This window comes from Gemmobacter caeruleus, assembly GCF_008271655.1.
Taxonomy (GTDB): Bacteria; Pseudomonadota; Alphaproteobacteria; order Rhodobacterales; family Rhodobacteraceae; genus Gemmobacter; species Gemmobacter caeruleus.
In genome coordinates this window covers 54499-166218 of sequence record NZ_VKKX01000022.1, presented here as the reverse complement: position 1 = coordinate 166218, position 111720 = coordinate 54499, and the positions used below count along the sequence as shown (strand labels likewise).

The 111720-nt window shown below is 67.5% G+C and carries 106 protein-coding genes, 1 tRNA gene and 1 other RNA gene (2 of these 108 cut by a window edge); 62 read left to right on the top strand and 46 right to left on the bottom strand.

Annotated features, from left to right (window positions below; translation table 11 throughout):
• The 3 genes from FOA17_RS07740 to gltX all read right to left on the bottom strand — a co-directional run.
• Positions 1–590 carry the 5' portion of a heparan-alpha-glucosaminide N-acetyltransferase gene (locus FOA17_RS07740; RefSeq protein WP_149140898.1) on the bottom strand. 127 nt of this gene lie to the left of the window's left edge, so only the first 590 of its 717 coding nucleotides appear in the window; the start codon lies at positions 588–590; the stop codon falls past the left edge of the window.
• Between the two features lie 81 nt (positions 591–671).
• Complete coding sequence (gene gltA / locus FOA17_RS07735; RefSeq protein ID WP_149140897.1) at positions 672–1967, bottom strand: citrate synthase; 1296 nt, start codon at positions 1965–1967, stop codon at positions 672–674.
• A 77-nt stretch (positions 1968–2044) separates the two neighbouring features.
• Positions 2045–3445 carry a glutamate--tRNA ligase gene (gltX, locus tag FOA17_RS07730; protein ID WP_149140896.1) on the bottom strand — a complete coding sequence of 467 codons (1401 nt, stop codon included), beginning with the start codon at positions 3443–3445 and terminating at the stop codon, positions 2045–2047.
• A gap of 79 nt (positions 3446–3524) precedes the next feature.
• Here gltX and FOA17_RS07725 point away from each other — a divergent pair, with 79 nt between their 5' ends.
• The gene (locus tag FOA17_RS07725; RefSeq protein WP_238991763.1) at positions 3525–5657 is read left to right on the top strand and encodes a ComEC/Rec2 family competence protein; all 2133 of its coding nucleotides are present in this window, start codon (positions 3525–3527) and stop codon (positions 5655–5657) included.
• Here the strand turns inward: FOA17_RS07725 and lexA are convergent.
• The 7 genes from lexA to FOA17_RS07690 all read right to left on the bottom strand — a co-directional run bounded on the left by lexA (position 5651) and on the right by FOA17_RS07690 (position 11295).
• Positions 5651–6343, bottom strand: a complete 693-nt coding sequence (gene lexA, locus FOA17_RS07720; RefSeq protein WP_149140895.1) for a transcriptional repressor LexA — start codon at positions 6341–6343, stop codon at positions 5651–5653. The two genes, FOA17_RS07725 and lexA, sit on opposite strands and share 7 nt — an antisense overlap.
• 81 nt (positions 6344–6424) lie before the next feature.
• Positions 6425–7600 (bottom strand): molybdopterin molybdotransferase MoeA, encoded by a 1176-nt coding sequence (locus FOA17_RS07715; RefSeq protein WP_149140894.1) that lies wholly within the window; start codon positions 7598–7600, stop codon positions 6425–6427.
• On the bottom strand, positions 7597–8076 hold the full coding sequence (gene moaC / locus FOA17_RS07710; RefSeq protein WP_149140893.1) for a cyclic pyranopterin monophosphate synthase MoaC: 480 nt from the start codon (positions 8074–8076) through the stop codon (positions 7597–7599). Before moaC ends, FOA17_RS07715 begins: the two co-directional genes overlap by 4 nt.
• Complete coding sequence (gene trpC, locus FOA17_RS07705) at positions 8073–8885, bottom strand: indole-3-glycerol phosphate synthase TrpC (RefSeq protein WP_149140892.1); 813 nt, start codon at positions 8883–8885, stop codon at positions 8073–8075. The genes moaC and trpC overlap by 4 nt, the downstream gene beginning before the upstream one ends.
• A 61-nt stretch (positions 8886–8946) precedes the next feature.
• Positions 8947–9597 (bottom strand): uracil-DNA glycosylase, encoded by a 651-nt coding sequence (locus FOA17_RS07700; RefSeq protein ID WP_149140891.1) that lies wholly within the window; start codon positions 9595–9597, stop codon positions 8947–8949.
• Positions 9598–9691: 94 nt separating this feature from the next.
• The gene (trpD, locus tag FOA17_RS07695; protein ID WP_149140890.1) at positions 9692–10705 is read right to left on the bottom strand and encodes an anthranilate phosphoribosyltransferase; all 1014 of its coding nucleotides are present in this window, start codon (positions 10703–10705) and stop codon (positions 9692–9694) included.
• Positions 10702–11295, bottom strand: coding sequence for an anthranilate synthase component II (locus FOA17_RS07690; protein WP_149140889.1), 594 nt, complete (start codon positions 11293–11295; stop codon positions 10702–10704). The genes trpD and FOA17_RS07690 overlap by 4 nt, the downstream gene beginning before the upstream one ends.
• A 159-nt stretch (positions 11296–11454) precedes the next feature.
• On the opposite strand from FOA17_RS07690, the gene FOA17_RS07685 reads away from it, so the two are divergent.
• Complete coding sequence (locus FOA17_RS07685) at positions 11455–12969, top strand: polysaccharide deacteylase family 2 protein (RefSeq protein WP_238991762.1); 1515 nt, start codon at positions 11455–11457, stop codon at positions 12967–12969.
• 48 nt (positions 12970–13017) lie between these two features.
• Here FOA17_RS07685 and trpE read toward each other — a convergent pair whose 3' ends face one another.
• The 6 genes from trpE to fabI all read right to left on the bottom strand — a co-directional run bounded on the left by trpE (position 13018) and on the right by fabI (position 19834).
• Positions 13018–14526: an anthranilate synthase component I gene (trpE, locus tag FOA17_RS07680; RefSeq protein ID WP_149140887.1), complete on the bottom strand. Its 1509-nt coding sequence runs from the start codon at positions 14524–14526 to the stop codon at positions 13018–13020.
• A gap of 11 nt (positions 14527–14537) precedes the next feature.
• A complete protein-coding gene (locus FOA17_RS07675; protein WP_149140886.1) occupies positions 14538–16403 on the bottom strand; it encodes a peptidyl-prolyl cis-trans isomerase in 1866 nt (621 codons plus the stop codon).
• A gap of 70 nt (positions 16404–16473) precedes the next feature.
• Positions 16474–17667, bottom strand: a complete 1194-nt coding sequence (locus FOA17_RS07670) for an aminotransferase (protein ID WP_149140885.1) — start codon at positions 17665–17667, stop codon at positions 16474–16476.
• A 187-nt stretch (positions 17668–17854) separates the two neighbouring features.
• Positions 17855–18361, bottom strand: coding sequence for a xanthine phosphoribosyltransferase (gene gpt, locus FOA17_RS07665; protein WP_149140884.1), 507 nt, complete (start codon positions 18359–18361; stop codon positions 17855–17857).
• A gap of 13 nt (positions 18362–18374) precedes the next feature.
• Positions 18375–19010, bottom strand: coding sequence for a LysE family translocator (locus FOA17_RS07660; RefSeq protein ID WP_149140883.1), 636 nt, complete (start codon positions 19008–19010; stop codon positions 18375–18377).
• Complete coding sequence (gene fabI / locus FOA17_RS07655; RefSeq protein WP_149140882.1) at positions 19010–19834, bottom strand: enoyl-ACP reductase FabI; 825 nt, start codon at positions 19832–19834, stop codon at positions 19010–19012. Before fabI ends, FOA17_RS07660 begins: the two co-directional genes overlap by 1 nt.
• 147 nt (positions 19835–19981) lie before the next feature.
• On the opposite strand from fabI, the gene pdxH reads away from it, so the two are divergent.
• From pdxH to FOA17_RS07630, 5 genes are all read left to right on the top strand, one after another.
• A complete protein-coding gene (pdxH, locus tag FOA17_RS07650) occupies positions 19982–20599 on the top strand; it encodes a pyridoxamine 5'-phosphate oxidase (RefSeq protein WP_149140881.1) in 618 nt (205 codons plus the stop codon).
• 128 nt (positions 20600–20727) lie between these two features.
• A complete protein-coding gene (locus FOA17_RS07645; RefSeq protein ID WP_420841693.1) occupies positions 20728–21243 on the top strand; it encodes a cold-shock protein in 516 nt (171 codons plus the stop codon).
• Positions 21243–21701: a DUF192 domain-containing protein gene (locus FOA17_RS07640; RefSeq protein WP_149141424.1), complete on the top strand. Its 459-nt coding sequence runs from the start codon at positions 21243–21245 to the stop codon at positions 21699–21701. The genes FOA17_RS07645 and FOA17_RS07640 overlap by 1 nt, the downstream gene beginning before the upstream one ends.
• Positions 21702–21743: 42 nt before the next feature.
• Positions 21744–21820 (top strand) — tRNA-Pro (locus tag FOA17_RS07635).
• Positions 21821–21965: 145 nt separating this feature from the next.
• Positions 21966–22943, top strand: a complete 978-nt coding sequence (locus tag FOA17_RS07630) for a hypothetical protein (protein WP_149140879.1) — start codon at positions 21966–21968, stop codon at positions 22941–22943.
• A gap of 3 nt (positions 22944–22946) precedes the next feature.
• On the opposite strand, the gene FOA17_RS20290 is transcribed toward FOA17_RS07630, so the two are convergent.
• Positions 22947–23984 (bottom strand): calcium-binding protein, encoded by a 1038-nt coding sequence (locus tag FOA17_RS20290; RefSeq protein WP_275259788.1) that lies wholly within the window; start codon positions 23982–23984, stop codon positions 22947–22949.
• Positions 23985–24114: 130 nt separating this feature from the next.
• On the opposite strand from FOA17_RS20290, the gene FOA17_RS07620 reads away from it, so the two are divergent.
• Together FOA17_RS07620 and FOA17_RS07615 are read left to right on the top strand one after the other, a co-directional pair.
• A complete protein-coding gene (locus tag FOA17_RS07620) occupies positions 24115–24855 on the top strand; it encodes a rhomboid family intramembrane serine protease (protein WP_149140877.1) in 741 nt (246 codons plus the stop codon).
• Positions 24852–25217: a GFA family protein gene (locus tag FOA17_RS07615; RefSeq protein WP_149140876.1), complete on the top strand. Its 366-nt coding sequence runs from the start codon at positions 24852–24854 to the stop codon at positions 25215–25217. Before FOA17_RS07620 ends, FOA17_RS07615 begins: the two co-directional genes overlap by 4 nt.
• A gap of 91 nt (positions 25218–25308) precedes the next feature.
• Here FOA17_RS07615 and FOA17_RS07610 read toward each other — a convergent pair whose 3' ends face one another.
• The 3 genes from FOA17_RS07610 to FOA17_RS07600 form a co-directional block, all read right to left on the bottom strand.
• Positions 25309–26097 carry an inositol monophosphatase family protein gene (locus tag FOA17_RS07610; RefSeq protein WP_149140875.1) on the bottom strand — a complete coding sequence of 263 codons (789 nt, stop codon included), beginning with the start codon at positions 26095–26097 and terminating at the stop codon, positions 25309–25311.
• 88 nt (positions 26098–26185) lie between these two features.
• Positions 26186–27127, bottom strand: coding sequence for a calcium-binding protein (locus FOA17_RS07605; protein ID WP_149140874.1), 942 nt, complete (start codon positions 27125–27127; stop codon positions 26186–26188).
• A gap of 78 nt (positions 27128–27205) precedes the next feature.
• Entirely contained in the window at positions 27206–28111 is a 906-nt protein-coding gene (locus tag FOA17_RS07600) for a LysR family transcriptional regulator (protein WP_149140873.1), read from the bottom strand.
• A gap of 90 nt (positions 28112–28201) precedes the next feature.
• Here FOA17_RS07600 and metF point away from each other — a divergent pair, with 90 nt between their 5' ends.
• Complete coding sequence (gene metF, locus FOA17_RS07595) at positions 28202–29068, top strand: methylenetetrahydrofolate reductase [NAD(P)H] (RefSeq protein WP_149140872.1); 867 nt, start codon at positions 28202–28204, stop codon at positions 29066–29068.
• A 71-nt stretch (positions 29069–29139) separates the two neighbouring features.
• On the opposite strand, the gene msrQ is transcribed toward metF, so the two are convergent.
• From msrQ to FOA17_RS07580, 3 genes are all read right to left on the bottom strand, one after another.
• On the bottom strand, positions 29140–29760 hold the full coding sequence (gene msrQ, locus FOA17_RS07590; protein ID WP_149140871.1) for a protein-methionine-sulfoxide reductase heme-binding subunit MsrQ: 621 nt from the start codon (positions 29758–29760) through the stop codon (positions 29140–29142).
• The gene (msrP, locus tag FOA17_RS07585) at positions 29760–30689 is read right to left on the bottom strand and encodes a protein-methionine-sulfoxide reductase catalytic subunit MsrP (protein ID WP_149140870.1); all 930 of its coding nucleotides are present in this window, start codon (positions 30687–30689) and stop codon (positions 29760–29762) included. Before msrP ends, msrQ begins: the two co-directional genes overlap by 1 nt.
• An 88-nt stretch (positions 30690–30777) precedes the next feature.
• Positions 30778–31635: an asparaginase domain-containing protein gene (locus FOA17_RS07580; protein ID WP_149140869.1), complete on the bottom strand. Its 858-nt coding sequence runs from the start codon at positions 31633–31635 to the stop codon at positions 30778–30780.
• 110 nt (positions 31636–31745) lie between these two features.
• On the opposite strand from FOA17_RS07580, the gene aroQ reads away from it, so the two are divergent.
• Genes aroQ through FOA17_RS07565 form a run of 3 tightly spaced genes read left to right on the top strand, consistent with a single transcriptional unit; the run spans position 31746 to position 34419 of the window.
• Complete coding sequence (gene aroQ, locus FOA17_RS07575) at positions 31746–32186, top strand: type II 3-dehydroquinate dehydratase (RefSeq protein WP_149140868.1); 441 nt, start codon at positions 31746–31748, stop codon at positions 32184–32186.
• Positions 32186–33352: an ANL family adenylate-forming protein gene (locus FOA17_RS07570; protein WP_149140867.1), complete on the top strand. Its 1167-nt coding sequence runs from the start codon at positions 32186–32188 to the stop codon at positions 33350–33352. The genes aroQ and FOA17_RS07570 overlap by 1 nt, the downstream gene beginning before the upstream one ends.
• Positions 33337–34419: an acetyl-CoA C-acyltransferase gene (locus tag FOA17_RS07565; protein WP_149140866.1), complete on the top strand. Its 1083-nt coding sequence runs from the start codon at positions 33337–33339 to the stop codon at positions 34417–34419. Before FOA17_RS07570 ends, FOA17_RS07565 begins: the two co-directional genes overlap by 16 nt.
• Positions 34420–34465: 46 nt before the next feature.
• Here FOA17_RS07565 and FOA17_RS07560 read toward each other — a convergent pair whose 3' ends face one another.
• The 5 genes from FOA17_RS07560 to FOA17_RS07540 form a co-directional block, all read right to left on the bottom strand.
• Positions 34466–35008 (bottom strand): biotin transporter BioY, encoded by a 543-nt coding sequence (locus FOA17_RS07560; protein ID WP_149140865.1) that lies wholly within the window; start codon positions 35006–35008, stop codon positions 34466–34468.
• 16 nt (positions 35009–35024) lie between these two features.
• On the bottom strand, positions 35025–35621 hold the full coding sequence (locus tag FOA17_RS07555; protein WP_149140864.1) for an energy-coupling factor transporter transmembrane component T family protein: 597 nt from the start codon (positions 35619–35621) through the stop codon (positions 35025–35027).
• On the bottom strand, positions 35596–36318 hold the full coding sequence (locus FOA17_RS07550) for an energy-coupling factor ABC transporter ATP-binding protein (protein ID WP_149140863.1): 723 nt from the start codon (positions 36316–36318) through the stop codon (positions 35596–35598). The genes FOA17_RS07555 and FOA17_RS07550 overlap by 26 nt, the downstream gene beginning before the upstream one ends.
• A gap of 202 nt (positions 36319–36520) precedes the next feature.
• Positions 36521–37798: a 4-aminobutyrate--2-oxoglutarate transaminase gene (locus tag FOA17_RS07545; protein WP_149140862.1), complete on the bottom strand. Its 1278-nt coding sequence runs from the start codon at positions 37796–37798 to the stop codon at positions 36521–36523.
• 147 nt (positions 37799–37945) lie between these two features.
• Positions 37946–38968, bottom strand: coding sequence for a GlxA family transcriptional regulator (locus FOA17_RS07540; RefSeq protein ID WP_149140861.1), 1023 nt, complete (start codon positions 38966–38968; stop codon positions 37946–37948).
• 131 nt (positions 38969–39099) lie between these two features.
• Between FOA17_RS07540 and dprA the strand changes: the two genes are divergently transcribed.
• A complete protein-coding gene (dprA, locus tag FOA17_RS07535; protein WP_149141423.1) occupies positions 39100–40260 on the top strand; it encodes a DNA-processing protein DprA in 1161 nt (386 codons plus the stop codon).
• Positions 40261–40283: 23 nt separating this feature from the next.
• Here the strand turns inward: dprA and FOA17_RS07530 are convergent, their stop codons facing one another.
• Positions 40284–40715, bottom strand: a complete 432-nt coding sequence (locus FOA17_RS07530; RefSeq protein ID WP_149140860.1) for a hypothetical protein — start codon at positions 40713–40715, stop codon at positions 40284–40286.
• Positions 40716–40890: 175 nt separating this feature from the next.
• Here FOA17_RS07530 and topA point away from each other — a divergent pair, with 175 nt between their 5' ends.
• Positions 40891–43560, top strand: coding sequence for a type I DNA topoisomerase (topA, locus tag FOA17_RS07525; RefSeq protein WP_149140859.1), 2670 nt, complete (start codon positions 40891–40893; stop codon positions 43558–43560).
• Between the two features lie 27 nt (positions 43561–43587).
• Here the strand turns inward: topA and choV are convergent, their stop codons facing one another.
• The 3 genes from choV to FOA17_RS07510 all read right to left on the bottom strand — a co-directional run bounded on the left by choV (position 43588) and on the right by FOA17_RS07510 (position 46482).
• Positions 43588–44628, bottom strand: coding sequence for a choline ABC transporter ATP-binding protein (gene choV, locus FOA17_RS07520; RefSeq protein ID WP_149140858.1), 1041 nt, complete (start codon positions 44626–44628; stop codon positions 43588–43590).
• The gene (choW, locus tag FOA17_RS07515; protein ID WP_149140857.1) at positions 44625–45461 is read right to left on the bottom strand and encodes a choline ABC transporter permease subunit; all 837 of its coding nucleotides are present in this window, start codon (positions 45459–45461) and stop codon (positions 44625–44627) included. The genes choV and choW overlap by 4 nt, the downstream gene beginning before the upstream one ends.
• Positions 45462–45546: 85 nt before the next feature.
• Entirely contained in the window at positions 45547–46482 is a 936-nt protein-coding gene (locus FOA17_RS07510; RefSeq protein ID WP_149140856.1) for a choline ABC transporter substrate-binding protein, read from the bottom strand.
• Positions 46483–46598: 116 nt separating this feature from the next.
• Here FOA17_RS07510 and betI point away from each other — a divergent pair, with 116 nt between their 5' ends.
• Genes betI through betA form a run of 3 tightly spaced genes read left to right on the top strand, consistent with a single transcriptional unit; the run spans position 46599 to position 50301 of the window.
• Positions 46599–47183: a transcriptional regulator BetI gene (gene betI / locus FOA17_RS07505; protein WP_149140855.1), complete on the top strand. Its 585-nt coding sequence runs from the start codon at positions 46599–46601 to the stop codon at positions 47181–47183.
• A gap of 11 nt (positions 47184–47194) precedes the next feature.
• Entirely contained in the window at positions 47195–48649 is a 1455-nt protein-coding gene (gene betB / locus FOA17_RS07500) for a betaine-aldehyde dehydrogenase (protein WP_149140854.1), read from the top strand.
• Positions 48649–50301, top strand: coding sequence for a choline dehydrogenase (betA, locus tag FOA17_RS07495; RefSeq protein WP_149140853.1), 1653 nt, complete (start codon positions 48649–48651; stop codon positions 50299–50301). Before betB ends, betA begins: the two co-directional genes overlap by 1 nt.
• 110 nt (positions 50302–50411) lie before the next feature.
• Here betA and FOA17_RS07490 read toward each other — a convergent pair whose 3' ends face one another.
• From FOA17_RS07490 to FOA17_RS07480, 3 genes are all read right to left on the bottom strand, one after another.
• Positions 50412–52424, bottom strand: a complete 2013-nt coding sequence (locus tag FOA17_RS07490) for a vWA domain-containing protein (protein ID WP_149140852.1) — start codon at positions 52422–52424, stop codon at positions 50412–50414.
• Entirely contained in the window at positions 52421–52960 is a 540-nt protein-coding gene (locus FOA17_RS07485; RefSeq protein ID WP_149140851.1) for an RNA polymerase sigma factor, read from the bottom strand. The genes FOA17_RS07490 and FOA17_RS07485 overlap by 4 nt, the downstream gene beginning before the upstream one ends.
• Before the next feature lie 148 nt (positions 52961–53108).
• The gene (locus FOA17_RS07480; protein WP_149140850.1) at positions 53109–53921 is read right to left on the bottom strand and encodes a uracil-DNA glycosylase; all 813 of its coding nucleotides are present in this window, start codon (positions 53919–53921) and stop codon (positions 53109–53111) included.
• Positions 53922–54031: 110 nt separating this feature from the next.
• On the opposite strand from FOA17_RS07480, the gene FOA17_RS07475 reads away from it, so the two are divergent.
• From FOA17_RS07475 to plsY, 6 genes are all read left to right on the top strand, one after another.
• The gene (locus FOA17_RS07475; RefSeq protein ID WP_149140849.1) at positions 54032–54994 is read left to right on the top strand and encodes an aspartate carbamoyltransferase catalytic subunit; all 963 of its coding nucleotides are present in this window, start codon (positions 54032–54034) and stop codon (positions 54992–54994) included.
• Entirely contained in the window at positions 54991–55434 is a 444-nt protein-coding gene (locus FOA17_RS07470; protein ID WP_149140848.1) for a hypothetical protein, read from the top strand. Before FOA17_RS07475 ends, FOA17_RS07470 begins: the two co-directional genes overlap by 4 nt.
• Positions 55431–55889 (top strand): hypothetical protein, encoded by a 459-nt coding sequence (locus FOA17_RS07465; RefSeq protein WP_149140847.1) that lies wholly within the window; start codon positions 55431–55433, stop codon positions 55887–55889. The genes FOA17_RS07470 and FOA17_RS07465 overlap by 4 nt, the downstream gene beginning before the upstream one ends.
• A complete protein-coding gene (locus FOA17_RS07460) occupies positions 55886–56398 on the top strand; it encodes a hypothetical protein (RefSeq protein WP_149140846.1) in 513 nt (170 codons plus the stop codon). The genes FOA17_RS07465 and FOA17_RS07460 overlap by 4 nt, the downstream gene beginning before the upstream one ends.
• A gap of 152 nt (positions 56399–56550) precedes the next feature.
• Entirely contained in the window at positions 56551–57819 is a 1269-nt protein-coding gene (gene pyrC / locus FOA17_RS07455; protein ID WP_149140845.1) for a dihydroorotase, read from the top strand.
• A 13-nt stretch (positions 57820–57832) separates the two neighbouring features.
• The gene (gene plsY / locus FOA17_RS07450) at positions 57833–58441 is read left to right on the top strand and encodes a glycerol-3-phosphate 1-O-acyltransferase PlsY (RefSeq protein ID WP_149140844.1); all 609 of its coding nucleotides are present in this window, start codon (positions 57833–57835) and stop codon (positions 58439–58441) included.
• Here plsY and FOA17_RS07445 read toward each other — a convergent pair whose 3' ends face one another.
• Positions 58442–59593 (bottom strand): benzoate/H(+) symporter BenE family transporter, encoded by a 1152-nt coding sequence (locus tag FOA17_RS07445; RefSeq protein ID WP_149140843.1) that lies wholly within the window; start codon positions 59591–59593, stop codon positions 58442–58444.
• Positions 59594–60136: 543 nt separating this feature from the next.
• On the bottom strand, positions 60137–60352 hold the full coding sequence (locus tag FOA17_RS07440) for a DUF1127 domain-containing protein (protein ID WP_203232287.1): 216 nt from the start codon (positions 60350–60352) through the stop codon (positions 60137–60139).
• A 242-nt stretch (positions 60353–60594) separates the two neighbouring features.
• Here FOA17_RS07440 and FOA17_RS07435 point away from each other — a divergent pair, with 242 nt between their 5' ends.
• From FOA17_RS07435 to FOA17_RS07320, 24 genes are all read left to right on the top strand, one after another.
• Positions 60595–61668 carry an Mrp/NBP35 family ATP-binding protein gene (locus tag FOA17_RS07435; protein WP_149140842.1) on the top strand — a complete coding sequence of 358 codons (1074 nt, stop codon included), beginning with the start codon at positions 60595–60597 and terminating at the stop codon, positions 61666–61668.
• 731 nt (positions 61669–62399) lie between these two features.
• Positions 62400–62921, top strand: coding sequence for a division/cell wall cluster transcriptional repressor MraZ (locus FOA17_RS07430; protein ID WP_149140841.1), 522 nt, complete (start codon positions 62400–62402; stop codon positions 62919–62921).
• A 3-nt stretch (positions 62922–62924) separates the two neighbouring features.
• A complete protein-coding gene (rsmH, locus tag FOA17_RS07425) occupies positions 62925–63905 on the top strand; it encodes a 16S rRNA (cytosine(1402)-N(4))-methyltransferase RsmH (protein ID WP_149140840.1) in 981 nt (326 codons plus the stop codon).
• Complete coding sequence (gene ftsL, locus FOA17_RS07420) at positions 63905–64258, top strand: cell division protein FtsL (RefSeq protein ID WP_149140839.1); 354 nt, start codon at positions 63905–63907, stop codon at positions 64256–64258. Before rsmH ends, ftsL begins: the two co-directional genes overlap by 1 nt.
• Positions 64255–66093 (top strand): peptidoglycan D,D-transpeptidase FtsI family protein, encoded by a 1839-nt coding sequence (locus FOA17_RS07415; protein WP_238991760.1) that lies wholly within the window; start codon positions 64255–64257, stop codon positions 66091–66093. The genes ftsL and FOA17_RS07415 overlap by 4 nt, the downstream gene beginning before the upstream one ends.
• A 33-nt stretch (positions 66094–66126) precedes the next feature.
• On the top strand, positions 66127–67602 hold the full coding sequence (locus FOA17_RS07410; RefSeq protein WP_149140838.1) for a UDP-N-acetylmuramoyl-L-alanyl-D-glutamate--2,6-diaminopimelate ligase: 1476 nt from the start codon (positions 66127–66129) through the stop codon (positions 67600–67602).
• A 1-nt stretch (position 67603) separates the two neighbouring features.
• Positions 67604–69043, top strand: a complete 1440-nt coding sequence (locus tag FOA17_RS07405; RefSeq protein ID WP_149140837.1) for a UDP-N-acetylmuramoyl-tripeptide--D-alanyl-D-alanine ligase — start codon at positions 67604–67606, stop codon at positions 69041–69043.
• On the top strand, positions 69043–70125 hold the full coding sequence (gene mraY, locus FOA17_RS07400; protein ID WP_149140836.1) for a phospho-N-acetylmuramoyl-pentapeptide-transferase: 1083 nt from the start codon (positions 69043–69045) through the stop codon (positions 70123–70125). Before FOA17_RS07405 ends, mraY begins: the two co-directional genes overlap by 1 nt.
• The gene (locus FOA17_RS07395) at positions 70126–70785 is read left to right on the top strand and encodes a DUF2161 family putative PD-(D/E)XK-type phosphodiesterase (protein WP_149140835.1); all 660 of its coding nucleotides are present in this window, start codon (positions 70126–70128) and stop codon (positions 70783–70785) included.
• A gap of 117 nt (positions 70786–70902) precedes the next feature.
• Entirely contained in the window at positions 70903–71382 is a 480-nt protein-coding gene (locus tag FOA17_RS07390) for a hypothetical protein (RefSeq protein WP_149140834.1), read from the top strand.
• Positions 71383–71514: 132 nt separating this feature from the next.
• Entirely contained in the window at positions 71515–72564 is a 1050-nt protein-coding gene (locus FOA17_RS07385; protein ID WP_149140833.1) for a calcium-binding protein, read from the top strand.
• 90 nt (positions 72565–72654) lie between these two features.
• On the top strand, positions 72655–74055 hold the full coding sequence (gene murD, locus FOA17_RS07380; RefSeq protein ID WP_149140832.1) for a UDP-N-acetylmuramoyl-L-alanine--D-glutamate ligase: 1401 nt from the start codon (positions 72655–72657) through the stop codon (positions 74053–74055).
• Positions 74056–74236: 181 nt separating this feature from the next.
• Positions 74237–75403, top strand: coding sequence for a peptidoglycan glycosyltransferase FtsW (locus tag FOA17_RS07375; RefSeq protein ID WP_149140831.1), 1167 nt, complete (start codon positions 74237–74239; stop codon positions 75401–75403).
• Position 75404: 1 nt separating this feature from the next.
• Positions 75405–76502, top strand: coding sequence for a UDP-N-acetylglucosamine--N-acetylmuramyl-(pentapeptide) pyrophosphoryl-undecaprenol N-acetylglucosamine transferase (locus FOA17_RS07370; protein ID WP_149140830.1), 1098 nt, complete (start codon positions 75405–75407; stop codon positions 76500–76502).
• Positions 76503–76518: 16 nt separating this feature from the next.
• Complete coding sequence (murC, locus tag FOA17_RS07365) at positions 76519–77943, top strand: UDP-N-acetylmuramate--L-alanine ligase (RefSeq protein ID WP_149140829.1); 1425 nt, start codon at positions 76519–76521, stop codon at positions 77941–77943.
• A gap of 106 nt (positions 77944–78049) precedes the next feature.
• Positions 78050–78976 carry a UDP-N-acetylmuramate dehydrogenase gene (murB, locus tag FOA17_RS07360; RefSeq protein ID WP_149140828.1) on the top strand — a complete coding sequence of 309 codons (927 nt, stop codon included), beginning with the start codon at positions 78050–78052 and terminating at the stop codon, positions 78974–78976.
• 38 nt (positions 78977–79014) lie between these two features.
• A complete protein-coding gene (locus FOA17_RS07355) occupies positions 79015–79938 on the top strand; it encodes a D-alanine--D-alanine ligase (protein WP_149140827.1) in 924 nt (307 codons plus the stop codon).
• Positions 79926–80879, top strand: coding sequence for a cell division protein FtsQ/DivIB (locus FOA17_RS07350; protein WP_149140826.1), 954 nt, complete (start codon positions 79926–79928; stop codon positions 80877–80879). Before FOA17_RS07355 ends, FOA17_RS07350 begins: the two co-directional genes overlap by 13 nt.
• A complete protein-coding gene (ftsA, locus tag FOA17_RS07345; protein WP_149140825.1) occupies positions 80876–82210 on the top strand; it encodes a cell division protein FtsA in 1335 nt (444 codons plus the stop codon). Before FOA17_RS07350 ends, ftsA begins: the two co-directional genes overlap by 4 nt.
• A gap of 214 nt (positions 82211–82424) precedes the next feature.
• Positions 82425–84095 carry a cell division protein FtsZ gene (gene ftsZ, locus FOA17_RS07340; RefSeq protein ID WP_149140824.1) on the top strand — a complete coding sequence of 557 codons (1671 nt, stop codon included), beginning with the start codon at positions 82425–82427 and terminating at the stop codon, positions 84093–84095.
• 238 nt (positions 84096–84333) lie between these two features.
• On the top strand, positions 84334–85254 hold the full coding sequence (gene lpxC / locus FOA17_RS07335; RefSeq protein ID WP_149140823.1) for a UDP-3-O-acyl-N-acetylglucosamine deacetylase: 921 nt from the start codon (positions 84334–84336) through the stop codon (positions 85252–85254).
• Positions 85255–85410: 156 nt separating this feature from the next.
• Complete coding sequence (locus FOA17_RS07330; RefSeq protein ID WP_149141420.1) at positions 85411–86256, top strand: outer membrane protein assembly factor BamD; 846 nt, start codon at positions 85411–85413, stop codon at positions 86254–86256.
• Between the two features lie 15 nt (positions 86257–86271).
• Complete coding sequence (gene recN, locus FOA17_RS07325; RefSeq protein WP_149140822.1) at positions 86272–87915, top strand: DNA repair protein RecN; 1644 nt, start codon at positions 86272–86274, stop codon at positions 87913–87915.
• Positions 87916–88138: 223 nt separating this feature from the next.
• A complete protein-coding gene (locus tag FOA17_RS07320) occupies positions 88139–88291 on the top strand; it encodes a hypothetical protein (protein WP_203232286.1) in 153 nt (50 codons plus the stop codon).
• Here the strand turns inward: FOA17_RS07320 and FOA17_RS07315 are convergent.
• The 3 genes from FOA17_RS07315 to FOA17_RS07305 form a co-directional block, all read right to left on the bottom strand.
• Positions 88285–89655: an FAD-binding oxidoreductase gene (locus tag FOA17_RS07315; RefSeq protein ID WP_149140820.1), complete on the bottom strand. Its 1371-nt coding sequence runs from the start codon at positions 89653–89655 to the stop codon at positions 88285–88287. The genes FOA17_RS07320 and FOA17_RS07315 overlap by 7 nt on opposite strands.
• Positions 89652–90299 (bottom strand): DUF1638 domain-containing protein, encoded by a 648-nt coding sequence (locus FOA17_RS07310; protein ID WP_149140819.1) that lies wholly within the window; start codon positions 90297–90299, stop codon positions 89652–89654. The genes FOA17_RS07315 and FOA17_RS07310 overlap by 4 nt, the downstream gene beginning before the upstream one ends.
• 81 nt (positions 90300–90380) lie before the next feature.
• Complete coding sequence (locus tag FOA17_RS07305) at positions 90381–91073, bottom strand: corrinoid protein (RefSeq protein ID WP_149140818.1); 693 nt, start codon at positions 91071–91073, stop codon at positions 90381–90383.
• 154 nt (positions 91074–91227) lie between these two features.
• Here FOA17_RS07305 and FOA17_RS07300 point away from each other — a divergent pair, with 154 nt between their 5' ends.
• Positions 91228–92313: a PA0069 family radical SAM protein gene (locus FOA17_RS07300; protein WP_420841692.1), complete on the top strand. Its 1086-nt coding sequence runs from the start codon at positions 91228–91230 to the stop codon at positions 92311–92313.
• 27 nt (positions 92314–92340) lie between these two features.
• Here FOA17_RS07300 and bmt read toward each other — a convergent pair whose 3' ends face one another.
• Positions 92341–93363, bottom strand: a complete 1023-nt coding sequence (gene bmt, locus FOA17_RS07295) for a betaine--homocysteine S-methyltransferase (RefSeq protein WP_149140816.1) — start codon at positions 93361–93363, stop codon at positions 92341–92343.
• A 155-nt stretch (positions 93364–93518) separates the two neighbouring features.
• Positions 93519–93833 (bottom strand): DUF1476 domain-containing protein, encoded by a 315-nt coding sequence (locus FOA17_RS07290; RefSeq protein WP_149140815.1) that lies wholly within the window; start codon positions 93831–93833, stop codon positions 93519–93521.
• A gap of 217 nt (positions 93834–94050) precedes the next feature.
• Here FOA17_RS07290 and FOA17_RS07285 point away from each other — a divergent pair, with 217 nt between their 5' ends.
• The 6 genes from FOA17_RS07285 (at position 94051) to FOA17_RS07260 (ending at position 102520) form a co-directional block, all read left to right on the top strand.
• Positions 94051–94812, top strand: a complete 762-nt coding sequence (locus FOA17_RS07285) for a phosphoribosylaminoimidazolesuccinocarboxamide synthase (protein ID WP_149140814.1) — start codon at positions 94051–94053, stop codon at positions 94810–94812.
• An 11-nt stretch (positions 94813–94823) separates the two neighbouring features.
• Positions 94824–95063 (top strand): phosphoribosylformylglycinamidine synthase subunit PurS, encoded by a 240-nt coding sequence (gene purS / locus FOA17_RS07280; RefSeq protein WP_149140813.1) that lies wholly within the window; start codon positions 94824–94826, stop codon positions 95061–95063.
• A gap of 240 nt (positions 95064–95303) precedes the next feature.
• Positions 95304–95972: a phosphoribosylformylglycinamidine synthase subunit PurQ gene (gene purQ, locus FOA17_RS07275; protein WP_149140812.1), complete on the top strand. Its 669-nt coding sequence runs from the start codon at positions 95304–95306 to the stop codon at positions 95970–95972.
• Between the two features lie 51 nt (positions 95973–96023).
• Positions 96024–97787: a sensor histidine kinase gene (locus FOA17_RS07270; protein WP_149141419.1), complete on the top strand. Its 1764-nt coding sequence runs from the start codon at positions 96024–96026 to the stop codon at positions 97785–97787.
• 7 nt (positions 97788–97794) lie between these two features.
• Entirely contained in the window at positions 97795–99120 is a 1326-nt protein-coding gene (locus FOA17_RS07265) for a sigma-54-dependent transcriptional regulator (protein WP_149140811.1), read from the top strand.
• A 655-nt stretch (positions 99121–99775) separates the two neighbouring features.
• Positions 99776–102520, top strand: a complete 2745-nt coding sequence (locus tag FOA17_RS07260) for an Rne/Rng family ribonuclease (protein ID WP_149141418.1) — start codon at positions 99776–99778, stop codon at positions 102518–102520.
• 50 nt (positions 102521–102570) lie between these two features.
• On the opposite strand, the gene FOA17_RS07255 is transcribed toward FOA17_RS07260, so the two are convergent.
• Positions 102571–102891 (bottom strand): sulfurtransferase TusA family protein, encoded by a 321-nt coding sequence (locus FOA17_RS07255; protein WP_420841691.1) that lies wholly within the window; start codon positions 102889–102891, stop codon positions 102571–102573.
• 68 nt (positions 102892–102959) lie between these two features.
• On the opposite strand from FOA17_RS07255, the gene FOA17_RS07250 reads away from it, so the two are divergent.
• The 3 genes from FOA17_RS07250 to FOA17_RS07240 all read left to right on the top strand — a co-directional run bounded on the left by FOA17_RS07250 (position 102960) and on the right by FOA17_RS07240 (position 106408).
• The gene (locus tag FOA17_RS07250; RefSeq protein WP_149140810.1) at positions 102960–103715 is read left to right on the top strand and encodes a cytochrome c biogenesis CcdA family protein; all 756 of its coding nucleotides are present in this window, start codon (positions 102960–102962) and stop codon (positions 103713–103715) included.
• Between the two features lie 75 nt (positions 103716–103790).
• Positions 103791–105026, top strand: coding sequence for a hypothetical protein (locus FOA17_RS07245; protein WP_149140809.1), 1236 nt, complete (start codon positions 103791–103793; stop codon positions 105024–105026).
• Positions 105023–106408 (top strand): cytochrome P450, encoded by a 1386-nt coding sequence (locus FOA17_RS07240; protein WP_149140808.1) that lies wholly within the window; start codon positions 105023–105025, stop codon positions 106406–106408. The genes FOA17_RS07245 and FOA17_RS07240 overlap by 4 nt, the downstream gene beginning before the upstream one ends.
• 128 nt (positions 106409–106536) lie before the next feature.
• Here FOA17_RS07240 and ssrA read toward each other — a convergent pair.
• The 3 genes from ssrA to FOA17_RS19710 form a co-directional block, all read right to left on the bottom strand.
• Positions 106537–106891: a transfer-messenger RNA gene (gene ssrA, locus FOA17_RS07235) on the bottom strand.
• A gap of 86 nt (positions 106892–106977) precedes the next feature.
• Positions 106978–108024 (bottom strand): ABC transporter substrate-binding protein, encoded by a 1047-nt coding sequence (locus tag FOA17_RS07230; protein WP_149140807.1) that lies wholly within the window; start codon positions 108022–108024, stop codon positions 106978–106980.
• An 88-nt stretch (positions 108025–108112) separates the two neighbouring features.
• Entirely contained in the window at positions 108113–108262 is a 150-nt protein-coding gene (locus tag FOA17_RS19710; RefSeq protein WP_162528194.1) for a hypothetical protein, read from the bottom strand.
• Here FOA17_RS19710 and FOA17_RS07225 point away from each other — a divergent pair.
• The 4 genes from FOA17_RS07225 to FOA17_RS07210 form a co-directional block, all read left to right on the top strand.
• On the top strand, positions 108261–109508 hold the full coding sequence (locus FOA17_RS07225) for an aminotransferase class V-fold PLP-dependent enzyme (RefSeq protein ID WP_149140806.1): 1248 nt from the start codon (positions 108261–108263) through the stop codon (positions 109506–109508). The two genes, FOA17_RS19710 and FOA17_RS07225, sit on opposite strands and share 2 nt — an antisense overlap.
• Before the next feature lie 78 nt (positions 109509–109586).
• Entirely contained in the window at positions 109587–110042 is a 456-nt protein-coding gene (locus tag FOA17_RS07220) for an SspB family protein (protein ID WP_149140805.1), read from the top strand.
• A 151-nt stretch (positions 110043–110193) separates the two neighbouring features.
• Positions 110194–111588, top strand: a complete 1395-nt coding sequence (gene fumC, locus FOA17_RS07215) for a class II fumarate hydratase (RefSeq protein WP_149140804.1) — start codon at positions 110194–110196, stop codon at positions 111586–111588.
• 1 nt (position 111589) lies between these two features.
• Positions 111590–111720: the 5' portion of a DUF4169 family protein gene (locus FOA17_RS07210; RefSeq protein WP_149140803.1), read on the top strand. It continues 76 nt past the right edge of the window; the window shows 131 of its 207 coding nt (coding positions 1–131); its start codon is at positions 111590–111592; its stop codon lies beyond the right edge, outside the window.

Genomic DNA, 111720 nt, shown 5'->3' with positions numbered 1-111720 from the left:
CGCGGCCAGAGCGGCCCGGCCAGCCGCGCCAGCCCCAGACCGATCAGCAGCGGGCCGAACCAGGGGAACAGCGGCTCGTAATCCATCGTATAGGCGGGCAGGGTGCCCAGACCCAGAAAACGCAAGGCGGGCTGGTTCCAGTCCAGCATCTGCGCCAGCGGCGCGCTCAGTCCGATCAGCGCAAGGCCCAGACCCAGATTGACCCAGCCGGGCAGGCGCAGAAAGGCCAGGCCCAGCAGGCTGCCGAGCGCGATGGAATGCAGGATGCCGAAATAGACCCAGCCCTGCGGCATCGCAATGCGGGTGGCCAGGCTGACCAGCGCCGCCGCCCCGGCCAGCATGAGCCAGCGCCGCCAGAACGCCCGCCAGCGGATTCCCTCTCCATGCGCGAGCCAGAGCGAGACCCCCGCCAGCGCCAGGAAACTGCCCGCCACCGCGCGCGCCAGCCCCCAGAACAGGCCGGCCTGCACCGTGCCCGGCGCAACAAGCCCGAACATCTGAAGGTCAAAGGTGAAATGGAACACCACCATCCCCAGCAGCGCCAGGCTGCGGGCCAGATCGACAAGCCAGATTCGCGGGGTAATGCGCATAGGCCCTTGTCGCAACTGCCCCGCCGCCCCGCAATGAAAAAGGCGGCCCCTTGGGGCCGCCCTGTCGCGCGTGGCGCCGGCTCAGCGGTGGCGCACATCCACATAGTCGCGCTGCGTCTCGCCGGTATAGAGCTGACGCGGGCGGCCGATCTTCTGGGTCGGGTCGGCGATCATCTCGCGCCACTGGCTGATCCAGCCGACGGTGCGGCTCAGCGCGAAGATCGGCGTGAACATCGAGGTCGGGAAGCCCATGGCATCGAGGATGATGCCCGAATAGAAATCGACATTCGGATAGAGCTTCTTCTCGACGAAATAGGGGTCTTCCAGCGCGATACGCTCCAACTCCTTGGCGACTTGCAGGGTCGGGTTGTTCTCGATCCCCAGCAGGCCCAGCACCTCGTCGGCGGATTCCTTCATCACCTTGGCGCGCGGGTCAAAGTTCTTGTAGACCCGGTGGCCAAAGCCCATCAGGCGGAACGGATCGTTCTTGTCCTTGGCGCGCGCCACGAATTCCGGGATGCGATCCACGGTGCCGATCTCGCGCAGCATTTCCAGGCAGGCCTGGTTGGCGCCGCCATGGGCCGGCCCCCACAGACAGGCGATGCCGGCCGCGATACAGGCAAAGGGATTGGCGCCCGACGAGCCCGCCAGACGCACGGTCGAGGTCGAGGCGTTCTGCTCGTGATCGGCATGCAGCATCATGATGCGGTCCATGGCCTTCGCCAGAACCGGGCTGACCTGATAATCCTCGCAGGGCACCGCAAAGCACATGTGCAGGAAGTTGGCGGCGTAATCGAGGCTGTTCTTCGGATAGACGAAGGGCTGGCCCACCGAATACTTGTAGGCCATCGCGGCGATGGTCGGCAGTTTGGCGATAAGGCGCATGGCGGCGACTTCGCGCTGCCAGGGATCGTTGATATCGGTCGAGTCGTGATAGAAGGCCGACATCGCGCCGACCACGCCCACCATGGTCGCCATCGGGTGACTGTCGCGACGGAAGCCGCGGAAGAAATAGTGCATCTGCTCATGCACCATGGTGTGCCGGGTGATGCGGGTTTCGAAATCCTTCATCTGCGCGGCATTGGGCAGCGCCCCGTGCAGCAGCAGATAGCAGACTTCGAGGTAATGCGACTTTTCGGCCAGCTGGTCGATCGGATAGCCGCGATGCAGCAGCTCACCCTTGTCGCCGTCGATATAGGTGATCGCGCTGTCGCAGGCCGCGGTCGAGGTAAAGCCCGGATCGTAGGTGAAGACATCGCCCTGGGCATAGAGCTTGCGGATGTCCAGAACGTCAGGTCCGACGGTGCCCGACAGGATCGGCAGGTCGATGGTCTTGTCGTCAAACGTCAGCTTCGCGGTTCTGGTGGTCTCTGCCATGGTCACGTCCCTCTGCGTTGGCGGGCAGCGCCGGGGTGGCGCTGCGGCGAATAGCGGGCGGGCAGAGGGCGCGGCGATCAGGCCGCGGCATCCTCCAGCCGCGAAATCGTCTCGTCCTGACCGATGACCAGCATCATGTCATAGACGCTCGGGCTGACCGTGCGCCCGGCAAGGGCGGCCCGCAACGGCGCGGCCAGTTTGCCAAAGCCGATGCCGTGTTCTGCCGCGATCCCCGTCAGGATGGCCTCAAGATCATCCTTCGTCCAGCTAGCAGTTTGCAGGCGCGGCGTCAATGTTTTCAGTATACCACGGGATACCGCGTCCAGCGCCCTTTCCGCCGCATCGTCACGCGAAATGGGGCGTTCGGCAAGGATATACCGTGCCTTTTCAATAAGTTCCGGAAATGTTTTGGCCCTTTCCTTCAGGCTCGACATGCCAGCCAGCATCAGCCGATGCTGGTCTTGGGTCAAGGCCGGCTGGTCTGATGCCGCCAGAAATGCCTCCAGTTCATGCAGCAGCGCAGCATCGGGCGTGGCGGCGATGTGCTGGCCGCACAGATTCTCCAGCTTCTTGAAGTCGAGCCGGGCCGGCGCGCGACCGATTCCCTTCAGGTCGAACCATTCCATCGCCTGCGCGCTGGTAAAGAACTCGGCGTCGCCATGTGCCCAGCCCAGCCGCGTCAGGTAATTGCGCATCCCCGCCGCGGGATAGCCCATGGCCTGATATTCCTCGACGCCAAGCGCGCCGTGACGCTTGGACAGCTTCTTGCCGTCGGGGCCGTGGATCAGCGGGATATGCGCCCAGACCGGCACCGCCCAATCCATCGCGTCATAGACCATCTGTTGCCGTGCGGCGTTTACCAGATGGTCATCGCCCCGGATCACATGCGTCACGCCCATGTCGTGATCGTCCACGACCACCGCCAGCATATAGGTCGGCGTCCCGTCCGAGCGCAGCACGATCATGTCGTCCAGCGTCTCGTTCTTGATGCGGACCTGGCCCTGAACCTGATCGTCGATCACCGTTTCGCCCAGGCGCGGCGCCTTCATGCGGATTGCATAGGGCCGGTCGGGATAGCTGGCCGGGTCGGCGTCGCGCCAGGGGCTCTGGAACAGGGCATAGCTGCCCTTCGCCTCTGCCTCGGCGCGGAAGGCGTCGATTTCCTCCTTGGTGCTGAAACACTTGTAGGCCGTGCCGCGCGCCAGCATCTCATGCGCGACCTCGGCATGGCGGTCGCGGCGTTCGAACTGGCTGATCACGTCGCCATCCCAGTCAAGGCCCAGCCATTCCAGCCCGCGCAGGATCGCGGCCGTGGCCTCGGGGGTCGAACGCTCGCGGTCGGTATCTTCGATCCGCAGCAGGAACTTGCCGCCCCGGCCGCGCGCGAACAGCCAGTTGAACAGCGCCGTCCGGCCGCCGCCGATATGCAGATAGCCGGTGGGCGAGGGGGCAAAGCGGGTGACGACGGGCGGGGTCATGGATGCGTTAACCTTTCGGAAACCGTGTTGGCCTTAGCCTTTGGTCAGCGTGATAGGCGAGAGGAGGCGGGGAAACAAGGTGGCGGCGCTGTGGCGGCAGGCGCAATGGCCCTTCGTGGCCCTGCTCACGGCCTTGGCCGAGGCGCGGGGCTATCTGTTCCCCTGGGCGCCGGTCTGCCTTGGGCTGGGGATCGGGCTGTGGTTCGGGCTGGTGAACGAACCGCCGCTCTGGGCCTATGGCGCGATGGTTTGTGGCCTTGTCGGGCTGGTCGCGCTCTGGCGGCTGGGGCCGGAGGTCGCCCACCCCCTCTGCGTCGCCTTGGCCATGGTGCTGCTTGGGGGGCTCGCCGCCGGGTTGCGGGTGCATCTGGTGGCCGCGCCGGTGCTGGAATTCCGCTATTACGGCCCGGTTACCGGCCGCATCGTCGAAATCGACCGATCGCAATCCGATGCGCTGCGGCTGACGCTCGATCAGGTCGTGCTGGATGCGGTGGCGCAGGAGCGGACCCCGCACCGGGTGCGTGTCGCGCTACATGGCAAGATCGCGGTGATGACGCCGACGCCGGGGCAGCGGGTGCAGATGACCGCGCATCTGGCCCCGCCAGAAGGCCCGGTCGAACCCGGCGGCTTTGATTTTCAGCGCATGGCCTGGTTCATGCAGCTCGGCGCGCTTGGCTACAGCCGCACGCCGGTCTTGCGTCTGGCCGATCCGGCCCCGCGCGAGCAATGGGTGAACCGGATGCGCGCGGCCCTGTCGGCGGGCATTCAGGCGAGCATCGGGGGTGATGCCGGCGCCTTTGCCTCCGGCGTGATGACCGGCGATCGTTCGGGGCTGAGCGGGCCGGCCGTCGCCGATCTGCGTGCCTCCAGCCTTGCGCATCTTCTGGCAATTTCGGGCATGAACATGGCCTTTCTGATCGGCTTTGTCTTCACCCTGATCCGCAGCGGTATCGCCCTGGTGCCGGCGCTGGCCTTGCGGGTGAACGCCAAGAAGATCAGCGCCGTCGTCTCGTTGGGCGTGGCCTGGTTCTACCTCTTGCTCTCCGGGTCGAACGTGGCGACCGAACGCGCCTTTCTCATGGTCTGCGTGATGCTGGGCGCGGTGCTGCTGGACCGGCGGGCGCTGTCGATGCGCTCGGTCGCGCTTTCGGCGATGGTCCTGCTGCTGGTCCGGCCGGAAAGCCTGCTGGACCCCGGGTTCCAGATGTCCTTCGCGGCGACGATTTCGCTGATCGCGGGCTTTGGCGCGCTGGAGGGCGGGGTGCTGCGCGGGCGCATTCCCCGCTGGGTCATGCCGGCCTTCACGCTGGTTCTGTCTTCGCTGCTGGCCGGGTTGGCGACCGGGCCTTTCGGTGCGGCGCATTTCAACCGGATTGCCGATTTCGGCGTTTTTGCCAATCTGTTGACCGTTCCGGTGATGGGCATCGTGGTGATGCCCGCCGGCGCGGTGGCGGCGCTGGCGGCACCCTTTGGGCTGGCCGATCTGCCGCTTTGGGTCATGGGGCTGGGCTGTCGCTGGATCCTGTATGTCGCCGCCATGGTTGCGGAATGGGAGGGGGCGGTGACGCCGGTCGTGGCGCCGGGGCCCTGGGTGCTGCCCTTGATCACACTGGGCGGACTGGGGCTCGCGCTTTGGCGCGGATGGCGGCGGGTGCTGGCGCTGCCGGTCCTGATTGTGGCCTTCGGGCTGTGGTCGCAGGCGCCGCGCCCGGATCTGCTGATCGCGCCGGATGGCGCGCTGGTCGGGCTGATGACGCCGGAAGGGCGGTCGCTTTCCGTCACGCGCGGCGCGGGTTTTGCCGCGCAAAGCTGGTTGGAGAATGACGGCGACCTGACCGAACAACCGACCGCCGCCGCCCGCCCGGGATTCGAGGGGGCGAAGACCGCGCGGCATTTTCAACTCGGGCCCTGGCGGGGGCTGCATCTGCGGGGCAAGACCGCAGCCGAGGGCGCCGCTGCCGCTTGCGCCGCCGCTGATCTGGTGATTGTCGCCGCGCGCCTGCCAGAGGCGCCCACCGCGCCGGGCGACTGCATCCTGCTGGATCAGCGTTTCTTGCAAAAGACCGGCGCGCTGGCGCTGACGCTTCGGGATGGGCAATTGATCCCACAGCCAGCCCGACAGGGTCAGAGGCTCTGGCAGCGGGGCGCCGGGGCCGCCCCTCTCGATCCCCTGATCCTGTCGCCAGAACGCCGGGCTGCGCTGGATCAATAGCTGCGGATCAGGCCGACCAGCCGGCCCTGCACCTTGACCATATGATCGGGGAACACCCGCGTCTCATAGGCGGGGTTCGCCGCCTCCAGCGCGATCATGTCGCCCTTGCGGCGGAACCGTTTCAGCGTCGCCTCGGCATTATCGACCAGGGCCACGACGATATCGCCATTATTCGCGGTATTCTGTTCGCGGATCACCACGATATCGCCATCGTTGATCCCGGCCTCAATCATCGAATCGCCCTTCACCTCCAGCGCGTAGTGCTGACCGGCGCCCGACAGCATCGACCCCGGCACCGCAACGTGATGCGATACTTCGGAAATCGCCTCGATCGGCACACCGGCGGCGATGCGGCCCATCACGGGCAGTTCCATCGCGTGAATGGCCTCAACCGGCATCGCCGCGCGCGGCGGCGGGGCCGCGGGGCGCGCGCCTTCGATCACACGCGGCGAAAAGCCGGGTTTTTCCATCGCTTCGGGCAGCTTCACAATCTCGATCGCGCGGGCGCGATGCGCCAGACGACGGATGAAGCCACGCTCCTCCAGCGCAGTGATCAGCCGGTGGATCCCGGATTTGGACCGCAGGTCCAACGCCTCTTTCATCTCGTCGAAGGACGGCGGAACCCCGTCGCGATCCATGCGGACGCGGATGAAATCCAGCAATTCCAACTGCTTGCGCGTGAGCATCAGGCCAATCCCCTTCGCGGACACATCAGAAGTTATCTTAATGTTCTGCCCGTGTTCCCGCTTTGTGTCAAGCCTGTTCGCCTAGAGCGGCAGAAATTCCACATTGTCACCCGCGCGGCGGGCGCCATCGCCGGCGGGGCGCAGCAGCAGCGCATCGGCGGCGCACAAGACTGAAAGCAGCGCCGAATCCTGCCGCGCAAAGGGGGTGACAACCGGCGCGCCGGCGCCTTCGTCGAGACGCGCGCGCATGTAATGCGCCCGGGGGCCGGCGGGGCCGGTATCGCAGCCCAGCACGCCGTGTCGCAGCCGTGGCGCGGGGGCAGGGTCACCCTGCATCGCGCGCAGCAGCGGCAGCAGGAACAGATGCGCACAGACCACCGCCGAGACCGGGTTCCCCGGCAGGCCAAGCATGGGGCGCCCCTGAAAGGTTCCTGCAATCAACGGCTTGCCCGGTCGCATCGCGATCTTGTAAAAGGCCCGGCTCATCCCCAGCCCCTCGCCCAGCCGCGCGATCACATCATGGTCGCCGACCGAGGCGCCGCCGATCGTGACCAGCACATCGACCTCGCCGACCAGATCGAGCGCGGCGCGCAGGCTTGCCTCGCTGTCGCGCGCGATCGGCAGCAACCGCGCGATGCCGCCCGCCGCCTCGACCAGCCCGCGCAGCGCAAAGGCGTTGGAGGCGATGATCTGGTCGGCGCGCGGGCTTTCGCCAGGCATCACCAGCTCATCCCCGGTGGCCAGCAGCGCGACGACAGGCCGCCGGCGCAGCGGCAGCGTCGCGTGGTTCATCGCCGCCAGCAGCGCCAGATCATGCGCACCCAGGCAGCGCGGCGTCACCAGATCGCCCGCGCGAAAATCGTCGCCGCGCGGGCGGATATTGTCCTGCCCGCCGCCCTCGGTCACGGTGATCACATCGCCCGCCCGCGTGACGTTTTCCTGAATGACGACATGCCGGGCGTCTGCAGGCACAGGCGCGCCGGTAAAGATGCGCAGCGCCTCGCCTGCGGTCAGCGTGCCGGCAAAGCCATGCCCGGCCCCCGCCTCGCCGATCACGCGATAGCGCGCGCCAGAGGCCGGCGCCTCGGGCAGGGCATATCCATCCATCGCCGAGGCCGCAAAGGGCGGCTGATCCAGCCGCGCGGCGACGGGTTCGGCCAGCCAGCGGCCCATGGCCTGCGCCAACGGCACGGTTTCGACCGGCAGCGGCGTGGCCAGAGCCAGCACCCGGTCCAATGCCTCGGCGACCGGAATCACGGCGCTGCCTCATAGCGGCCCGACTTGCCGCCTTCCTTCAGCACAAGGCGTATCCCCTCAATCTGCATGGATTTTTCGGCAGCCTTCAGCATGTCATAGATCGTCAGGCAGGCGACCGACACGGCGGTCAGCGCCTCCATCTCCACCCCGGTCTGGCCGGTGGTCTTGACCGTCGCCTCCACCACCACGCCGGGCAGGGCCGGGTCGGCCCTGAGGTCAAGCGCCACCTTGGTCACCGGCAGCGGATGGCACAGCGGGATCAGGTCGGCCGTCCGCTTTGCACCCATGATGCCCGCGAGCCGCGCCACCGCCAGCACGTCCCCCTTGGCCGCCTGGCCCGAGATCACCAGCGCCAGCGTCTCGGCCGACATCCGCACCGCACCGCGCGCCACCGCCAGCCGCGCCGTCACCGGCTTGTCCGACACATCGACCATATGCGCATCGCCCTGCGCGTCGAAATGGCTGAGCGGCATCAGTGGCCCCCCGGCGCCCGCAGCGGATTGGCCAGCAGCGCCCGCGTCGCGCTGGCAACATCGTCCTGCCGCATCAGGCTTTCGCCGATCAGGAAGCAGCGCACGCCATATTGCGCCATGTCGGCCAGATCGCCGGGCGTGAACAGCCCGCTTTCCGAGACGATCAGCCGGTCCGCCGGCGCCCGCCGCGCCAGGTCGCGCGTGGTGTCCAGCGACACGTCGAAAGTGTGCAGATTGCGGTTGTTGATGCCCAGAAGCGGCGATTTCAGCCGCGCCGCGCGCTCCAGCTCCGCCCGGTCATGCACCTCGATCAGCACATCCATGCCAAGCGCGAAGGCGGCCTGTTCCAGATCCGCCGCCTGTGCATCGTCAAGCGAGGCCATGATCAGCAGGATGCAGTCGGCCTTCAGCGCCCGCGCCTCGATGATCTGATAGGGATCATAGATGAAATCCTTGCGCAGGCAGGGCAGGCGGGTCGCATCATGCGCCTGGGTCAGAAAGGCGTCATCGCCCTGAAAGCTGGGGCCGTCGGTCAGGATCGACAGACAGGTCGCGCCGCCCTCCTCATAGGCCCGGGCGAGGGCGGGCGGGTCGAAATCCGGCCGGATCAAACCCTTGGAGGGGCTGGCCTTCTTGACCTCGGCAATCAGGCCATAGCCCTTGGCGGCGGCCTGTTGCAGCGCGGCGGCAAAGCCACGCGGGGCCGGGGCGTCCTTCGCGGCGTCTTCCAGATCGGCCAGCGGACGGGCCACCTTGCAGGCGGCGACATGCTCCAGCTTGTAGGCCTTGATACGGTCGAGAATGGTGCTCATGTCGGACTCCTTTCCCCCGGGATAGCCGCTGCGCGCCGGTTTGAAAACCCGCGAGCGCAGTTCACCCCGCCCAATCCACCGCCGGCTCCCCCCGCGCGACGAGCCAGTCATTCACCCGGCTGAACGGGCGCGATCCGAAAAAGCCGCGATAGGCCGCCAGCGGCGAAGGATGCGCGCTTTCCACGAACAGATGCCCCGCGCGGGGCAGGCGCGCGCACAACTTTTGCGCAGGCCCCCCCCAAAGCACGAAGGCGCGTGGCCCATCGGCGGCGGTGGCGGCCAGAACTTGCGCCACCAGCGCCTCCCAGCCCCAGCCCTTGTGGCCGTTCGACTGGCCCAACGGCACCGTCAGCACACTGTTGAGCAACAAGACCCCCTGCGCCGCCCAGCCCGACAGATCGCCGTCGCGCCGCCCCACCCCCAGATCGGCCTGCAACTCCGTCAGGATGTTCCGCAAAGAATGCTGCGGCGCCGCCCCGGGCGGAAAGCCGAAGGCGAGGCCAGTGGCGCGCCCCGGCGTCGGATAGGGATCCTGACCCAGGATCACCACCCGCACCCGGTCGCGCGGCGTCAGTTCCAGCGCGCGAAACGGGTTGGCCGGCTGCCAGGGCGCCGCCGTCGCCAGCCGCCCGGCCAGCGCGGGCCAGTCCGTGCGAAAGAACGGCAGATCGGCCCAACTTGGCGGCGGCGGGGGCAAGTTCTGCGCCACCATGCCCGGCCTCCCTTCATCTGTTCAAAAATATCCTGCGGGGAGGTCCGGAGGGGTGCAAAACCCCTCCGGGGTCACCAGAGGCGCGCGCCCGGGCTCAGGCCGCGGTCAGCGCCACCAGCGCCTCGACCTTGCCAAGCGCGGCACCGCTGTCGATCGACTCGCGCGCGATCTCCACCCCTTCGGGCAGGCTCCCGGCGCGGTCGGCCACCACCAGCGCGGCGGCGGCATTCAGCAGCACCGCGTCGCGATAGGCGCCGGCCTCGCCCTCCAGCAACCGGCGGAAGGCCGCGCCGTTTTCGGCCGGGGTGCCGCCGATGATCGCCTCGAACGGATGGGCCGGCAGGCCCGCATCCTCGGGATGCACCGAAAATTCGCGGATCTGCCCGCCTTCCAGCGCCGCGACCCGGGTCGGCAGCGCGATCGACACCTCATCCGTGCCATCGCCCCCATGCACCAGCCAGGCCTTTTCCGACCCCAGCATGCGCAGCGTCTCGGCCATCGGGCGCAGCAGTGCGTCGGTAAAGGTGCCGGTCAATTGCCGCTTTGCCCCGGCGGGGTTGGTCAGCGGCCCCAGAATGTTGAAGATGGTGCGCGTGCCCAGTTCGGCCCGCACCGGGCCGACATGGCGCATCGCCGGATGATGCATCGGCGCCATCATGAAGCCGATCCCGGCCTCGGCCAGACAACGCTCCACCACCTCGGCGCCGACCATGACATTGATCCCCATCTCGCCCAGGGCATCCGCCGCGCCGGATTTCGACGACAGGTTGCGATTGCCATGCTTGGCCACCGGCACACCGGCGCCCGCCACCACAAAGGCGGTCGCGGTGGAGATGTTCAGCGTGCCCTTGCCGTCGCCGCCGGTGCCCACGATATCCATCGCGCCCTGCGGCGCCCGCACGGGGTGGCATTTCGCACGCATCACGCTGGCGGCGGCGGCATATTCCTCCACCGTCTCGCCCCTCGTGCGCAGGGCCATCAGAAAGCCGCCCATCTGCGCCGGCGTCGCCTCGCCCTCGAACAGGGCCTCAAAGGCGGCGCGGGCCTCGTCGGGGGTCAGCGCCCGGGTCGCGGCAGTGCCGATCAGCGGTTTCAGACGGTCGCTCATGCCGCCACCCCCGAGGCCGCGCGGGCAGAGTCGAGGAAATTCCGCAGCAATTGATGCCCGTGTTCGCTGGCGATGCTTTCGGGGTGGAACTGCACACCCTCGATCGGCAGGGTCTTGTGGCGCAGGCCCATGATGGTGCCATCCTCCAGCCAGGCGGTGATCTCCAGGCAATCGGGCAGGCTGTCGCGCTCCACCACCAGCGAATGATAGCGCGTGGCGAGGAAGGGCGAGGGCAGGCCACGGAACACGCCTTCGCCCTTGTGATGCATGTTGCCCATCTTGCCATGCACGATCTCGTGGCAGCGCACGACCTTGCCGCCGAACGCCTCGCCGATGGTCTGATGGCCCAGGCACACGCCCAGAAGCGGGATCTTCGCTTCGGCGGCGGCGTGGGTCAGCGGCAGGCAGATGCCGGCCTGCGCCGGGTCGCAGGGGCCGGGCGACAGCACGATCATTTCGGGGCGCAGCGCCATAGCCGCCTGCACATCCAGCGCGTCATTGCGCACGACCCGGATATCGGCCCCCAACTCGCCCAGATAATGCACGAGATTGTAGGTGAAGCTGTCATAATTGTCGATCAACAGAAGCATCGGGCCGGGCCTTGCGAAAAGGGCATGTTTGGGGGTGAACCCCGCGCAGCGTCGGGTTATACATGGGCCCAGCCAAGGGGCAAGGTCAAGTCAAAGGCCACGACCCCGGGGGCCAAGGGCAGCGGCGGGCAAACCGTCGAAACGGGTGGAGGCAGCGTCGTGCGTGGGTTCGTGTCTGGTATCGTCTGGGGCGGGGTCGTCTCTGTCCTGGGGCTTGGGGTGGCGTCGCAACTGGCGGCGCCGCCGCGTGCGGTGCTGTCTGAGCGGGCGGCGAACCTGCCGACCAACCCCGGTGTGAAAGAGGTGGAAGGCGCGGCGCCGCGGCTCGATCCGGCCCCGATGGATACCCCCGCGCCGGAGCCTGTCGCCGAGGAAGCGCCGGCCGTCACGCCTGATGTCACAGCGGCCGCGACCGAGGCCGCTCCGATGGAAACGGCGCCCGCGCCGGCACCAGAGGCCGAAGAGGTGACCGCGACCGCGCCGGATGACGCGCCGGAGCAAGAGGCGCCGACGCCGCTTGTCGCCGCCGAGCAGACCCCGCCAGCCCAGCCGGTGCCGGGTGCCGAAATGACCGATCCCGCGCCCTCTGGCGCCGCGATGACCGAGGCGCCGGCCCCCGATCAGGCGCCTTTGCCCGATCTGCCCGCCACCACCGCCGAGGCCGACCTGCCGCCCTTGCCGGGCGAGATGCCCGCGCATTCCCCGCTGGCGCCCGAAACCGAGGAACCGGCGGCAGAGGCCCCGTCCGAGCCCGTCGCCCCGGCCGAGCCGCTGCTCGACAAGCCCGGCATGGCCGCGACGCCCGCCGATGCCCCGGGTGACGGGGCCGCCATCGCACCGCCCGCCGAAAGCGCATCCGAGGCCCCCGACGCACCCACCCCGCCGCAGCCCGGCCTGACGGGCGAGGTGGCCGGGGTGACGACCGGCCGCCTGCCCAGCATCGGCAGCGATGCCCCGCCACCCCCGGCCGAAGACGCGCTGCCCAGCGTGGATGCCGGCCTGCCGCTGGCCCGCTATGCCGCCCCGTTTGAAAACCCGGCCAACAAGCCGCTTTATGCGGTGCTGCTGATCGACGATGGCAAGGCCGCGATCGACCGCGCCGCGCTGGCCGCGCTCTCGGTGCCGGTGACGCTCGTCCTCGACCCGACAGCGGCCGATGCCGACAAGCTTGCCGCGCTCTATCGTGGCGCCGACAAGGAGGTGGCGATGCTCGCCACCGCCATTCCCGCCGGCGCCAAGCCCAGCGATCTGGAAGTCACCTTTGAAACCCATGCCAAGGCGCTGCCCGAGGCGGTGGCGGTGGTCGATCTGCCGCAAGACGGGTTCCAGAACAACCGGGCGCTGGCCTCGGCACTGGTGCCGGTGGTCAAGGCGCAGGGGCGCGGGCTGGTGACCTTTGACAAGGGGCTGAATGCCGGCGATCAGGTCGCCCGGCGCGAGGCGGTGCCCGCCGCCCGCATCTTCCGCGAACTGGATGGCGAGGGCGAGGCCGCGCCGCTGATCCGCCGCTATCTGGATCGCGCGGCCTTTAAGGCGGCGCAGGACGGGCAGGTTGTCGTTCTGGGCCATGCCACGCCCGAGATGATCGCCGCGCTGACCGAATGGGCACTGGAGGGGCGTGCGGGATCCGTCGCGCTGGCTCCGCTGAGCGCGGTTCTCGCCCGGGCGGAATGACAAAAGGGGGCGCGCCGCGCCCCCTTTTCGCGATGCCGCGGCGCCGGATCAGAGATTGCCGGCGCGCGCGAACAGGCCCGCATCCTCGGCCGCGCGACGCAGGGCCTTGGATTTGTTGACCGTTTCCTGAAATTCGGCTTCGGGGTCGCTGTCATAGACCACGCCGCCACCGGCCTGGATATACAGCTTTTCATCCTTGAGAACGGCCGTGCGCAGCGCGATGCAGAAATCCATCTCGCCATTGGCGGCGAAATAGCCGACGCCGCCACCATAGACGCCGCGCTTTTCCGGCTCCAGCTCGTCGATGATCTCCATCGCGCGCACCTTGGGCGCGCCGGACACCGTGCCGGCGGGCAGCCCGGCCAGCAGGGCAGACAGCGCATCCTCGCCCTCGGCAATCTCGCCGATCACGTTCGACACGATGTGCATGACATGGGAATAGCGTTCGATGATGAACTTCTCGGTCGGTTTCACCGTGCCGATCTTCGCCACGCGCCCCACATCGTTGCGGCCCAGATCCAGCAGCATCAGATGTTCGGCCAGTTCCTTCTTGTCGGCCAGCAGATCCAGCTCCAGCGCCTTGTCCTCGGCCGGGGTGGCGCCGCGCGGGCGGGTGCCGGCGATCGGGCGGATCGTCACCTCGCCCTCGCGCAGCCGCACGAGGATTTCGGGGCTGGCGCCCACCACCTGAAAACCGCCGAAGTTGAAGAAGAACATGAAAGGCGACGGGTTGGTGCGCCGCAGGCTGCGGTAAAAGGCAAAGGGCGGCAGGGTGAAATCCTGGGTCCAGCGCTGGCTGGGCACCACCTGAAAGATGTCGCCGGCGCGGATGTAATCCTTGGCGCGTTCGACCGCCTGCTTGTAGCCCTCATGCGTAAAGTTCGACACCTGTGCGCCGACCGGCGTCACCTCGCCCAGATCGCGCATGGCGGGGGGCGTGCGGTCCAGATCGCGCAGCGCGTCCATCACCCGCTCGGCCGCCTGGGCATAGGCCGCCCGCGCCGACAGGCCCGATCCGACCCAGGCCGGCGACACGATCGTCACCTCGCCCTTGACGCCGTCCAGGACCGCGATGACCGAAGGCCGCATCAGCACCGCATCGGGCAGGCCCAGCGGATCGGGGTTCACATCGGGCAGATGTTCGACCAGGCGGATCATGTCATAGCCGAGATAGCCGAACAGGCCCGCGGCGATGGCCGGCAGGTCGCCCGGCATCTCGATCCGGCATTCGGCCAGCAGGGCGCGCAGCGTCTCCAGCGGGTGCCCGTCCAGCGGACGGAAGGCCGCCGCGTCGAACCGTGCCTCGCGATTGATCTCCGACTGTTCGCCCCGGCAGCGCCAGATCAGGTCGGGCTTCATCCCCACCACCGAATAACGCCCGCGCAGCTCGCCCCCCGTCACGCTTTCCAGCATGAAAGTATCGCTGCGCGCCTCGCCCAGCTTGAGCATCAGGCTGACAGGCGTATCCAGATCGGCCGCCAGCCGGGCATAGACCAGCTGGTTCTGCCCCGCGTTCCAGCCGCGCTCGAACGCCTCGAAGGTCGAAATCATCGCCATGAAAGGCCCTCTCAGCGCAGCGAGGCATGGACGGCCTCGATGGCCGCCTGATTGAAGGTGATGCCCGCCGATTGCGCCAGCGTATTGGCAAACATCGCATAGGCATCCTGCGCCATGCCCTGTTCCACCTGCGCGGCGATCGCGGATTTCAGCGCCTCGGCATCGTCGCCGGCCTCGCTGGCAGGCAGGATGTCATCGACCTGCACCAGCCCGACATAGCCCGGCCCCTCGACGCGGGCGACGGCGCCCTTTGCCATCTTGAAGGCGTCCGGCACCAGACTGTCGGGCGTGCCCTCGATCCGGCCTTCGCGCGCGATCTCGGGCGAGACATCGACAATCCCGAAGCGGCCCAGATTGGCGCCCTGTTCGATCTCGGCCTTGATCGCATCGGCCCGCGCCAGCAGCGCCTGTTGCAGCGCATCCTTGTGCCAGGCCTCGGTCACGGCGGCGCGCGCCTCGTCAAAGGGGATCGGCGTCGCCGGCACGATCTCGTCCAGCCGGAGCGCGACCAGACCGCCGTCATCGAGCTGCACCGCCTCGGGGAAGTCGCCGTCCTGTACCTTGCCCGCCGCTTCGCGGAAGGCGGGGTAGCCCGCGATCTTGTCATCGGATTTGGCGGAAAAGTCGATGGTCGCAAGCTCCATCCCCTGTTCCTTGGCCAGATCCTCCAGCGTGGCGCCGCCGGCCAGCAGATCGTCCACCGCCTCCAGCTTGTCGCCAATGGCGCGGCGGGCGGCATCCATCTGATATTCGGTGGTCAGATCCGCCTTCGCATCCTCAAAGCTGGTTTCCTGCGCCGCCAGAACCGCATTCATGCGAAACAGCGCCGGCCCCAGATCCGAGGGCAGCGGCCCCACCGTGCCCGGCTCGGCCAGGGCGAAAACCGCCTCGCCTGCCGCGCCCAGTTCGGCCTGGGTCACATCGCCCAGGTCGATATCCAGCAGCTTCAGCCCGCGCTCCTCGACGATCTTGTCAAAGCTTTCGCCCGCGTCGATGCGCGCCTTGGCGGCCGTGGCCTCCTCCTCGCTGCCGAAAACCAGCCGCTCCACCAACCGCCGCTCGGGCTTGAGGAACTCATCCGCCCGGCTGTCATAAAGCGCCTTCAGCTCGGCCTCGTCCACCGGCATGGTGGCGGCGAGATCCTCGGGCAGCAGCGCGGCATAGGTGATGCGCTTGGCCTCGGGCCGGGTGAAATCGGCGAGATGCGCCTCGTAAAACGCCTTGAGCGCGGCCTCGTCCGGCTGCGGCAGCGGCGCGGTCAGGCTGGCCTCGGTCAGTGTCAGCACCGACAGCGCGCGGCGTTCGGCGATATAGCTGTGGATCGTGTCCGTCAGCACGGCAGGCGCGGCAAAGCCGCTTGCCACTGCCCCGGTCAGCAGGCTGCGCGCGATATCGTCGCGCACGCCGGCCTCATATTCGCGCACCGTCATGTTGTTGCGCTTGAGCGTTTCTTCATAGGTGAACTGGTCGAATTCGCCCGAAACGCCCTTGAAGGCATTCATCGCGCGGATTTCCTGCCCGACGGCGGCATCGCCCACCGAAAGGCCGATCTTCGCCGCCTCGTCATCCAGCGCATAGGTGGTCACAAGGTTCTGGCGCACCTGCGCGTCAAGGCCCAGCTGCTGCGCCTGTGCCAGATCAAGCTGCGTGCCCAGCTGCTGCCCCGTCTCGGCGATCTGGGACTGAAGCGCGCGGGCATAGCGGTTCGCGTCTATCTCACGGTCGCCCACGGTGCCGATGTTCAGCCCGCCCGTGCCGTAATTCGTCACGCCATAGCCGCCCAGGCCCCCGACCACCATCGCCAGCAGCACGAAGGACAGGACCGAGCCACCCTTGCGCTTGCGTTTCGGGCTGTCGCTGTCTGTGTCTTTGGTCATGGCTGGCCTGCAAAACTTGGGTCTGGCACGGTTTGTATGCAACTCGGTCGCGGGGGGCAAGGGCCGGGCGTCAGGCCCGGAACCGCCGCAGCCGGTCGAACATCGCGCCGATGCCAGCCACATCGGCATTGGCAAAGGCGATACGGAACTGCTGCGCCCCTTCGGGATGGGTGTCGGGCTGGAACATGGTGCCGGGCAACATCAGCACCGCCTCCTCGCGCACCAGACGCTGCGCAAGCTGGGACGAGGGCAGGGCAAAGGGATGTTCGACATAGGCGAAATAGGCGCCGCAGCCCAAAAGCCGCCAGCCCTCCAGCGCACCGAAACCCGCCACCATGGCGGCGCGGCGGGCCAGAATCTCTGCCCGCTCGCCCGCCACCCATTGCGCGAGATTGCGCATGCCCCAAAGCGCGCCGATCTGGCCCAGCTGACCCGGACAGATCGCGACGGTATCAAGGAATTTCTCCACCTCGGCCAGTTGCCGCGCCGAGGCGACCACCGCCCCTACGCGATGCCCGGTCAGCCGATACGCCTTGGAAAAGGAATAAAGGTGGATCAGCACATCCGCCCAGTCGGGGTCGGTGAACAGATCATGCGGGCGCCCGCCGATTTCGGTGCCGTGCCGACTGTCGAAATCGCGATAGGTCTCATCCAGGATCAGCGCAATTCCGCGCGCCCGGCACAGGTCGCGAAAGGCTGCGATCAGCGCGGCGGGGTATTCCACCCCGCCCGGATTGTTGGGGCTGACCAGCGCGATGGCACGGGTGCGGGGGGTGATCAGCGCCGCCGCCGCCTCGGGGTCGGGCAACAGATCGGGGCCGGTCGCCAGGGGCACCGCGGTGACGCCCTGCATGTCGAGCCACATCTTGTGGTTGAAATACCACGGCGTCGGCAAGATCACCTCATCGCCCGCGCCGGCCAGCGTGGACATGACGGCGGTGAAGGCCTGGTTGCAGCCCTGCGTGATGGCGACCTGATCGGCCGCGATGGCGCCGCCATAAGCCCGCGACCATTGCGCCGCGATCTCGGCACGCAGTTCCGGCATGCCCAGCACCGGCCCATAGAGATGCGCCTGCGGATCGTTGAGCGCCGCCTCGGCCAGAGCCTGCCGCAGCCCGAGCGGCGGGCTCTCCACCGGCGCGGCCTGGCTCACATTGATCAACGGCTTTTCTGCCGAAAAGCCGAGGCCCGAGAGCCAGCGTCGCGCCTCCATCACCGGGGGCGGAAAGGTCGCGGCCATGGCGGGATTGAGCGGGAGAGACATGCCGGGCTCCTGTGCATGGGGGGAGAAGCAAGGGGGGCTGTCTGCCCCCCTCTGGGCCTTGCGGCCCATTCACCCCCCGAGGATATTTGAAAACAGATGAAAGGGCATGCATTCCCTTCATCTGTTCAAAAATATCCTCGGGGGGAGCGCCGCAGGCGCGTGGGGGGCAGACAGCCCCCCTGGCGCATCAGTCGGTGCCGCGCATCGGCTGGACATATTGCAGCGCCATGTCCCAGGGGAAGAAGATCCAGGTGTCCTGGCTGACCTCGGTAATATAGGTATCGACCTGCGGCCGGCCATGGGGTTTGGCATAGACGGTCGCGAAATGGGCTTGCGGATAGAGCCGGCGCACCAGTTCCAGCGTCTTGCCGCTATCGACCAGATCGTCCACGATCAGGATGCCGGTGCCGTCGCCCATCAGATCGGCCTGGGGGCTTTTGGTGACCACCGCCTCCATCCGGTCCTGGTGGTTGTAGCTTTTGACCGAAATCGTATCGACCACACGGATGTCGAGTTCGCGGCTGACGATCATCGCGGGCACCAGGCCGCCGCGGGTGATGCCGACCACCGCCTTCCAGGCGCCGCCTTCGCCCGGGCCCTTGCCATCCAGCCGCCAGGCAAGCGCGCGGGAGTCGCGGTGGATCTGGTCCCAGCTGACATGGAACCCTTTTTCATGCGGCAGGCGGTCGATCATGGTGGCCTCTTGCTCAGACGGGGGGAGAGGCGGCCTCGCGGGCGGCCTCCAGGATCAGGGTCAGGCCGAGGCCCGCCAGCAGCACGGCGGCGCCCCGGTCGATCCAGGCTTTTGCGGCGGCGTAGCGGCGGCGCACGGCCATCGTGGACATGGCAAGCGTGACGGTCGCATACCAGAACAGTTCGGTGCCAAGCGCGGTGGCGTAGATCGCCCCTTGTGTGCCCGCCGAGAGCGGCCCGGGAAAGATCGCCACGATCAGCGAGGAATAGAACAGCGCCGGTTTCGGGTTCGACAGGTTGAGCGCGATCCCGCCCCAGAACCCGGTGCCGAAGCGTGCCTTCGCCGCCTCGGGCATCGGGCTGGCGGCGCCGCGCCACAGGTGCCAGGCCATCCACAAGAGATAGGCCCCGCCAAAGAGCTTCAGCGCCATGTAAAGCAGCGGGACCAGCTTGAAGATCACCGTCAGCCCCAGGAGCGCGAACAGCCCCCAGAGCGAGGCCCCGACCGCAAGGCCGATCCCGTAGGGCAGGGCCACGTCGCGGCCCCGCGCAAAGGCGGTCTGCATGGCGGCGATGATCGCCGGGCCGGGCGACAGGATCGCCAGCGTCAGGGTGGCGACCAGAAGCGTGAACTGGTCGAAGCCGGGCATCAGCTGTCCTTGCGGCCCGTGACCACGTCGATATCGGGCGCGTCCACCGCCTTCATGCCGACGACATGATAGCCGGCATCGACATGCAGGTTTTCGCCCGTGGTGCCGCTGCCCAGATCCGAAAGCAGGTAAAGCGCGGCCTTGCCGACCTCTTCCTGCGTTACATTGCGGCGCAGCGGCGAGTTCAGCTCGTTCCACTTCATGATGTAGCGGAAATCGCCGATGCCGCTGGCGGCCAGCGTCTTGATCGGCCCGGCCGAGATCGCATTGACGCGGATGCCGTCCTTGCCCAGATCCTCGGCCAGATACATCACCGAGGCTTCGAGCGCGGCCTTGGCCACGCCCATCACGTTGTAATGCGGCATAACCTTTTCGGCGCCGTAATAGGTCAGCGTCAGCAGGCTGCCACCGGGTGCCATCAGCGCCGCGGCGCGCTGGCAGACGGCGGTAAAGCTGTAGACCGAAATATCCATGGTCATGGTGAAATTGCCGCGCGTCGTATCGACATAACGCCCGCGCAATTCGCTCTTGTCGGAAAAGCCGATGGCATGGACGACAAAGTCGATCTGGCCCCAGACCCGCTTGATATGGTCGAACAGCCCGTCGAGCGACGCCTCGTCGGCCACGTCGCATTCGATGAACTCGGTTGCGCCGATGCTGGCGGCCAGCGGCTGCACCCGCTTGAGCAGCGCCTCGCCCTGATAGGAAAAGGCCAGTTCCGCCCCCTGTGCCGCGCAGGCCTGCGCGATGCCCCAGGCGATCGACTTGTCATTGGCCAGCCCCATGATGAGCCCGCGCTTGCCCGCCAGCAATCCAGAAGCCATCCTGTCCCTCGTCATTCTATGGTTTGGCGTGCAGGTTTAGGCCATGGCGCGATGCCTCGCAAGGGTGCGCTTCCTGCTTGAAAGCCGGCGGCCCCGGTGCAAATCCTTGGGCAGCGCCATCGGGGCGGCAGAAAGGCAGGGCAGGCTATGGACCGGACAGGGATTTTCGCGGGCGACAGCCCGTTCGAGCTGGCGCAGTCCTGGCTGCGCGCGGCCGAGGCCACGGAGCCGAACGACCCCAATGCCATCGCGCTGGCCACGGTTGACCCGGACGGCTTGCCGAATGTGCGCATGGTGCTGCTGAAAGAGGTTGAGGTGACGGGCGAGGGCGGCGGCGCCTTCGTGTTCTATACCAATTACGGCAGCGCCAAGGCGCGCGAGATCGAGGCAGGGGGCAAGGCGGCCTTCGTGCTGCACTGGAAAAGCCTGCGCCGCCAGATCCGCGTGCGTGGCACCGTCACCCGCGAGGAGGGGCCGCAGGCCGATGCCTATTATGCCAGCCGCAGCCTGCAATCGCGGCTGGGGGCCTGGGCTTCACGGCAGAGCCAGCCGCTCGGGTCGCGCGGGGCGCTGATGGCCGAGGTGGCCAAGATCACCGCCCTCAAGGGTCCGAATCCCGCACGCCCATCCTTTTGGGGAGGTTACCGTATCCGCCCGACCGAGGTAGAGTTCTGGGCGGATGGCGCTTTCCGGTTGCATGACCGGTTTCGCTGGACGCGCGAAACGCTTCGCGATGCGTGGAAAATTGAACGGCTTAGCCCTTGAATTTCACGCTTCGCGAAAAGATGGGGCAAGAACGCCGCGCATTTCTGCTTGAATGATCCGCGTTATTGGCCGATTGACAGGGTGAAGGGTCAAACTGGGGAACGGCTCTGGAGATGTCTGAAGAAATGATGTCCATGCCTCGTGAGGTGCATGGCAAGGTAAAATGGTTCGATCCGGCCAAGGGGTTTGGCTTCATCGTCGCCGATGAAGGCGGGGCCGATATTCTGCTGCACGCCAATGTGCTGCGCAATTACGGTCAAAGCTCGGTCGCCGATGGCACCGGGATCACGGTGAAGGTGCAGAATACCCAAAGGGGGGTGCAGGCTGTCGAGGTGGTGACGATCGAGCCGCCGACCGCCGGTGCCTTTCCGCTGGGCGAGGATCAGGCGCTGGCCTCACCCGAGGAAATCGCCGCCCGCCCGCTGGAACCTGCGCGCGTCAAATGGTTCGACAAGGGCAAGGGCTTTGGCTTTGCCAATGTCTTTGGCCGGCACGAGGACGTGTTCATCCATATCGAGGTGTTGCGCATGTCGGGCTTTGCCGATCTGGCCGCCGGCGAGGCGGTCTGTCTGCGCATCATCGACGGCAAGCGGGGCCGCATGGCGGTTCAGGTGGTGTCTTGGGAAGCAGCGGCACGCAAGTGATGCTGGCGGCGGCGCTGGCCGCCGTTCTGCCCGGCTTGGCCCGCGCGCAGGATTGCGATCCTGCGCGGCTGGATCTGCGCGGCCCCTTCGGGCAGGCGCAATTCCATATCGAGCTTGCCGATGACACGGCAGAGCGCGCCCGCGGCCTGATGTTCCGCGACCGGATGGCCAGCGGCGCCGGCATGCTGTTCGTCTATGAGGCGCCGCAGCACGCGGCCTTCTGGATGAAGAACACGCTGATCCCGCTCGACATGATCTTTGCCGATGCGCAGGGCGTGGTGACGCGGGTGCATGAAAATGCGGTGCCGCAGGACGAAACCCCGATCGACGGCGGCGACGGCGTGCAATTCGTGCTGGAAATCAACGGCGGGCTTGCCCGCCGGCTGGGCATCGCCGCCGGCGCCCAGATGCGCCACCCCGCCATTGCCGCGCCGCAATGGCCCTGCACGGCGCAATAACCCTTTCCATTGCCCGATCTGCGGGATAGGAAGACCGCAAGTCGGGGCGTAGCGCAGCCTGGTAGCGCGACGGTTTTGGGTACCGTAGGTCGGAAGTTCGAATCTTCTCGCCCCGACCATCTTCTTGTCCGCCCGCCTTCTTGTCCGCGCATCCACCGCCGCCTATTCTGGACCGGCAAGAGGGAACGGGCGATGAAAACTGGCAGGCAAATTTCCCCGCATATGCGACCCTGCAAGCCTTCGGGCCGGGCCGGGGGGCGCTGAATGGCGCGCCCGGCGATCCGGCTACATCTGCCGGCGCATATGCTGGCGGATGGCGGCGCGCGGATGCCCCCCTTTTACGGCCGCCTGGCCGGGGGGCTGCGCCGGCTGGGCGCCGAGGTGACGCTGGAACATCGCGATATCGCCGATCTGCGCGCCGGCCTGCGCGGCGGCGATGTCGATCTGGTTCATGCCGCTGCCATCGGCCGACCCCAGGCGCTGACACTGGGCGTGGCCTATCTTGACCGCTTTCAATACCTTGATCCGGATGGGATTTTCTTTGAAAGCTCCACCCGGCGCGCGCGGTTCCGCCCCGATGCGGTGCCGCTGGCACAGGCGCTGCGCTTTCAGGAACTGCTGCACGCCCATTACGTCGCCGAACGCCGGTCGCGCCATGTCCAGCCCGAGGCGCGGGCGCAGTTTCCCGGCGGCCATATCGCGCTGTTCCTGCAAGACCTGTCCGACCCGGTCGAACGCGCCCGCCACATGACCGCCGCCGAGATGGTGGAAACGGTGCTGCTGGCGCGTGACGGCCGCCCGCTGGTGGTCAAGCCGCATCCGCGCAATCATGGCCCGGAAACCGCGGCGATCCTGCGCCGCCTCGCCGGGGTGCCGGGGGTGGAGATCACCGCCGCCAACCTGCATGACATCCTGTCAGGGGCGGCGCTGTCGGTCTCGATCTCCTCCTCGGTCGGGCTGGAGGGGATGATGCAGGGCGTGCCGGCCGTGTTCTTTGGTGCGACCGACCTGCATCACAACGCGGTCACCGTCACCCGCCCCGACGACTGGCCCGAGGCCATGGCGCGGGCGCTGCGCACGGAATGGCCGCATGCGCAATTCCTGCTCTGGTTCCTGCGGCGGCGCAATCTCGATGCGCGCCGCCCCTTCATGGACCGCGTGCTGGAACGGATCGCCGCTGTCGGGGGCGACCTGGCCGCGCTTGGCCTGCCGGCGCAGCTGCCCGAAGGCTTCCGCGCATGACGCTCAGGCCAGCAGCAGCTCGAAATCGCCGCCCGCGTCGAAATTCAGCCCGTTCTCCTCGATTCCCAAAAGGGTGATCGTCACATCGAGGAACGTCACCGTGACATTGCCGCCAAGATATTCGTATTCGATCGGCACCTGAACCGAGATCGCAGAGGAGGCCTCGATCCGCACCTTGTCCACCCCGGACTGGAAATCAGTGATCGTGTCCGATCCGGCATGATTGCGGAACACAAAGATATCGGCCCCGTCGCCGCCGACCAGCCGGTCATTGCCGGTGCCGCCGATGATCTGATCCGCGCCGGCCGCGCCATAGAGCGTGTCATTGCCACGCCCTCCCAGCAGCGTGTCATGCCCGGTGCCGCCGCGCAGCACGTCATAGCCCGCCGCCCCGACCAGCCGGTCGTTCTGGCTGCCGCCGAACAGCCGGTCGCCCGCATCGCCGCCCGACAGCGTATCGGTGCCCGCGCCGCCATAAAGCGAGTCGCGTCCGGCGCCGCCCAGCAGGCCGTCGCTCTGATCCTGGCCGAACAGCCGGTCATTGCCGGCCTGCCCCCAGAGCGTGTCATCCCCCGCGCCGCCGCGCAGCGTGTCGCCAAAGCTGCCCCCGCGCAACAAATCCGCCTCGGCGCTGCCATAGATGCGGTTGGGCCAGGCCAGCAGATCGTTCAGGAACGCCGCCCCCGCCGTGCTGGAGGGATCGTCGAACAGCGCCTGAAACAGGCTCGCCTGATAGCCAAAGCCCGAAATCGACCCCAGACTGCCCAGCGTCCCGGCCGGCGCGTTCCAGACCACGGCCCCCACGACTCCGCCGGTCAGCCCCACACCATCCCATCCCAACCCGTTGCCCAGCAGGCTGAGCGTGCCGGCCGGCGTGTCAAAGGCCAGCCGGCTGTCATAGCTCGCCCCGGCAAAGCTGATGGATTGCGCGGCATGAAACGTCACGCCGGCGGAACTGTCCTGAAGCGCGGCCAGATCGAAGCCGCGCATGTCGGTGCCTTGGTGAAAGCGGAAAATGATCGGCTCGGGTGTCAGCGACATGGAAAATTTTCCTGGAAAGCGGTGTGTGAAACTGTGCCGATCATAGCGCGGCCCGGACCTCGGCGCCAGTGAATCGGCGGGGTGAAGGGCGGGGCTTGACGGGGCCGGGCGGATGCGAAAGCCTACGCGCATGTTTCCGATCCGCGATCACAACCCCTCGGGGCGGGTGCCCCATGTCACGCGGCTGCTGGTCGCGCTGAATGTGCTGATCTTTCTGGGCTGCTGGATGCTGCTGCCATCGGGCGCGGCGCAGGACCGGCTGTTCTTCGACTGGGGGCTGGTGCCGGCGCGGGCGGTGCAGCAGGGCGCCTGGTGGTCGGTGCTGACCTCGATGTTCCTGCATGCGGGCTGGGCGCATCTGTTCGGCAACATGCTGTTTTTGTGGATCTTCGGCGACAATCTCGAGGATCGCTTTGGCCATTTCGGCTTTCTGGCCTTCTACCTTCTGGCGGGCAGCGGCGCGGCGCTGGCACAGGTCGCGGCGGGGCCTGCCTCGGGCATTCCCATGGTCGGCGCTTCGGGGGCGATCGCGGGGGTGATGGGGGGCTATCTCTTGCTGTTTCCGCGCGCCCGGGTAGATGTGCTGTTCTTTTTCCTGATCTTCTTCCGCATCTTCGCCATTCCGGCCTGGGCGGTTCTGGGCTTCTGGTTCGCCTCGCAACTGGTGGCCGGGGTCGCGACGCCGATCGACCTGGGCGGGGTGGCCTATTGGGCCCATGCCGGCGGCTTTGTCGCGGGGCTGGCGCTGACCTTGCCCTATTGGCTGCGGCAGGGCGGGCCGCGCTTCTGGCGGCGGATGCAGGGTCATCCCGACCACCCGCCGGTGACCTATCGCCAAAGCCGGATCCCGGTCATCCGGAGGACAAGATGAAAGGCAGCTGTCATTGCGGCGCGGTCGAGCTGGAGATCACGCTTTCCGACGGTTTCGCCACCGCGCGGCGCTGCGATTGCAGCTTTTGCCGCCGCCGGGGCGCCATCGCGTTTTCCGCCCCGCTTGGTGGCGTCCAGGTGCTGAAGGGCACGGAAAACCTGACGCTCTATCAGTTCGGCACCTTCACCGCGCAACACTGGTTCTGCAAGACCTGCGGCATCTATACCCATCACCGCCGCCGGTCGAACCCCAACGAATACGGCGTGAATGTCGCCATTCTGGCGGGGGTGAACCCCCGCGATCTGGGCGAGGTGCCCTGGGCTGACGGCGTGAATCACCCCCCAGACCGCCCGGGAACCTGACCGCTCCCTTCATCTGTTCACAAATATCCTGCGGGGAGGTCCGGAGGGGTGCAAAACCCCTCCGGCGGTCCGCCAGGGGGCGCAACGCCGGTCAGGCCTCGCGGATGATCTTGCACAGCGGCTCGAACAGCGCCTCATTGGCGCAGATGACCGACCCGTCATTGACCATGTGGTGATGTTCGCGCACCGGTGCGACCATGCCGCCGGCCTCTTTCACCAGCAGGATGCCCGCCGCCACGTCCCAGGGCTTGTTGCCGCGTTCCCAGAACCCGTCATAGCGCCCCGCCGCCACCCAGGCGAGGTCGAGCGAGGCCGAACCCAGCCGCCGCATGCCCGCCGTGGCCGGCATCAGACGCGCCAGGTCTTGCAGCGTGGTGGGCAGGCCGGGCTTGGCCGCAAAGGGCACACCGGTCGAGAACAGCGCCTCATGCAGGTGCCGCCGCCCGGAAACCCGCAGCCGCTTGTCGTTCATCCAGCTGCCCGCGCCCTTTTCGGCCCAGAACAATTCGTCCTTGGCCGCGTCGAACACCACCGCCGAGACGATCTCGCCCTTGTGTTCCAGCGCGATCGACACCGCCCAATGCGGGATGCCGTGCAGGAAATTCGTGGTGCCATCCAGCGGATCGACGATCCAGCGGCGGGTCGGGTCGGCGCCCGCCGTCTCGCCGCCTTCCTCGCCCAGAAAGCCATAGGTGGGGCGGGCGGTCATCAGCTCCTCGCGGATGATGCGCTCGGCCTCGCGGTCGGCCTTGCTGACGAAATCGCCCGGGCCCTTGGCCGAGACCTGAAGGTTCTCCACCTCGCGGAAATCCTTGACGAGGCTGCGCCCGGCCTTGCGGGCCGCCTTGATCATCACATTCAGATTGGCGCTGCCCTGCATCGGCTTTCCTCGTCGCGTTCGGTCATGTCGGCTGTTCAGACCGGGGCTTCTAGACCGAAAGCCCGCCAATGTGAAGGGGGCAGGGAGGTCAGAGCAGGATGTCGATCGCGCGCAGGCTCGCGACATTGGCCAGACCGATCTGCATGTCGGCAAAGCCGTCGCCATTCAGATCTGCGGCAAGGATCTGGTCGGAAAAGCGCAGCTCTCCCGCCCGACCCGAGAATTCGGCCCCTCCGATGAACCGGAAGGCCTGATTGCCGGCCGCGTTCAGATTGGCGTCGATGGCGCTCAGATGCAGCTTGTCGCCCTGATCGGCGCGGAAATCGGTGACGATGTCGATGGCATCGCTGGCGGCCTGCGCCTCGGTCGCGCTGCGCCAGACAAAGGTGTCGGCGCCGCCGCGCCCGGTCATCTGGTCAAAGCCCTCGCCCCCGGTCAGCCGGTTGCGCCCGCCATGGCCGAACAGCGCGTCGTCGGCGCCCGAGCCCACGACATTCTCGATCCCGCGCAGGGTCTCAAAGCGGTTGGCGCCGGTCTGCGCCTTGCCCGCGCCCAGATCGACCGTGACGCCGCTGCCGCCTTGCGTGCTGTCATTGTCGCGCACCTGATAGCTGATCGTGTCGATGCCGCGACCGCCAAGAAAGGTGTTCTGCCAGCCCACCGAAAAGAAACGGTCATTGCCCGCATCGCCGGTATAGATGCTCTTGAACGTCGCGGCGGCGATGGTATCGGCGCCGGCGCCGCCGCGCACCGTATCGGCGCGGTCGGTGGCAAAGCTGCCAAAGCCTTCGCCGATATAGGTGTCGCGCCCGTCGCCCAGCAGGATCAGACTGCCATTTTCAGCCAGGCTGCGCACCACGTCATTGCCCGCCCCGGCCCGCACCTCGTTGCCGCCGCCGAAATCGTCGTTACGGTCCAGCAGCACGCGGTCATTGCCGCCCAGCATGATCAGCGTGACCTCGCGGTTGTCGATCGACAGCCCCTGGCGAAAGCTGTTGGCGGCGTCGTTGAAGCGGATGGTGCGGCCCATGGTCGTCTCCCTCATTCTGGCGTGACCCTAGCATCGCAGGCGCCGGCGTCCAGCGCTGTTCCCGGGGGAACAGCCCGATCAGGCGCGTTGCAGCTTGACCGCCTCGGTGCGGATCAGCCGCAGGAAATGCGCCATATAGGGCAGGGTCGCATCCAGATCGCGGGTCGCGGCATACATGCGCTTGGTCACCGTTTGCGGTCCAAGCGGGCGGGTGACGTAATCGGGGTTCCGGCGGATGTCGCGCATCACCCAATCGGGCAATACCGACACGCCGCGATCCGATCCGACCAGCATGAAGATCACCGCCGTCAGATCGGCCTGGCGATGGTGGCGCGGCTCCACCCGGGCGGGGGTCAGCAGTTCGGTGAACACATCCAGCCGGTCGCGCCCCACCGGATAGGTGATCAGCGTCTGGTCGCGAAAATCCTCGGCCGCGACGAATGCCTTTTGCGCCAGCGGATTGCGGGCGGCGGCGACCAGCGTCGGGTGATAGTCGAACAGCGGGTTGAAGATGATCCCCGCCAGATCGACCGGGTTGGAGGTGATGACCAGATCGACCTCTTCGCGGTCCAGCGCCGGCATCGCCTCAAACGCGAGGCCCGCGCGAATGTCGATGTCGATATCGGGCCAGGCGTGGCGGAATTTCTCCAGCACCGGGAACAGCCAGTCGAAACAGGCATGACATTCCAGCGTGATATGCAGCCGCCCGGTCTTGCCGGACTGAAGGGCGCGAAACTCGTCCTCCAGCCCCTCGATCTCGGGCAGGACACGTTCGGCCACGCGCAGCATGCGCTGCCCCGCCGCCGACAGCTTCATCGGCCGCGACCGGCGCACGAACAGCTCCATCCCGGCCTGATCCTCCAGCCCCTTCACCTGATGGCTCAGCGCGCTTTGCGTCATGTTCAGCATGTCCGCCGCGCGCGCCAGCCCGCCGCATTCATGGATGGCCTTGATCGTGCGCAGGTGGCGGAGTTCAAAATACATGAGCGTTCCTCATGTTGATGTTGAATACTATGAATTTGTCTCACATCGCAAAGTCGGGCACAAGGGGGGCATCCGAAACAGGAGCCAAAGATGACGACGCCGCGCATTTCGTTCGAGTTCTTCCCGCCGCAGACGCTGGATGCGTCGTTCAAACTGTGGGAAACCGTGCAGATGCTGGCGCCGCTGCAACCGGAATTCGTCAGCGTGACTTATGGCGCCGGTGGCACCACCCGCAAGCTGACCCATGACGCGGTGACGACGATCGGCCGCAATACCGGGCTGCGGGTGGCCGCGCATCTGACCTGTGTCGATGCGACCAGGGCCGAAACGCTGGAGATCGCGCAGGCCTATGCCGCCAATGGCATCACCGATATCGTGGCGCTGCGCGGGGACGCCCCCAAGGGCGCAACGCGCTTCACCCCGCATCCCGAAGGCTTTGCCGACAGTGTGGAACTGATCGAGGCGCTGGCCGCCACCGGCCAGTTCACCCTGCGTGTCGGCGCCTATCCCGAACCGCATCCCGATGCCGCCGACACGCTGCAAGACGTGCGCTGGCTCAAGCGCAAGATCGACGCGGGGGCCAGCGCCGCGCTGACCCAGTTCTTCTTTGAGCCGGAAACCTTCCTGCGGTTCCGCGATCTCTGTGCAAAGGAAGGCATCACCGCGCCGATCATCCCCGGCATCCTGCCGATCGAGAATTTCGCCGGCGTGCGGAAATTCGCCGCGCGCTGCGGGGCGCAGGTGCCGCAATGGCTCGACGATGCCTTTGCCGTGGCGAAACGCGACGGGCGCGAAGACCTGCTGTCGGTCGCGCTTTGCACCGAACTCTGCGACGCGCTGATTTCCGAAGGGGTAGAGGATCTGCATTTCTACACCCTCAACCGCCCGCATCTGACCCGTGACGTCTGTCACGCCCTTGGCCTCGCTCCCGAGGTGGCGCTGGAAAAGGTAGCCTGATCTGGTGGCAGGATCGCCCTTTCCCGGCTGACTGACGCCCGGACCCAGAGGTGGGGGGCCGGGCGTTTTTTTCAGGCCCGGGCCGGCGTGGCAGCCAGACCCTTGCGCGCCCGCCACCACAGCCGCAAGGCCAGCAGGGCCGTGATCCCCGCCAGATAGGCCAGCGGCTCGAACGCCCAGGCCTTCATCAGCCAGACGAAATGCACCGCTGCCAGCACCGCCGCCGGATAGGTCAGCCAATGGAGCTTTTGCCAGGCCGCGCTACCCAGACGCCGGATCGAGGCATTGCTCGAGGTGAGGGCCAGCGGCACCAGCATCAGAAAAGCCAGAAATCCGATGACGATATAGGGCCGCTTCACCAGATCGGCGCCGATCTCGGCCCAGCGGAATTGCAGGTCCAGCGCGATCCAGACCGCGAAATGCAGCGTGGCATAGACAAAGGCCAGAACCCCGATCTGCCGGCGAAACCGGATCAGGTTCAGCCCGGCCAGCCGCCGCAGCGGCGTGATGCACAGGCCCGCCACCATCAGTTGCAGCGCCACCTCGCCCAGCCGGTGTTCGATGGTCTTGACCGGGTCGATGCCCAGATCGCCGGTGAAGATGCGCAGGATCAGTAGCGCCGCGGGGATGGCGCCCAGGGCATAGACCATCCAGGGCCGCACCCGGCGCAACAGGGCGTGAACGCGGTCCATCAGTAATCCTTCGCCAGATCCTGCCCGGCATACAGGCTGGCCACATATTCGCCATAGCCGTTGAACTTGATGGTATCGACGCGCTTGGCGAACAGCCCGCCGCCGATCCGCCGTTCAGAGGCCTGCGACCAGCGCGGATGGTCCACCTCGGGGTTCACATTGGCGTAGAACCCGTATTCGCGCGGCTGAAGGCCCTGCCAGGTGGTGCGCGGCTGTGTGTCGGTCAGGCTGATGCGCACCAGCGACTTGGCCGATTTGAAACCGTATTTCCACGGCACCACCAGCCGGATCGGCGCGCCGTTCTGGCGCGGCATCGCCTCGCCATACAGCCCGGTCGCGAGGATGGTCAGCGGGTTCATCGCCTCGTCGATGCGCAGTCCCTCGCGATAGGGCCAGTCGAGCAGGCCCGCCTTCACCCCCGGCATTTCGTCGGGGCGGGCCAGGCTTTCAAAGGCCACATATTTCGCGCCCGGCTGCACCCCCACGCGGTCGAGCAGCGCCGCCAGCGGAAAGCCGATCCAGGGGATGACCATCGACCAGGCCTCGACACAGCGAAAGCGGTAGATGCGTTCCTCCAGCGCGATACCCTTGGTCAGATCGTCCAGCGCGTAATCGCCGGGCTTGTCCACCAGCCCGTCGATCTTGACCGACCAGGGCGCTATGGTCAGCCCGCCCGCATGGCGCGCGGGGTCCGACTTGTCATAGCCGAATTCGTAGAAATTGTTGTAGCCGGTGATGTCTTCCAGCGTATTGGGCGCGGCATCGGTGGAATAGGGGCTGGGCTTGGCGGCAATCCTGGCCTCGGCCGCCCCGGCCAATGCCAGCGCGCCAGCCCCGGCCGCCCCGGCCAGCAGGGCGCGGCGGTTCAGCCAGTGGCGTTCTGGTGTCACGTCCGACCAGTTCAGCCCGGTGTTCCAGCGGTTCGACATGGCATCCTCCTGCGCTCTGCCCGATTGTGAAGCAGTTCGCGTCTGGGGCAAGTCGCGTTACATCACAACCGCGTGCCGGGCTGTAACATCAGGCGCCAAGGTCAAGCATCAGCCGCACCAGCGCAGCCTCGGGCGTCTCGGTCCCGCCATTCTCCACCCCGGCGGCCCAGAGCCCGGCGCCGGCGGCATAGGCCCCCGGGGTCAGCCCGCCATGCAGGCATTGGCTGACCGCCCGCAGCCGACAGCCGCGCCGCACCGCCTGCGCCAGCGCGTCGATCAGCGCGGCATCGCCGGGCAGGGTGCCCGCGCCAAAGACCCGCAGCACCGCGCCGTCCAGTTCCGCGAGCATGGCGGCCAAGGCGGCGGCGGGCAGGCCGGGGGTCAGCGTCAGCACCGCCACCCGCGCGGCGCCAAAGCGCGTGCCCGCCGCGCGGGGCGGGGCGTCCTCCTGCGGGATGGCGGAAAAGGCGTCGGCGGCATGGCTGTCGGTCTTGACCAGCCCGCCCGCCGGCAACAGCCGCCCGTCAAAGGCCAGCCACACCCCCGGCGCGGCCTCGTGCAGCGCCTGCAAGGCAAGGTCCAGATTGCCCTCGGCATCGCCGCCCATGCCCAGGGGCGTCATCGCGCCGCACATCACCACCCGCCGCCCCGATCCCGCCAGGGCCTGCGACAGCGCCGCGCCGCTATAGGCCATGGTATCGGTGCCATGGGTCAGCAGCACATCCGCCCCTGGATGCGCCGCGATGACCGCCAGAATGCGGTTCCATTCCGCCGGGCCGACATCGGCGCTGTCAAGCAGCGGGTCGAACACCTCGGCCCGCAGCGCGGCCCCCTGCGGCAGGCGCGCGGCCACCGCCGCCTCCAGCTTGCCCGCGACGGGCTGCAATCCGTCCGGCCCCGGTCCCATGCCGATGGTGCCGCCGCTATGGATCAGCAGGATCGTCATCGCTCTCTCCCTCGTTTTGCCGACCCTTGCCATGACCTGCCCGGCCATGCAACGCGGCTTTATCCGGGCCGGGCCTTGCGCTACTGTCGCCGCAGGCGATGCAAGGCAAGATGATGAAACCGATCCATATCCTGAACGGCCCCAACCTCAATCTGCTGGGCAAGCGCCAGCCCGAGATCTACGGGCGCGAGACGCTGGACGATGTGGCCGCGGCCTGCGCCGCGCTGGGCGCCGAACTGGGCGTGGTCACGGAATTTCACCAGTCCAACCACGAGGGCGAGATCGTGGAGATGATCCATCGCGCCCGCGATCAGGCGGCGGCGATCATCATCAACCCCGCCGCCTATACCCATACCTCTGTCGCCATTCTGGATGCGCTTCATGCCTTTGAAGGCCCGGTCTTCGAGGTGCATATCTCCAACGTCCACAAGCGCGAGAGCTTTCGCCACCATTCCTATGTCTCGCTGCGCGCCGATGGCGTGATCGCGGGTTGCGGCACCGAGGGCTATCTGCTGGCGCTGCGCCGCGCGGTCAGCCTGCTGCGCGGCTGATGCGCTTTTGCTGGCACCCCGACGCGCGGCTGGTCGATGCGGCGGGGCAGGTGCATGGGCCGGGCCGGCCGGCCACAGCGGCATCGGCCTTGCCGGAACGTCCGGCCGCGCGGGCGCTGCAAGCCGCCCTTGGGGCGCCGGCCTTTCGCATCGGCGGTGACGGCCCCGCGCCCGATGGCCCCGCACCCGATGGCGACGGGGTCTTCGAGACACTGACCGGCGGTAGCAGCGGCACCCCGCGCCGCATCCGCCGCAGCCAGAAAAGCTGGATCGCCAGTTTCACGGTCAATGCCGGGCTGTTTGGCATCGGCCCCGATGCGCGAGTGGCAGCGACCGGCGGGCTGGTGCATTCGCTGGCGCTTTATGCGGCGGCTGAGGCCCTGCATCTGGGCGCGGAATTGCACTTGCTGGAGGGCGCGCGCCCCGACCGACAGGCGGCGATGCTGGCCGCGCGGCGGGTCAGCCATCTGTATGCCACGCCCGCGCAGGTGCAGGGCCTGCTGGCGGCGGGGCAGGACTGGCCCGATCTTCGCCATGTCATCATCGGCGGCGCGCGGCTGACCGCCGATCTGCGCGCGGCGCTGACCCGGCGCTGCGCCGCGCGGGTGACCGAGTTTTACGGCGCGGCAGAGACCAGTTTCATCGCGCTGGCCGATGCCGACAGCCCGCCCGGCAGTCTGGGCCGCGCCTATCCGGGCGTGGAATGGCGGCTGGAGGGGGAACGGCTCTGGGTCCAGTCGCCCTATCTGGCGCAGGGCTATGCCGGGGTGCCGGGGTCGGCCTTGTGGCAAGAGGGCTGGGTCGCCCCGGGCGAGGCCGCGCGGATCGAGGGCGGCACGCTCTGGCTGGCCGGGCGGATCGGGCGTCAGGTCAAGATCGCCGACCAGACCGTGCAACCCGAGGAGATCGAGGCCTTTTTGCTGGCGCAACCCGGCATCGCCGCCGCCGCCGTCATCGCCCGCGCGGACGCGCGCCGCGGGCATGTGCTGGAGGCCTGCCTGCACGGCGCGGGCGACGAGGTGGCCTTGCTTGCCGCCCTGCGCGTGGCCTTCGGGCCGCTCAAGGCGCCGCGCCGGCTGCACTGGATCGCGGATTGGCCGGCGCTGCCCTCGGGCAAGACCGATTTCACCACGCTTTCGCGGAGGGTCGCATGCAGCCCCGCCTGATTGCTGCCCGCCGCAGTGCCGTGATCCCGCGTGGCGGCGCCTTTGCGACGCTGGCGCTGCATGATCTGGCCGCGCCGGTGATCGGGGCGGCGCTGGCCGATGCCGGCATCCAGCCCGCCGAGGTGGATGAGCTGATCCTGTCCAACGCGCTTGGGGCGGGGGGCAACCCGGCCCGGCTGGCGGCGCTGGCGGCGGGTCTGCCCGAACGGGTGGCGGGGCTGAGCATCGACCGGCAATGCGCGGGCGGGCTGGATGCGATCCGGCTTGCGGCGGCGATGGTGGCGGCGGGGCAGGCCGAGGTCGTGGTGGCGGGCGGCGCCGAGAGCTGGTCGCGCCGCCCCCTGCGGCTGGCCCAAGCGCCCGGCCAGCCGCCCACGCCCTATGAGGCCCCGCCCTTCACCCCCTGGCCCGACCGCGACCCCGACATGACCGAGGCCGCGGCGCGGCTGGCAGACCGTCTGGGCATCGACCGCGCCCGGCAGGATGCCTTTGCCATCCGCTCGCACACTCTGGCGCGCGCGGCGCATCACCCTGAAATCGTGCCGCTTTCGGGGCAGGGGCGCGATGCCTTCGCCCGCGACCTGAGCCCGCGCCTGGCCGCCCGCGCCCCGGTGCTGGCCGGCAGCGTGACCGGGGCGACGACGGCGGTGGCGGCGGATGCGGCGGCCTTTGTCGTGGTCACGACCCCGGCCCGTGCCGCCCGCGCGCCCCGGGCGCTGCGCCTTTTGGCTGCCGCCACGCTGGGGGCCGCCCCTGATGAGCCGGGCCGGTCGCCGGTGCCGGCGATCCGCGCCGTGCTGGGCGCGGCTGGCCTGTCCGCTGGCGATCTGGAGCGGGTCGAGTTGATGGAGGCCTATGCCGCGCAAGCGCTGGCCTGCATCGACGCCTGTGCCCTGCCGGCCGAACGGGTGAATCTCGGCGGTGGCGCGCTGGCGCGGGGGCACCCGATCGGCGCCTCGGGGGCCATCCTGGCGGCGCGACTGTTTCACGATCTGGATCATGGCCCCGGCCTTGCCGCCATCGCGGCGGCGGGGGGCGTGGGGGCTGCGCTGATCCTGCAACGATAAAGGGCGGCCCGAAGACCGCCCTCTTGCAAGCGCTTGCCGGCGTGGCTCAGGCCCGCGACAGCACCGAGGCCGGGCGCAGCCGCGCCAGCCCCCGGGTGATCGCCGCCGCCAGCCCGGACTTGAGCAGGTCGCCCGCCAGGAAAGGCAGCGCCAGCACCGCCGCTTCGGGCAGCGACTTGTCCAGCATCACCGACATGCCGATGATGCCGCAGACATGCATCACGCCGATCCCGCCAAGGATCGCGCCCAGAAAGGCCGCGGGAAAGATCGCGATCCGCAGCCGCTCCACCACCAGCCCGGCGACAAACGCCGCGAGCGGAAAGCCCACCAAGTAACCGACAGTGGGCGAGGCAAAGACACCCAGGCCCCCGCGTCCGCCCGCCAGCAGCGGCAGACCCGCCGCGACAAGGCCCAGAAACAGCAGGACCGCCAGCGCCCCGCGCCGTGCGCCCAGCACCGTGCCGCAAAGCATGACCCCCAGCGATTGCGCCGTGATCGGCACCCCGGAGACAAGGTCGATCTTGGGCACCAGGCCCAGCACGGCGATCAGCGCCGCGAACAGGGCGATATGGGTGAGGTTGCGTTCCATCCGTCTCTCCTTCGGGTCAAAGCCCGCCCCGCGCGCGCAGGGCTTCGGCCACATGATCGGCATCGTCCAATGCGGCCAGCGCCAGCGGCAGCACGATCCCGGCGCCCACCCGCCGAGGGCTGCGCGCGCGCCATGCCTGCCGCAAGTCCCGTGCCTTGTCCAGCAAAACAGGCACGAAGCGGATCACCAGCGCCATGGCCAGCGCCAGTACGCGCGGCCGCAGACCCAGACGGGCCAGCGGCGACAACAGCCGCTCCAGCACCGCAAGCATGGCATCCAGCCGCGTGGTCATCGTCACCAGATTGGCGAGGCCGACGGCGGCCAGCATCCGCCCCGCCAGCAAGGCGCCGCGCGCCAGATCGGCGGTCCACAGATGCCAGACCGCCAGCACCACGAAAAACGGCCAGAGCGGACGCAACAGCCGCAACCCCGCGCGTGCGAAAGCGCGACCCTGCGCCAGATAGACCAGCGCCAGCGCGACCAGCACCCCGGCCATGACCGGCAGCGCCGAGATGGCAAAGATCGCGGCCGAACCTAGCGCCACCGCCGCCAGCTTGACCCCGGCGGGCCAGCGATGCAGCGCCGTGTCAACGGGCGAGCAGAGTGTCAGCATCCGCATCCCCCAGCCGCGCCATCTCGGCCCTAAATCGCGGCAAGACCGCCTCGGGCGCGCCCGCGTCGAACAGGCGTCCGCCCTCCAGCCAGATCACCCGATCCGCCCCGGCCACCGCGGCGGGATCGTGGCTGATGGTGATGATCCGCTGCGGCAGATCCGCCAGCCGCCGCGCCAGCCGCGCCTGTGTCGGCAGATCGAGCGCGGCAAAGGGTTCGTCCAGAAGGATCGTGCCGGGCGCCATCAGCAACACCGCCATCAGACAGAGCCATTGCTTCTGCCCCTGGCTGAGCGTGGAGACCGGCACCCCCGCCCAATGCGATCGCCCCTCGGCGGCCAGCAGGGCCTCGACCCGCGCGGCGGCCGCCCCGGCGCTTTGCCCCTGCTGGCGCAGACCAAAAGCCAGCTCCTCGGCCACGGTGGGAAAGATGATCTGGTGATCGGGGTTCTGGAACAGGATGCCGATCCGGTCGAGCATGGCCCGCCGGTCACGCGCCGGATCCAGCCCCGCCACCCGCACCGCGCCCTCGGTCGGGGCGATCAGCCCGGCGATCAGCCGCAGAAGCGTGGTCTTGCCCGATCCGTTGCGCCCGACGATCCCGATCCGCGGCTCGGTCAGGTCAAGCGAGATGTCATGCAGCAGCGCCTTGCCCTGCACCCTGTAGCCGACACCGGAAAGTGTGATCGCCGCATCCATGCCCTCGCCTTAGCGCCCCTGAGTGCGCCCGACAAGCAGAAGGGGGGCTGTCTGCCCCCCTCTGGGCCTGCCGGCCCATTCACCCCCCGAGGATATTTGGAAACAGATGAAAAGGCAGGCGTCGCCTTCATCTGTTCAAAAATATCCTCAGGGGGTGAGGCCGCAGGCCGAGGGGGCGCGAGCGCCCCCTTTCTGCGCGCGCTCAGCCCTGCCGCGCGGCGGCGACCGAGGCCTCGAGAATATCCATCGCCTCGGCAAAAACCGCGTCGGGGATGGTGATCGGCGCAAGGAAGCGCACGACATTGGCGTAGACGCCGCAGGTCAGCAGGATCAGGCCGCGCGCCTGGGCCTCGTTCTTGACGCGGGTGGTAAAGCCGGCGTCGGGTTCCTTGTTGGCGGGATTGGCGAATTCCACCGCCACCATGAAGCCCGGGCCGCGGATATCGCTGATCTCGGGCGTGACGGCGCGGATCGATTCGAGCTTCTGCTTCAGCCGGCTGCCCAGTTCATTGGCGCGGTCGCAGAGCTTTTCCTCCTCGATCACGTCGAGCACCGCATGGGCGGCCGCGATCCCCAGCGGGTTGCCGCCATAGGTGCCACCCAGGCCGCCGGGATTGGCGGCATCCATGATTTCCGCCCGGCCGGTGACCGCGGCGATCGGCAGGCCGCCGCCCAGCCCCTTGGCCATGGTGGTCAGGTCGGCCGCCACGTCATAGCCATGCATCGCGAACATCGTGCCGGTACGGGCAAAGCCGGTCTGCACCTCGTCGGCGATCATCACGATGCCATGTTCGTCGCAGAGCTTGCGGAGCGCGCGCATCAGGTCGGCCGGGGCGGGGTAGAAGCCGCCCTCGCCCTGCACGGGTTCCAGGATGATGGCCGCAACCCGACCGGGGTCGAGGTCGTTCTTGAACAGCTTGGTGATGCCCGACATCGCGTCTTCGGTGCTGATGCCATGCACATCCTGCGGGAAGGGCACATGGTAGACATCCGGCATCATGGCGCCAAAGCCCTTCTTGTAGGGCTCTACCTTGCCGGTCAGCGTCATCCCCATGAAGGTGCGACCGTGGAAGGCGCCGCCAAAGGCGATCACGGCGCTGCGCCCGGTATGGAAGCGGGCGATCTTCACCGCGTTTTCCACCGCCTCGGCGCCGGTGGTGACAAAGATCGTCTTTTTGGCGAAATCGCCGGGCGCCGCCGCGTTCAGCCGTTCGGCCAGGCGGACATAGTTTTCATAGGGCAGCACCTGATGGCAGGTATGGGTGAAGCGGCCCATCTGTTCGGCCACAGCCGCCATGACCTTGGGGTGGCAATGGCCGGTATTGACCACCGCGATGCCGGCGGCAAAGTCGATATAGCGATTGCCCTCGATATCCCAGATTTCCGCGTTCAGGGCGCGGTCGGCATAGATCTGCGTCTGCATCCCCACGCCCCGCGCCACGGCATCCACACGGCGCTTCGCCACTTCGCTGTTCTGCATCTTCATGTCCTCTCTGGCCCGTCAGGGGCTTTGCGCGGCATTTTGATCAAAAATTCGGTCCAGTTCAATCGCAATCACGACCTTGCGGCAACACGAATGAAGCAGGCCGCCGCGCCGGTCTTTCGTCGAAAGACCGGATCCCGTCCGTCACGCGCCAAAATGCGAAAAACGATAGGGCGAGACACCATATTTCTTGCGAAAACTTTTCGAGAAATGGCTGGAGGAGGCATAGCCGCAGGCCACTGCGACCTCGGTCACGCTCATGTCGGTTTCGGCCAGCAGGGCGCGGCCATGTTGCAGCCGCAGGTCGTTCATGTAGCGCACCGGCGTCACGCCGAGATAGCGGTTGAACAGCCGCTCGATCTGGCGGCGCGACACGCCGAGGTGGTCGGCGCAGGCATCTAGGTCGAACTCCTCCTCGATCCGGGCCTCCAGAAAGGCCACCGCCTTGATCAGCTTTTCGTTGCGCGTGCCCAGTCGCGCCGCGAGCGAGGTGATCTGCTCATCCTCCTCGGTGCGTCGCTGGGTCAGCAGGCACATGTTCATGACCTCCTGGCTCAGCCCGGCGCCGTATCGGTCATGGATCAGCTTGAGCATCAGGTCCGCCGCCGCCACCCCGCCGGCGCAGGTGACGATGCGGTCTTCGATGCAGAAGACCTGCCGCGCCGGGGTCAGGTCGGGGAAGGTCTCGGTGAAACCGCCGAGGTTTTCCCAATGCAGGGTGAAGCGGCGGCCCTTGAGGATACCGGCCCGCGCCAGTGCATAGGCCCCGGTGCAAAGCCCGCCGACGCTGCGCCCGCGCCGCCATTGCCCGCGCACCCAGTCACCCAGCGTGGCGGTGATGTGGGTTTCAGGCTCCACCCCGCCACAGACCAGCACATAACCGGGGGGCGGGGCCTCGGGCAGCGGGCCATCCGTCACCACCTGCACACCGCTGGAACAGGCCACGGGGCGCCCATCCTCGGAAAAGGTCTGCCAGCGGAACAGCACCTGTCCGGTGAGCTGATTCGCCACCCGCAGCGGTTCGATCGCCGAGGTGAAGGCCAGCATGGTGAAACGCGGCACCAGAACGAAGGTGACCGAGACCGGCTCAGCCACTTTCGGCAGCGTGACATGGGCCACGCCGCGCGCGATGAACTTGCCTTTGTCTTCGGGTTCCGGGGCTTTCATATATCTGGCGTAGCGCGGGCCGAAGTTCTCTGCAAGAAGTCTGTTTTTTGCCCGGGGCGGGGCGATCTTTACCGGGCGTTAACCACTCGCCCGCCAGTCTCTCCAGGGAATGGAGAGGTTGCGGCATGGCGATGGAGCCGGACAGCAGAAATGACGGCGCGGCGGGGCGCCTGACAGAGCGGGAGCGGCTGGCCCGGTTGCAACTGATCCGGTCGCGGCGGGTTGGGCCCGCAACCTTTCATCGGCTGATTGCCGAACATGGCAGCGCCCGAGCGGCCCTGGAGGCTTTGCCGCAGATCGCCCGCGCCGCCGGGGTCGATCGCTATGAGGTCTGCCCCGAAGGCGTTGCCCTGTCCGAGATGCGCAAGGCCCATGCGCTTGGCGCGCGCATGTTGTGCCATGGCGAAGCCGCCTATCCCGCCGCCCTGGCCGAGATCGGGGATGCGCCGCCGATCCTGTGGATGCGCGGGCAGGCCGCCTTGCTCGCGCGGCCCATGGTCGGGATCGTGGGGGCGCGCAATGCCTCCAGCCTTGGGTTGCGCATGGCGCGGCGGCTGGCCGAATCGCTGGCCGAGGCCGGGTTCGTCACCGTTTCGGGCCTGGCGCGCGGCATCGACGCCGAGGCGCATGCCGCCTCGCTGGGGCAGGGCACGGTGGCGGTGCTGGCGGGGGGCGTCGATCATGCCTATCCGCCCGAAAACGCGGCCCTGATGCAGAAGATCGCGGAAAGCGGCTGCCTTCTGTCGGAACAACCCCCGGGGCTGGAGCCGCAGGCGCGCCATTTCCCGCTGCGCAACCGGATCGTCTCGGGCCTTGCCCGCGCGCTGGTGGTGGTGGAGGCTGCCAGCCGCTCCGGTTCGCTCATCACCGCGAAAGAGGCGGCCGAACAGGGGCGCGAGGTGTTTGCCGTGCCGGGCCACCCCTTTGATGCGCGGGCCGCGGGCTGCAATCAGTTGATCCGCGAAGGGGCGACGCTGGTCCGCTCTGCCGCCGATGTGATCGAGGCCCTGGGGGGGCAGGCGCCGCCGCACCGCGCCGAACATCTGGCGGCGCATGATCTGCCGGGGCGCGATCTGCCGGGGCCCGCGAAGGCGCCGCCGCGCCGCCCGCTGCGCGATCTGGCGGCGCTGCACCGGCTGATCCTTGACAGGCTCTCGCCCAGCCCGGTGGCCGAGGATCAGCTGATCCGCGATCTGGCCGTGCCCGCGCAGGACATCGCGCCGCATCTGTTGCAACTGGAGCTGGAGGGACAGTTGCTGCGTCAGCCGGGCGGGCTGATCAGCCGGCCGTGACACCCCGTTCCGCCGATGCCGGTTCAGCAGATTTCGGGCAGGACGCCGGCCCAGGCGGCGCAAAAGCGCGGCTGATCCCACCAGGCATCGGTGGCGCCGATCTGCCAATGCACCGCGACCCAGGTCGTGCCCTCGCGCTGCATCAGCGCCTGCATCGTGGCGCCGTCCATATAGGCCGGGTCGGCGCCATCGCGCTGCACCATGGGCGTGGCGCGCAGGTCGATCGGCTGGCCGCCGGGGCGCTGCGGGCTGACCGAGGCAAAGCCCGCAGCGCCCGCGACGCGCAGGTCGTTCACCACGAATTCAACCGGCGCCCCCAGGTTCCAGGCCGCCAGCGGGCGCAGCGCATCCATCATGCCGGTCCGGTCGGCACTGCCCTTGCCGGGGGTCTGCCATGCCAGCGCGGGCGCCGCCCAGATCGCGGCGAAAACGACAAGGGGCAGGGTGCGGCGCATGGGGTCATCCTTTGGAAACGCGGCTCTTTGCCGGGCAATCTGCCCGTTCCCGGCGCCCCGGTCAAAGCCCCCTTGCGACCCTGCCCGGGCTTGACGAACGCGCCCCGCCTTGACATGGGGGGTGGGTCGCACACATCTTTCGGCGCCCCCAACAGGCAGGGCGCAAGAGGTATTCATGGCAGTCGTCGTCGTCGAGTCTCCGGCCAAGGCCAAGACAATCAACAAATATCTTGGCTCCGACTATACGGTGCTGGCCTCGTATGGCCATGTCCGCGACCTGCCGCCCAAGGATGGTTCGGTCGATCCCGAACAGGATTTCGACATGAAATGGGAGGTCGCGGCCGACAGCAAGAAGCATGTCCGCGCGATCGCCGAGGCGCTCAAGACCGATGACGAACTGATCCTGGCCACCGACCCCGATCGCGAGGGCGAGGCGATTTCCTGGCACCTGAAAGAGGCGCTGGCCCCCAGCCTGAAAAAGGGCAAGAAGGTCAGCCGCGTCACCTTCAACGCCATCACCAAATCCGCCGTGACCGAGGCGATGAAGGCCCCGCGCGAGGTGGACGAGGCGCTGGTGGAGGCCTATCTGGCCCGCCGCGCGCTGGATTATCTGGTGGGCTTCACCCTGTCGCCGGTGCTGTGGCGCAAGCTGCCGGGCGCGAAATCGGCGGGCCGGGTGCAATCGGTCTGCCTGCGCCTGATCGTAGAGCGCGAGATGGAGATCGAGGCCTTCCGTGCCCGCGAATACTGGACCGTCGGCGCCGGTTTCACCACCCCGCGCGGCCAGGATTTCGAGGCGCGGCTGACCGTGCTGGGCGGCCGCAAGCTGGACAAATTCGACATTCCGACCGCCGAGGCGGCGGAACTTGCCGTGTCGGCCATTCAGAACCGCACATTCAGCGTCTCGGCGGTGGAAAAGAAGCCCGCGAACCGCAACCCCTTTGCGCCCTTCATGACCTCCACCCTGCAACAGGAGGCCAGCCGCAAGTTCGGCATGGGCGCCAAGGCCACGATGTCGGCGGCGCAGCGGCTCTATGAGGCCGGGCACATCACCTATATGCGGACTGACGGCATCGACATGGCGCCCGAGGCCGTGATGGCCGCCCGGGCCGAGATCAAGTCGCGCTTTGGCGAGGCTTACGTCCCCGACAGCCCGCGCATGTACAAGAACAAGGCCAAGAACGCGCAAGAGGCCCATGAATGCATCCGCCCGACCGACATGTCGGCAGCACCGGAGCGGCTGCGTCTGGTCGAGGCCGATCAGCGCAAGCTTTACGATCTGATCTGGAAGCGCACCATCGCCAGTCAGATGGCCGCCGCCCGGCTGGAGCGCACGACGGTCGATGTGACCAGCCCCGACGCCCAGGTTGGCCTGCGCGCCACCGGCCAGGTGGTGATGTTCGACGGTTTCCTCAAGGTCTATGACGAGGGCCGCGACGAGGAGGGCGACGATGAGGGCCGCCTGCCGCAGATCATGCAGGGCGACGCGCTGGCCACCCGCGCCGTCACGCCCGAGCAGCATTTCACCCAGCCGCCGCCGCGCTATACCGAGGCGACGCTGGTCAAGCGGATGGAAGAGTTGGGCATCGGCCGCCCCTCGACCTATGCGTCGATCCTGACCACGATCCAGGACCGCGAATATGTGCGCCGCGACAAGAATCGCCTGATCCCCGAAGACAAGGGCCGGCTGGTCACGGCTTTCCTGACCAATTTCTTCCGCAAATATGTGGAATACGACTTTACCGCCGAGCTGGAGGGCGAGCTGGACGATGTTTCGGCCGGCGAGCGCGACTACAAGGAAGTGCTGGCGCGGTTCTGGCGCGATTTCTCGGCCGCGGTGGCGGAAACCGCCGATCTGCGCATCGGCGAGGTGCTGGACAAGATCGACGATTTCCTCAGCCCGCATCTCTATCCGCCGCGCGCCGATGGCGGCGATCCGCGCGCCTGCCCGACCTGCGGCAGCGGGCGGCTGCATCTGAAGACGGCACGGTCGGGCGGGGCCTTTATCGGCTGCGGCAATTACCCGGAATGCCGCTACACCAGGCCGATTTCGGTGGGGGATGACAGCGGCGCGATCACGCCGGACGGCAAGGTGCTGGGCCAGGATGAGAACGGCCTGCCGATCACCATCCGTGCCGGGCGCTTTGGCCCCTATGTGCAGCGCGGCGACGCGACCGAGGAACAGCCCAAGCCGCCGCGCGCCAGCCTGCCAAAGGGCTGGTCGCCCGAAAGCATCGACCTTGACCGTGCGTTGCAGCTGTTGAACCTGCCGCGCCCGATCGGCCCGCACCCCGAGGATGGCGCGCTGGTCGAGGCGGGGATTGGCCGTTTCGGCCCCTATGTGAAGCATAACAGCACTTACGCGAACCTTCCCGAGGTCGATGAGGTCTTTACCATCGGCATGAACCGCGCGGTCGAGGTGCTGGCGCAAAAGGCCAGCCGGGGCGCCGGGCGCGGGGCGGCGGCGCAGCCGCTGCGCGAGCTGGGGCAGCACCCGGATGGCGGCGTGATCTCGGTCATGCCCGGGCGCTATGGGCCCTATGTGAAATGGGAAAAGGTCAACGCGACCCTGCCCAAGGACGTGGAGCCGGAGGCGGTGACACTGGACGAGGCGCTGGCGCTGATCGCCGAAAAGGCCGGCAAGTCGAAAAAGCCCGCCCGCAAGGCCGCCGCAAAACCCAAGGCGGACCCCAAGCCCAAGGCCGCCGCCAAACTCAAGGCGGACCCCAAGCCCAAGGCCGCCGCCAAACCCAAGGCGGCCCCGAAAGCCGCCGCCAAACCAAAGGCAAAGACGGCAGCCAAGCCGAAGGCCAAGGCGGCAAAGGGCGATGATCTGGTGGAATGACGAAAAAGGGGGCCGCGGCCCCCTTTTTCAGGTCTGTGCCGACTGGCCGCCGCGCGGGTCGATCAGCCGCGCCATCACATCGGCGGCGGTGATATGGCCGATACAGGCCGCGCCCTCGGTCACGGCAAGCTCGGTCACGCCGTCGCGGATCATCTCCATCACCGCGCGCACCGGCAGTTCGGCGGCGACCTCCCGCCCGGCGGCGCTGGCCCCCGCGCGCATCACATCCCGCGCGGTCAGCACCGAAAGCGGGTTCATATGCGCCACGAAATCCTGAACGTAATCGTTCACCGGATTGGCGATGATCTCGCGCGCGGTGCCGCATTGGACGATGCGCCCGCCCTCCATCAGCGCGATGCGGTTGCCGATCTTGAAAGCCTCGTCCAGATCGTGACTGACAAAGACGATGGTGCGCTTGAGACGGGCCTGAAGATCCAGCAATTCATCCTGCAACTTGGTGCGGATCAGCGGGTCAAGCGCCGAGAACGGCTCATCCATCAAGAGGATCGGCGCCTGGGTCACGAAGGCACGCGCCAGACCCACGCGCTGCTGCATGCCGCCCGACAGATCGCCCACCTTGCGCTCGGCCCATTGGCTGAGATTGACCAACTCCAGCTGTTCATCCACCGGCTTGCGCCGCGCCTCGACCGGCATCCCCGCCAGTTCGAGGCCAAGCCCCACATTCTCGCGCACCGTGCGCCAGGGCAGCAGGCCGAATTGCTGGAACACCATGGCGATGCGCGACAGGCGCAAGCGGCGCAGGCTTTCCGCATCGGCATGGGTCACGCTGACCATGCGGTCGCCATCCGACACCCGCACCTCGCCCCGCACCACCGGGTTCAGCGCATTGACCCCGCGCAGCAGCGTCGATTTGCCAGAGCCCGACAGGCCCATCAGCACCAGGATCTCGCCCTCCTGCACGCTGAGCGAACAGTCATGCACGCCAAGAACCTGCCCCGTCCGGGCCTGAATCTCGGATCGGCTGAGGCCCTGGTCCATCAGGGGCAGCGCCGCCTGCGGATTGTCGCCAAAGACGATGGAAACGCGGTCGAATTCAACGGCGGTCATTTGCGCGTCACCCTCAGCATACGGTCCAGCATGATGGCCACGACCACGATCACAAGGCCGCTTTCAAAGCCAAGTGCCGTGTTGACCGAGTTCAGCGCCCGCACCACCGGCACGCCCAGCCCGTTGGCGCCGACCAGTGCCGCGATCACCACCATCGACAGCGACAGCATGATGGTCTGGTTCAGACCGACCATGATCTGCGGAAAGGCATAGGGCAGTTCCACCTTCCACAGCACCTGTTGGCGGGTCGCGCCAAAGGCGGTCGCGGCCTCCAGCAGCGGCTGGGGGGTGTTGGAAATGCCCAGATGCGTCATGCGGATCGGCGCGGGCAGCACGAAGATCACCGTGGCGATCAGGCCGGGCACCATGCCGATGCCAAAGAACACGATGGCCGGGATCAGATAGACAAAGGTCGGCAGGGTCTGCATCAGATCCAGCACCGGGGTCATCGCGGCATAGACGCGCGGCCGGTGCGCGGCCCAGATGCCCACCGGCACGCCCACGCCCATGCAGACGACGCAGGACGAAAGCACCAGTGTCAGGCTTTCCATCGTGGGCTTCCAGTAGCCCTGGTTCAGGATGAAGGCAAAGGCCAGCGCGACAAAGAGCAGGATCTTCCACGACCGTTGCAGATACCAGGTCAGCCCCAGGAAAAGCGCCACGATCACAAGGGGGTGGGGCGTCTGCAACAGCCACAGGATGCCGTCGATCAGCGTCTCCATCACCCAGCCCATGCCGTCGAACAGGGGCTTGAGGTTCACCTTCATCCAGTCGAAGGCCAGTTTCGACATCTTGCCAAGCGGCAGCTTGGTCTCGGTCAGCCAGTCGAGCATCCGGCGCGATTCCTTTCAGGTCGGATCAGAGCGGGCAAAAAGGCGCCCCCCGCCGCAGCATTGCGGACGGGGGGCGAGGGGGAGATCAAAGGCCGAGCGCCGATTTCACCGCCGCCATGGCGTCGCCGCCATCCTTGGTGGTCACGCCGTCCAGCCAGGGGCCGAGCGTATCGGGATGCGCGGCCAGCCAGGTTTTTGCCGCCTCCTTGGGATCGGCGCCGTCATCCAGGATGGCGCCCATGATCTCGTTCTCCATCGGCAGCGAGAAGACGAGGTTTTGCAGCAGCTTGCCGGTATTCGGGCATTCCGCGACATAGCCCTTGCGGACATTGGTCGCCACGACCGCCCCGCCCAGGTTCGGGCCAAAGAAATCGTCGCCGCCGGTCAGGTAGGTCATCTTGAAATTGGCGTTCATCGGATGGGGTTCCCAGCCGAGAAAGATGATCGGCTTCTGGTCGCCGGTGGTGCGCGCCACCTCGGCCAGCATCCCCTGTTCCGAGCTTTCGACCACCTCGAACCCCTTGAGGCCGAAGGCATCCTTTTCGATCATGTCGAGGATCAGGCGGTTGCCGTCATTGCCCGGCTCGATCCCGTAGATCTTGCCCTCCAGCGCGTCCTTCTGCGCGGCGATATCGGCGAAATCCTTGATGCCAAGCGCGGCCCCGGCCTCATTGGTGGCGAGCGTGTATTTCGCGCCTTCCAGATTGGTGCGCACGGTTTCCACAGTGCCAGCCTCGCGATAGGGGGCGATATCGGCCTCCATCGTCGGCATCCAGTTGCCGAGGAACACATCCACATCGCCTTCGGCCAGCGCGGTATAGGTCACCGGCACCGACAGAAGCTTGGTCTCGGTCTCGTAGCCCAGCGATTCCAGCAGCACGCTGGTCGCCGCCGTGGTGGCGGTGATGTCGGTCCAGCCGACATCCGAGAAGATCACCTTGTCGCAGTCTCCCGCATGGGCGGTGCCCGCAAGGGCGAAAGCGACGGCAGAGGCCATAAGGCCGGCTTTGGTCTTGGTCATGGTCGACTCCCTGTGTCGTTGGGTCATCAGCGTCTGACGCGCTTTTTGTTGATTGACGGATCAATAAAAAACACGCTACCTCAGATTTGCAAGCCTTTTTTTGAACGGACATGCAAATGCCCAAGGTTGGAATGGAGCCTATCCGAAAGGCCGCGCTGGTCAAAGCGACCATCGTGGAGATCGGGCGCGCCGGGTCGCTGGACGTGACGGTCAGCCAGATCGCCAAGCGTGCGGGTATGTCTTCGGCGCTGGCGCATCACTATTTCGGGTCGAAGGAAGATATCTTCCTGGCGGCCATGCGGCACATCCTGTCGCTTTACGGCGCCGAGGTGCGGGGGGCATTGTCCGTGGCCGGGCAGGGGCCGGAGGCGCGGCTGCATGCGATCCTGCGGGCGAGCTTCAGCCCCGGCAACTTTCGCCGCGAGGCGGTCGGGGCCTGGCTGAATTTCTATGTGCTGGCCCAGACCGTGCCCGAGGCGCGGCGGCTGTTGAAGGTCTATCAGGGGCGGCTGCGGTCCAACCTGCTGTTTTGCCTGCGCCCGCTGGTCGGCGCGCGGGCCGAGGCGGCGGCGGGCGCGATGGCCGCGCTGGTCGATGGCGTCTATCTGCGCGAGGCGCTGAAGGAAGGGCCGCCCGATTCGGCGGCGGCGGTGGCGACCGTCATGGAATTCGTCACATCGGAACTGGGAAAACGGACGTGAAAGGGGTGACCATGCGGGCACAACCCAAGGCCAGTCATTTCGTGAATGGCGCCTATCTGGAAGATGCGGCCGGGGCCGCGATCGAGGTGATCTATCCCGCCACCGGCGAGGTGATCGCGCGGCTGCATGAGGCCACGCCGGCGGTGATCGAGGCCGCCCTGGCCGGGGCCGAGGCCGCGCAAAAGGCCTGGGCCGCCACCCGCCCGGTGGAACGCGCCCGCATCCTGCGCCGCGCGGTCGATCTGATCCGCGCCCGCAACGATGAATTGTCGGTGCTGGAGACGCTGGATACCGGCAAGCCGGTGCAGGAAACCACCGTGGCCGACTGGCCCTCGGGCGCCGATGCGCTGGAATATTTCGCGGGCCTTGCCCCCACGGTGACCGGCGAGACCATCCCGCTGGGCGGCGATTTCGTCTATACGATCCGCGAACCGCTGGGGGTTTGCGTGGGCATCGGCGCCTGGAACTACCCCAGCCAGATCGCCTGCTGGAAATCCGCCCCGGCGCTGAGCCTGGGCAATGCGATGATCTTCAAACCCTCCGAGGTCACGCCGCTGGGCGCGCTGAAACTGGCCGAGATCTTTGTCGAGGCCGGCTTGCCGGCGGGCCTGTTCAATGTGGTGCAGGGCCGTGGCGCCGTGGGCGCGGCGCTGGTGACGGATGCGCGCGTGGCCAAGGTCTCGCTCACCGGGTCGGTGCCGACGGGGCGCAAGGTCTATGCCGCCGCGGCCGAAGGGATCCGCCATGTGACGATGGAACTGGGCGGCAAGTCGCCGCTGATCGTGTTCGACGATGCCGATATCGAAAGCGCGATCGGCGCGGCCATGCTGGGGAATTTCTATTCCACCGGGCAGATCTGCTCCAACGGCACGCGGGTCTTCGTTCACAAGGCGATCAAGGAACGCTTCCTGTCGCGGCTGGCCGAACGCACGGCGGCGATCCGGCTGGGCGACCCGCTCGACCCCGAAACCCAGCTTGGGCCCATGGTGTCGGAGGCGCAGCTTGACAAGGTGATGGCCTATATCGCCAAGGCCCGGGCAGAGGGCGGGCGGCTGGTCGCGGGCGGCGACCGCGCGCCGATCAATACCGGCTTTTACGTCCTGCCCACGGTCTTTGCCGATATCACCGATGACATGACGCTGGCCTGCGAAGAGGTCTTCGGCCCCGTCATGGCGGTGCTGGATTTCGAGGACGAGGCCGAGGTGATCGCCCGCGCCAATGCCACCGAATTCGGCCTGGCCGCCGGGGTGTTCACCGCCGATCTGGCGCGCGGGCATCGCGTGGTGGCCCAGCTTCAGGCCGGCACCTGCTGGATCAATGCCTATAACCTGACCCCGGTCGAAGGCCCGTTCGGCGGCGTCAAATCCTCGGGCGTGGGGCGCGAGAATTCGCGTTCGGCGGTCGAACATTACACCCAGGTCAAATCGGTCTATGTCGGCATGGGCCCGGTGGAAAGCCCCTACTGATGGCCAGCGAATATGTCATTGTCGGCGCAGGCTCTGCCGGTTGCGCCATGGCCTACCGGCTGGCCGAAGCCGGGCGCAGCGTCACGGTGATCGAATTTGGCGGCACCGATGCCGGCCCGTTCATCCAGATGCCCGGCGCGCTCAGCTATCCCATGAACATGGGCATTTACGACTGGGGCTTTCAGACCGAGCCCGAGCCGCATCTGGGGGGCCGCGTGCTGGCCACCCCGCGCGGCAAGGTGATCGGCGGGTCGTCCTCGATCAATGGCATGGTCTATGTGCGCGGCCATGCCCGCGATTTCGACCATTGGGCCGAACAGGGGGCGCAAGGCTGGTCCTATGCCGATGTGCTGCCCTATTTCCGCCGGATGGAGAACTGGCACGGCGAAACCGGCGACGCGGCCTTTCGCGGCGATCAGGGTCCGCTACACATCACGCGCGGCCCGCGCCGGAACCCGCTGTTCAACGCCTTTGTCGAGGCGGGCCGTCAGGCCGGCTATCCGGTGACGCCCGATTACAACGGCCAGCAACAGGAAGGCTTCGGCGCCATGGAGGCGACGATCTGGCAGGGCACCCGCTGGTCCGCCGCCAATGCCTATCTGAAACCCGCGCTGAAAACCGGCCGTGTGACGGTGGAAAAGGGCTTTGCCCGCCGCATCGTGATCGAGAATGGCCGCGCGACGGGGGTGGAGATCGAGCAGCGCGGGCAGGTGGTGACCATCCCCGCCACGCGCGAGGTGATCATCGCGGCATCGGCCATCAACTCGCCCAAGCTGCTGCTTCTGTCGGGCATCGGCCCGGCGGCGCATCTGGCCGAACAGGGGATCCCGCTGGTGGCCGACCGCCCCGGCGTGGGCCAGAACCTGCAAGACCATCTGGAGCTTTACCTGCAATTCGCCGCCAGCCAGCCGGTCACGCTGTATAAATACTGGAACCTCTGGGGCAAGGCGATGGTCGGCGCGCAATGGCTGCTGACCCGCAAGGGGCTGGGGGCGTCGAACCAGTTCGAGGCCTGCGCCTTCATCCGGTCCAAGGCCGGGGTGGATTACCCCGATATCCAGTATCATTTCCTGCCGATCGCCGTGCGCTATGATGGCAAGGCGGCGGCCGAGGGGCATGGTTTCCAGACCCATGTCGGCCCGATGCGCAGCGCCTCACGCGGGAGCGTCAGCCTGCGGTCGGCCGACCCGAAGGTCGCGCCGAAGATCCTGTTCAACTACATGAGCGAGGAAAGCGACTGGGACGATTTCCGCCGCTGCATCCGCCTCACGCGGGAAATCATCGGGCAGGATGCGTTCAAGCCCTATTACAAATCCGAGATCCAGCCCGGCATCGGCCTGCAATCGGATGACGAGCTGAACGGCTTTATCCGCGAACATGTGGAAAGCGCCTATCACCCCTGCGGCACCTGCCGCATGGGCGCGGCCAGCGATCCCATGGCAGTGGTGGACCCAGAGGCGCGGGTGATCGGGGTCGAGGGGCTGCGCCTTGCCGACAGTTCGGTGTTTCCGCGCGTGACCAACGGCAATCTCAACGGTCCGTCGATCATGACCGGCGAAAAGGCCGCCGATCACATCCTGGGCCGGACGCCGCTTGCGCCGTCGAACCTGGAGCCGTGGATCAACCCGAACTGGCAGACCGCGCAGCGGTAGCGCCCTGCACCGGCCGCCGGAGGGGTTTTGCACCCCTCCGGACCTCCCCGCAGGATATTTTTGAACAGATGAAGGGGAAGGGGCGCCTTCCCCTTTTTGGCCGGCCGCGATCAGCGGTCGAGCGCCTGGGCGAGGCGCATCAGGTTCACCGCCTCGATCCGGTAGCCAAACCGGTCGTCGCCGCGCGCGCCTTCGGCCAGGGCAATGGCCTGATCCCACCCCCAGTCGCCCAGATAGGTTGCGCCGGTCAGCAGCTGGCCAAAGCCCGCGATGGCGGCGGCAAAGCGGGCCTCCGTATCGGGGGGCGTGCCGGCGTCGCGGATCGGGGTTTCGATCAAGATCGGGGTTTCGATCAACTGGCTGTCGGCGGCGCCCGGCGCCTTCCAGCGCAGGCGCAGGAAGCCCAGCTCGCCGGGCGTTCCGGTGGGCACCGCGCCGTAGCGCAGCGGGTCGGTCAGCCGGGCGGGGCTGTCCGGGGCGGCGATTTCATACAGCGCGGTCACTTGCAGCCCGGCGCCGATCTCGCCGGCATCGACGCGGTCATTGTTGAAATCCTCGCGGTTCAGCGCGCGGGTCTCATAGCCGATCAGCCGGTATTCCGCGACTTCGGCGGGGTTCCATTCGACCTGCACCTTCACATCGTCGGCCAGCGGGAACAGCGCGCCCGAAAGCTGATCGACCAGCACCTTGCGCGCCTCTTGCGCGGTGTCGATATAGGCGGCGATGCCATTGCCGTTCTGGGCCAGCGCCTGCATGGTCGCATCGTCCAGATTGCCACGCCCGAAACCTAGGACTGACAGGTAGGTGCCGGATTTGCGCTGATCGGCGATATAGGATTTCAGCGCCTCGGGGTCTGACAGGCCCACATTGAAATCGCCGTCTGTCGCCAGCAGCACGCGGCTGACCTCGCCCTCGGCCTGCATCGTGGCGGCCAGGCGATAGGCCTCGCGCAGGCCGGCCTCGCCCGCCGTGCCGCCGCCCGCGCTCAGTTGCCCAAGCGCGGCGGCGATCTTCGCGCGGTCGCTGGCCTGGGTCGGCGGCAGCACCACGCCCGCGCCGCCGGCATAGGCCACGATCGCCACCTGATCCTCCGGGCGCAGTTCGGGCAGCACCAGAAGCAGCGCCTGTTGCAGGAGCGGCAGCTTGGCGGGTTCGTTCATGCTGCCGGAGGTGTCCACGAGGAACACGAGGTTCAGCGCCGGGCGGGCGGTCGTCTCGGCGCTGCGGCCCTGAAGCCCGATCCGCACCAGCCGGGTGCCGGCATTCCAGGGCGTCGGCATCACCGTGACATCGGCGCGGAAGGGCTGGTCGCCCTCGGGCTGCGGATAGTCATAGGGGAAATAGTTGACCATTTCCTCGATCCGCACCGCCTCGGGCGGGGGCAGGGCGCCGGCATTCAGGTTGCTGCGCACCACCGCATACGAGGCCGTATCCACATCGACCGAAAAGGTGGAGACCGGCGCCGCATCCACCGCCTTGACCGGATTGGCATCGGCATGGGCAAAGGTCTCGGTCCGCGCCGGGGGCGGGGCGGCCTGATCAGGGGCGGCATTGGCGGGAAGGGCCATCCGCCCGCTCGCGCTTTGCCGGGCGAGGGCGGGGGGCGCCATCTCGGCCATGGCTTCCGCCTCGAAGGCGGCGCCGTCTTGCGCGGCGGCATCGGCGGCCTTGGCCCTCGGGGCGACCATCGCCTCGGGCGACGGTGAGGGCCGCGCGGGCGCTTCGGGCAGGCGCGGCTCCGCCGCGGCGGGGGCGGCCTCGGCCGGGGTCGAGCTGGCGGCGGTCGTCCCGCCCATCTTGGCGCCGGGCATTTCGGGCGGTCCCTCGCGCAGCGCGGGCGACAGGGCGATCACCGCCACGACCAGCGCGGCGACAGAGGTCGTTCCCGCCAGCAACCCGGCGGGGGAAAGGGTCTTCAGCATGTCCAGCACTCCGGCAATCCCGCCCGACCGTTTCGGGCGTTCGGGATTGGGACGCGGCGGCGCGGCCGATCCTTGGGCGCTGTCCTGAATTTTGTCGAATTCCTGCAAGGCGGCCGACAGCGCCGCCTCGCGTGCGGCGGCGCCGGGGGCGGGGGGCGTGGCGCGCAGATGGGCGCGCAGCTTTTCCAGATCGTCGGTCATGGCGCCTCCTCCGTTTCGGCCATGCGACGCAGCCGTTTCTTCACCTCTGACATCCGCCAGGCGATCGTGCCTTCGGACAGGCCCAGCACCTGCGCGGCCTCGGCCTGGGTCAGATCCTCGCCCAGCACCAGCGCGACCGTCTCGCGCAATTCCGGGCTCAGCTTCGCCATCGCGCCCTCCAGCCAATCACGCGCGGCCTGTGCCTCGGCGGCCTCGGCCTGCCGCGCGATTTCCCAATCGCCCCAGCCATCGGCGGCGCGGGCGCGGGTCATGTGGCGGCGGCGCAGATCGGCGGCGGCATTGACCACCACACGATAAAGCCAGGTGGTGAACCGCGCCTCGCCGCGCCAGCCTTCCAGCTTGCCGGGAAGCGCCGCGCAGATGTCTTGCGCCAGATCCTGCGCATCCGCCGCCGATCCGGTCAGCCGCCAGGCCAGACCAAAGACCCGGTCGTAATGCCGCGTCACCAGCGCCGCAAAGGCGGCGCGGTCGCCACCTGCGGCGGCCAGGGCCAGGGTCTCGTCCGGGGTTTCCATGCGCATCACGCTAGTCAGACGCCGCCCGACACGCAATCCTTGGCGCCCGGCAACCCTTTCCTCTTCATCTGTTCAAAAATATCCTGCGGAGAGGTCCGGAGGGGTGCAAAACCCCTCCGGCGGCCAGCCAGAAGGCGCGCCGCCGTCCTCAGCCCCGCAACCGCGCCTGAAGCGCCAGAAGATCGGCCCAGGTCTCGCGCTTGGCGCCGGGATTGCGCAGAAGATAGGCCGGGTGCAGCATCGGCAGCACCGGCTTGCCCCAGCTTTCGGTCCAATGGCCGCGTAGTCGGGTGATGCCGCGCTGCCGCAGCACGGCCTGTGCCGGCGTATTGCCCATCAGCACCAGAATCTCGGGGTCGGCCAATTCGACATGGCGACGCAAAAAGGGCACCATCATTGCGATCTCCTCGGGCGCGGGGTCGCGGTTCGAGGGCGGGCGCCAGGGCATGACATTGGTGATGTAAAGCCCGCGTTCCGCATCCGGGCTGGCGCGGCCCAGCCCGATGGCGGCGAACATCCGGTCCAGCAACTGACCCGCGCGACCGACAAAGGGCCGCCCCTCCAGATCCTCGTCGCGGCCGGGCGCCTCGCCCACGATCATCACGCGGGCACCGGGGCGGCCGTCGCAGAACACGGTGTTGCGCGCGCCCTTCTTCAATTCGCAATGCGGATAGGCGGCCATCGCCTCGGCCAGGGCCTCCAGCCCGGGGGCGGTGCGGGCGGCGCGCTCGGCCTCGGCCACGGGATCGACCTGGGGGGCGGGCGCCGGTGCGGCGGGGGCGCGCCGGGCTTCGGGCGCGCGTCCGGGCGTGCGACCGGGGGCGGGCGTCTCGCGCTCGGCCAGGTCATAGCGGTTGACGGGTGCGTCGCCGATCGGGTCGATCCCGCCCAGCTCGTGCAGCCATTCCAGCGCCGCGCGCGCGGCGTCCCAATCGGCCAGAATGTCGGATGCGATTCCCATGGCCCGACCCTAAGCCCGCGCGCCGCCCCCGGCAACGCCCGTTTCCCCCGTTGCCTGCCGCCCCCGGCCTGCCTATAACCCCGCCACATGCAGCCCAGAGGGAGGCCCCCATGTCATTCCGTGCCCGTCATCTGCTTGGCATCGAACATCTGGCCCCCGACGAGATTCGCGCCGTGCTGGATCTGGCCGAACGCTATGTCGATCTGAACCGCCGCACCGTCAAAAGCTCGGACGCGCTGGCGGGGATGACCCAGATCAACATGTTCTTTGAAAACTCCACCCGCACCCAGGCCAGTTTCGAACTGGCGGGCAAGCGGTTGGGCGCCGATGTGATGAACATGAGCGTGGCGCAATCCAGCGTGAAAAAGGGCGAGACGCTGATCGACACCGCGCTGACGCTGAACGCGATGCATCCCGACCTTCTGGTGGTGCGGCATCCGCATTCCGGCGCGGTCAACCTGCTGGCCAGCAAGGTGAATTGCGCCGTGCTGAATGCGGGCGACGGCAAGCATGAACACCCGACACAGGCGCTGCTGGATGCGCTGACGATCCGCCGCGCCAAGGGCCGCATCCAGCGGCTGACCGTGGCGATCTGCGGCGACATCGCCCATAGCCGGGTGGCGCGGTCGAACCTGATCCTGCTGGGCAAGATGGAAAACCGCATCCGCCTGATCGGGCCGCCCACGCTCATGCCCTCGGGCGTGGCCGAGTTCGGCTGCGAGGTCTATGACGACATGCGCGAAGGGTTGCAGGGCGCCGATGTGGTGATGATGCTGCGCCTTCAGAAGGAACGCATGGATGGTGGCTTCATCCCGTCCGAGCGGGAATATTACCATCGTTACGGTCTGGATGCCGACAAGCTGTCGGTGGCAGCCCCCGATGCCATCGTGATGCATCCCGGCCCGATGAATCGCGGGGTGGAGATCGACGGCGAGATCGCCGATGACATCAACCGTAGCGTCATTCAGGATCAGGTCGAAATGGGCGTGGCGGTCCGCATGGCCTGCATGGATCTGCTGGCCCGCAACCTGCGCGCCGAACGCGGCGCCCGCGCCATCGGGGCGATGGTGTGACCGGTATCGTGCGCGACAGCCTGCTGTCCGGCCCGCTGCCCCTGGCCGAGGGCGAGCGGCTGCTGGCGACCTTTCGCCCCGATCGCGGGGTCTATCTGCGCAATACGCTGATCCTGATCGTGGTTTTCGGCACGCTGGCGGGGCTGGTCCTGCTGGCGCTTGGCAATCCGCATCCCTGGACCGGGCCGGTCGCGGCCCTGCTGGGCGTGGGCGCGCGGGCCTGGTTTCTGGCCTCCGAAGCGCTGACGGCGGAATGGCGGCTGACCGAGCGGCGGCTGCTGGGCCCCACCGGGCAGGTCATCGCCCGCGCCGATCTGGAGGGCGCGCGCAAGGTTTTTGGCGATGTGGCGGTGATCCGGCGCGGCGGCGAGAAATTCCTGATCAAATACCCCGCCGACCCCGAGGCGGTGATCGCCAGCCTGACCGGAGGACGGCCATGACCGATCTGCCGCTGAACCCGGGCGAGGTCGTCGAACGCCGCTTTCCCGCGCCGCTTCTGCCCGGCTGGGGCACGCTTGGCCCCGAACGGCGCCTGCTGCTGGCGGGCGTGGTGGCGGCGATCATGATTGTTCTCTGGCCGGAATGGCGCGCTGCCGCCGCCGCCGCGGGCTTCATCCTTGGGCTGGCGGTGCTGGGCGATGTGGTCAATCGGCTGGCCCCGCGCGAGGGCGTGCTGACGGATCAGCGGGTGTTGCTGCTGACCCGCCTGGGTGGCGCGGCCCCCCGGGTCTGGTCGGTCAAGCGCGACGAGATCTTTTTCCGGGGCGTCATGCAGTTCAACCGGCTGGCCTCGCGCCGCTCGGGCCTCAGCGTGCGGCGGTTGGGCGTGCTGGCGCCCGAGGATCAGGCCGCCCTGCGCGCCGCCCTGCCGCGCAAGCCGGAGGGGATGGAATGACCGCCCCCCTTCTGCCCGGCGAACGCCTGCTGTGGGAAGGGCGCCCCGAACGCGGCGTGCCGCCCGACCTGTCGAACCCCGGCAGCCTGGTCTTTGGCGCGGCCTTTGCCGCCTTTGCGCTGTTCTGGATGGATCGGGCCAGCGCGGATGGTCCGATCTGGCTGGCGGGTCTGCCCTTCCTCGCGCTTGGGCTGAAGCTTTCGGTCTGGAAGGCCTGGGCGCCGCGCCTGCGGGCGCGCTTTGCCCATTATGCCGTGACCGACCGCCGGGTCATCGCCGAAACCCGCTGGCCGCTGCTGGGCACGCGCGAACAGGCGATCCTGCTGACCCCCGCCACCATTGTCGATCGCGCGGGCGATCCCGCCACCCTCACCCTGCGGCAAGAGGTGACCGGGCCGCGCGGCACCACCCTGCAAAGCCTGACCCTGCACCGGCTGGAGGAGGGCGATCATGTCCTGTCGCTGATCCGTGCCGCGCAGCGCAGCACCCGGGAGGACCATCACCCATGACCCCAGATCCGAACCGCAAGCCCACGAAACAGGAAATGCGCGCCGGCGGCTTGGTCGCCGTTGCGCTGCTGGTCTTTCTGGCGCTGTTCACCGTCATTTTCGTGTTGGGAAGCTGACGCGATGCCCGCCACCCAAGGCCCGGAAGGGAAGCCATGATCCTGCATTTCACCCATGCCCGCCTGATCGACCCCGAAACGCTGGATGACGCGCCGGGCAGCCTGACCGTGGAAAACGGCGTGATCGTCGCGCGCGACGGCGCGGCGCCGGAGGGGGCCGAGATCGTCGATTGCGCCGGCGCCTGCCTGGCGCCCGGGATCGTCGATTGGGGCGTGAAGATCGGCGAACCGGGCGAGCGGCATCGCGAGAGCTTCCGCTCTGCCGGCCTGGCGGCGGCGGCGGGGGGCGTCACCACGATCATCGCGCGCCCCGATACCCACCCCGCCATCGACACGCCCGAGGTGCTGGAATTCGTGACCCGCCGCGCGGCCGAGGCCAGCCCCGTGCGCATCCGCCACATGGCCGCGCTGACCAAGGGCCGGCAGGGCCGCGAGATGACCGAGATCGGCTTTCTGCGCGATGCCGGCGCCATTGCCTTTACCGATGGCGACGCGGTCGCGACCGATACCAAGGCGCTGAGCCGCGCCTTCACCTATGCCCGCAGCCTGGGCGCGCTGGTGATCGGCCACCCGCAGGAACCGGGCCTGTCCAGGGGCGCCGCCGTGACCAGCGGCAAGTTTGCCTCGCTGCGCGGCCTGCCCGGCGTGCATCCGATGGCCGAACGCATGGGCCTTGACCGCGACATCGCCCTGGTCGAGATGACGAGCCTGCGCTACCACGCCGACCAGATCACCACCGCCCGCAGCCTGCCCGCGCTGGAACGCGCCAAGGCCAACGGCTTTGACGTGACCGCCGGGATCTCGATCCATCATCTGACGCTGAACGAGATCGACGTGGGCGATTACCGCACCTTCTTCAAGATGACGCCGCCGCTGCGCGCCGAGGAAGACCGGCTTGCCTGTGTGGAGGCGGTGGCCTCGGGGCTGATCGACGTGATCTGTTCGATGCACACCCCGGCCGATGAGGAAAGCAAGCGCCTGCCCTATGAGGAGGCGGCCTCGGGCGCCGTCGGGCTGGAAACGCTGCTGCCCGCCGCGCTGCGGCTTTATCATGCGGGCTATCTGAGCCTGCCGCAGCTCTGGCGCGCGCTCAGCCTCAATCCGGCGCGGCGGCTGGGGCTGGCGCAGGGCCGGCTGGCGCTTGGGGCTCCGGCCGATCTGGTGCTGTTCGACCCCGATGCGCCTTTCGTGCTGGATCGTTTCACCCTGCGCTCCAAGTCGAAGAACACGCCCTTTGACGGCAGCCGGATGGAGGGTAAGGTTCTGGCGACCTATGTGGGCGGCACGCCCGTTTTCAAAGCCTGAACCGGAGCCTGCGATGCCGCCCCTGACCACCGACCCCGTGACCCTGGGCCTTGTGGCCCTGCTGTCCTATCTGCTGGGGTCGATTCCCTTTGGCATCGTCATCACCCGGCTTCTGGGGCTGGGCGACTTGCGCCAGATCGGGTCGGGCAATATCGGCGCGACCAATGTCCTGCGCACCGGCAACAAGGGCGCGGCGCTGGCGACGCTGTTGCTTGACGCCGGCAAGGGCGGCATCGCGGTGCTGATCGCGCGCGCGCTGACCGGGGCGGGGGATGCGGCGCAATTGGCGGCCTTTGCCTCATTCCTCGGGCATCTTTACCCGGTCTGGCTGCGGTTCCGGGGCGGCAAGGGGGTGGCGACCTTCCTGGGCACGCTGCTGGCGCTGGCATGGCCGGTCGGTCTGGCGGCCTGCGCCACCTGGGCGGTGACGGCGGCGGTCAGCCGCATCTCGTCGCTTTCGGCGCTGGTGGCGGCGGCCAGCGTGGCGCTGTGGATGGCGCTGCTGGGGCAGGGGCAGATGATCGGGCTGGGCCTGGTGCTGGCCGGGCTGATCTTCTGGCGCCACCGCGCCAATATCGCGCGCATCGCCGCCGGGACCGAACCGAAGATCGGGCGCAAGTGATCAGGCCGCGGGTCGTTTCAGCCGGTCAAGCGCGTGGAAGACCAGCCCCGCGACCAAGCCCCAGAACGCCGCACCCACGCCAAGCGCCGGCGTCCCCGAGGCGGTGACCGCCAGCGTGATCGCGGCCGGAAAGCGTGTCTCGGCCGGGCCGAAGGCGCCGGTTGCGGCCCCCATGAACGGCCCCAGCAGCGCCAGCGCCACCAGCGCGGTGATGACCTCGGCCGGCACGGCGGCCAAAAGGCCCAGGATCGGCGCGGTCAGCAGCCCCAGCAAGACCCAGACCCCGGCATAGACCAGCCCCACCTGCCAGCGGCGGTTGCGGTCGGGATGCACGTCATCGCCCAGACAGATCGCCGCCGTGATCGCCGCCATGGAAATGGTATGCGCCCCGAACAGCCCGATCAGCGCGGAAATCCCGCCGGTCGTCAGCAACCCGGCCTGCACCGGCGGTTCGTATCCGGCGGCGCGGATCGTGGCGAAACCGGGCAGGTTCTGGGAGGCCATGGTCACCAGATACAGCGGCAGGGCGAGGCCGATCATCACGCCGGGGTCGAAATCGGGCGCGATGAAGGTCAGGCGCGGCAGCGGCAGGCTCAGCGCCGGCAGATGCGCCAGTCCAAGCGCAAAGGCCGCGGCCAGCCCCAGGCTCAGCGCCGCCAGCACCGCCAGCGCCGGGTTGCGCAGCCGCACCAGGGCGAAAACCGCGATCATCGGCAGCACCAGCCCCGGCAGGGCCAGCGTCGCGGCGGGCAGCTTCAGGCAAAAGGGCAGCAGCACCCCTGCGAGCATCCCGCCCGCGATCCCGTCAGGGATCAGCGCGACCACGCGCCCCAGCGGCCGCACCGCGCCGGTCAGCGCCACGAGAAGCCCCGCCAGCACGAAGGCGCCCACGCCCTCGGCCATCGAGATCCCCTCGGTCGCGGCGATCAGCGCGGCGCCGGGCGTGGACCAGGCCAGCACCACCGGCACCCGCGACCGCCAGCTCAGCAAGGCGGACCCCGCCGCCTTGCCAAGGCAGATCGCCAGCACCCAGCTTGCCGTCTGTGCCGCCGTGGCATTCAGCGCCGCCGCGGCCGCCAGCACCAGCGCGATGGTGGAGCCATAGCCCACCAGGGCGGCGACAAGGGCGGCGGACAGAAGCGAGACGCGCATGGCAAACTCCGGCGGCGACGGGTTGGCGGACCTTGGCCGGGCGGGCAGGCGGATGCAAGGGCGTGAAAGCAGGGGCGAAAATGAAAACGGCGGCGCCCAGGGAGGAGGAGGGGCGCCGCCGTTCCATTTCAGGCGCCGCCCAGGGAGGAGGAGGGGCGGCTCTGCTGCGGATGCCCCAGGGAGGAGGAGGGGGAACCGCGATGTCCTGGCCCAGGGAGGAGGAGGGGCCGAGGATAGGTTTGGAGCCTTGCCGGCCCCGAAAGGTGTGCGGCGACCCCAGGGAGGAGGAGGGGGTCGCCGCGGAACCCAAGGCCCAGGGAGGAGGAGGGGCCAAGGATGCCGTCTGGGGCTTGCGCCCCGAAAGGGTCGCGACGATCCCGGGGAGGAGTGGGGACCGCCGCCTGATGCCCGGCCCAGGGAGGAGGAGAGGGCCCGGCAAACTGTGGGAAGCATCGGCTTCCGCGATTTCACGGCGATCCCAGGGAGGAGGAGGGGATCGCCGTCATGTCCTGGCCCGGGAGGGAGGAAGGGCCAGGCCGAAACTTATTTCCCGTAGGCCGCTTCAAGCGCCATGCGGGTGATCATCGAACGGTGGATGCCCAGATCCGCCAGTTCCCGATTGTTCAGCGCCTTCAGTTCCCGCACCGTCTGGCGGTAGATCGCGCGCCGCGCCATCGCCGTCCGAACATCTGCGATCACTGCGGCGATCCGTTCGGCAAGGCCGACTTGCGCCAGTCGGGTCGTGTTCACATAGGCCATCTTCGTCGTCTTTCCGTCTGCGCCGCAATCTGTCCGCGGCGGTGTTGGGATGAAGATGGGGGAATTTCTGCACCTGCACAATCCGGCTTCGCCGCAATGCAGCTATGCGGGGTCTGCATGGCTTGATGCGAAAATTCCCCTGCGTCAATAAGCACTTCGCCGAAAATTTGAGCGTTTGGTCAACGCCCCTTGCCCTTTCCGGCGCCTTGAAGGACGCTGCGCGCAGGAAATGGGGGCCGACCATGGATATCACGCGCGAACAGGTTCTGAACGCAATCGCCACCGTGCCGTTGCCGGGGGGGGGCACCGCGGTTTCCCGCGACTTGATTCGCGCGCTGCGCATCGAGGCGGGCGCCGTCAGCTTCGTGATCGAGGCGGCAACCCCCGACGAGGCGCGCGCCCTGGCGCCGGTGCAGCCGCAGATCGAGGCGGCGCTGCGGGCCCTGCCGGGGGTCGCCCGCGTGCAGGCGGTGATGACGGCGCATGGTCCGGCGGCCAAGGCGCCCGCACCCAGCCTCAAGGTCGGGGGCCATCCAACGCCCCATCAGGGCGGCCCGAAACGGGTGAGCGGCATCGACCGCATCATCGCCATCGGATCGGGCAAGGGGGGCGTGGGCAAATCCACCGTGTCATCCAACCTCGCGGTGGCGCTGGCGCGGCAGGGGCGGCGCGTCGGCCTGCTGGATGCCGATATCTACGGCCCCAGCCAGCCGCGCATGATGGGCGTGAACAAGCGCCCCGCCAGCCCCGACGGCAAGACGATCATCCCGCTTCAGGCGCATGGCGTTACCGTCATGTCCATCGGCTTCATGCTGAAAGAGGACGAGGCGGTGATCTGGCGCGGCCCGATGCTGATGGGGGCGCTGCAACAGCTGATCGAGCAGGTGCAATGGGGTGATCTGGACATCCTGCTGATCGACCTGCCGCCCGGCACCGGCGATATTCAACTGACGCTGAGCCAGCGTTTCGCCCTGACCGGGGCGGTGGTGGTCTCGACCCCGCAGGATGTGGCCATGCTGGACGCGCGCAAGGCGCTCGACATGTTCGGCAAGCTGAAGGTGCCGGTGCTGGGCCTGATCGAGAACATGTCTACTTATATATGCCCCAATTGCGGCCATGAGGCGCATCTGTTCGGCCATGGTGGTGTGGCGGCCGAGGCGGCAAAGCTGGGCGTGCCTTTCCTGGGCGAATTGCCCCTGGATCTGGAGACGCGGCTGGCGGGCGATGCCGGCACGCCGATTGCGGCGGGCGCGGGGCCGATGGCCGGGGCCTATGCCCATCTGGCGCGCCGCCTGATCGAGGGCGGCATGGCCTGACCGCGCATCCCGCTTTCCCACGCTTTCCCAGAACCCGGGCCGTCGCGCCCGGGTTTTGTCTTGCCGGGATCGCATGGGACAGGCGGGGTGTCATGGAATCTCATGGGAACGGGCGCCCAAATCTGCCTCGCGCCGAATCGCCGCGCCGTGATCTGGCATGGAATCCGGTGGGAAATCGGGGCGATTCCGGGTTTTGCCATGGGTTCAGGGGCTTGCGAGGCCGCGACTGACCCCGGCTTTGGGAAACTATGGGCCGCGTCGTGGTAAAATTATCGCATCTATATCTAGTGTTTCACGAAAGCGTGTTCCGCCAGAAATTGCGACTTCTGCCCTGTCCTGCCCACCAGATGCTGTAAGGCTGGGGGTTCCAGAACAAGATTTGCCCTGTTTGACCCAAAGAAAACCGTTGCCTCCCATGATTTCCCATGGCATCCCTGTCTTACCGGATGACGGCGGGAAAGTGAAAACAGGGGCAGCAAGACCCCACAGGCGAAAAGCAGGTTTCATACAGGCCCCTCCAGCATCCCAAGAAAGACCGGCGCGCGGGCGAGCAGACATCTCCCCCAGGTGGCACGCGCAGCCGGGCCGGCCCAGCGATGGGACAGTCGGCGGATCGAGCAGTGGCAGCCGCTCGGTCCGCCGTTTTCATTCTGGCCGGACAGAAGACGAATCGTGTCAGGGCGCGGGGGCCGTGACAAGCGACAACACTAGACCGGGATCAGGGACAGACCGTGTCAGAGGCGTTCAGAGGCGAGTTCAACCAGAAGGTTGACGGGAAGGCGCGGGTCTCGATCCCGGCGCCTTTTCGGCGCGTCCTGGAAGCCGGCGATCCCGCCTTTGACGGCAGCCGCCCGAAATTCGTGCTGATCTATGGCCGCCCGGGCAGCGATTTTGTCGAATGCTACACCATCGCGCAGATGAAGCTGCTGGAGGCGAAGATCCGCCGCATGCCGCCCGGCACCCCGCAGCGCAAGGCGCTGGAGCGCAACTTCATCACCCTGTCGCAGCTTGTCGAGGTCGATGATGACGGGCGCATCGTGATGCCGCCCAAGGCGCGCGAAAAGCTGGGGCTGGATGCCGATGCGCTGAAGGACGGCGCCGAGGCGACCTTTGCCGGCACGCTCGACACCTTTCAGATCTGGCGCCGCGACGCCTATGAGGCGACGCTGGCCACCGAGGCCGACGCGGATTTCGATTTCCTCGAGGATGGCGCCGACCTGCTGTCGCTTCTGCCCACCGACCCGGAGGGCTGAGCCGTGGAGGAACGCGCACCGCATATCCCGGTGCTTTTGCGGCCCCTTCTGGCGGCCTGTGCGCCGGTCTCGGGCCGCTGGCTCGATGGCACCTTCGGGGCAGGGGGCTATGCGCGCGGCCTGCTGGCGGCGGGCGCCGATCTGGTGATCGGGGTGGATCAGGATCCCCTCGCGCTGGAAATGGCGGCCGGCTGGGCAGGCGAACATGGCGACCGGCTGCGCCTGGTGGCCGGCAATTTCCGGCATCTCGATGATTACGCACAGGATCTGGACGGGATCGTGCTGGATCTGGGCGTGTCTTCCATGCAGCTCGATCAGGCCGATCGCGGCTTTTCCTTCCAGAAGGACGGCCCGCTGGACATGCGGATGAGCCAGTCCGGCCCCTCGGCCGCCGATCTGGTGAACGAGACGGACGAGGCCGAACTGGCCGATATCCTGTATCTTTATGGCGAGGAGCGCGCCTCGCGCCGCATCGCCCGCGCCATTGTCGAGGCGCGCAAGGCGGCGCCGATCACCACCACCCTGCGTCTGGCCGAGATCGTCGCGCGCTGCCTGCCGCGCCCGAAACCCGGGCAAAGCCACCCCGCGACCCGCAGCTTTCAGGCGATCCGCATCGCGGTGAATGCCGAATTCGACGCGCTGGCCGAGGGGCTGGCAGCGGCGGAACGCGCGTTGAAACCGGGCGGCAAACTGGCCGTCGTGACCTTTCACAGCCTGGAAGACCGCATCGTCAAACGCTTTTTCCAGACCCGCAGCACGGAATCGCAGGGCAATCGCTATGCGCCCTCGGCCGCCGGGCCGGTGCCCAGCTTCACGCTGGTGACGCGCCGCGCCGTCGGGCCGGATGACGAGGAACTGGCGCAAAACCCGCGCGCGCGGTCGGCCCGGCTGCGGGTGGGGCAACGCAGCGCGGCGCCGGCCCATCCGCTTGATCTCGCGGCGCTTGACGTGCCGATGATCCGCCGCAAGGGAGGACGCCGCTGATGCGCGCGCTTGTCTATCTGCTGACCTTCGCCGCCGTGATCGGCCTGGGCTTCTGGGCCTACAAGGAAAACTACGCCACGCAGCAGGCGCTGAAAGACGTGTCGCGGCTGAACAGCGATATTGCCGACCTGCGCGAGGCGCTGTCGATCCAGCGGGCGGAATGGGCCTATCTGAACCGCCCCGACCGCCTGCGCGAGCTTTCGACCATCAATTTCGACCGGCTGGGCCTCTTGCCGCTGGAGCCGGAGCAGTTCGGCCAGACCAATCTCATCGCCTATCCGGTGCCCGAGATCGCCCTGCCCACGCCCGACGGCGTGGTTGATGTCTCCAATCAGGAGGAGCAAAACCCGTGACCGCCGACCTGATCCCGGATGATGACCTGATCGAGGAACCGGCCGCGCGCACCCCGCTGCGGCCTTTGGCGCGCATTCTGCGGGCGCGCGAGACGGGCGAGAACCCCGACAGTATCGAACGCGAGAACCTGCGCGCCCGGCACGAGGTGATGCGCGAGAAATCCCGCCGCCGGGCCGAGGGGCGGCTGTTGTTCCTGGGACTGGCCTTCTTTGCCGCCTTCACCGTGATCGGCGCCCGCATGGGCCTCTTGGCCGCGTCCGAGCCGATGGAGCCGCGTTCGGCCGCGCCCGGCGCCGCGATCCTGGCGCAGCGCGCCGACATCACCGACCGCAATGGCCGGGTGCTGGCCACCAATCTGGTGACCCACGCGCTTTATGCACAGCCCAAGGATATGGTCGATCCCGCCCGCGTGGCGCGCGAACTGGCGGTGATCTTTCCCGACCTGAAGGAAGATGACCTCAAGCGCCGCCTGACCGATGGCCGCAGCTTCCTGTGGATCAAGAAGAAACTGTCGCCCGAACAGATGCAGAAGGTGCATGAGATCGGCGATCCCGGACTGTTGTTCGGCCCGCGCGAAATGCGGCTCTACCCCAATGGCCGGCTGGCCGCGCATGTGCTGGGCGGGGCGTCCTTCGGGGCCGAGGGCGTGCATAGCGCCGAGGTGATCGGCACGGCGGGGCTGGAGAAATTCTTGGATGCCCGGCTGCGCGACCCGGCGCAGGGCGCCGAGCCGCTGGCGCTGTCGCTCGATCTGACGCTTCAGGCCACCGTCACCGAAGTGCTGGATACCGGCATGAAGATGATGAATGCCAAGGGCGCGGCGGCGGTCCTGATGGATGTGCGCACCGGCGAGATCCTCAGCCTGGTATCGCTGCCCGATTTCGACCCGAATGACCGGCCCAACCCGCTGGTGAAAGGCGACCCCGCCGACAGCCCGCTGTTCAACCGCGCGGTGCAGGGGGTCTATGAACTGGGCTCGACCTTCAAGATCTTTGCCGTCGCACAGGCGATGGAACTGGGGCTGGTCAACCCGCAGAGCATGGTCGATGCCAATGCGCCGATGGTCTGGGGCAAATACAGGATCAAGGAATTCCAGAACAAGAATTACGGCCCGCTTCTGTCGGTGTCGGATGTCATCGCGAAATCCTCGAACGTGGGCACGGCGCATATCGCGCTGATGATCGGCGGGTTGCGGCAGCAGGCCTTCCTGAAATCGCTGGGCTTTTTCGAGCCGACCCCGATCGAGATGGTCGAGGCGCGGTCCTCGCGGCCGCTGATCCCAGCGAAATGGCCCGATATCGTGACCATCACCGCCTCTTACGGTCATGGTCTGAGCGCGAGCCCGATGCACCTGGCCGCGGCCTATGCGACGATTGCCAACGGGGGAATCGCCGTGCAGCCGACGCTGCTGAAACGCGCCTCCCCGCCCGAGGGCACGCGGCTTCTGTCCGAACGCGCGGCGCGCGAGGCGGTGGTGATGCTGCGTGGTGTGGTCGATCACGGCACCGCGTCCTATGCCAAGGTCGAGGGCTATGCGATTGCCGGCAAGACCGGCACCGCCGACAAGCCCAAGCGCAGCGGCGGCTATTACAAGGACAAGGTGATCAATACCTTCGCCAGCATGTTCCCCGCCGATGACCCGCGCTATGTGCTGATCGTGACGCTGGATGAGCCGGTCGATACGTCGGGGCCCGAGCCGCGCCGCACCGCCGGGTACACCGCCGTGCCGGTCGCGGCCGAGGTGGTGCGCCGCGCGGCGCCGCTGCTGGGCCTGCGCCCCGAGATTGCACTGCCCGCCGCAGATGCGGTAACAGCCGTGCGGCAGAACAACTGAAGGGCCGCCCCGTGCGGGGCGGAAGGGGCAAGGATGGCGCAACGCGAGGCGACGCTGGCCGAATTGGGGCTGACCGCGAAATCGGGCCGCGAGGCGCGCATTCGCGGTCTAGCGGTGGACAGCCGGGCGGTGCGGCCCGGCTTTCTGTTTGCCGCCATGCCGGGGGTGCGGGTGCATGGGGCGACCTTTGTGCCGCAGGTGATCGCGGCGGGGGCGGTCGCGATCCTGACCGATGCCGAAGGCGCGCGGCTGGCGGGCGATCTGCCCGAAGGCGTGGCGCTGGTGGTGGCCGAGGAGCCGCGCGCCGCGCTGGCCATGGCGGCGGCACTCTGGGCCGGGGCGCAGCCCGCGACCATGGTCGCGGTGACCGGCACCAACGGCAAGACCAGCGTCGCGACCTTTGCCCGCCAGATCTGGATGGCGCTTGGCCATGCCGCGATCAATATCGGCACGACCGGTGTTGAAGGCGCCTGGGCCGCGCCCTCGTCGCATACCACGCCCGACCCGATCACCCTGCATGCCATGTTGGCCGAGGCGGCCGCGGCGGGCGTGACCCATGCCGCGATGGAGGCGTCAAGCCACGGGCTTGACCAGCACCGGCTGGATGGGGTGCGGCTCAGGGCCGGGGGATTTACCAATTTCACCCAGGATCATCTGGATTATCACGGCACCTTTGACGCCTATTTCGCCGCCAAGGCGGGGCTGTTCACCCGTGTCCTGCCGCCCGACGCGGCGGCGGTGATCAACATGGATGATCCGCGCGGCGCCGATATGGCGCGGCTGGCGGCCGACCATGGTCAGCGGCTGATCACGGTGGGCCATGATGCCGGCTGCGATCTGTGCATCGCCGGGCAGCGCTTTGACGCGGCGGGGCAGGATGTGCGTTACCTTTGGCAGGGCCAGCCGCATCAGGTGCGGCTCAATCTGATCGGCGGTTTCCAGGCCGAGAATGTGGCCCTGGCCGCCGGGCTGGCCATCGGTGCAGGCAGTGCGCCGGGCGATGTGTTCCACGCCCTGCCGCAGCTTTCCGGCGTGCGCGGGCGGATGCAGCTCGCGGCGACGCGCGGCAATGGCGCCTCGGTCTTTGTCGATTACGCCCATACGCCCGATGCGATCGCAACCGCGCTGCGGGCCTTGCGCCCGCATGTGATGGGGCGGCTGATCGTGGTCTTTGGCGCCGGTGGCGACCGCGACCGCACCAAACGGCCCCTGATGGGCGCGGCGGCGGCGGCGCATGCCGATGTGGTTTTCGTCACCGACGACAACCCCCGCAGCGAGGAACCGGCGGCGATCCGGGCCGAGATCCTGGCCGCCTGCCCCGACGCGCATGAGGTGGGCGACCGCGCCGAGGCGATCCTGCGCGGGGTCGATGCCCTGCAACCGGGCGACGCGCTGCTGGTCGCCGGCAAGGGGCATGAGACGGGCCAGGTCATCAAGGGCGATATTTTCCCCTTTGACGATGTGGAGCAGGCCTCTATCGCCGTGGCCGCACTGGATGGGGTGATCTGACATGGCGCTGTGGACATCGGCCGAGGCTGTCGCGGCGACGGGGGGGCATTGCCCGGTGGCATGGCAGGCGCAAGGCGTGTCGATCGACACCCGCAGCCTGGCGCCCGGCGATCTGTTCGTGGCGCTGAAGGATGTGCGCGACGGCCATGATTTCGTGGCGCAGGCGCTGGAAAAGGGCGCCGCCGCCGCGCTGGTCAGCCGCATTCCCGAAGGCGTGGCACCCGATGCACCGCTCTTGCTGGTGCCCGATGTGCTGCGCGGGCTGGAGGATCTGGGCCGTGCCGCCCGGGCCCGCACCCGCGCGCGGGTGATCGGGGTGACCGGCTCGGTCGGCAAGACCTCTACCAAGGAAATGCTGCGCGCCATGCTGGCGGGGCAGGGCCGGGTTCATGCCGCCGAGGCCAGCTACAACAACCATTGGGGCGTGCCGCTGACGCTTGCACGGATGCCGGCAGAGGCTGATTTCGCGGTGATCGAGATCGGCATGAACCACCCCGGCGAAATCGCGCCGCTGGCGCGGCTGGCCGATCTGGATGTGGCGGTGATCACCACCGTTGCCCCGGCGCATCTCTTTGCCTTTGACAGCCTGGCGGGCATCGCCCGGGAAAAGGCCGCGATCCTGGACGGGCTGCGCCCCGGCGGCACCGCGATCCTGCCCGAGGGGCTGGAGGTCTCGCCCCTCCTGCGCGCCCGCGCCGCCGAGACCGGCATCCGCGCGGTGACCTTTGCCGAAACCGGCGCCGACTGGCAGATCGCCCAGGCGCAATGGGGCGAAGAGGCCAGCACCGTGCAGGCCGCAACCCCCGCCGGCCCGCGCCTGTTTCGCGTGCAATCCCCGGGCCGCCACTTTGCGGTGAACGCGCTGGCGGTGCTGGCCGTGGCCGAGGCGCTGCATCTGGACCCCGCGCTGTCGGCGCAGGGGCTGGGCCGCTGGGTGCCGCCCGCCGGGCGGGGCCAGCGCGAACGCATCATCACCGACCCGGTCGAGGAGACCGGCTTTGACCTGATCGACGACGCCTTCAACGCCAATCCGGCCTCGATGGCCGCCAGTCTGGATGTGCTGTCGATCCTGCAACCGCAGGACAATATCGGCCGCATCAAGCGCGGCCGCCGCATCGCCATTCTGGGCGACATGCTGGAACTGGGCGACAGCGAACTGGCCCTGCATGCCGCGATCGCCGGCTATCCGGCGCTGGCCTCGGTCACGCTGGTCCATTGCGTCGGGCCGCGCATGAAGGCGCTGCACGCGGTGCTGCCGCCTGCGCAACGCGGCGAATGGGTGGAACAGGCCGCCGACCTGCTGCCGCGCCTGCGCGCGCTGGTCGATGCCGGCGATATCGTGCTTGTGAAAGGGTCCAAGGGCATCAAGGTCAGCCTGCTGGTTGACGCCCTGCGCAAACTGGGGCAGGGCCGCCCCCAAGAAGACAAAGGGGCAGAGTAATGCTGTATATCCTGACGCAGTTCTCCGATGGCGGGGATCTGTTCAACCTGTTCCGCTACATCACCTTCCGCGCGGGGGCCGCGTTCTTTACCGCGCTGATCTTCGGCTTCCTGTTCGGGCGCCCGCTGATCAACCTCTTGCGCCGCAAGCAGGGCAAGGGGCAGCCCATTCGCGATGACGGCCCGGCCAGCCATTTCTCCAAGGCGGGGACGCCGACCATGGGGGGGCTGCTGATCCTGTCGGCGCTGGTCGTCTCGACCCTGCTCTGGGCGCGGCTGGATACGCCCTATGTCTGGATCGTGCTGCTGGTCACGCTGGGCTTTGGCCTGATCGGTTTTGCCGATGACTATGCCAAGGTCACGAAACAGAATACCAAGGGCGTGTCGGGCCGGGTGCGGATGCTTCTGGGCCTGATGATCGCGGCACTGGCCGCCTATGCCGCCGCGCGCTTTCACCCCGAGGCGCTGACCAACCAGCTTGCCCTGCCGCTGTTCAAGGATGCGCTGCTCAATCTTGGCTGGTTCTTCGTGCCCTTCGGCATGATCGTCGTGGTGGGGGCGGCCAATGCGGTGAACCTGACCGACGGGCTGGACGGTCTGGCCATCGGCCCGGTGATGATCGCCGCCGGCACTTTCGGCGCCATCGCCTATGTCGTCGGCAACGTCAATTTCGCCGATTATCTCGGCGTGCATTCGGTGCCCGGCACCGGCGAATTGCTGGTCTTTTCCGCCGCGCTGATCGGCGGGGGCCTGGGCTTTCTGTGGTATAACGCGCCCCCCGCCGCGGTCTTCATGGGCGATACCGGCAGCCTCGCGCTTGGCGGGGCGCTTGGCGCCATCGCGGTCTGCACCAAGCACGAGATCGTGCTGGCCATCGTCGGCGGCCTGTTCGTGGTCGAGGCGCTGAGCGTCATCATCCAGGTCGCCTATTTCAAGCGCACGGGGCGGCGCGTCTTCCTCATGGCGCCGATCCACCACCATTTCGAGAAAAAGGGCTGGGCCGAGCCGCAGATCGTGATCCGCTTCTGGATCATCTCGCTCATCCTCGCGCTGATCGGTCTGGCCACGCTCAAGGTGCGGTAAATGGCGGCGCGCGAGGCCGATCTCTATGCGCCGGTCAAGGCCTTCCTTGAAGGGCAGGGCTATGAGGTCAAGGCGGAGATCGGCGCCTGCGATGTGATGGCCGTGCGGGGCGACGACCCGCCGGTTGTCGTGGAACTGAAAACCGGCTTCACCCTCTCGCTGGTGATGCAGGGGGTCCAGCGGCAGACGATGTTTGAAAATGTCTATCTCGCCGTGCCCGCCCCGGGCAAGCGGGGCTGGTCGAACCGCTATCGGGATATGCTCGCGCTGTGCCGCAGGCTGGGTCTCGGGCTGCTGGTGGTGGGCGATAGTGTCGAGGCGCATCTCGACCCCGGCCCCTACGCGCCCCGCCGCCAAAGCGCCCGCGCCGGCCGTTTGCTGCGCGAATTCCAGCGTCGTGTGGGCGACCCGAATACCGGCGGAACCACCGGCTTGCCGCGCATGACGGCCTATCGGCAGGATGCGCTGCGCCTTGTCCGCGCGCTGCAACCCGGCCCCGCCGCGCCGCGCGTGCTGGCGGCGACGACCGGCGTCACCCGCGCCGCCGTCATGCTGCGCGCCGACCATTACGGCTGGTTCGAGAGGGTGGAAAAGGGCATCTATACCCTGACACCCAAGGGGCATGCCGCATTGGACGACCCCGCGGCTGCGGCCTTGTAATCCGTGAAGGGCCCCGATAGTCACGCATGAAATCCTGCCCCGCCGCGCGACGCAGATCATGATGCGCTGACCTCCCTGGGGCTTGGTCTTTGGCTGTTGCGTGCGTCCGGGGCGGGCATGACCACGCCGCAGGTGATCATGTGGCGCGGCGGCGCGCTGATCTCCCTGTGCATCTCGGCGTTGATGTTGGTCGCGGCCATCCAGCGGCGACCCAGGCTGACCTGGAATGAGAACGAAATCTCTTTCGTCGCGCTAATAGGGCTCTCAAGCAGATCCTATCGTCTGGCGGAATTTGGTCCGGTCATGCCCTATACATCATACGGGAGTCACCGTCAGCGCGTATTGAACTGTCTTGTCTTCCGTCCGTTGTCCGGCGGCAAGGCGCAGATCGTCGGCTTGCCGGATACGCGCCTGACGGAATCCGAACTCGCCGCCCTGGCCGCAGAGATCAACCGCGCGCGCGGCCTGCCCCCCGGCGCCGCGGACCCCGAAGCGGTGACAGAGGTCAATGGCCGCTTCAGCGGCAACATCATCGCCCTGATGATCTATGCGCCGATCCTTGGGGTGATGGCGATTCTGCTGCATTCCATGCTCTGACCTTGGCCACCATGACGTCGGGGATGACCTTGCACCGCCAGCGCAAATCTTCATAAGCTGACATGCACGCCGTGCGTGTGCTGCCCGGACAGGGCGACCCGCATATCCCGCCCCCGGGGCCAGAGGACGATCATGACCACCTACACATTGCGCGGATTCATCCTGGGCAAGGACGATCGCGGCAACATCGTAGTTGAGGGAGGCAGCACGCTGCAATTCGTGACCAGCGACGACTATCGCATGGTGTTCAATGAATATCCCTATCTGTCGCTTGAGACATTCAGCGACCGGGTGGTGCTGGCCACGGCCCAAGGGGAAAGCTACCTGATGACGCTCAACGATGCGCCGATTTCCGCGCTGGCCGGCATCGGCATCAGCACCCTGCAAATGAAGTCGGGATCGACCGGGATGATGATCATCAGACAGGTCGGCGATCCCGAGCAGGAACATAACTTTGCGCTTTCGGGCCGCGATATCCGGGTCAACAGCCTGTCGGATTTGCGGGGCCTGGGCATCACCTCCATCAAGCCCGATCTGAGTGGCCCCTTCGCCAAGGGCACGGTCGCCGTGCTGTCCGATGCGCTGGCAACGGTGGGTATCACTGAAAACGATGTTCTGAACATGCAGGAGGTCGCAGATCGCAGCGTCGATCTGGGGCGCGGCGATGACAGCGTCACCGGCACCGAGGCCGCCGAGGAAATCCGGCTCGGGATCGGTGCCGACCGCGCCAGCGGTCGCGGTGGCGATGATCTGATCCTGGGCCAGGGTGGCAATGATCGCCTGATGGGCGGCAGCGGCGCCGACACGCTCAATGGCGGGATGGGGCAGGACAGGCTGCTCGGCGGCGCCGGCGCCGACCGGCTTGTCGGCTTTCGCGGCAATGACCTGCTGCAAGGCGGCGGCGAGGCAGACACGCTCATCGGTGGGGCAGGGGCCGATCGGCTGATCTTCACCGATCGCGGCGGGCGCGACCGCGTCGTCGGCTTCACGCCCGGCACCGACCGGATCGACCTTTCCGGGCTGACCGAAATCACCAGCCTGCGCGACCTGACCACCGATCACCTGACCGAATCCGGGCGTAGCCTGATCATCGACGATCACGCCGGAAGCGTGATCACCCTCGCCGGGGTCACGCTTGACGATCTGCGCGCCGCAGACCTTGCCAGGCATTTCATCTTCTGACCCGCCATAACCAGCCCCTTTCCCCTTCGGCTTTTTCCAAATATTCCGGGGGGCGCGGGGGCTGACCCCGACATTCGACAGGGGGCAGGCATGATCGCGGTTCGGGGCTATGCGGGGCGCAAGGTGGCGGTGCTGGGGCTGGGGCGGTCGGGCCTTGCCACGGCGCGGGCGCTGCTGGCGGGCGGGGCCGAGCCGCTCTTGTGGGATGACAGCGCCGAAGCCCGCACGAGGGCCGAGACCGAGGGCTTTGCCTGCACCGACCTGCTGAAACATGGCGCGCTTGACGATGTGGCCTGCCTCGTCACCTCGCCCGGCATCCCGCATCTCTACCCCGCGCCGAACCGGGTGATTGACCGGGCGCTCGATCTCGGCATTCCGGTCGATAACGATATCGGCCTGTTCTTCCAAAGCCTCGCCACGCCGGAATGGGACAATTTCGATACCGTCCCCCGCGTGGTCTGCATCACCGGGTCGAACGGCAAATCCACCACCACGGCGCTGATCCAGCACATCCTGACCGAGGCCGGCCGCCCCAGCCAGATGGCCGGCAATATCGGGCGCGGCGTGCTGGATATCGACCCGCCCGGCGAGGGTGGGGTGGTGGTGCTGGAACTCTCCAGCTACCAGACCGATCTCGCCCGCGCGCTGACCCCCGATGTCGCGGTCTTCACCAATCTCTCGCCCGATCACATGGATCGCCACAGCGGCATGGGCGGCTATTTCGCGGCCAAGCGCCGGCTCTTTGCCGAGGGCGGGCCGGATCGTTGCGTGATCGGCGTGGACGAGGTCGAAGGGCGCTATCTTGCCAACCAGATGGGGCAGGGACCGGGCGATGACCGGGTGATCCGCATCTCCTCGGGGCAAAAGCTCGATGGCTTCGGCTGGTCGGTCTTTGCCCGCAAGGGGTTTCTGGCGGAATGGCGCAAGGGCCGGCAGATGGCCAGCATCGACCTGCGCGAGATCGGCGGATTGCCCGGCGCCCATAACCACCAGAACGCCTGCGCGGCCTATGCGGCCTGCCGCAGCCTCGGGTTGGCGCCAAAGCAGATCGAGGCGGCGCTGCATTCCTTTGGCGGTCTGCCGCATCGCAGCCAGCTGGTCGGTGAAAGGGGCGGCGTGCGCTTTGTCAATGACAGCAAGGCCACCAATGTCGATGCCGCCGCCAAGGCATTGCAAGCCTTCCCGAAAATCCGCTGGATCGCCGGCGGCATGGGCAAGGAGGGCGGCATCGCCGCGCTGGCTCCGCATATGGGCGCGGTGGTGAAGGCCTATCTCATCGGCTTTTCCGCCCGCGATTTCGCGCTGCAACTGGGCGATACCCCGCATGAGATCTGCGAGACGATGGAACGCGCGGTGGCCCGCGCCGCCGCAGAGGCCGCGCCGGGCGAGGTCGTCCTGCTGGCCCCCGCCGCCGCCAGTTTCGACCAATATCCGAATTTCGAAAAACGCGGCGAGGATTTCACCGCCCGGGTGCAGGCCCTGCTGGCGTGACCGCGCCTGCGCCTCTGGTCTTGCTCCTTGTCCAAATACTCAGATCCACCCCCGCCGCCGCGCAAGGGCCGGGGGTGGGCGCCTGACTTCGCGCTGGCCATGAACGGGGAATGCCGCTAGACTGGCGCAAAGGCCGGGGCACACCGGCCAGATGTGGCAAGCAGGCGTACAGGCGGTTCCCATGACTGAGATGGTCTATGGCTCGATGCCCGGCAAGGTATCGGAGCCGGTTCTTCCCAAATGGTGGCGCACCATCGACAAATGGTCGCTGACGGCGGTGCTGATGCTGTTTGGCATCGGCATCCTGCTCGGGCTGGCCGCCTCGGTGCCGCTCGCCACGCGCAACAACCTCGATCCGTTCCATTACGTCGAACGCCAGGGCTTTTTCGGCGCGCTGGCGCTGGTCGCGATGCTGGGGGTTTCCATGCTCCCCCCCGAGGCGGTGCGGCGCATCGGGATCGTGGGCTTTTTCGTGTCTTTCGTCGCGCTGGCGGCGCTGCCCTTTCTGGGCACCGATTTCGGCAAGGGCGCGATCCGCTGGTATTCGCTGGGCTTTGCCTCGTTCCAGCCGTCGGAATTCCTCAAGCCCGGCTTCATCGTGTTTTCCGCCTGGATGATGGCCGCCGCGCAGGAAATCAACGGCCCGCCGGGGCGACTGATCTCTTTTGCCTCCATGGTGATGGTGGTGTTCCTGCTGGCGATCCAGCCCGATTTCGGCCAGTCGATGCTGGTGATCTTTGGCTGGTGCGTGGTCTATTTCGTGGCCGGCGCCTCGATGGCGATCATCGTCTCGATCCTGGGGATGGTGGGGGGCGTGGGCTTCCTGCTTTACGGCATGTCCGAACACCTCGCGCGGCGGATCGACGGCTTTCTGGCCGCTGACGTGGACCCGCGCTCGCAGCTTGGCTATGCCACCAACGCCATTCAGGAGGGCGGCTTTTTCGGCGTCGGCGTGGGTGAGGGGCAGGTGAAATGGACGCTGCCCGATGCCCATACCGATTTCATCATCGCCGTCGCGGCCGAGGAATACGGGTTGATCCTGGTCCTGCTGATCCTCGGGCTTTACGGCACCGTGGTCGTGCGGTCGATGTTCCGGCTGATGAAGGAACGCGATCCCTTCGTGCGGCTGGCGGGGTCGGGGCTGGCCTGCATCTTTGGCGTCCAGGCCATGATCAACATGGGCGTCGCGGTGCGGCTTCTGCCGGCCAAAGGCATGACGCTGCCTTTCGTCAGCTATGGCGGGTCTTCGGTCATCGCGGCGGGCATCACCGTGGGGATGCTGCTGGCGCTGACTCGGTCGCGTCCGCAGGGCGAATTGCAGGATATCCTGTTCCGGCGGGGGCGCTGAGATGGCGGGCAAGGCGCCGCTTCTGCTGATTGCCGCCGGTGGCACCGGCGGGCACATGTTCCCCGCGCAGGCGCTGGCCGAGGCGATGATCGCGCGCGGCTGGCGGGTGAAACTGTCCACCGATGCGCGGGGCGCGCGCTATGCCGGCGGCTTTCCCCCGGCGGTGACCATCGAGGAAGTCTCCTCTGCCACCTTCGCCCGGGGCGGAGTGGTGGCGCGGCTGGCGGTGCCGTTCCGCATCGCGGGCGGCGTGGCCGCGGCCATGGCGGCGATGCTGCGCGACCGGCCGGCGGTAGTGGTGGGCTTCGGCGGCTACCCTTCGATCCCGGCCATCGCGGCGGCGACGCTTCTGCGGCTGCCGCGCATGATCCATGAACAGAACGGCGTGCTGGGCCGGGTCAATCAGGCCTTTGCCCGCCGGGTGCAGGCCGTGGCCTGCGGCACCTGGCCCACCGCGCTGCCCGCGGGTGTCACCGGCGACCATACCGGCAACCCCGTGCGCCAGGCGGTGCTGGACCGCGCCGGCGCCCCCTATATCCCGCCCGGCGATTACCCGATGAGCCTGGTGGTGATCGGCGGCAGCCAAGGTGCGCGCATCCTGTCCGATGTGGTCCCCGAGGCCATCGTGGCCCTGCCCGAACCGATCCGCCGCAACCTGCGTGTCGCCCATCAGGCCCGGGCCGAGGATCAGGACCGCGTGGTCGCGACCTATGCCGCCGCCGGCATCCTGGCCGAGGTGGAGCCGTTCTTTGCCGACATCCCGCGCCGCCTGTCCGAGGCGCAACTGGTGATCTCGCGCTCCGGGGCCTCGTCCATCGCCGATATCTCGGTGATCGGGCGCCCGGCGATCCTCATTCCCTTCGCCGCCGCCACCGCCGACCACCAGACCGCCAATGCCCGTGGGCTGGTTTCCGCCGAGGCCGCGATCCTGATCCCGGAATCCGCTCTTGACCCCGCGACGCTCTCGGCGCACATCGCCGCGGTGCTTTCGCATCCCGAAGCCGCCGGCCGCATGGCCGCCAATGCCCTTGCGCAGGGCCGCCCCGATGCCACCGACCGGCTGGTCGATCTGGTCCTGCGCCTGTCCGAAACCGCGTGATCCCGGAACCCGTGCCATGAATGCCACCAAACTGCCGCTTGAGCTTGGCCCCATCCATTTCGTCGGGATCGGCGGCATCGGCATGTCGGGCATCGCCGAGGTGCTGATGACCCATGGCTACCGCGTGCAGGGATCCGACGCCAAGTCGTCAAAGATCACCGACCGTCTGGTCAAGCTGGGCGCCCGGTTTTTCGAGGGGCAGCGCGCGGCGAATATCGGCGATGACGTGGCGGTGGTGGTGATCTCGTCGGCGATCAAGCCCGGCAACCCGGAACTGGAGGAGGCCCGCCGCCGCAAGCTGCCGGTGGTGCGCCGCGCCGAAATGCTGGCCGAGCTGATGCGCCTGCGCTCGAACATCGCCATCGCCGGGACGCATGGCAAGACCACGACCACCACGATGGTCGCCACGCTGCTCGACAAGGGCGGCTTCGACCCGACGGTGATCAATGGCGGCGTGATCCATGCCTATGGCTCGAACGCGCGCGCCGGCGCCGGCGAATGGATGGTGGTGGAGGCCGATGAAAGCGATGGCAGCTTCAATCGCCTGCCCGCGACCATCGCCATCGTCACCAATATCGACCCTGAACATATGGAGCATTGGGGCAGCTTCGACGCGCTGCGCAAGGGCTTCTACGATTTCGTGTCGAACATCCCCTTCTATGGTCTGGCGGTCTGCTGCACCGACCATGCCGAGGTGCAGGCCCTGGTCGGCCGTGTCACCGACCGGCGTATCGTCACCTTTGGCTTCAACGCCCAGGCCGATGTGCGCGCGGTGAACCTCAGGTTCGAAAACGGCAAGGCGCATTTCGATATCCTGCTTCAGGGCGAAGGGGAGGGTGCGAAAATCGAAGGCTGCACCCTGCCCATGCCGGGTGATCACAATGTGTCCAACGCGCTGTCGGCGGTGGCCGTGGCCCGCCATCTGGGCATGAAGAAAGAAGAAATCCGCGACGCGCTGGCGCAGTTCGCCGGCGTGAACCGCCGCTTTACCAAGGTGGCCGAGGTAAACGGCGTCACCATCATCGACGATTACGGCCATCACCCGGTGGAGATCGCCGCCGTGCTGAAGGCCGCGCGTCAGGCGATTGCCGGGCGCGAGGGCGCGCGGGTCATCGCTGTGCATCAGCCGCACCGCTATACCCGGCTTTCCTCGCTGTTCGACGATTTCTGCACCTGCTTCAACGAGGCCGATGTGGTCGGCATCGCCGAGGTCTATGCGGCGGGCGAAGACCCGATCCCCGGGGCGGGGCGCGACGATCTGGTCTCGGGCCTGATCGCGCATGGCCATCGCCATGCCCGCGCGGTGATCGACGAGGCCGATCTGACGCGGCTCTTTCGTGAACAGACCCGGCCGGGCGATATCTTCGTCTGTCTGGGCGCCGGCACGATCAGCGCCTGGGCCAATGCGCTGCCCGCGCGACTGAGCGAAAAGGCCGCCTGAACGCAGCGCGCCCGCCGCCGCCGCGAATTTTCGACGAAAATTCGCCCCCGGCGCGGGCGTGATTGCCGTCTTGCGCCGCCCCCCTTGCTTGGGGCAGAACCGCGTCATGACAAAGCTTCCCCAGCCCCGCGGCACCCTGACCGAAAACCGGCCTCTGGCCGATCTGACCTGGCTGCGGGTGGGCGGCCCGGCCGATTGGCTGTTCCAGCCCGCCGATGCCGAAGATCTGGCGGCGTTCCTTGCCGCGCTTGATCCTGCGATCCCGGTCTTTCCCATGGGGGTGGGGTCGAACCTGATCGTGCGCGATGGCGGGTTGCGGGCGGTGGTGATCCGGCTGGGGCGCGGCTTCAACGGCATCGCGATCGAGGGGGACCGGGTTATCGCCGGTGCCGCCGCGCTGGATGCCCATGTAGCCCGCAAGGCCGCCGAGGCGGGGCGCGATCTGACCTTCCTGCGCACCATCCCCGGCTCCATCGGCGGGGCGGTGCGGATGAATGCGGGCTGCTATGGCCATTATGTCGCGGATTTTCTGGAGGAAATCCGCATCGTCACCCGGCATGGGCGGCAAGAGACCCTGCCCGCCGCCGCGCTCCATCTGCGCTATCGGCAATCCGACCTGCCCGAAGGGGCGGTGGTGATCGGCGCCACCTTCCGCGCGCCCTCGGGCGATCCGGCTGAGCTGGCCGCCCGGATGGAGGATCAGCTGGCAAAGCGCGATGCCAGCCAGCCGACCCGCGACCGCAGCGCCGGTTCAACCTTTCGCAACCCACTGGGGCGCAGCTCCACCGGCGCGGCGGATGACACGCATGAGCTGAAGGCCTGGAAGGTGATCGACGATGCCGGGATGCGCGGCGCGCGCCTCGGCGGCGCCCAGATGAGCGAGATGCATTCCAATTTCCTGATCAATGCCGGGGGTGCCACCGCGGCCGATCTGGAAAATCTCGGTGAGGAAGTGCGAAAAAGGGTTTTCCAACACAGCGGGATCACGCTAGAGTGGGAAATCATGCGCGTCGGTGAACCGGCGGCAAAATAACAAGAATATCGGGGCATCAGACCCTGAAGAGGCAGTAAATGGCGGGCAAGTCGGGTCAGGCATGCTCCCGTGTGGCGGTGTTGATGGGTGGGCTTTCCGCGGAGCGGGAGGTGTCGCTCGTTTCCGGGCGTGAATGCGCCAATGCCCTGCGGGTGGCGGGATATGAGGTGATCGAGGTCGATGCCGGCCCCGACCTCGTGGCGCGCCTGCAAGAGATCCGCCCCGATGTGGTGTTCAACGCGCTTCATGGCCGCTGGGGCGAGGATGGCTGCGTGCAGGGCATCCTCGAATGGCTGCGCATCCCCTATACGCATTCCGGCGTGCTGGCCTCGGCCCTGGCGATGGACAAGCAGCGCAGCAAGGAGGCCTATCGCGCCGCCGGCCTGCCCATCGTGGACAGCGTGCTGGCCAGCCGCGAGGAGGCGAGCCGCCGCCATGTCCTGCCGCCGCCCTATGTGGTGAAACCCTATAACGAAGGGTCGTCGGTCGGGGTCTATATCGTGGCCGAAGGCGCGAATGCGCCGCCGCAACTGGCCGCCACCATGCCCGATACCGTGATGGTCGAGACCTATGCCCCGGGCCGCGAGATGACCTGCGCCGTGCTGGGCGACCGGGCGCTGGCGGTGACCGACATCATCACCTCGGGCTGGTATGACTATGACGCCAAATACAAGGCGGGCGGGTCGCGCCACGAGATCCCCGCCCAGGTGCCGGCCGAGATCGCGGATGCCTGTCTGGAATACGCCCTGCGCGCGCATCGCGCCCTGGGCTGCCGGGGGCTGAGCCGCACCGATTTCCGCTGGGACGAGGCGCGCGGGCTGGCCGGGCTGATCCTGCTGGAGACCAATACCCAGCCGGGCATGACGCCCACCTCGCTGGCGCCCGAACAGGCCGCGCATGTCGGCATCGGCTTTCCCGAACTGTGCCGCTGGATCGTGGAGGATGCCTCATGCGACCGCTAGTCGCCGAGCGCCGCTATGCCACCGAGCCCGCGCCGCGCGCCGTGGCCGCCGCCGCGCCGCAAGGCGGGCAGCCGGGCGCCCAGCGTCGCGATCCGGCGCCCACGCGCATGGCCTACCGGATGCAGCGGCTCTGGCTGACGCCGCTGTTTCGCGTGGTGGTGCGGGTCGGGGTGCCGGCCTTTGTGCTGTCGCTGGCGGTGCTGCTCTGGCTGGGCAATGATGCCCGGCGCGCAGCGATTCTGGCGCAGATCGACGCCTGGAAGGTTGCGGTCGAGAACCGCCCCGAATTTCGCGTGAACGTGTTGCAGATCACCGGGGCCTCGCCGTCGCTGGATGCGGCGATCCGCGACATGCTGGCGCTGAAACTGCCGATGTCGAGCTTTGACATCGACCTGGAGGCCGCGCGCGCCAGGATCGCCACGCTGGATGCGGTGGAGGGGGTGACGGTGCGCGTCGCCGGTTCCGGCGCGCTGGAGGTGGGCATCACCGAGCGCGTGCCCGCGCTGGTCTGGCGCCGGGGCGAGGAGCTGGATCTGCTCGACAAGACCGGGCGGCGCATCGCGCGCATTCTGGTGCGCGGCGACCGGCCCGACCTGCCGCTGCTGGCGGGCGAGGGGGCGAATGCCGCCGCCGCCGAGGCGCTGCGCATCGTGGCCGCCGCCGGCCCGGTGAAGGACCGCCTGCGCGGCCTTGTGCGGGTGGGCGAACGCCGCTGGGATCTGGTGCTGGATCGCGACCAGCGCATCCTGCTGCCGGCGAGCGAACCTGTCCGCGCGCTGGAGCGTCTGCTGGCGCTCGACAAGGCCGAAGACCTTTTGAACCGCGACATACTCACCGTGGACCTGCGCAATCGCCAGCGTCCGACCCTTCGTCTTGCCCCCGATGCGCTGCGCGAGATGCGCCGCGCCATGGGCCTTGTCACCGTGGAGAACGACCTGTGACCGATCTCTATCAATCCCAGCGTGCCATGCGGAACATGCGCCGCGCCGCCATGCAGCGGGGCGTGGTCGCCATTCTCGATATCGGGTCGAGCAAGATCGCCTGTCTGGTTCTGCGCTTTGACGGGCCGGAGCGGCGGCGCGAAACCGATGGCGTGGGGTCGATGGCGGGGCAATCGCAATTCCGCATCATCGGCGCCGCCACCACCCGGTCGCGCGGTGTGCGCTTTGGCGAAATCCACGCGATGAGCGAAACCGAGCGCGCCATCCGCACCGCCGTGCAGGCCGCGCAGAAGATGGCGAATGTGCGGGTCGATCACGTCATCGCCTGTTTCGCCGGCGCCGAGCCGCGCAGCTATGGTCTGGCGGGCGAGATCGAGCTTCAGGATTCGGTGGTGACCGAACAGGATGTCGCGCGGGTTCTGGCCTCGTGCGACATGCCCGATATCGGGCAGGGGCGCGAGGTGCTGCATGCCCAGCCGGTGAATTTCGCGCTGGATCACCGTTCGGGTCTGGGTGATCCGCGCGGGCAGATCGGCAACCGACTGGCCTGTGACATGCACCTTCTGTCGGTCGAGGCCAGCGTGGTGCAAAACCTGTTCTATTGCATCAAGCGCTGCGACCTCGAACTGGCGGGGATCGCCTCCTCGGCCTATGTGTCGGGCATTTCCTCGCTGGTCGAGGATGAACAGGAACTGGGCGCGGCCTGTATCGACATGGGCGGCGGCGCGACGGGCCTGTCGATCTTCATCAAGAAGCACATGATCTATGCCGACAGCGTGCGCATGGGCGGCGATCACATCACGCTCGACATCTCCAAGGGGCTGCAAGTGCCGATGGCGGTGGCCGAGCGGATCAAGACCAAGCATGGCGGTGTGCATGCCACCAGCATGGACGACCGCGAGATGATCGAGATGGGCGGCGACAGCGGCGACTGGGAAAAGGACAGCCGCCGTGTGAGCCGGACCGAGCTGATCGGCATCATGCGCCCGCGCGTCGAGGAAATTCTGGAAGAGGCGCGCGCGCGGCTGGATGCGGCGGGTTTCGACCACCTGCCCAGCCAGCAGATCGTGCTGACCGGCGGCGCCAGCCAGATCCCCGGGCTTGACACCCTGGCGACGCGGATCCTGGGCCAGCGCGTCCGCCTGGGGCGCCCGCTGCGCATTCAGGGCCTGCCGCAGGCCGTGACCGGACCGGCCTTCTCCTCCTCGGTCGGGCTCTGTCTCTTTGCGACCAGCCCGCAGGACGAATGGTGGGATTTCGACATCCCGACCGAAAAATACCCGGCGCGGTCCCTGAAACGGGCCTTCAAGTGGTTCAAGGACAACTGGTAACCCCCACATTCTGCGTCAGAGGCGAAATCCCGCCGATCAAAAGCGGGTTATCCCCCATATTTTGTGGGGGAAGGACGTTTTTTTCGTGACGCCAACGGCCACTGTGGATAGAATTGAGGATAATTCGGAGATTCCGCATCCGGGACAGATGCGCGCGGGCTCTGGAAGCAAATGAAAAATATGGCGGCTCACTAGTATAGCAGGCGGATTGGCGATGACCTTGAATCTCATGATGACCTCCCAGCAGCAGGATCTGAAGCCTCGCATCACCGTCTTCGGTGTGGGCGGCGCCGGCGGCAATGCTGTCAACAACATGATCGACAAGAACCTGGAAGGCGTCGAATTCGTCGTGGCCAATACGGACGCGCAGGCGCTGCAACAGTCGCGCGCCGACAGCCGCATCCAGATGGGCCCGAAAGTGACCGAGGGTCTGGGGGCAGGGGCCCGTCCGCAGGTAGGCGCCGCCGCCGCCGAGGAAACCATCGAGGCCATCGTCGATCATCTGGCCGGGGCGCATATGTGCTTCATCACCGCCGGCATGGGCGGCGGCACCGGCACCGGCGCCGCGCCGATCATCGCGCAGGCCGCGCGGGAACTGGGCGTGCTGACCGTCGGCGTGGTGACCAAACCCTTCCAGTTCGAGGGCAACAAGCGGATGCGCCAGGCCGAGGACGGCATCGAGGCCCTGCAAAAGGTCGTGGACACGCTGATCATCATCCCGAACCAGAACCTGTTCCGCCTGGCCAATGAACGCACCACCTTTACCGAGGCCTTCGCCATGGCCGATGACGTGCTGTATCAGGGCGTCAAGGGCGTGACCGACCTCATGGTGAAGCCGGGCCTGATCAACCTCGATTTCGCCGATGTCCGTTCGGTGATGGACGAGATGGGCAAGGCCATGATGGGCACGGGCGAGGCGACGGGCGAAGATCGCGCCGTGCAGGCCGCCGAAAAGGCGATCGCAAACCCGCTGCTCGACGAAATCAGCCTGAACGGCGCCAAGGGCGTGCTGATCAACATCACCGGCGGCTATGACCTGACCCTTTTCGAACTGGACGAGGCCGCGAACATCATCCGCGAAAAGGTCGATCCCGACGCCAATATCATCGTCGGCTCGACCCTCGATCCGAATATGGAAGGCACGATCCGCGTGTCGGTCGTGGCGACCGGCATTGACGCTTCGGCCTCCAACCGGGCCGAGACGCCGACCCGCCGCCCGATGGGCTCGGCCGCGCCGACCTTTGCCCCGGAACCCGCGCCGCAGCCCGTGCAGCAGCAGCGCCCGGTGATCACCGCCCAGGTGACCCCGGCGCCGCAGCCGATGGCGCTGGCACCGCAGCAGGCCGCCCCGCAGCCCGCGCCGCAACCGGCGCCCTCGCTGTTCGACGCGCCGGCACCGCAGGCCAGCTTCCATCCGGTGCATGATCAGGATGAGGCGATGGACGACATGCCGCCCCCGGCCTATCGCCCCGCGCCGCAGCCGCAGGCTCAGGTCGCCCCGCAACAGCGTGGCTACAGTGCCCATGACGAGGAAGCCGCCGCCTTTGTCGCGCCGCGTCCGCGCCCGGCCGGCCAGCCCTCGCCCGAGGCCCTGGCGCGTCTGCAAGCGGCGGTCAGCAAGGCCCCGGCCCAGTCGCGCGCGCAGCCCGTGGCGCAGCGCCCCGCGGCGCCCGCCGCCCCGGCTGCCCCCGCCCGTGCGGCAGAAAAGCCGCGCTTTGGCATCGGCTCGCTGATCAATCGCATGGCTGGCCATGCCGAGGCCCCGGCCGAACGCCCCGCGCCGCGCCAGCAGCCGCAGGTGCAGGCCTATGACGATGAGCCGGAGCTGTCGGCCGATCAGGAACGGATCGAAATCCCGGCCTTCCTGCGTCGTCAGGCGAATTGAGCGACGTCACGTCAAGATAACATCCTGACAAAAGAAGGTCCGCCATGGCGGACCTTTTTCATTGTGAAATCAATGCATTATGGGGTCGTTGGCGGATTGTTGCACCGCCTTTGCCCGACTGTTACATCCGGTTACAAAGAGTGAGTTGTTCAAACAGCCCCGCCGAATTACCTAAACTGCGCGGCAAATGCCTTGTGGATAAGGCCGCGGAATCCTTGGATCGGCTTGGGGGCTGACTGTGCAGAATACCTTGAAATCCGCCGCGGTCTTTACCGGACTGGGGCTGCATTCCGGGGAAGCCGTGCGCATGGTGGTGCATCCGGCGCCGGCCGATACCGGCGTGTGGTTCCGTCGCACCGACCTTGATCTGGCCGACCCGCTGATCCCGGCCCGCTGGGATGCGGTGGTGCCGTCAAAGCTTTGCACCCTGGTCGCCAACCCCTCGGGCGTGTCGGTATCGACCATCGAACATATCATGGCCGCGCTGGCGGGCTGCGCCATCCATAATGCGCTGATCGAGATCGACGGGCCGGAAGTGCCGATCCTCGACGGGTCTTCGGTGCCTTTCGTGCAGACCTTTCTGGAAATCGGCCTGCGGGTGCAGGAGGCGCCGGTGCGCGCGATCCGCGTTGTCAAGCCGGTCGAGGTGCGCGAGGGGGAGGCCGTGGCGCGGCTGGAGCCGTCGGACAATCTGGAAATCGACTTTCGCATCGACTTTGCCGAAGCCGCGATCGGCCGGCAGGAAAAACATCTGTCGATGGCGAATGGCGCCTTTGTGCGCGAGCTTTGCGACAGCCGCACCTTCTGCCTTCAGGCCGATGTGGACCGGATGCGCGCCAATGGCCTGGCGCTTGGCGGCACGCTGGAAAATGCCGTGGTCTTTGAAGACGGCGAAGTGCTGAGTCCCGGTGGCCTGCGTCATGACGACGAACCCGTGCGCCACAAGATGCTGGACGCGCTTGGCGATCTGTCGCTGGCGGGCGGGCCGATCCTGGGTCGCTATACCGGCATCCGCGCCGGCCACGCCCTGACCAACCGCCTGTTGCGCGCGCTGTTCGCCGATGCCAGCGCCTATCGCTTTGTCGATGTGGGCGGCATGACCGACCGCAAGCTGCCGGGCATGGGTGTGCATCGCGGCGATCTGCCGGTCCATGCCTGATCGCGCCGCCGCGCCGCCGCGAAAGGCGTTTTGCGCCGCCGGATTTTCTATGCTAGGACAAGCCGAACACCCTGCCTTGCCAAAGGCGGGGCAGATCCGTGCCGCCGTCTGAGGCGGCGGTCACGGGCGGGAATTGACGAGGCAGATGTGCGAAAGATCACGGGTGGAACTTCGGGCGCGGGCGGTCTGGGCGGGTTGGTGCTGGTGACCTTCCTGGCGGCTTGCGGGGGTGGTGCGGCCAACAAGGAACCGGCCCTCGATACGCTGAGCGCCGAACAGATCTACAAGCGTGGCGAATTCACGCTGGAAGAAGACCGCGACCCCGAATCTGCCGTGCGCTATTTCGCCGAGATCGAGCGGCTCTACCCCTATTCCGACTGGGCCCGCCGTGCGCTGATCATGCAGGCCTTCACCTATCACAAGAACAAGGAATACGAGGATGCCCGCCAGGCCGCCCAGCGTTTCCTGGATTATTATCCGGGCGACGAGGATGCGGCCTATGCGAAATACCTGCTGGCACTGAGCTATTATGACCAGATCGACGAGGTGGGCCGCGATCAGGGCCTGACCTTCCAGGCCTTGCAAGCGCTGCGCGAGGTGATCGAGGAATATCCCAATTCCGAATATGCGCGCTCGGCCATCCTGAAATTCGACCTCGCCTTTGACCATCTGGCGGCGAAAGAGATGGAGATCGGGCGCTATTACCTCAAGCGCGGGCATTACACGGCGGCGATCAACCGCTTCCGCACCGTGGTGCAGGATTTCCAGACCACGACCCACACCGCCGAGGCGCTGCACCGGCTGGTGGAGGCCTATCTGGCGCTTGGCCTGACCGATGACGCCCAGACGGCGGCGGCGATTCTGGGCCATAACTATCAGTCCAGCCCGTTCTATCAGGACAGCTACAAGCTTTTGACGGCGCGCGGGCTGGAGCCCAAGGCCAAGGGCGACGGCTGGCTGGCGGCGATCTATCGCCAGATGATCCGGGGCCAGTGGTTGTAAGGGGCCGACGGGGCCATGCTGCGCACGCTTGATATTCGCGACATGCTGATCATTGATCGGCTGTCGCTGGCGTTTCAGCCCGGGCTGAACGTGCTGACCGGCGAGACCGGGGCGGGCAAGTCGATCCTGCTGGACAGTCTGGGTTTCGTGCTGGGCTGGCGTGGCCGGGCCGAACTGGTGCGTGCCGGCGCCGAAAAGGGCGAGGTGATCGCGGTCTTTGACCTGCCGGCCGGCCATGCCGCGCTGGCGGTGCTGGCGGAATACGGGATCGAGGCCGAGGGCGAGCTGATCCTGCGCCGCGTGAACCATGCCGATGGCCGCAAGACCGCCTGGGCCAATGACCGCCGCGTCTCGGGCGAGGTGCTGCGCGCGCTTTCCGATACGCTGGTGGAACTGCATGGCCAGCATGACGACCGCGGCCTGTTGAACCCGCGCGGGCATCGCCAGATGCTTGATGCCTTTGGCGGCTTTGACCTTGGCCCGGCACGGGCGGCCTGGGGCGCGCTTGGTCAGGCGCGGCGCGCGCTGTCCGAGGCCGAGACCGCCTTGCAGGCGGTGCAGGCCGAGGAGGAATTCCTGCGTCATGCCGTGGCCGAGCTGGACAAGCTGAACCCCGAACCCGGCGAGGAGGCGGTGCTGGATGCCCGCCGCCGCGCCATGCAGGGCGCCGAGAAGATTCGCGCCGATGTGGCCCGCGCCCATGCCGCGCTGTCGGATCAGGGCGCCGAGGCGCTGCTATGGGAGGCGCTGCGCCGGCTGGAGGGCGCCGCCGCGCAGGCCGAGGGCGCGCTGGAGGCGCCGATGGCTGCGCTGAACCGCGCGCTGACCGAGCTGGGCGAGGCGCAGTCGGGCGTCGAGGCCTGCCTTGACGCGCTGGATTTCAACCCGGCAGAGCTGGAGGCGCTGGAGGAACGGCTGTTCGCCATCCGCGCGCTGGCGCGCAAGCATGGCGTGTTGCCCGATGATCTGGGCGGCTTTGCCCAGGGTCTGCGCGCGCGGCTAGAGGCGCTGGATGGCGGCGAACGGCATCTGGCCGGGCTGCGCCGCGCGCTGGTTCTGGCCGAAACGACCTATCGTGACACCGCAGCCGCGCTGACCACCGCCCGCACCGCCGCGGCGCTGCGGCTGGATGCGGCCATGGCGGCGGAACTCGCGCCGCTGAAGATGGAGCGCGCCAGTTTCCGCACCCTGATCGAACCCGGCGAGCCGGGGCCGGAGGGCGCCGACAGCGTGGCCTTTACCGTGGCCACCAATCCCGGCGCGCCGGCAGGGCCGTTGAACAAGATCGCCTCGGGCGGCGAGCTGAGCCGGTTCCTGCTGGCGCTGAAAGTTTGCCTGACCGGCGACGCCCCCGGCATGGTGATGATCTTTGACGAGATCGACCGCGGCGTCGGCGGGGCCACCGCGGATGCCGTGGGGCGGCGGCTCAAGGCGCTGTCCGAGACGGCGCAGGTGCTGGTGGTGACCCACAGCCCGCAGGTCGCGGCACTGGGCGCGCATCACTGGCGGGTGGAAAAGCGCGTGGCGGGGGGGATGACCACCTCGACCGTGACGCCGCTGGATGATGCCGAACGGGTGGAGGAGATCGGTCGCATGCTGGCCGGTGACACGATTTCCGACGCGGCGCGCGCGGCGGCGCGGGCACTGCTGGAGGCCTGAAGGCGCGCGCGCTTTGTGCCCTGCGCGGCGCGGGCTGGCGGGCGCCGGAGGGGTTTTGCACCCCTCCGGACCTCCCCGCAGGATATTTTTGAACAGATGAAGGGCAGGGGCCATGCGCGGGGCGGGCAGGGGCCATGCGGAAAAGGCGATGGTCAGGGCAGCGGTGCTGACCTAGATAGGGATCAGGGAGGGCAACCATACGAGGTTTGCCATGCTGAAGACCATGACCCGCATTCTGCGCGCCCTGCATATTCCCAGCGATGAAGAGATGGAGCGCGCCTATCTGGACGGCGCCGCCAATCGCTATGACCTGGAGATGCGCGAACGCGAGATTTCCAGCGGCCGCTTCCGCCGCCGCTTTGTCGCCTATTACTGAGGCGGCACCAGCTTGCCGGGGTTGAGGATGTCTTGCGGGTCGAGGGCGCGTTTCAGCGCGCCCATCACCGCCCATCCCGCCCCGTGTTCGGCCTGCATGTAGCCCAGCTTGCCGATGCCGATCCCGTGTTCGCCGGTGACCGTGCCGCCCAGGCGCAGCGCGCGCTCGGCCATGCGGGCGGCAAGGCGGCTGGCCTCGGCGGCTTCGGTGGGGTTATCCTTTTCGATCAGCAGGATGGCGTGGAAATTGCCATCGCCGACATGGCCCAGGATCGGGCCGGGGATCGGGCTGGCCGCGATATCGGCGCGGGTTTCCTCGACCGCTTGCGCGAGGCGCGAGATCGGCACGCAGACATCCGTCACCACCGCCGTGGCGCCAGGCCGCGAGGCGAGGCAGGCGGGATAGGCCGCGTGCCGCATCCGCCACAGTGCGCTGCGATCCTCGGGGCGGTCGGCCCAGCGAAAGCCGGTGCTGCCATGGCTGGCGGCAATCTCGCCAAAGCGTTCGGCCTGTTCGGCCACCCCGGCGGGCGAGCTGTGGAATTCCACCAGCAGCAGCGGGGTTTCCGGCAGGCTTTGGCCGGAATGGGCATTGCAGGCCGCCACCGCGGCGGGGTCGAGGAATTCGATCCGTGCCATCGGGATGCCCGACTGGATCGTCTCGATCACGCAATCGACCGCCGCCGCCATATCGGCAAAGCCGCAACTGGCGGCCGAGATCGCCTCGGGCTGGCCGTGCAGACGCAGGGTCAGTTCGGTGATCAGGCCCAGCGTGCCTTCGGATCCGACCATCAGCGCGGTCAGGTCATAACCTGCGCTGGATTTCGGCGCCGCTGTGCCGGTGCGGATCACCGTGCCATCGGCCAGCACCACCTCCAGCCCCAGCACGGCGTCGCGCATGGTGCCATAGCGCACCGCTGTCGTGCCCGAGGCGCGGGTGGCGGCCATGCCGCCCAGCGACGCATTGGCGCCGGGATCGACCGGGAAGAACAGGCCCGTGGCGCGAAGCTCGGTATTCAGCGCCTCGCGCGTGATCCCGGGCTGGACGCGCGCCAGCATGTCTTCGGGCCGCACCTCCAGCACCCGGGCCATGCGGGCGAAATCGACCGTGACCCCGCCCTTCAGCGCCAGCGCATGCCCCTCCAGCGAGGTGCCGGCGCCCCAGCCGATCACCGGCAGGCCATGGGCCTGCGCGATGCGCAGGATCGCCGCGACCTCGTCGGTGGTTTCGGGAAAGGCCACCGCATCGGGCAGGCTGCCGGCAACATGGGTTTCGCTTTGCGCATGTTCGGCGCGGGGGCCCCGGGCGGTGGTCAGGCGGTCGCCCAGCAGGGCAGAGAGGGCGGCAAGGGCGGCATCGGTCATGCGGGGTCTTTCGCGGCCTGGGTGATGAAGGGGGCCAGATCGCCATAGCCGGTAAAGCGGCGCTCATAGGCGAGGCCAAGCCGCGCTGCCGCCTGTTGCGCGCGGGCGTCCAGATCGGGGTCGTCGGTCTGGGCCTGATAGACCAGCTTGGTGTAATGGCCGAACATCATCGGGATCAGTTCGGGATGTTTGTCGAACCCCATCGGGCGCCAGACGAAGGCGTCAAATTGCCGGGTCAGGAAATCGGTGAGGTAGAAGGCGGTGATCTCGTCCTCGGCGATGCGGGCGAAATGGTCATTGCCCTCGAAGAAGGAATAGCAATGCGGGCCGGCGATCATCTCGACCCCCAGCCGGTCGCAGGTGGCCTGCAACTGCCCGCCGGTGCCGCAATCGGCGTAAAGCACGAAGATGCGGGCATATTGGTCGCGGGCGGCCGTCACGGCCTTTTCCACCTCGGCCGGGATGCGATCGGGCCAGAGATGCAGCTTGGCGGGAAGGCAGTGCAGGTCAAGGTGATCCCAGCCGCCGGCGCGGCGGATCGCCAGCACCTCATGCGCCAGCGCGCCGCAGGCCAGCAGCAGCACCCGCCCGCCTTGGGGGGGCAGGCCGCGTTCGGTCAGGGTGGAATCGTCGGGCTCGGTCATGGGTGCATCCTGAACCACCGGGGCGGAAAGCAAAAGGCCCCGGACATGCCGGGGCCTGATCCTGCGGGGCCCTGGGGCCGCTCACATCGTGTTGTGCTTGCGCGCGACCATCGACTTGGCCATCTCGACCGCCACGGCGGCGTCACGGCAATAGCCATCGGCGCCGATCGCCTTGCCGAATTCCTCGTTCAGCGGCGCGCCGCCGACCAGCACGATATATTCCTCGCGCATGCCCTTTTCCTTCATCGTGTCGATCACGACCTTCATATAGGGCATGGTGGTGGTCAGCAGCGCCGACATGCCGAGGATATCGGGCTTTTCGGCCTCGAGCGCCTCAAGGTATTTCTCGACCGAGTTGTTGATGCCGAGATCCAGCACCTCGAAGCCCGCGCCTTCCATCATCATGCCGACAAGGTTCTTGCCGATGTCGTGGATGTCGCCCTTGACGGTGCCGATGACCATCTTGCCCATGCGGGGCGCGCCGGTTTCGGCCAAGAGCGGCTTGAGGATGGCCATGCCGGCCTTCATCGCATTCGCGGCCAGCAGCACCTCGGGGACGAACAGGATACCGTCGCGGAAATCGGCGCCGACGATGGTCATGCCGGCGACAAGCGCCTTGGTCAGCACGTCATAGGGCGCCCAGCCGCGTTCCAGCAGGATATTGACGCCTTCCTCGATTTCTTCCTTCAGACCGTCATAGAGGTCGTCATGCATCTGAAGGACGAGTTCGTCGTCGTTCAGTTCGGACAGGATGATATCGTCTTCGTCGGCCATGGTCGGCTCCTGCGGGATGACTGTTTGTGCCTGCATGCGCCGTTTGCGACAGCGCCACTTTTCACTTTGCGACATGGCCGCAGGCAAAGGCGACAGTCAAGGGCCATGCGGCGGCGCGCTTGCCTTTTGTTCATGAAAAGTTCTAATATAGATCATGAGCAGGGAAACCGCATTGCGCCCGGAATTGCGGGTCAGGGGCCGGGGCGCGCTGGACAATGCGACCGGCCGGTATGAGCGCGAGACCCGCGTCGCGGTCGATGACGGCTGGGATCTGCCCGAGGAGGAGCGGCTGCTGCGCACCGAGGTGCGGATCGAACGGCCGCGTTCGGCGCTGAGTTGGAACCGTTCGCCCGATCTGCCCTTTGACCGCAGCGTGAACCCCTATCGCGGCTGCGAACATGGCTGCGTCTATTGTTTTGCCCGGCCAAGCCATGCCTGGCTCAACCTGTCGCCCGGACTGGATTTTGAAACGCGGCTGATTGCGCGGCCCGGTATCGGGGCGGTGCTGGCGCGCGAGATCGGGCGCAAGGGCTATGCGGTGGCACCGGTGGCGATCGGCACCAATACCGACCCCTATCAACCCTGCGAGGCCACGCATCGCGTGATGCGCGAGGTGCTGCGGGTGCTGCATGACTGGAACCACCCGGTCGCCATCACCACCAAGGGCGCGCTGATCACCCGCGACCTCGATCTGCTGGCGCCCATGGCGGCGGCGGGGCTGGTGCGGGTGGGCATTTCCGTCACCACGCTGGATGCGGGGCTGGCCCGCGCGATGGAGCCGCGCTGCCCCGCGCCGCAATCGCGGCTGGAGGTGATCCGACGGCTGAGCGCGGCCGGCGTGCCGGTGCGTGTCATGGTGGCGCCGGTGATCCCGGGCCTGACCGATGCGGAACTGGAATCGATCCTGGCGGCCGCGCGGGCGGAGGGGGCGGTGGCGGCAAGCTGGATCATGCTGCGCCTGCCGCTGGAGGTGGCGCCGATGGTGCGCGACTGGCTGGAAACGCGGCTGCCCGGCCGCGCCGCCAAGGTCATGGCCCGCATCCGCGAGGTGCATGGCGGGCGCGACTATGACCCGCAATGGGGCCGGCGCATGCGCGGCGAGGGGCTGTGGTCCGACCTGATCGCACAGCGCTTTGCCAAGGCCTGCACGCACGAGGGGCTGACCGTGCCGCAGCCGCCCTTGCGCACCGACCTGTTTCGCCGCCCGGACCAGCCGGGCGACCAGTTGTCGCTGTTCTGACCCCGCCTCGGACTGACCCCGGGGGGATCAGCGCGCGCGGCGGCGTTCCCGGCGCGGGGTGCCGTGGTCATGGCCGCAGACCGGCCCCGTCCCGTCCGAGGCCGACGAAAAGCCGCCCAGCTTGGCCGAGATATCCTCCAGCGTCGGGCGCGGCCCCTTGGGGCGGCTTTCCAGCGCGGCACGCATGGCGCGCAGATGTTCGGGCATGGTGCCGCAGCAGCCGCCGATGATCCGCACCCCGGCATCGCGCGCCAGCACGGCATATTCCGCCATCAGTTCCGGCGTGCCGTCATAATGGATCGCACCATCCTGATAACGCGGAATGCCGGCATTGCCCTTGGCGATCACCGGCCGCTCCGACCCCTGGGCAAAGAAGCCCAGCACCGTGCGCATCAGATCCGACGCGCCCACGCCGCAATTCGCCCCGAAGGCCAGCGGCGGGTTCGGCAGCTTTTCCACCAGCGCCGCCAGATCCGACGAAGTCACCCCCATCATGGTGCGCCCGGCGGTGTCAAAGCTCATGGTGCCGCACCAGGGCATGTTGGCGCGCTGCGCAGCCTCGGCCGCCGCGCGAAACTCCTCGGGGGCGGAAATCGTCTCGACCCAGAGGACATCGGCGCCGCCCTCTTTCAGCCCCTCGGCCTGTTCGTGGAAGATCTCCACCGCCAGCTCATGCGTCAGCGCCCCCATCGGGGCCATGATCTCGCCCGTCGGTCCGACCGAGCCGGCCACCACCACCGGGTGCCCGGCGGCATCCGCGATCTCGCGGCCAAGTGCCGCGCCGATGCGGTTCAGCTCGCGCACACGGCCCTGCGCATTGTGCAGCTTCAGCCGCGCGGCATTGCCGCCAAAGGTATTGGTCAGAAAGATGTCCGACCCGGCCTCGACCGCGCCCCGATACAGCGCGCGGATATTGTCGGGCTTGTCGGTGTTCCAGAACTCCGGCGGCTCGCCCGATTCCAGACCCATGTTGAACAGGTTGGTGCCGGTCGCGCCATCGGCCATCAGCCAGTCGCGGGTGGCAAGCAGTTTGGAAAGCGCGTCGGTCATGAAAGCCTCGTTCCGTTCCGTTGCGGCGCCGGGCGCCGGAAAGTCCTGTCGTGTTTCGCATGGCGGGGCGTGCGGTGCAAATCAATATGGCGCCGCAAAAGCGCAGGGCCGCCCGGCGATGCGGGCGGCCCTGCCTCCGGTCCCTGCGGGCCGGATCAGATCTCGGACATCAGCTGGGCCTTGGCGACGGCCATCAGCTCCGCCAGCTTGGCGCGCACATCCTCGGCGCTGGCCTTGCCGGCCAGATCGGCGGCGATCTTGCGCACCACGTCTTCCGAACCGGCTTCCTCCAGATCGGCCATCACCACCGACATGGCATAGTCATTCGCGGCCTCGCCGGTCTTGCCCAGCAGATCGGCGGCCCAAAGGCCCGCCAGCTTGTTGCGGCGCGCCTCGGCCTTGAACTGCATCTCGGCGTCATGGGCGAATTTGTTCTCGAACGCCTTTTCGCGATCGTCGAAGGTGGTCATGGTCAGGCCCCCTGAAAGGTCGGTATCGGTTCCCTTTCCATATGCCCGCGCCATCGCCGCGCCGCAAGGGCAGAACGCGGCGCAACCGCCCGAAACACCGCCGCACCGCCCGGGTGCAGGGGCGTCGAACCTTGCGGGCGGGCGGGGGCTGGACTATAGGCGCAGGAAAAGGACGGGGGCCGGGCGCCCGCGTCCCTGTCGCGATTCGGGAAAGTTCATGGCACGCCGCAAGAAGGTTTACGAGGGCAAGGCGAAGATCCTTTACGAAGGGCCGGAGCCGGGCACCCTGATCCAGTACTTCAAGGACGATGCCGCCCCGGCGGGCGACAATCCGCAGCCGGCGGTCGATGGCAAGGGCGTGCTGAACAACCGCCTGTGCGAATTCTTCATGTCCGGGCTGAACGCCATCGGCGTGCCCACCCACTTCATCCGCCGCCTCAACATGCGCGAACAGCTGGTCCGCATGGCCGAGATCGTCCCGGTCGAGGTGGTGGTGCGCAACTTCGCCGCAGGCGAATTGTCGCAACGCCTCGGCATCCCCGAGGGCATGGGCCTGCCGCGCCCGATCGTCGAATATTATTACAAGGACGAAAAGCTCGGCAATCCGATGGTGTCCGAGGAACATATCATCGCCTTCGGCTGGGCCAACCAGCAGGATCTCGATGACATGATCGCGCTGGCGCTGCGGGTGAACGATTTTCTCTCGGGCGTGATGCTGGGCGTCGGCGTGCGGCTGATGGATTTCCGGCTGGAAATGGGCCGGATCTGGGAAGGCGATTACATGCGCCTGATCGTGGCCGACGAAATCAGCCCCGACAGCTGCCGCCTGTGGGATCTGCGCGGCCTCGACACCCCCGACCGCGAAGGCCAGGTGCGCGAACCCGGCCCGCTGGCCGATGTCTATACCGAACTGGCGCGCCGCCTGGGCGTGCTGCCCTCGAACGTCACCCATACCCCCAAGCCGACCCTGATCAACTGAAAGGCCGACCCATGAAAGCGCGTGTCACCGTGATGCTGAAAACCGGAGTGCTGGATGTGCAGGGCGAGGCTGTGCGCCGCGCGCTTGGCACGCTGGGCTTCGAAGGGGTGGAGGCCGTGCGCCAGGGCAAGGTGATCGAGCTTGACCTCGCCGCCACCGACCGCGCCGCCGCCGAGGCCGAGGTCAAGGCGATGTGCGAAAAGCTGCTCGCCAATACCGTGATCGAGAAATACTCGGTCGAGATCGCCTGATCCGCCACCCTTTCCGTCACGGCGCCATTCCCCCGGGGGGCCGCCGCATCGCCGGTGGCCCCCCGGTCTTTTCCGCCCCTTCCTTCATCTGTTCAAAAATATCCTGCGGGGAGGTCCGGAGGGGTGCAAAACCCCTCCGGCGGCGGCCGCCCCCGCGCCGCGGCCGGTCGTTTTGCGCTGGCGGTGCGCGCCGCTTTGCGCTATGGCCCGGCCATCCCGGACAGAACCAGAGGTGCCCCGATGAAAGCCGCCGTCATCACGTTTCCCGGCTCCAACTGCGACCGCGACCTGGCCGTCGCCTTTGAACGCGCCGGGGCCGAGGTGGTGCGGGTCTGGCACAAGGACAGCGCCCTGCCGCAGGGCGTCGATGTCGTGGGCGTGCCGGGCGGGTTTTCCTTTGGCGATTACCTGCGCTGCGGCGCGATCGCGGCGCAATCGCCGATCGCGGCGGCGGTCAAGGCCCATGCCGATCGCGGCGGCTATGTCATCGGCATCTGCAACGGTTTTCAGGTTCTGACCGAGATGCAGCTTCTGCCGGGCGCGCTGATGCGCAATGCCGGGCTGAAATTCATCTGCAAGCCCGTGGTGCTGGAGGTGGCAACCACCGCCTCGGCCTTTACCGAAGGCTACGGCGCCGGTCAGCGCCTGACCGTGCCGGTCGCGCATCATGACGGCAACTATACCGTCGATGCCGAAACCCTGGCGCGCATCCGCGACGAAGACCGCATCGCCTTCCGCTACGGCGACAATCCCAATGGCTCCATGGCCGATATCGCGGGCGTGCTGTCGGCCAACCGGCGCGTGCTGGGCATGATGCCCCACCCCGAGCGCGTGGTGGACGCGGCCCATGGCGGCACCGACGGGGCCGCGCTGTTTGCGGGGCTGGTCGGCAAGATGGCGCTGGCCTGATCACGCCGGGCCTTGAGGGGGCAGCCCCTCGCGGCCTAGATTGGCGCCATGATGGACGCCACGCCACGACAGACCGACCCGGAAGGGCACGAGCCGGGAATCACCTGGCGCGTGAAACTTGTCGTCGCGCTCTTGCTGGCGCTGGCCATCGCGGTGGTGCTGGGTACGAACCGCTGGCTCTCCGAACGCTTTACCGAGGTGACGCGCAACCGCGCCGAATTGCGGCTGGCGCTTTATTCCGGCAACATGATCTCGGAATTGCAGCGCAATTCCGTGGTGCCGCTGCTGCTGGCGCGCGACCCCGAACTGATCGGGGCGCTGGAGCGCAAGCAATATGCCACCACCTCGGCGCGGCTGATCTCGTTCCAGGCGGAAATCGGCGCCGCCTCGATCCTGCTGCTGGATCGCGAGGGCAGGGTGGTCGGCGCGACCAACCGCACCCAACTGGGCGAAAGCTATCGCAACGCGCCGCAATTCATCGAGGCGCAGCGCGTCAACGACACCATCTTTTCCGTCGCCCCGCGCGAGGCTTTCGGTTTTGACTTCACCTATTCGCGGGCGATCCGGTCCGAAAACCAGGTGATTGGGGTGATTGTCGTCGCGGTCGATCTGGTGAAATACGAACGCGCCTGGGCGGGGTTGCAGGACGCCGTTCTGGTGACCGACAGCGAAGGCAAGGTGCTGCTGGCGACCGAACCGCGCTGGCGCGGCCTGCCGCTGAGCGAGGCGCTGGTGGCGCGCGACGCGCCCTCGGCCATCCGCCGCGCCTTGCAGGGCGCCGCCGACTGGGCGCAGGCCCCGCCCGACGCCTATGTCGCGGGCGAGGCGGTGATGAAGACCGAAACCCGCGTGGCCTTTCGCGGCTGGCGCATGATCACCTTCACCGCCTACGATTCGGTGCGCGAAAAGGTGAATGGCGTGCTGGCGCTGGAAATCATGGGATTCGCCATCCTGCTGGCGGTGACCTTCTACATGCTGTCGCGCCGCGCCTGGTCGCAAAGTGTCAGCCTGCAACGCGAAAGCGCCGAATTGCGGCAGCTGAACGCCCGCCTGCAACGCGAAATCGCCGAGCGCGAGAAGGTGCAGAAGAACCTGGAGGTCGCGGAGCTGACGCTCGCGCAATCCTCCAAGCTTGCGGCCCTGGGCGAGATGTCGGCGGCGGTCAGCCATGAGCTCAATCAACCGCTGGCGGCGATGAAGACCTATCTCGCCGGCGCCCGGCTCTTGCTGCAACGCAAGCGCCCCGACGAGGCGCTGTCCTCGTTCCAGCGGATCGACGATCTGATCGACCGCATGGGCGCGATCACCCGGCAGCTGAAATCCTATGCCCGCAAGGGCGGCGAGGCGTTCGAGCCGGTGGACATGCGCGCCTCGGTCTCCAATGCGCTCGCGATGATGGAGCCGCAATTGAAGGCCCGCATCGTGCGCATCACCCGCAGCGTGCCCCGCGCCCCGGTCATGGTCATGGCCGATCGGGTGCGGCTGGAACAGGTGATCATCAACCTGCTCCGCAACGCGCTCGACGCGACCAAGGAATCGCGCGCGCCGCAGATCGACCTGATGCTGTCGGCCGGCGAGACGGCGACGCTGACCGTGCGTGACAACGGGCATGGCATCAAGGAACTCGAAAACGTGTTCGAGCCTTTCTACACAACCAAGAAACCCGGCGAAGGGGTGGGCCTCGGCCTTGCCATTTCCTCGGGGATCGTGACCGATCTTGGCGGCCGTCTGACCGCGCGCAACGCGGAAGGAGGGGGGGCTGTATTCGAAATGCAGCTTCCCATATTGGACGGGCAAGCCAAGGCAGCAGAATGAGGACCACATGGCCCGCGCTATGAAAGTTGCCATCGTCGATGACGAGGCGGATATGCGGCAGTCGATCAGCCAATGGCTGGCGCTGTCCGGCTTTGACACCGAAACCTATGGCAGCGCCGAAGAGGCGCTGGCCGCGATCACCGCCGATTTCGCCGGCGCCGTGGTCAGCGACATCCGCATGCCGGGGATGGATGGCATGGCCTTCCTCAAGCGGCTGATGGGCATGGACAGCACGCTGCCCGTCATCATGATCACCGGCCATGGCGACGTGCCCATGGCGGTGGAGGCGATGCGGCTGGGCGCCTTCGACTTTCTGGAAAAGCCGTTCAACCCCGACCGGATGACCGAACTGGCCAAGCGCGCGACCCAGGCGCGGCGCATGACGCTCGACAATCGCGCGCTGCGCAAGGAATTGTCGGATGGCACGACGATCATGAAAAAGCTGATCGGCGCCAGCGCGGCGATGGAACGGCTGCGCGAGGATATCCTCGATCTGGGCCAGGCCGACAGCCATGTGCTGATCGACGGCGAAACCGGCACCGGCAAGACGCTGGTCGCCCATGCGCTGCATGCGGTCGGCCCGCGCGCGGCCAAGAAATTCGTCTCCGTCTCCTGCGCGGCCTGGTCCGAGGATCAGCTGGCGGCCAAGCTGTTCGGCCCGACCGAGGACGGCGTGCCGATGATCGAGGAGGCCCGCGGCGGCACGCTCTGCCTTGAGGATATCGAGGCGCTGAGCCACCCGCTGCAATCGCGGCTTCTGACGGTGATCAACGATCAGGGCACCCCGCCCGAAACCCGGATCATCGCGATCTGCAACGAACATGCGCCTGACAAGACGCTGGAAGATATCCTGCGGCCCGATCTGTTCTACCGGCTGGGGGCGATGACCATCGTGCTGCCGCCGCTGCGTTCACGCGGCGAGGATATCCTGACGCTGTTCACCCGTCTGTCGGAACAGTTTTCCGAGGAATATGGCTGCGATGCGCCGGCGCTGACCGCACAAGAGGCGGCGCAGCTGTTGCAGGCGCCCTGGCCCGGCAATGTGCGGCAACTGGTGAACATCGCCGAACGCGCGGTGCTGCAAAACCGCCGCGGCTCGGGCTCCATCGCGTCGCTGCTGATGGCGGATAACGAGGCCTCGGGCCCGGCGCTGACCACCGAAGGCAAGCCGCTGAAGGAATATGTCGATGCCTTTGAACGGATGCTGATCGACAACACGATGCGCCGCCACAAGGGCAGTATCGTCGCGGTGATGGAAGAACTGTGCCTGCCGCGCCGCACGCTGAACGAGAAGATGGCGAAATACGGCCTGAGCCGCGGCGACTATACCTGACGCGCCATCCTTCTGCGAAGGATGGAAGGGGGGCTTTGCGCCCCCCGGCCCTTCGGGCCTCCCCCTGCAGGATATTTTTGAACAGATGAAAGGGGGACGCGCGCCTTGCCCTTCATCTGTTCCCAAATATCCTCAGGGGGTGAATGGCCGTGAGGCCAGAGGGGGCGCGAGCGCCCCCTTGCGGCGTGGGGGGCGGCGCTTTCGCCCGGGGGCTGCGCATTTTGTCATTGTGTTTTCGCGGCCCCTCCCCTTATTGTCATCCCACGGGTGTCTTTCTGTCACATTCAGGGCCCCGGTTTCAGTTTCGCTGCCGGAGGCGCGGTTCGGGCCACAGGTCCGAAAGCGGTATTCCGTGCAGAGCCAAGGGCCGCAAGGCCGCCAGATTGCCGGTTCGGGCCTGTGCCCGCCCCGGCTTTGACAACAGGGTGCGCAAGCGCCCGGGAATACGAACCGCGATGAGCCGCGCGACAGATGCCATGAGGACAGACGGGGGGCCCGACGGCCGCCTCGCCCCTTGCGCATTGCGCAGCGTCGCCCAAACAAGCCGCCATCCGCTCGACCGAACCGTTTCGGGAGCCTCGCGCGAAGCTTCACACGAAGATTCACGGGGGGCCTTTCCGGGAGGGGAGGCCGGGCCATGGCGCAATGGAACACCATGGCCAAGAAAATGCTCATCGACGCCACCCATCCGGAGGAAACCCGGGTTGTGGTGGTGGACGGAAACAAGGTCGAGGAATTCGACTTTGAAACGGTAAACAAGCGTCAGCTCCAGGGGAATATCTACCTGGCGAAGGTGACGCGGGTCGAACCCTCGCTACAGGCGGCGTTCGTGGATTATGGCGGGAACCGGCATGGTTTCCTGGCCTTTGCCGAGATCCATCCCGATTATTACCAGATCCCGGTCGCCGACCGCAAAGCGCTGCTCGAGGAAGAGCGGGCGCTGGCCCGGGCCGAGGACGAGGAAGACCAGCGTCCGCGCCGCGGATCGCGGTCGCAGCGGCAAAAGCCCGCGCAGGCCGAGGCGGTGACGCGCGAGGATGCGGTGGTCTCTGGTGACGTGCCGGCGGCCGAGGGCGTCGAGGCGCAGGGGGCTGAGGCGCCCATTGTCGTGCCGGTTGCGGCGCCTGCGGGGATGGATGTGATCGACCTGGGCGAGGATGTGCCCGGGGCCGGCGAGGGCGGGCCGGTCAGCCTGACCCGCAACGAGGATCGCGCGGTTGCCGCCGAGCGGAGCGAGGACGAGCCCTATCAGGCGCTCGACCATGCCGCCGAGGTGGATGACGAGATCGAATCGGTCGCCGAAGAGGATGTGACCGAGGAAATCCGCGCCCCCCGCAAGCCGCGCGCGCGCCGCTACAAGATCCAGGAAGTCATCAAGGTGCGCCAGATCATGCTGGTGCAGGTGGTGAAGGAAGAGCGGGGCAACAAGGGGGCCGCGCTGACCACCTATCTGTCGCTGGCCGGGCGCTATTGCGTGCTGATGCCGAATACCGCGCGGGGCGGCGGCATCAGCCGCAAGATCACCCAGGCGGCCGACCGCAAGAAGCTGAAGGAAATCGCGGGCGAGATGGAGGTGCCGGAGGGCGCCGGCCTGATCATCCGCACCGCCGGTGCCAAGCGCACCAAGCAGGAGATTCAGCGCGATTACGAATACCTCATGCGGCTGTGGGAGGAGGTGCGCGAACTGACGCTCAAATCCATCGCCCCCGCCGCGATCTATGAGGAAGGCAACCTGATCAAGCGCGCTATCCGCGATCTGCACAACCGCGAGATCGAGGAGATTCTGGTCGAGGGCGAGGCGGGCTATCGCACCGCCAAGGACTTCATGCGCATGATCATGCCGGCGCAATCGCGCGTGGTGCAGCGCTATCACGGCGACATGCCGCTTTTCGCGCGCTATCAGGTCGAAAGCTATCTGGCGGGCATGTTCAACCCGGTCGTGCAACTGAAATCCGGCGGCTACATCGTGATCGGTGTGACCGAGGCGCTGGTGGCGATCGACGTGAACTCGGGCCGGGCCACCAAGGAAGGCTCGATCGAGGAAACCGCGCTCAAGACCAACCTGGAGGCCGCCGACGAGGTGGCGCGCCAGTTGCGGCTGCGCGATCTGGCCGGGCTGATCGTCATCGACTTCATCGACATGGAGGAGCGGCGCAACAATGCCGCGGTCGAGAAGCGGCTGAAGGACAAGCTGAAGACCGACCGCGCGCGCATTCAGGTCGGCCGCATCTCGGGCTTTGGCCTGATGGAAATGAGCCGCCAGCGCCTGCGCCCGGGCATGCTGGAATCGACGACGCAGCCCTGTGCGCATTGCCATGGCACCGGGTTGATCCGGTCGGATGACAGTCTGGCGCTGACCATCCTGCGCGGGCTGGAGGAGGAGGGAACGCGCAAACGGTCGCGCGAAGTGCTGCTCAAGGCGCCGGTCGCTGTGATCAACTATCTGATCAACCACAAGCGCGAACATATCGCGATGATCGAGGCGCGCTATGGCATGGCGGTGCGGATGGAGGCGGATCCGCATCTGGTCAGCCCCGATTACAGCATCGAAAAGTTCAAGACCGCGATCCGGCAAGTGCCGGAAAGCACAGCGATTTCCGGCGGGGCCGCCTTCATGGGCGCGCCGGCCGAGGATGAGGATGCGCTGATCGACCTCGCGCTGGAGGCCGAGGCCGCCGAGGCGGAGGCCGCGGAAGCCGAGGCCGATGTCGAGGGCGATGAGGCCGAAGGGCCGGAGGCCGCGGCCGAGGGCAATGGCGGCAATGGCAAGAAAAAGCGCCGTCGCCGTCCGCGTCGTCGGGGCAAGTCGAAGGATATGGCCGAAGGTGGTTCGTCTGAACAGGGCGACGAGGCGGGTGCCGAGGACGAGGCCGAGGAGGACGAGGGCGCCAGTGCGGCAGAGCCGCTGACGGTCGAGGTGGAAGCCCCGGTCGAGGCGGCCGAGGCCGAGGCCGCGCCGTCCGAGAAGCCCAAGCGCAAGCGCAGCCCGCGCTCTTCGAAGGCCAAGGCCGAGGCCGAGGCGGCAGAGCAGGGCGGCGAGGCGGCTGCCGAACCCGCCGAGGCGGCGCCGGCCAAGCCGAAATCCAGCCGGTCGCGCAAGCCCAAGGCCAAGCCCGAGGTCGCCGCTGACGCAGCACCCGAGGTCGTGACCGAAGTTGTGGCCGATGTTGTGGTGGCGGATGCCGCGCCCGAGCTTGCCGTTGCGGCCCCGGCCGATCCGGTCGCCGTTGCGGCGCCGGTGGAACTGCCGCCCTTGCAGGCCGATCCCGGCGAGGCGGCGGTGGCCGAGACGCTGGTGCTGGACCCGGTCGAGGCCGAGACCGCCCAGGGCGACGAGGCCGAGGATGACGGCGCAGAGCCGCGCCCGCGCCGCAAGGGCTGGTGGTCGGTCGGTCGCTGAGACCGCGTTTCAGATAAAGGGCAGATGCCGGGCCGAAAGCCCGGCATCTGTCATTCCGGCATCAGGTTGCCGCGCCGCAGGAAATGGGCGGTGGCCGCCCCGACCGGCGCGGCGCCCAGATAGTCATGCCCGGACTGGGCGCAGAAATGCGGCAGATCGACCGCCGCCATGCCATCGGTCGCACGCAGGCGCAGCACCGCGCCCGGGGCCATCGCCATCAGCCGCTTGCGCGCGCGCAGCACCGGCAGCGGGCATAGCAGCCCCTCGCAATCCAGATCGACATCGTAGTCCATGGCGTCACCCCCGGGCTTTTCTTCCTGATAGGGCGGCGCGGGCAGGGGGGCCAGCCCGAAACACGACCGGCGTCGCACGGGGATGTGACATCGGTGCAGGATGACGCCGCCCGCGCGCTGCGCTATCAGGGGCAAAAGGGATGGACATGATCGACTTCGATTTCTTCGCCGCCGGGCTTGCGCCCTCCATGCTGGTCGCGATGCTGGCCGGCATCCTGTCCTTCCTGTCGCCCTGCGTGCTGCCCATCGTGCCGCCCTATCTGGCCTATATGGGCGGCATCTCCATGCCCGAGATGCGCGCCGATGGCCGCGCGGCGCGGCGGCGCATCCTGCTGCCGGCGCTGTTTTTCGTGATGGGGCTTTCGACGGTCTTTCTGATCCTGGGTTTTGCCGCGTCGGCCTTCGGCGTGTTTTTCCTGAGCAATCAGGAGATGTTCGCCCGCATCTCGGGCGTGGCGGTGATCGTGCTGGGCCTGCATTTCCTGGGCGTGTTCCGCATCCCGTTTCTGGATCGCGAGGCCCGGATCGACGCCGGCGATCAGGGCGGATCGGCGCTTGGCGCCTATGTGCTGGGCCTCGCTTTCGCCTTTGGCTGGACCCCCTGCATCGGCCCGCAACTGGGCGCCATCCTGTCGCTGGCGGCCAGCGAGGGCAGCGTCTCGCGCGGCACGGTCCTGCTTGCGGCCTATGCGATCGGGCTGGGCCTGCCTTTCCTGCTGGCCGCGCTGTTCATCGAACGGGCGATCGGCGTCATGGCCCGGCTCAAGCGCCACATGAAACTGATCGAACGCGCCATGGGCCTGTTGCTGATTGCCGTGGGGCTTGCGCTGGTGACCGGCGCGCTGTCGGCCTTTTCGTTCTTCCTGCTCGATACCTTCCCCTCGCTGGGCGCGCTTGGCTGAACGCAGCCGGGCGCTTACCCTATTTTGGCCCGATTGTGCGGCAAGACTGGGGATGAGTGCGAGGGAAGCATTGTCATGCGCGATACAGGATCAGAGGAGCGGCCGTTTCGCCGGCGGGTGTTCTACATCCCCGGTTATGATCCGATTCACCCGCGCCGCTACCGCGAACTCTATCGCAAGGAGGGCGCGGCCCAGGCGGCGCTGTCGGGCTATGAGCTGGCGCTGCGGCCCCGGCAGGGCGGCGGGCGCTACGGCTGGCATGTCAGCACCCGGATGGAAGACCGCGCCACCGAGGCCGAGATCGAGGTGCTGGTCTGGTCCGATATCGTGCGCGGCTCCATGGGGGCCTCGATCCCGGCGACCTATCTGCAATTGCTGCGCACCGCCTGGGCCTATATCGGCAGCGGCGCGCTGTTCCGGCTGATGCAGCTGCGCAAGGGGCCGATCATCGCCGCGCTCTATCCCATCGTGGCGCTGCTGGCGCAACTGGCGCTGGCGCTGCTGGTGGGGCTGGGGCTGTGGCGGGGGATGGCGGCGCTGATCCCCGGCGGGGTGGCCAATGCGGCGGGGGCGGCGCTTGGTCTCGCGGCAGGGGCGCTGATCCTGCGCTGGTTTCAGCGCAATGACGCGCGGTTCTACGCCTATTACCTGATGCATGACTATGCCTATTCCGCCCAGGCCGGCGGCGCCAACCCGCCAGAGCTTGAGGCGCGCATGGCCGATTTCGGGCGCCAGATCGCCGCGGCGCTGCAAGGCCCCTGCGATGAGGTGCTGGTGGTCGGCCATTCCTCTGGCGCGCATCTGGCGGTGTCGATCCTGGCCGATCTTGTGCGCCAGGGCCTGCCGCCCGACGCGCCGCCGCTGTCGCTGCTGACGCTGGGCCATGTGGTGCCCATGGTCAGCTTCCTGCCCGAGGCACGACGCCTGCGCGGCGATCTGGCCTTTCTGTCGGCCCGGCCAGAGGTGACCTGGGTCGATGTGACCGCGCCGGGCGATGGCTGTGCCTTCGCGCTCTGCGATCCGGTCCGGGTGACGGGTGTCGCCCCCCCGGATCAGCGCTGGCCGCTGATCTTTTCGGCGGCCTTCACCCAGACCCTGCGCCCCGAGACCTGGGCAAGCCTCAAACGCCGCTATTTCCGACTGCATTTCCAGTATCTCTGTGCTTTCGACAACCTGCCGGGGCAGGCGTGGGATTACGATTACTTCCGCATCTCCGCCGGGCCGCGCACCCTGGCGGCGCGGTTTGCGGCGCGGCCTCCGTCAAAAAGCCGCATTGACCGTGCGGCCAACCGCTTTACCACTGTGGCATGATCCCGCCCAAACCCCCCGCGCGCCCCGACAAGGTCTCGCTCTGGCGCTATTTCCGGCTGTTTCGCCGCGATATCCTGTCGGCCCAGCCCGCGCGGCTCTATCGCGCCTGGATGGCCGAATTTCGCACCCCCTTTTTCCGCAGCTATCTGTGCAACGACGCCGCCCTGGTCGATCTGGTGCTGAAGACGCGACCACGGGATTTCCCCAAATCCGACCGCGTGCGCGAAGGGCTGACACCGCTTCTGGGCAATTCGGTCTTTGTCACCAATGGCCCGGTCTGGGAACGCCAACGCCGCATCATCGACCCGGCCTTCGAGGGCGGGCGACTGCGCGACACCTTCCCCGCCATGTGGGATGCGGGCGTCGCGATGGTGGAGCGGCTGCGCCCCGCCGCCACCGGCACCCCGCATGAGATGGAGCTGGAAACCAGCCACGCCGCCGCCGACGTGATCTTTCGCACGCTCTTTTCGATCCCGATCGAAAATGCCGTGGCGGGGGCGGTGTTTCACGAATTCCGCGCCCATCAGACCGCGCAACCCGTGGTCAATCTGGGCGCGCTGCTGCCGCTCCCCCGCTGGTTTCCGCGCTTTCACAGCCGCCAGACCCGCGCCACGGCACGGCGCATCCGCAGCCTGATCGCCGCGCTGACGGCCGAGCGCGCGCAGGCCATCGCCGCCGGCACCGCGCCCGATGACCTGGCGACCAAGATCATGACCTTCGCCGATCCCGAAACCGGCCAGCGTTTTGATACCGCCGAAATGGTCGATCAGGTGGCGATCTTCTTTCTCGCCGGGCATGAAACCTCGGCCTCGGCGCTGGCCTGGGCGCTTTATCTGCTGGCCACCCACCCCGACTGGCAAGACAGGGTCGCGGCCGAGGCGCAGGCAGAACTGGGCGAGGTGCCCTATTTCTCGGTCATCAATCGCCTGAAAACCGCCCGCGCCGTCTTCCGCGAGGCATTGCGCCTCTACCCGCCGGTGCCGATGATGGTGCGCGAGACACGCTGCCCGGTGCCCCTGCGCGACCGCACCGCCCCCGCCGGCGCCCAGATCGTGCTGAGCCCCTGGCACCTGCACCGCCACGAACGCATCTGGGATGCCCCCGACCGCTTCGACCCCGCGCGCTTCGACACGCCCAATGGCAAGGCAGGCCTGCGCGACGCCTTCCTGCCCTTCTCCGCCGGGCCGCGCGTCTGCCCCGGCGCGGGCTTTGCCATGGCCGAGGGGCCGCTCCTCCTCGCCATGCTGCTGCGCGCCTACCGGATCGACCCGGTGCCGGAGCGCATCCCCGAACCCGTGGCCTATCTGACCGTGCGCGCCCGTCGCGGCATCTGGCTGCGCCTCACCCCCCGCGCAGCACCAGCGGCCACCGCCGCGCCATGAGTATTTGGACAAGAAGCAAAGGCCAGACCCGGTGCGCCCGGCTTTCGCCCTTTGCTTCTTGCCCAAATACTCAACCTGCCGACAGCGCCGCCAGAGCGGCGGCGGGGGCAGGGCGATAGCGGAGGGAAGGTGCAGGATTCTGTTGCCAGGCTCCTGCGGGCCCCGCCTTACGCGGCTAAGCGCAAGGGCTTGAGGTTTCGGTTACCCGAACTGCTTACGCAGCCAGAGCGACCGGAGCACGGTTGTCGTTGGCAACTGTACTTTTGCACCGATAACGGTGGTGGCTCACCGAGCGAAAGCTGGCCTCTTTAGACGTTCGTCGATCCTGTTTCGGCCCCCTCCGCCCCCAACGAGGGAGTATTGGTGGAGCCGCCGGGTACCGCCCCCGGGTCCGATCCGCGTATTACAGGTGCGTTTATCGCCATAGTCCGGGCGAACCCGAACGGCCCAGATATAGGGCGCCCGGCCCGGCGTTGCAAGCGCGGGCGCGCGCATCGCGCGCGACCCCGCAAAAACAGCAAGGCCCGGGCAAAGCCCGGGCCTTTCCGTGTAACAAGCCTGCGAGGCGCTCAGAAGCCGGCCTTGATCGCCTCGAATTCCTCGATCATCTTGGTGCGGAATTCGGTCGGGACCGGGGTCTGGGCGAACAGGGTGGTGGTCACCGGATCGACATAGGCCGCCTTTAGCGCGTCTTCCGGCATTTCCTTCATCGCGGCATCGTTCGACAGGGCGTAGCCCAGGCTTTCGAGCAGCGCCGGCGCCGAGCTGTGGGCGAGAAGGCTGTTGATGAAATCATAGGCCTTGTCTTCCTTGCCCGGCCCGTCCTTCATGTTGACAAAACCGCAGAACCAGGTGGCCGCGCCCTCTGCCGGGCTGCGCTGGAAGCCCACCGGAAATTCCTCGCCCTTCAGCGTCGCCACGCCGTCATTCCACGACCAGGCGACCAGCACCTCGCCGGTGGCCATCAACTGCGCCATTTCGGCCGGGTCCGACCAATAGGCGCGCACATTCGGATGCACCGCGCGCAGCCAGTCGGCCGCCGCCTGGAATTGCTCGTCGGTCACGTTTTCCCAGGCGGTGACGCCGGTGGCGAGGAAGGCCAGCGACCACACATCGTCGGTGCTGTCCGGCAGCGAGATGCGCCCGGCATATTTCGGGTCCTTGAAGACCTGAAGCGTGGCGACATCGGCCTCGGGCACGTCCTTGGTGTTATAGGCGATGGCGGTATAGGCATAGTCGGTCGGGATGAACCAGACGCCCTGATCGTCCTTGAAGATGGCGGAATCGAGCATGCGCGGCGCGATATTGGCAAATTCCGGGATCTTGGCCGGATCCCAGGGCTCGATCAGCCCGGCTTCGCGATAGCGCCCGACATGGGCCGCGCAGGGATGGACGACATCGGTCTTGAAGCCCGACGACACTTTCTGGAAAGCCTCGTCATCATCGGCAAAGAACGAATAGGTCGGCTTGTCGCCATTCTTGGCGACATATTCGGTCAGCACCCCGTCGATATCCCAGCCGGCCCAGTCCAGCACGGTCATGTCGGGATCGGCGGCCAGGGCGGGCATCGCGAAGGCCAGAGAGGCGCCGGTCAGAAGGGTCATGCGAAGGGTCATGGAGGCTCCTTGGTGAATGGGCCGGCGCCTTCTCCCCTCGAAGGCGCATGGCGGACTGCGACGACGCTAAGCGAGGGGCGGCGCCCGCTCAAGGCAAAATTCGGCCGATTTCCCGCGCGTCAGCAAGATATTGCCTGATTTGATCAAAATTTCGGCAGCGGCGAAAACCGCCCCACGCCGGCTTGCGGCGGCACCGCGCCTCGGGCAGGATCGCGCCGATCAGGGAGTTCCATGCCATGTCCAACCCGCGTCTCGATGTCGATTTCGTCCGCAGCCAGTTTCCCGCCTTTCAAAGCCCCGCCCTGGAAGGGCAGGCGTTTTTCGAGAATGCGGGCGGTTCCTATACCTGCAAGCCGGTGATCGACCGGCTGTTCCGCTTTTATCACGACCGCAAGGTGCAGCCCTATGCACCCTATGCCGCCAGCCAGCAGGGCGGCGCCGAGATGGACGAGGCGCGGGCGCGCCTGGCCGCCATGATGGGGGTGGAGCGGGACGAGCTGTCCTTCGGCCCCTCGACCAGCGCCAATACCTTTGTGCTGGCCAATGCGGTGCGGCAATGGCTGCGCGGCAAGAAGGCCGCGATTGTCGTCACCAATCAGGATCACGAGGCCAATAGCGGCGTCTGGCGCCGGCTGGCCGATGAAGGGATTGAGGTGCGGGAATGGGCGATCGACCCCGAGACCGGGCATCTGGACCCGGCTGCGCTGGCGCCGCTGCTGGAGGATGGCCGGGTGAAGCTGGTCTGTTTTCCGCATTGCTCCAACGTGGTGGCCGAGATCAACCCGGTGGCCGAGATCTGCGCCATGGCGAAATCGGCCGGGGCCTTTACCTGCGTCGATGGGGTGAGCTACGCGCCGCACGGCTTTCCCGACATTCCGGCGCTTGGGGCCGATATCTATCTGTTTTCGGCCTACAAGACCTATGGCCCGCATCAGGGCATCATGGTGCTGCGCCGCAAGGTCGGGCAGGCGCTGCCCAACCAGGCGCATTATTTCAATGGCGATGTGCTCTATAAGCGCTTTACCCCGGCGGGCCCGGATCATGCCCAGGTCGCGGCCTGCGCCGGCATGGCCGATTATGTCGATGCGCTTTATGCCCATCATTTCGGCAATGGCCATGCCAGCCCGCTGGCGCGCAATGGCGCGGTGCATGACCTGATGCGCGGCCATGAAATCGCGCTGGCACAGCCGCTGCTCGATTATCTCGCCGCGCGCAATGACCTGCGCCTGATCGGGCCGCGTCAGGCGGCGGGCCGCGCGCCCACCGTCGCGGTGGCGCTGGACCGCCCGGCCGAGCCTGTGGCGGCGGCGCTGGCCGCGCACGGGATCATGGCGGGGGGCGGCGATTTCTATGCGGTGCGGCCGCTGGGGGCGCTTGGTGTCGATCTGGGGCGCGGGGTGCTGCGGCTCAGCTTCGTGCATTACACCACCGAGGCCGAGATCGCCCGGCTGATCGCCGCGCTGGACCGCGTTCTGAATGGCTGAGCGCTTGACCACGGGGAAACCCCCTTTCCATCGCGCGGGGGGCACCCTATGGTGAGGAGGACGAAGCAGAGGTGCTGAATGGCCCGCACGATTGACTATGGCAACCTGATGCACCGCGCGATGCGCGGCCTGATCCAGTCGGTGCTGGAGGATGTGGCCGCGCACGGGTTGCCGGGCGCGCATCACTTCTTCATCACTTTCGACACCACGCATCCGGGGGTGGCGATCGCCGATTGGCTGCGGGCGCGCTATCCGCAGGAAATGACGGTGGTGCTGCAACACTGGTTCGAGAATCTCGAGGTCGATGACGAGGGTTTCTCGATCACGCTCAATTTCGGCAACAGCCCCGAGCCGCTGGTGATTCCCTTCGATGCGGTGCGCACCTTCGTCGATCCCTCGGTGGAATTCGGCCTGCGGTTTGAAACCCATGCCGAAGAAGACGAGGATGAGGAGGAGGACGAGCTGGAGGTCGAGGAGGCCGCCGAGCCGCCCCATGCCGCCGAAATCGTCAGCCTCGACAAGTTCCGCAAATAGGCCGATCTTTCCGCGAAAGATCGCCATGCCCGATTTTTCGTCGAAAAATCGTCTGTGTCGCCGGGATGTTAGCGGTATACATTCGCATACCGATTGATTTTCCGCCCGGGCATGGCCTAGAAGGGGCGGGAAAATCTCTGGAGGCTTGCCCATGACCGCCACCCGCACCGAAACCGACAGCTTTGGCCCGCTCGAGGTTCCCGCCGACAAATACTGGGGCGCGCAGACCCAGCGGTCGATCATCAATTTCCCGATCGGCTGGGAACGCCAGCCCGTCGCGATCATCCGCGCGCTTGGCGTCATCAAGAAGGCCTGCGCGCTGGTGAACAAGGCGCAGGGCGACATGCCCGCCGAACTGGCCGATGCCATCGCCGCCGCCGCGACCGAGGTGATCGACGGCAAGTTCGACGACAATTTCCCGCTGGTGGTCTGGCAGACCGGCTCGGGCACGCAATCGAACATGAATGCCAACGAGGTCATCTCGAACCGCGCGATCGAAATGCTCGGTGGCGTGATGGGGTCGAAAAAGCCGGTCCATCCGAACGACCATTGCAACATGGGGCAGTCGTCCAACGACACTTTCCCGACCGCGATGCATGTCGCCATTGGCATGATGGCGCGCGACGTGCTGCTGCCGGGGCTGGAGAAACTGCACGCCGCCCTGGCCGCCAAGGCCGAGGAATTCAAGGACATCATCAAGATCGGCCGCACCCATACCCAGGATGCGACGCCGCTGACGCTGGGCCAGGAATTCGGCGGCTATGCCAAGCAGGTCGAACGCGGGATCGAGCGGGTGAAGATGTGCCTGCCGCATATCTACGAACTGGCGCAGGGCGGCACCGCCGTCGGCACCGGCCTGAATACCCGCGTGGGCTGGGACAGCCGCGTGGCCGCGCAGATCGCCGAGATCACCGCGCTGCCCTTCGTGACCGCGCCCAACAAGTTTGAGGCGCTGGCCGCGCATGACGCGATGGTCATGTTCTCTGGCGCGCTCAAGACGGTGGCGGCCAGCCTGTTCAAGATCGCCAACGACCTGCGTCTGCTGGGCTCTGGCCCGCGGTCGGGGCTGGGCGAACTGATCCTGCCGGAGAACGAGCCGGGTTCGTCGATCATGCCGGGCAAGGTCAACCCGACCCAGGCCGAGGCGCTGACCATGGTTTGCGCGCATGTGATGGGCAATGACGCCGCCGTCGGCTTTGCCGGCAGCCAGGGCCATTTCGAACTGAACGTCTACAATCCGATGATGTCCTATAACGTGCTGCAATCCATGCAGCTTCTGGGCGATGCGGCCGGGTCGTTCACCGACAACATGGTGGCTGGCACCCAGGCCAATACCGCCCGCATCGACAAGCTGATGAAGGAAAGCCTGATGCTGGTCACGGCGCTGGCCCCGACCATCGGCTATGACAATGCGACCAAGGTCGCCAAGACCGCGCACAAGAACGGCACGACCCTGCGCGAAGAGGCAATCGCACTTGGCTTTGTCGATGGCGAGACCTTTGACCGCATCGTGCGGCCGGAGGACATGATCGGTCCGAAGGGCTGACATGGCCGAGATCGTCAACCTCAACCGGTTCCGCAAGGAAAAGGCGCGCGCCGAGCGGCGCGCGGAGGCCGACGCCAATGCCGTGAAGTTCGGCCGCAGCAAGGCCGAACGCAATCTGGAGGAGGCGCGGGC

What these genes read in the sequence shown, in the direction of transcription:
- gltA (WP_149140897.1), bottom strand. Translation starts at nt 1,967, where the DNA reads ATGGCAGAGACCACCAGAACCGCGAAGCTGACGTTTGACGACAAGACC.
- gltX (WP_149140896.1), bottom strand. Translation starts at nt 3,445, where the DNA reads ATGACCCCGCCCGTCGTCACCCGCTTTGCCCCCTCGCCCACCGGCTAT.
- lexA (WP_149140895.1), bottom strand. Translation starts at nt 6,343, where the DNA reads ATGCTCACGCGCAAGCAGTTGGAATTGCTGGATTTCATCCGCGTCCGC.
- trpC (WP_149140892.1), bottom strand. Translation starts at nt 8,885, where the DNA reads ATGAGCACCATTCTCGACCGTATCAAGGCCTACAAGCTGGAGCATGTC.
- FOA17_RS07700 (WP_149140891.1), bottom strand. Translation starts at nt 9,597, where the DNA reads ATGGTGGCGCAGAACTTGCCCCCGCCGCCGCCAAGTTGGGCCGATCTG.
- trpD (WP_149140890.1), bottom strand. Translation starts at nt 10,705, where the DNA reads ATGAGCGACCGTCTGAAACCGCTGATCGGCACTGCCGCGACCCGGGCG.
- FOA17_RS07690 (WP_149140889.1), bottom strand. Translation starts at nt 11,295, where the DNA reads ATGCTTCTGTTGATCGACAATTATGACAGCTTCACCTACAATCTCGTG.
- trpE (WP_149140887.1), bottom strand. Translation starts at nt 14,526, where the DNA reads ATGGCGATGATTTCGACCTTCGAGGCGTTCGAGCGCGGCTGGAACGCG.
- FOA17_RS07675 (WP_149140886.1), bottom strand. Translation starts at nt 16,403, where the DNA reads ATGACCAAAGACACAGACAGCGACAGCCCGAAACGCAAGCGCAAGGGT.
- FOA17_RS07670 (WP_149140885.1), bottom strand. Translation starts at nt 17,667, where the DNA reads ATGTCTCTCCCGCTCAATCCCGCCATGGCCGCGACCTTTCCGCCCCCG.
- gpt (WP_149140884.1), bottom strand. Translation starts at nt 18,361, where the DNA reads ATGATCGACCGCCTGCCGCATGAAAAAGGGTTCCATGTCAGCTGGGAC.
- FOA17_RS07660 (WP_149140883.1), bottom strand. Translation starts at nt 19,010, where the DNA reads ATGCCCGGCTTCGACCAGTTCACGCTTCTGGTCGCCACCCTGACGCTG.
- fabI (WP_149140882.1), bottom strand. Translation starts at nt 19,834, where the DNA reads ATGGCTTCTGGATTGCTGGCGGGCAAGCGCGGGCTCATCATGGGGCTG.
- pdxH (WP_149140881.1), top strand. Translation starts at nt 19,982, where the DNA reads ATGGACCGGACAGGGATTTTCGCGGGCGACAGCCCGTTCGAGCTGGCG.
- FOA17_RS07645 (WP_420841693.1), top strand. Translation starts at nt 20,728, where the DNA reads ATGTCCATGCCTCGTGAGGTGCATGGCAAGGTAAAATGGTTCGATCCG.
- FOA17_RS07640 (WP_149141424.1), top strand. Translation starts at nt 21,243, where the DNA reads ATGCTGGCGGCGGCGCTGGCCGCCGTTCTGCCCGGCTTGGCCCGCGCG.
- FOA17_RS07630 (WP_149140879.1), top strand. Translation starts at nt 21,966, where the DNA reads ATGGCGCGCCCGGCGATCCGGCTACATCTGCCGGCGCATATGCTGGCG.
- FOA17_RS20290 (WP_275259788.1), bottom strand. Translation starts at nt 23,984, where the DNA reads ATGTCGCTGACACCCGAGCCGATCATTTTCCGCTTTCACCAAGGCACC.
- FOA17_RS07620 (WP_149140877.1), top strand. Translation starts at nt 24,115, where the DNA reads ATGTTTCCGATCCGCGATCACAACCCCTCGGGGCGGGTGCCCCATGTC.
- FOA17_RS07615 (WP_149140876.1), top strand. Translation starts at nt 24,852, where the DNA reads ATGAAAGGCAGCTGTCATTGCGGCGCGGTCGAGCTGGAGATCACGCTT.
- FOA17_RS07610 (WP_149140875.1), bottom strand. Translation starts at nt 26,097, where the DNA reads ATGCAGGGCAGCGCCAATCTGAATGTGATGATCAAGGCGGCCCGCAAG.
- FOA17_RS07605 (WP_149140874.1), bottom strand. Translation starts at nt 27,127, where the DNA reads ATGGGCCGCACCATCCGCTTCAACGACGCCGCCAACAGCTTTCGCCAG.
- FOA17_RS07600 (WP_149140873.1), bottom strand. Translation starts at nt 28,111, where the DNA reads ATGTATTTTGAACTCCGCCACCTGCGCACGATCAAGGCCATCCATGAA.
- metF (WP_149140872.1), top strand. Translation starts at nt 28,202, where the DNA reads ATGACGACGCCGCGCATTTCGTTCGAGTTCTTCCCGCCGCAGACGCTG.
- msrQ (WP_149140871.1), bottom strand. Translation starts at nt 29,760, where the DNA reads ATGGACCGCGTTCACGCCCTGTTGCGCCGGGTGCGGCCCTGGATGGTC.
- msrP (WP_149140870.1), bottom strand. Translation starts at nt 30,689, where the DNA reads ATGTCGAACCGCTGGAACACCGGGCTGAACTGGTCGGACGTGACACCA.
- FOA17_RS07580 (WP_149140869.1), bottom strand. Translation starts at nt 31,635, where the DNA reads ATGACGATCCTGCTGATCCATAGCGGCGGCACCATCGGCATGGGACCG.
- aroQ (WP_149140868.1), top strand. Translation starts at nt 31,746, where the DNA reads ATGATGAAACCGATCCATATCCTGAACGGCCCCAACCTCAATCTGCTG.
- FOA17_RS07570 (WP_149140867.1), top strand. Translation starts at nt 32,186, where the DNA reads ATGCGCTTTTGCTGGCACCCCGACGCGCGGCTGGTCGATGCGGCGGGG.
- FOA17_RS07565 (WP_149140866.1), top strand. Translation starts at nt 33,337, where the DNA reads ATGCAGCCCCGCCTGATTGCTGCCCGCCGCAGTGCCGTGATCCCGCGT.
- FOA17_RS07560 (WP_149140865.1), bottom strand. Translation starts at nt 35,008, where the DNA reads ATGGAACGCAACCTCACCCATATCGCCCTGTTCGCGGCGCTGATCGCC.
- FOA17_RS07555 (WP_149140864.1), bottom strand. Translation starts at nt 35,621, where the DNA reads ATGCTGACACTCTGCTCGCCCGTTGACACGGCGCTGCATCGCTGGCCC.
- FOA17_RS07550 (WP_149140863.1), bottom strand. Translation starts at nt 36,318, where the DNA reads ATGGATGCGGCGATCACACTTTCCGGTGTCGGCTACAGGGTGCAGGGC.
- FOA17_RS07545 (WP_149140862.1), bottom strand. Translation starts at nt 37,798, where the DNA reads ATGCAGAACAGCGAAGTGGCGAAGCGCCGTGTGGATGCCGTGGCGCGG.
- FOA17_RS07540 (WP_149140861.1), bottom strand. Translation starts at nt 38,968, where the DNA reads ATGAAAGCCCCGGAACCCGAAGACAAAGGCAAGTTCATCGCGCGCGGC.
- dprA (WP_149141423.1), top strand. Translation starts at nt 39,100, where the DNA reads ATGGAGCCGGACAGCAGAAATGACGGCGCGGCGGGGCGCCTGACAGAG.
- FOA17_RS07530 (WP_149140860.1), bottom strand. Translation starts at nt 40,715, where the DNA reads ATGCGCCGCACCCTGCCCCTTGTCGTTTTCGCCGCGATCTGGGCGGCG.
- topA (WP_149140859.1), top strand. Translation starts at nt 40,891, where the DNA reads ATGGCAGTCGTCGTCGTCGAGTCTCCGGCCAAGGCCAAGACAATCAAC.
- choV (WP_149140858.1), bottom strand. Translation starts at nt 44,628, where the DNA reads ATGACCGCCGTTGAATTCGACCGCGTTTCCATCGTCTTTGGCGACAAT.
- choW (WP_149140857.1), bottom strand. Translation starts at nt 45,461, where the DNA reads ATGCTCGACTGGCTGACCGAGACCAAGCTGCCGCTTGGCAAGATGTCG.
- FOA17_RS07510 (WP_149140856.1), bottom strand. Translation starts at nt 46,482, where the DNA reads ATGACCAAGACCAAAGCCGGCCTTATGGCCTCTGCCGTCGCTTTCGCC.
- betI (WP_149140855.1), top strand. Translation starts at nt 46,599, where the DNA reads ATGCCCAAGGTTGGAATGGAGCCTATCCGAAAGGCCGCGCTGGTCAAA.
- betB (WP_149140854.1), top strand. Translation starts at nt 47,195, where the DNA reads ATGCGGGCACAACCCAAGGCCAGTCATTTCGTGAATGGCGCCTATCTG.
- betA (WP_149140853.1), top strand. Translation starts at nt 48,649, where the DNA reads ATGGCCAGCGAATATGTCATTGTCGGCGCAGGCTCTGCCGGTTGCGCC.
- FOA17_RS07490 (WP_149140852.1), bottom strand. Translation starts at nt 52,424, where the DNA reads ATGACCGACGATCTGGAAAAGCTGCGCGCCCATCTGCGCGCCACGCCC.
- FOA17_RS07485 (WP_149140851.1), bottom strand. Translation starts at nt 52,960, where the DNA reads ATGGAAACCCCGGACGAGACCCTGGCCCTGGCCGCCGCAGGTGGCGAC.
- FOA17_RS07480 (WP_149140850.1), bottom strand. Translation starts at nt 53,921, where the DNA reads ATGGGAATCGCATCCGACATTCTGGCCGATTGGGACGCCGCGCGCGCG.
- FOA17_RS07475 (WP_149140849.1), top strand. Translation starts at nt 54,032, where the DNA reads ATGTCATTCCGTGCCCGTCATCTGCTTGGCATCGAACATCTGGCCCCC.
- FOA17_RS07465 (WP_149140847.1), top strand. Translation starts at nt 55,431, where the DNA reads ATGACCGATCTGCCGCTGAACCCGGGCGAGGTCGTCGAACGCCGCTTT.
- FOA17_RS07460 (WP_149140846.1), top strand. Translation starts at nt 55,886, where the DNA reads ATGACCGCCCCCCTTCTGCCCGGCGAACGCCTGCTGTGGGAAGGGCGC.
- pyrC (WP_149140845.1), top strand. Translation starts at nt 56,551, where the DNA reads ATGATCCTGCATTTCACCCATGCCCGCCTGATCGACCCCGAAACGCTG.
- plsY (WP_149140844.1), top strand. Translation starts at nt 57,833, where the DNA reads ATGCCGCCCCTGACCACCGACCCCGTGACCCTGGGCCTTGTGGCCCTG.
- FOA17_RS07445 (WP_149140843.1), bottom strand. Translation starts at nt 59,593, where the DNA reads ATGCGCGTCTCGCTTCTGTCCGCCGCCCTTGTCGCCGCCCTGGTGGGC.
- FOA17_RS07440 (WP_203232287.1), bottom strand. Translation starts at nt 60,352, where the DNA reads ATGGCCTATGTGAACACGACCCGACTGGCGCAAGTCGGCCTTGCCGAA.
- FOA17_RS07435 (WP_149140842.1), top strand. Translation starts at nt 60,595, where the DNA reads ATGGATATCACGCGCGAACAGGTTCTGAACGCAATCGCCACCGTGCCG.
- ftsL (WP_149140839.1), top strand. Translation starts at nt 63,905, where the DNA reads ATGCGCGCGCTTGTCTATCTGCTGACCTTCGCCGCCGTGATCGGCCTG.
- FOA17_RS07410 (WP_149140838.1), top strand. Translation starts at nt 66,127, where the DNA reads ATGGCGCAACGCGAGGCGACGCTGGCCGAATTGGGGCTGACCGCGAAA.
- FOA17_RS07405 (WP_149140837.1), top strand. Translation starts at nt 67,604, where the DNA reads ATGGCGCTGTGGACATCGGCCGAGGCTGTCGCGGCGACGGGGGGGCAT.
- mraY (WP_149140836.1), top strand. Translation starts at nt 69,043, where the DNA reads ATGCTGTATATCCTGACGCAGTTCTCCGATGGCGGGGATCTGTTCAAC.
- FOA17_RS07395 (WP_149140835.1), top strand. Translation starts at nt 70,126, where the DNA reads ATGGCGGCGCGCGAGGCCGATCTCTATGCGCCGGTCAAGGCCTTCCTT.
- FOA17_RS07390 (WP_149140834.1), top strand. Translation starts at nt 70,903, where the DNA reads ATGACCACGCCGCAGGTGATCATGTGGCGCGGCGGCGCGCTGATCTCC.
- FOA17_RS07385 (WP_149140833.1), top strand. Translation starts at nt 71,515, where the DNA reads ATGACCACCTACACATTGCGCGGATTCATCCTGGGCAAGGACGATCGC.
- murD (WP_149140832.1), top strand. Translation starts at nt 72,655, where the DNA reads ATGATCGCGGTTCGGGGCTATGCGGGGCGCAAGGTGGCGGTGCTGGGG.
- FOA17_RS07375 (WP_149140831.1), top strand. Translation starts at nt 74,237, where the DNA reads ATGACTGAGATGGTCTATGGCTCGATGCCCGGCAAGGTATCGGAGCCG.
- FOA17_RS07370 (WP_149140830.1), top strand. Translation starts at nt 75,405, where the DNA reads ATGGCGGGCAAGGCGCCGCTTCTGCTGATTGCCGCCGGTGGCACCGGC.
- murC (WP_149140829.1), top strand. Translation starts at nt 76,519, where the DNA reads ATGAATGCCACCAAACTGCCGCTTGAGCTTGGCCCCATCCATTTCGTC.
- murB (WP_149140828.1), top strand. Translation starts at nt 78,050, where the DNA reads ATGACAAAGCTTCCCCAGCCCCGCGGCACCCTGACCGAAAACCGGCCT.
- FOA17_RS07355 (WP_149140827.1), top strand. Translation starts at nt 79,015, where the DNA reads ATGGCGGGCAAGTCGGGTCAGGCATGCTCCCGTGTGGCGGTGTTGATG.
- FOA17_RS07350 (WP_149140826.1), top strand. Translation starts at nt 79,926, where the DNA reads ATGCGACCGCTAGTCGCCGAGCGCCGCTATGCCACCGAGCCCGCGCCG.
- ftsZ (WP_149140824.1), top strand. Translation starts at nt 82,425, where the DNA reads ATGACCTTGAATCTCATGATGACCTCCCAGCAGCAGGATCTGAAGCCT.
- recN (WP_149140822.1), top strand. Translation starts at nt 86,272, where the DNA reads ATGCTGCGCACGCTTGATATTCGCGACATGCTGATCATTGATCGGCTG.
- FOA17_RS07320 (WP_203232286.1), top strand. Translation starts at nt 88,139, where the DNA reads ATGACCCGCATTCTGCGCGCCCTGCATATTCCCAGCGATGAAGAGATG.
- FOA17_RS07315 (WP_149140820.1), bottom strand. Translation starts at nt 89,655, where the DNA reads ATGACCGATGCCGCCCTTGCCGCCCTCTCTGCCCTGCTGGGCGACCGC.
- FOA17_RS07310 (WP_149140819.1), bottom strand. Translation starts at nt 90,299, where the DNA reads ATGACCGAGCCCGACGATTCCACCCTGACCGAACGCGGCCTGCCCCCC.
- FOA17_RS07305 (WP_149140818.1), bottom strand. Translation starts at nt 91,073, where the DNA reads ATGGCCGACGAAGACGATATCATCCTGTCCGAACTGAACGACGACGAA.
- FOA17_RS07300 (WP_420841692.1), top strand. Translation starts at nt 91,228, where the DNA reads ATGAGCAGGGAAACCGCATTGCGCCCGGAATTGCGGGTCAGGGGCCGG.
- bmt (WP_149140816.1), bottom strand. Translation starts at nt 93,363, where the DNA reads ATGACCGACGCGCTTTCCAAACTGCTTGCCACCCGCGACTGGCTGATG.
- FOA17_RS07290 (WP_149140815.1), bottom strand. Translation starts at nt 93,833, where the DNA reads ATGACCACCTTCGACGATCGCGAAAAGGCGTTCGAGAACAAATTCGCC.
- FOA17_RS07285 (WP_149140814.1), top strand. Translation starts at nt 94,051, where the DNA reads ATGGCACGCCGCAAGAAGGTTTACGAGGGCAAGGCGAAGATCCTTTAC.
- purS (WP_149140813.1), top strand. Translation starts at nt 94,824, where the DNA reads ATGAAAGCGCGTGTCACCGTGATGCTGAAAACCGGAGTGCTGGATGTG.
- purQ (WP_149140812.1), top strand. Translation starts at nt 95,304, where the DNA reads ATGAAAGCCGCCGTCATCACGTTTCCCGGCTCCAACTGCGACCGCGAC.
- FOA17_RS07270 (WP_149141419.1), top strand. Translation starts at nt 96,024, where the DNA reads ATGGACGCCACGCCACGACAGACCGACCCGGAAGGGCACGAGCCGGGA.
- FOA17_RS07265 (WP_149140811.1), top strand. Translation starts at nt 97,795, where the DNA reads ATGGCCCGCGCTATGAAAGTTGCCATCGTCGATGACGAGGCGGATATG.
- FOA17_RS07260 (WP_149141418.1), top strand. Translation starts at nt 99,776, where the DNA reads ATGGCCAAGAAAATGCTCATCGACGCCACCCATCCGGAGGAAACCCGG.
- FOA17_RS07250 (WP_149140810.1), top strand. Translation starts at nt 102,960, where the DNA reads ATGATCGACTTCGATTTCTTCGCCGCCGGGCTTGCGCCCTCCATGCTG.
- FOA17_RS07245 (WP_149140809.1), top strand. Translation starts at nt 103,791, where the DNA reads ATGCGCGATACAGGATCAGAGGAGCGGCCGTTTCGCCGGCGGGTGTTC.
- FOA17_RS07240 (WP_149140808.1), top strand. Translation starts at nt 105,023, where the DNA reads ATGATCCCGCCCAAACCCCCCGCGCGCCCCGACAAGGTCTCGCTCTGG.
- FOA17_RS07230 (WP_149140807.1), bottom strand. Translation starts at nt 108,024, where the DNA reads ATGACCCTTCGCATGACCCTTCTGACCGGCGCCTCTCTGGCCTTCGCG.
- FOA17_RS07225 (WP_149140806.1), top strand. Translation starts at nt 108,261, where the DNA reads ATGTCCAACCCGCGTCTCGATGTCGATTTCGTCCGCAGCCAGTTTCCC.
- FOA17_RS19710 (WP_162528194.1), bottom strand. Translation starts at nt 108,262, where the DNA reads ATGGCATGGAACTCCCTGATCGGCGCGATCCTGCCCGAGGCGCGGTGC.
- FOA17_RS07220 (WP_149140805.1), top strand. Translation starts at nt 109,587, where the DNA reads ATGGCCCGCACGATTGACTATGGCAACCTGATGCACCGCGCGATGCGC.
- fumC (WP_149140804.1), top strand. Translation starts at nt 110,194, where the DNA reads ATGACCGCCACCCGCACCGAAACCGACAGCTTTGGCCCGCTCGAGGTT.